The sequence below is a fragment of the Streptomyces sp. NBC_01537 genome, assembly GCF_045040445.1.
Classification (GTDB): Bacteria; Actinomycetota; Actinomycetes; order Streptomycetales; family Streptomycetaceae; genus Actinacidiphila.
This window is the reverse complement of record NZ_CP109392.1, coordinates 4,598,874-4,713,137: the sequence shown is the minus strand read 5'-3', so window position 1 is coordinate 4,713,137 and position 114,264 is coordinate 4,598,874. Positions and strand designations below refer to the sequence as shown.

General features: G+C 71.0%; 105 protein-coding genes and 1 pseudogene (2 of these 106 running past the window's edge). 55 read left to right on the top strand and 51 right to left on the bottom strand.

The features are described from left to right. The 3 genes in view from OG607_RS21680 to OG607_RS21670 are tightly spaced (each overlapping or abutting the next) and all read right to left on the bottom strand, a layout consistent with a single transcriptional unit that may run on beyond the window. Positions 1-607 carry the 5' portion of an ABC transporter permease gene (locus tag OG607_RS21680; RefSeq protein WP_405725832.1) on the bottom strand. 83 nt of this gene lie to the left of the window's left edge, so only the first 607 of its 690 coding nucleotides appear in the window; its start codon is at positions 605-607; the stop codon falls past the left edge of the window. Then, a complete protein-coding gene (locus OG607_RS21675; protein WP_405725829.1) occupies positions 604-1,275 on the bottom strand; it encodes an ABC transporter permease in 672 nt (223 codons plus the stop codon). Before OG607_RS21675 ends, OG607_RS21680 begins: the two co-directional genes overlap by 4 nt. Beyond that, entirely contained in the window at positions 1,272-2,369 is a 1,098-nt protein-coding gene (locus tag OG607_RS21670) for an ABC transporter ATP-binding protein (protein WP_405725826.1), read from the bottom strand. Before OG607_RS21670 ends, OG607_RS21675 begins: the two co-directional genes overlap by 4 nt. A gap of 186 nt (positions 2,370-2,555) precedes the next feature. Between OG607_RS21670 and OG607_RS21665 the strand changes: the two genes are divergently transcribed. Beyond that, entirely contained in the window at positions 2,556-3,557 is a 1,002-nt protein-coding gene (locus tag OG607_RS21665; protein WP_405725823.1) for an ornithine cyclodeaminase family protein, read from the top strand. Then, the gene (hutH, locus tag OG607_RS21660; protein ID WP_405725820.1) at positions 3,554-5,068 is read left to right on the top strand and encodes a histidine ammonia-lyase; all 1,515 of its coding nucleotides are present in this window, start codon (positions 3,554-3,556) and stop codon (positions 5,066-5,068) included. The genes OG607_RS21665 and hutH overlap by 4 nt, the downstream gene beginning before the upstream one ends. A 222-nt stretch (positions 5,069-5,290) precedes the next feature. Here hutH and OG607_RS21655 read toward each other — a convergent pair whose 3' ends face one another. After that, positions 5,291-6,292 (bottom strand): LacI family DNA-binding transcriptional regulator, encoded by a 1,002-nt coding sequence (locus tag OG607_RS21655; RefSeq protein ID WP_405725817.1) that lies wholly within the window; start codon positions 6,290-6,292, stop codon positions 5,291-5,293. Between the two features lie 284 nt (positions 6,293-6,576). Here OG607_RS21655 and OG607_RS21650 point away from each other — a divergent pair, with 284 nt between their 5' ends. Beyond that, a complete protein-coding gene (locus OG607_RS21650; protein WP_405725814.1) occupies positions 6,577-7,482 on the top strand; it encodes an amidohydrolase family protein in 906 nt (301 codons plus the stop codon). A gap of 16 nt (positions 7,483-7,498) precedes the next feature. Continuing rightward, the gene (locus OG607_RS21645) at positions 7,499-7,993 is read left to right on the top strand and encodes a cysteine dioxygenase (RefSeq protein ID WP_405725811.1); all 495 of its coding nucleotides are present in this window, start codon (positions 7,499-7,501) and stop codon (positions 7,991-7,993) included. A gap of 9 nt (positions 7,994-8,002) precedes the next feature. On the opposite strand, the gene OG607_RS21640 is transcribed toward OG607_RS21645, so the two are convergent. Together OG607_RS21640 and OG607_RS21635 are read right to left on the bottom strand one after the other, a co-directional pair. Then, the gene (locus OG607_RS21640) at positions 8,003-10,564 is read right to left on the bottom strand and encodes a hypothetical protein (protein WP_405725808.1); all 2,562 of its coding nucleotides are present in this window, start codon (positions 10,562-10,564) and stop codon (positions 8,003-8,005) included. An 83-nt stretch (positions 10,565-10,647) separates the two neighbouring features. Continuing rightward, entirely contained in the window at positions 10,648-11,478 is an 831-nt protein-coding gene (locus OG607_RS21635; RefSeq protein WP_405725805.1) for an IclR family transcriptional regulator, read from the bottom strand. Positions 11,479-11,650: 172 nt separating this feature from the next. Here OG607_RS21635 and OG607_RS21630 point away from each other — a divergent pair, with 172 nt between their 5' ends. The 6 genes from OG607_RS21630 to OG607_RS21605 all read left to right on the top strand — a co-directional run bounded on the left by OG607_RS21630 (position 11,651) and on the right by OG607_RS21605 (position 16,456). Beyond that, positions 11,651-12,493, top strand: a complete 843-nt coding sequence (locus tag OG607_RS21630) for a transporter substrate-binding domain-containing protein (protein WP_405725802.1) — start codon at positions 11,651-11,653, stop codon at positions 12,491-12,493. Between the two features lie 48 nt (positions 12,494-12,541). Next, complete coding sequence (locus OG607_RS21625; RefSeq protein WP_405725799.1) at positions 12,542-13,219, top strand: amino acid ABC transporter permease; 678 nt, start codon at positions 12,542-12,544, stop codon at positions 13,217-13,219. Next, positions 13,216-13,866 carry an amino acid ABC transporter permease gene (locus tag OG607_RS21620; RefSeq protein ID WP_405725796.1) on the top strand — a complete coding sequence of 217 codons (651 nt, stop codon included), beginning with the start codon at positions 13,216-13,218 and terminating at the stop codon, positions 13,864-13,866. The genes OG607_RS21625 and OG607_RS21620 overlap by 4 nt, the downstream gene beginning before the upstream one ends. Continuing rightward, the gene (locus OG607_RS21615; protein ID WP_405725793.1) at positions 13,863-14,591 is read left to right on the top strand and encodes an amino acid ABC transporter ATP-binding protein; all 729 of its coding nucleotides are present in this window, start codon (positions 13,863-13,865) and stop codon (positions 14,589-14,591) included. The genes OG607_RS21620 and OG607_RS21615 overlap by 4 nt, the downstream gene beginning before the upstream one ends. Before the next feature lie 216 nt (positions 14,592-14,807). Further along, positions 14,808-15,809 (top strand): sugar kinase, encoded by a 1,002-nt coding sequence (locus OG607_RS21610; protein ID WP_405725790.1) that lies wholly within the window; start codon positions 14,808-14,810, stop codon positions 15,807-15,809. Positions 15,810-15,826: 17 nt separating this feature from the next. Next, positions 15,827-16,456, top strand: coding sequence for a bifunctional 4-hydroxy-2-oxoglutarate aldolase/2-dehydro-3-deoxy-phosphogluconate aldolase (locus OG607_RS21605; protein ID WP_405725787.1), 630 nt, complete (start codon positions 15,827-15,829; stop codon positions 16,454-16,456). 82 nt (positions 16,457-16,538) lie between these two features. Here OG607_RS21605 and OG607_RS21600 read toward each other — a convergent pair whose 3' ends face one another. From OG607_RS21600 to OG607_RS21580, 5 genes are read right to left on the bottom strand one after another with little or no spacing between them, the layout of a single operon-like run. Then, positions 16,539-17,726 carry an aromatic ring-hydroxylating dioxygenase subunit alpha gene (locus tag OG607_RS21600; RefSeq protein WP_405725784.1) on the bottom strand — a complete coding sequence of 396 codons (1,188 nt, stop codon included), beginning with the start codon at positions 17,724-17,726 and terminating at the stop codon, positions 16,539-16,541. Positions 17,727-17,773: 47 nt separating this feature from the next. Further along, positions 17,774-19,042 carry an NAD(P)/FAD-dependent oxidoreductase gene (locus OG607_RS21595; protein WP_405725781.1) on the bottom strand — a complete coding sequence of 423 codons (1,269 nt, stop codon included), beginning with the start codon at positions 19,040-19,042 and terminating at the stop codon, positions 17,774-17,776. After that, complete coding sequence (locus tag OG607_RS21590) at positions 19,039-19,809, bottom strand: amino acid ABC transporter ATP-binding protein (RefSeq protein WP_405725778.1); 771 nt, start codon at positions 19,807-19,809, stop codon at positions 19,039-19,041. The genes OG607_RS21595 and OG607_RS21590 overlap by 4 nt, the downstream gene beginning before the upstream one ends. After that, on the bottom strand, positions 19,806-20,555 hold the full coding sequence (locus OG607_RS21585) for an amino acid ABC transporter permease (RefSeq protein ID WP_405725775.1): 750 nt from the start codon (positions 20,553-20,555) through the stop codon (positions 19,806-19,808). The genes OG607_RS21590 and OG607_RS21585 overlap by 4 nt, the downstream gene beginning before the upstream one ends. A gap of 12 nt (positions 20,556-20,567) precedes the next feature. Further along, positions 20,568-21,506, bottom strand: a complete 939-nt coding sequence (locus OG607_RS21580; RefSeq protein WP_405725772.1) for a substrate-binding periplasmic protein — start codon at positions 21,504-21,506, stop codon at positions 20,568-20,570. A gap of 169 nt (positions 21,507-21,675) precedes the next feature. Between OG607_RS21580 and OG607_RS21575 the strand changes: the two genes are divergently transcribed. Both OG607_RS21575 and OG607_RS21570 read left to right on the top strand, forming a co-directional pair. Beyond that, on the top strand, positions 21,676-22,830 hold the full coding sequence (locus tag OG607_RS21575) for a CdaR family transcriptional regulator (RefSeq protein WP_405725769.1): 1,155 nt from the start codon (positions 21,676-21,678) through the stop codon (positions 22,828-22,830). A gap of 348 nt (positions 22,831-23,178) precedes the next feature. Next, complete coding sequence (locus tag OG607_RS21570; protein WP_405725766.1) at positions 23,179-23,607, top strand: DUF4232 domain-containing protein; 429 nt, start codon at positions 23,179-23,181, stop codon at positions 23,605-23,607. On the opposite strand, the gene OG607_RS21565 is transcribed toward OG607_RS21570, so the two are convergent. After that, positions 23,597-25,708: a serine/threonine-protein kinase gene (locus tag OG607_RS21565; RefSeq protein WP_405725763.1), complete on the bottom strand. Its 2,112-nt coding sequence runs from the start codon at positions 25,706-25,708 to the stop codon at positions 23,597-23,599. The two genes, OG607_RS21570 and OG607_RS21565, sit on opposite strands and share 11 nt — an antisense overlap. A 119-nt stretch (positions 25,709-25,827) precedes the next feature. Here OG607_RS21565 and OG607_RS21560 point away from each other — a divergent pair, with 119 nt between their 5' ends. Next, positions 25,828-26,352, top strand: a complete 525-nt coding sequence (locus tag OG607_RS21560) for an NUDIX hydrolase family protein (protein ID WP_405736947.1) — start codon at positions 25,828-25,830, stop codon at positions 26,350-26,352. Here OG607_RS21560 and OG607_RS21555 read toward each other — a convergent pair. Further along, positions 26,318-26,527 carry a metal ABC transporter permease gene (locus tag OG607_RS21555; RefSeq protein ID WP_405725760.1) on the bottom strand — a complete coding sequence of 70 codons (210 nt, stop codon included), beginning with the start codon at positions 26,525-26,527 and terminating at the stop codon, positions 26,318-26,320. The two genes, OG607_RS21560 and OG607_RS21555, sit on opposite strands and share 35 nt — an antisense overlap. Next, the gene (locus OG607_RS21550; RefSeq protein ID WP_405725757.1) at positions 26,524-26,718 is read right to left on the bottom strand and encodes a hypothetical protein; all 195 of its coding nucleotides are present in this window, start codon (positions 26,716-26,718) and stop codon (positions 26,524-26,526) included. Before OG607_RS21550 ends, OG607_RS21555 begins: the two co-directional genes overlap by 4 nt. Positions 26,719-27,082: 364 nt before the next feature. On the opposite strand from OG607_RS21550, the gene OG607_RS21545 reads away from it, so the two are divergent. Together OG607_RS21545 and OG607_RS21540 are read left to right on the top strand one after the other, a co-directional pair. Next, entirely contained in the window at positions 27,083-28,051 is a 969-nt protein-coding gene (locus OG607_RS21545) for an ATP-binding protein (RefSeq protein ID WP_405725754.1), read from the top strand. Between the two features lie 37 nt (positions 28,052-28,088). Next, the gene (locus tag OG607_RS21540; RefSeq protein ID WP_405725751.1) at positions 28,089-28,487 is read left to right on the top strand and encodes an SCO5389 family protein; all 399 of its coding nucleotides are present in this window, start codon (positions 28,089-28,091) and stop codon (positions 28,485-28,487) included. Between the two features lie 2 nt (positions 28,488-28,489). Here OG607_RS21540 and OG607_RS21535 read toward each other — a convergent pair whose 3' ends face one another. From OG607_RS21535 to OG607_RS21515, 5 genes are all read right to left on the bottom strand, one after another. After that, positions 28,490-29,245: a L,D-transpeptidase family protein gene (locus tag OG607_RS21535; RefSeq protein WP_405725748.1), complete on the bottom strand. Its 756-nt coding sequence runs from the start codon at positions 29,243-29,245 to the stop codon at positions 28,490-28,492. A 31-nt stretch (positions 29,246-29,276) separates the two neighbouring features. Further along, positions 29,277-30,044 carry a hypothetical protein gene (locus OG607_RS21530; RefSeq protein ID WP_405725745.1) on the bottom strand — a complete coding sequence of 256 codons (768 nt, stop codon included), beginning with the start codon at positions 30,042-30,044 and terminating at the stop codon, positions 29,277-29,279. Next, the gene (locus OG607_RS21525; RefSeq protein WP_405725742.1) at positions 30,031-30,561 is read right to left on the bottom strand and encodes a SigE family RNA polymerase sigma factor; all 531 of its coding nucleotides are present in this window, start codon (positions 30,559-30,561) and stop codon (positions 30,031-30,033) included. Before OG607_RS21525 ends, OG607_RS21530 begins: the two co-directional genes overlap by 14 nt. A 156-nt stretch (positions 30,562-30,717) precedes the next feature. Further along, positions 30,718-32,208, bottom strand: a complete 1,491-nt coding sequence (locus tag OG607_RS21520) for a hypothetical protein (protein WP_405725739.1) — start codon at positions 32,206-32,208, stop codon at positions 30,718-30,720. A 206-nt stretch (positions 32,209-32,414) separates the two neighbouring features. Continuing rightward, positions 32,415-32,825 (bottom strand): cupin domain-containing protein, encoded by a 411-nt coding sequence (locus OG607_RS21515; RefSeq protein WP_405725736.1) that lies wholly within the window; start codon positions 32,823-32,825, stop codon positions 32,415-32,417. A 187-nt stretch (positions 32,826-33,012) separates the two neighbouring features. Here OG607_RS21515 and OG607_RS21510 point away from each other — a divergent pair, with 187 nt between their 5' ends. The 12 genes from OG607_RS21510 to OG607_RS21455 all read left to right on the top strand — a co-directional run bounded on the left by OG607_RS21510 (position 33,013) and on the right by OG607_RS21455 (position 44,008). Then, positions 33,013-33,597 carry a carboxymuconolactone decarboxylase family protein gene (locus tag OG607_RS21510; protein ID WP_405725733.1) on the top strand — a complete coding sequence of 195 codons (585 nt, stop codon included), beginning with the start codon at positions 33,013-33,015 and terminating at the stop codon, positions 33,595-33,597. Positions 33,598-33,602: 5 nt separating this feature from the next. After that, a complete protein-coding gene (locus tag OG607_RS21505) occupies positions 33,603-35,126 on the top strand; it encodes a sugar ABC transporter ATP-binding protein (RefSeq protein WP_405725730.1) in 1,524 nt (507 codons plus the stop codon). After that, a complete protein-coding gene (locus OG607_RS21500; protein WP_405725727.1) occupies positions 35,123-36,130 on the top strand; it encodes an ABC transporter permease in 1,008 nt (335 codons plus the stop codon). Before OG607_RS21505 ends, OG607_RS21500 begins: the two co-directional genes overlap by 4 nt. 45 nt (positions 36,131-36,175) lie before the next feature. After that, the gene (locus OG607_RS21495) at positions 36,176-37,129 is read left to right on the top strand and encodes a sugar ABC transporter substrate-binding protein (RefSeq protein ID WP_405725724.1); all 954 of its coding nucleotides are present in this window, start codon (positions 36,176-36,178) and stop codon (positions 37,127-37,129) included. Between the two features lie 63 nt (positions 37,130-37,192). After that, positions 37,193-38,104 (top strand): LysR family transcriptional regulator, encoded by a 912-nt coding sequence (locus tag OG607_RS21490; RefSeq protein ID WP_405725721.1) that lies wholly within the window; start codon positions 37,193-37,195, stop codon positions 38,102-38,104. A gap of 90 nt (positions 38,105-38,194) precedes the next feature. Next, entirely contained in the window at positions 38,195-39,103 is a 909-nt protein-coding gene (locus tag OG607_RS21485) for a VOC family protein (RefSeq protein WP_405725718.1), read from the top strand. Between the two features lie 14 nt (positions 39,104-39,117). Continuing rightward, entirely contained in the window at positions 39,118-40,566 is a 1,449-nt protein-coding gene (locus OG607_RS21480) for an NAD-dependent succinate-semialdehyde dehydrogenase (RefSeq protein WP_405725715.1), read from the top strand. A 7-nt stretch (positions 40,567-40,573) separates the two neighbouring features. Then, entirely contained in the window at positions 40,574-41,344 is a 771-nt protein-coding gene (locus tag OG607_RS21475; protein ID WP_405725712.1) for a fumarylacetoacetate hydrolase family protein, read from the top strand. Further along, positions 41,341-41,712: a VOC family protein gene (locus tag OG607_RS21470; RefSeq protein ID WP_329315053.1), complete on the top strand. Its 372-nt coding sequence runs from the start codon at positions 41,341-41,343 to the stop codon at positions 41,710-41,712. The genes OG607_RS21475 and OG607_RS21470 overlap by 4 nt, the downstream gene beginning before the upstream one ends. A gap of 11 nt (positions 41,713-41,723) precedes the next feature. Beyond that, positions 41,724-42,518 carry an alpha/beta fold hydrolase gene (locus OG607_RS21465; protein WP_405725708.1) on the top strand — a complete coding sequence of 265 codons (795 nt, stop codon included), beginning with the start codon at positions 41,724-41,726 and terminating at the stop codon, positions 42,516-42,518. Then, positions 42,515-42,982 (top strand): heme-binding protein, encoded by a 468-nt coding sequence (locus OG607_RS21460; protein WP_405725705.1) that lies wholly within the window; start codon positions 42,515-42,517, stop codon positions 42,980-42,982. Before OG607_RS21465 ends, OG607_RS21460 begins: the two co-directional genes overlap by 4 nt. 3 nt (positions 42,983-42,985) lie before the next feature. Next, a complete protein-coding gene (locus tag OG607_RS21455; RefSeq protein ID WP_405725702.1) occupies positions 42,986-44,008 on the top strand; it encodes a methionine synthase II (cobalamin-independent)-like protein in 1,023 nt (340 codons plus the stop codon). Between the two features lie 12 nt (positions 44,009-44,020). Here the strand turns inward: OG607_RS21455 and OG607_RS21450 are convergent, their stop codons facing one another. Next, positions 44,021-45,118, bottom strand: coding sequence for an aromatic ring-hydroxylating dioxygenase subunit alpha (locus tag OG607_RS21450; RefSeq protein WP_405725699.1), 1,098 nt, complete (start codon positions 45,116-45,118; stop codon positions 44,021-44,023). Positions 45,119-45,254: 136 nt separating this feature from the next. Between OG607_RS21450 and OG607_RS21445 the strand changes: the two genes are divergently transcribed. Both OG607_RS21445 and OG607_RS21440 read left to right on the top strand, forming a co-directional pair. Then, on the top strand, positions 45,255-45,956 hold the full coding sequence (locus tag OG607_RS21445) for a TetR/AcrR family transcriptional regulator (protein WP_405725696.1): 702 nt from the start codon (positions 45,255-45,257) through the stop codon (positions 45,954-45,956). 2 nt (positions 45,957-45,958) lie between these two features. After that, positions 45,959-46,720 carry an SDR family NAD(P)-dependent oxidoreductase gene (locus OG607_RS21440; RefSeq protein ID WP_405725693.1) on the top strand — a complete coding sequence of 254 codons (762 nt, stop codon included), beginning with the start codon at positions 45,959-45,961 and terminating at the stop codon, positions 46,718-46,720. Positions 46,721-46,903: 183 nt separating this feature from the next. On the opposite strand, the gene OG607_RS21435 is transcribed toward OG607_RS21440, so the two are convergent. After that, entirely contained in the window at positions 46,904-47,074 is a 171-nt protein-coding gene (locus tag OG607_RS21435) for a putative quinol monooxygenase (RefSeq protein WP_405725690.1), read from the bottom strand. A 302-nt stretch (positions 47,075-47,376) separates the two neighbouring features. Between OG607_RS21435 and OG607_RS21430 the strand changes: the two genes are divergently transcribed. The 7 genes from OG607_RS21430 (at position 47,377) to OG607_RS21400 (ending at position 55,279) form a co-directional block, all read left to right on the top strand. Next, positions 47,377-48,825 (top strand): aldehyde dehydrogenase family protein, encoded by a 1,449-nt coding sequence (locus OG607_RS21430; RefSeq protein WP_405725687.1) that lies wholly within the window; start codon positions 47,377-47,379, stop codon positions 48,823-48,825. Then, positions 48,818-50,032 (top strand): L-2-hydroxyglutarate oxidase, encoded by a 1,215-nt coding sequence (gene lhgO / locus OG607_RS21425; protein ID WP_405725684.1) that lies wholly within the window; start codon positions 48,818-48,820, stop codon positions 50,030-50,032. The genes OG607_RS21430 and lhgO overlap by 8 nt, the downstream gene beginning before the upstream one ends. 120 nt (positions 50,033-50,152) lie before the next feature. Next, positions 50,153-51,013, top strand: a complete 861-nt coding sequence (locus OG607_RS21420; RefSeq protein WP_405725681.1) for an amidohydrolase family protein — start codon at positions 50,153-50,155, stop codon at positions 51,011-51,013. A gap of 13 nt (positions 51,014-51,026) precedes the next feature. Continuing rightward, positions 51,027-52,745: a thiamine pyrophosphate-dependent enzyme gene (locus tag OG607_RS21415; protein ID WP_405725678.1), complete on the top strand. Its 1,719-nt coding sequence runs from the start codon at positions 51,027-51,029 to the stop codon at positions 52,743-52,745. 20 nt (positions 52,746-52,765) lie between these two features. After that, a complete protein-coding gene (locus OG607_RS21410; protein WP_405725675.1) occupies positions 52,766-53,818 on the top strand; it encodes an Ldh family oxidoreductase in 1,053 nt (350 codons plus the stop codon). Between the two features lie 118 nt (positions 53,819-53,936). Beyond that, positions 53,937-54,341, top strand: coding sequence for a type II toxin-antitoxin system PemK/MazF family toxin (locus tag OG607_RS21405; protein ID WP_405725672.1), 405 nt, complete (start codon positions 53,937-53,939; stop codon positions 54,339-54,341). A 185-nt stretch (positions 54,342-54,526) separates the two neighbouring features. Then, complete coding sequence (locus OG607_RS21400; protein WP_405725669.1) at positions 54,527-55,279, top strand: class I SAM-dependent DNA methyltransferase; 753 nt, start codon at positions 54,527-54,529, stop codon at positions 55,277-55,279. 156 nt (positions 55,280-55,435) lie between these two features. Here OG607_RS21400 and OG607_RS21395 read toward each other — a convergent pair whose 3' ends face one another. Further along, on the bottom strand, positions 55,436-55,906 hold the full coding sequence (locus tag OG607_RS21395; protein WP_405725666.1) for an NUDIX domain-containing protein: 471 nt from the start codon (positions 55,904-55,906) through the stop codon (positions 55,436-55,438). 2 nt (positions 55,907-55,908) lie between these two features. Then, the gene (locus tag OG607_RS21390; protein WP_405725663.1) at positions 55,909-56,655 is read right to left on the bottom strand and encodes an XRE family transcriptional regulator; all 747 of its coding nucleotides are present in this window, start codon (positions 56,653-56,655) and stop codon (positions 55,909-55,911) included. Positions 56,656-56,993: 338 nt separating this feature from the next. Here OG607_RS21390 and OG607_RS21385 point away from each other — a divergent pair, with 338 nt between their 5' ends. The 4 genes and pseudogenes from OG607_RS21385 (at position 56,994) to OG607_RS21370 (ending at position 59,530) form a co-directional block, all read left to right on the top strand. Then, the gene (locus OG607_RS21385) at positions 56,994-57,338 is read left to right on the top strand and encodes a DUF6415 family natural product biosynthesis protein (protein ID WP_405725660.1); all 345 of its coding nucleotides are present in this window, start codon (positions 56,994-56,996) and stop codon (positions 57,336-57,338) included. Positions 57,339-57,361: 23 nt separating this feature from the next. Then, positions 57,362-57,544 (top strand): annotated as a pseudogene (locus OG607_RS21380) (adenylyl cyclase); the annotation flags it as partial. A gap of 141 nt (positions 57,545-57,685) precedes the next feature. Continuing rightward, entirely contained in the window at positions 57,686-58,168 is a 483-nt protein-coding gene (locus OG607_RS21375; RefSeq protein ID WP_405725657.1) for a hypothetical protein, read from the top strand. Between the two features lie 357 nt (positions 58,169-58,525). After that, positions 58,526-59,530 carry a hypothetical protein gene (locus OG607_RS21370; RefSeq protein ID WP_405725654.1) on the top strand — a complete coding sequence of 335 codons (1,005 nt, stop codon included), beginning with the start codon at positions 58,526-58,528 and terminating at the stop codon, positions 59,528-59,530. Between the two features lie 92 nt (positions 59,531-59,622). On the opposite strand, the gene OG607_RS21365 is transcribed toward OG607_RS21370, so the two are convergent. From OG607_RS21365 to OG607_RS21350, 4 genes are all read right to left on the bottom strand, one after another. After that, the gene (locus OG607_RS21365) at positions 59,623-62,040 is read right to left on the bottom strand and encodes a carbohydrate binding domain-containing protein (protein WP_405725652.1); all 2,418 of its coding nucleotides are present in this window, start codon (positions 62,038-62,040) and stop codon (positions 59,623-59,625) included. 283 nt (positions 62,041-62,323) lie between these two features. Beyond that, entirely contained in the window at positions 62,324-63,469 is a 1,146-nt protein-coding gene (dgoD, locus tag OG607_RS21360) for a galactonate dehydratase (RefSeq protein WP_405725649.1), read from the bottom strand. A 46-nt stretch (positions 63,470-63,515) separates the two neighbouring features. Continuing rightward, entirely contained in the window at positions 63,516-64,265 is a 750-nt protein-coding gene (locus tag OG607_RS21355; protein ID WP_405725646.1) for an SDR family NAD(P)-dependent oxidoreductase, read from the bottom strand. Beyond that, positions 64,262-65,305 carry a LacI family DNA-binding transcriptional regulator gene (locus tag OG607_RS21350; RefSeq protein WP_405725643.1) on the bottom strand — a complete coding sequence of 348 codons (1,044 nt, stop codon included), beginning with the start codon at positions 65,303-65,305 and terminating at the stop codon, positions 64,262-64,264. Before OG607_RS21350 ends, OG607_RS21355 begins: the two co-directional genes overlap by 4 nt. Before the next feature lie 541 nt (positions 65,306-65,846). Between OG607_RS21350 and OG607_RS21345 the strand changes: the two genes are divergently transcribed. Together OG607_RS21345 and OG607_RS21340 are read left to right on the top strand one after the other, a co-directional pair. Continuing rightward, a complete protein-coding gene (locus OG607_RS21345) occupies positions 65,847-66,437 on the top strand; it encodes a carbohydrate kinase family protein (RefSeq protein ID WP_405736944.1) in 591 nt (196 codons plus the stop codon). A gap of 233 nt (positions 66,438-66,670) precedes the next feature. After that, positions 66,671-67,744 (top strand): lactonase family protein, encoded by a 1,074-nt coding sequence (locus OG607_RS21340; RefSeq protein WP_405725640.1) that lies wholly within the window; start codon positions 66,671-66,673, stop codon positions 67,742-67,744. Here the strand turns inward: OG607_RS21340 and OG607_RS21335 are convergent. Together OG607_RS21335 and OG607_RS21330 are read right to left on the bottom strand one after the other, a co-directional pair. After that, positions 67,737-69,728 carry a hypothetical protein gene (locus OG607_RS21335; protein WP_405725637.1) on the bottom strand — a complete coding sequence of 664 codons (1,992 nt, stop codon included), beginning with the start codon at positions 69,726-69,728 and terminating at the stop codon, positions 67,737-67,739. The two genes, OG607_RS21340 and OG607_RS21335, sit on opposite strands and share 8 nt — an antisense overlap. A 195-nt stretch (positions 69,729-69,923) precedes the next feature. Next, on the bottom strand, positions 69,924-70,994 hold the full coding sequence (locus OG607_RS21330) for an AbfB domain-containing protein (RefSeq protein WP_405725634.1): 1,071 nt from the start codon (positions 70,992-70,994) through the stop codon (positions 69,924-69,926). Positions 70,995-71,204: 210 nt separating this feature from the next. Here OG607_RS21330 and OG607_RS21325 point away from each other — a divergent pair, with 210 nt between their 5' ends. Beyond that, on the top strand, positions 71,205-72,983 hold the full coding sequence (locus OG607_RS21325; protein WP_405725631.1) for a hypothetical protein: 1,779 nt from the start codon (positions 71,205-71,207) through the stop codon (positions 72,981-72,983). Here the strand turns inward: OG607_RS21325 and OG607_RS21320 are convergent, their stop codons facing one another. Further along, positions 72,984-73,595 (bottom strand): dihydrofolate reductase family protein, encoded by a 612-nt coding sequence (locus OG607_RS21320; RefSeq protein WP_405725628.1) that lies wholly within the window; start codon positions 73,593-73,595, stop codon positions 72,984-72,986. Positions 73,596-73,722: 127 nt separating this feature from the next. Between OG607_RS21320 and OG607_RS21315 the strand changes: the two genes are divergently transcribed. Beyond that, on the top strand, positions 73,723-74,598 hold the full coding sequence (locus OG607_RS21315) for an NAD(P)-dependent oxidoreductase (RefSeq protein WP_405725625.1): 876 nt from the start codon (positions 73,723-73,725) through the stop codon (positions 74,596-74,598). A gap of 17 nt (positions 74,599-74,615) precedes the next feature. On the opposite strand, the gene OG607_RS21310 is transcribed toward OG607_RS21315, so the two are convergent. Beyond that, a complete protein-coding gene (locus OG607_RS21310; RefSeq protein WP_405725622.1) occupies positions 74,616-76,211 on the bottom strand; it encodes a subtype B tannase in 1,596 nt (531 codons plus the stop codon). 187 nt (positions 76,212-76,398) lie between these two features. On the opposite strand from OG607_RS21310, the gene OG607_RS21305 reads away from it, so the two are divergent. Next, the gene (locus OG607_RS21305; protein WP_405725619.1) at positions 76,399-78,450 is read left to right on the top strand and encodes a S9 family peptidase; all 2,052 of its coding nucleotides are present in this window, start codon (positions 76,399-76,401) and stop codon (positions 78,448-78,450) included. Between the two features lie 19 nt (positions 78,451-78,469). On the opposite strand, the gene OG607_RS21300 is transcribed toward OG607_RS21305, so the two are convergent. The 3 genes from OG607_RS21300 to OG607_RS21290 all read right to left on the bottom strand — a co-directional run bounded on the left by OG607_RS21300 (position 78,470) and on the right by OG607_RS21290 (position 80,395). Beyond that, positions 78,470-78,985 carry an FBP domain-containing protein gene (locus OG607_RS21300; protein ID WP_405725616.1) on the bottom strand — a complete coding sequence of 172 codons (516 nt, stop codon included), beginning with the start codon at positions 78,983-78,985 and terminating at the stop codon, positions 78,470-78,472. Positions 78,986-79,032: 47 nt separating this feature from the next. Beyond that, positions 79,033-79,443, bottom strand: coding sequence for a hypothetical protein (locus OG607_RS21295; RefSeq protein WP_405725613.1), 411 nt, complete (start codon positions 79,441-79,443; stop codon positions 79,033-79,035). Positions 79,444-79,537: 94 nt separating this feature from the next. Beyond that, positions 79,538-80,395, bottom strand: coding sequence for an NAD(P)H-binding protein (locus OG607_RS21290; protein ID WP_405725610.1), 858 nt, complete (start codon positions 80,393-80,395; stop codon positions 79,538-79,540). A 92-nt stretch (positions 80,396-80,487) separates the two neighbouring features. Here OG607_RS21290 and OG607_RS21285 point away from each other — a divergent pair, with 92 nt between their 5' ends. The 3 genes from OG607_RS21285 (at position 80,488) to OG607_RS21275 (ending at position 84,216) form a co-directional block, all read left to right on the top strand. Continuing rightward, positions 80,488-80,910, top strand: coding sequence for a MarR family winged helix-turn-helix transcriptional regulator (locus OG607_RS21285; RefSeq protein ID WP_405725607.1), 423 nt, complete (start codon positions 80,488-80,490; stop codon positions 80,908-80,910). A gap of 190 nt (positions 80,911-81,100) precedes the next feature. After that, a complete protein-coding gene (locus OG607_RS21280) occupies positions 81,101-82,270 on the top strand; it encodes an alpha-hydroxy-acid oxidizing protein (protein ID WP_405725604.1) in 1,170 nt (389 codons plus the stop codon). Between the two features lie 356 nt (positions 82,271-82,626). Next, positions 82,627-84,216, top strand: coding sequence for an arabinofuranosidase catalytic domain-containing protein (locus OG607_RS21275; RefSeq protein WP_405725601.1), 1,590 nt, complete (start codon positions 82,627-82,629; stop codon positions 84,214-84,216). A gap of 58 nt (positions 84,217-84,274) precedes the next feature. Here OG607_RS21275 and OG607_RS21270 read toward each other — a convergent pair whose 3' ends face one another. The 3 genes from OG607_RS21270 to OG607_RS21260 are packed head-to-tail and all read right to left on the bottom strand — an operon-like array spanning position 84,275 to position 86,848. Beyond that, positions 84,275-84,463 (bottom strand): YbdD/YjiX family protein, encoded by a 189-nt coding sequence (locus tag OG607_RS21270; protein WP_405725598.1) that lies wholly within the window; start codon positions 84,461-84,463, stop codon positions 84,275-84,277. Positions 84,464-84,471: 8 nt separating this feature from the next. Then, entirely contained in the window at positions 84,472-86,595 is a 2,124-nt protein-coding gene (locus OG607_RS21265; RefSeq protein WP_405725595.1) for a carbon starvation CstA family protein, read from the bottom strand. Between the two features lie 49 nt (positions 86,596-86,644). Continuing rightward, a complete protein-coding gene (locus tag OG607_RS21260) occupies positions 86,645-86,848 on the bottom strand; it encodes a DUF3311 domain-containing protein (protein ID WP_405725592.1) in 204 nt (67 codons plus the stop codon). Between the two features lie 178 nt (positions 86,849-87,026). Between OG607_RS21260 and OG607_RS21255 the strand changes: the two genes are divergently transcribed. The 3 genes from OG607_RS21255 to OG607_RS21245 are packed head-to-tail and all read left to right on the top strand — an operon-like array spanning position 87,027 to position 89,457. Next, positions 87,027-88,601: a sodium:solute symporter gene (locus tag OG607_RS21255; protein WP_405725589.1), complete on the top strand. Its 1,575-nt coding sequence runs from the start codon at positions 87,027-87,029 to the stop codon at positions 88,599-88,601. Continuing rightward, positions 88,598-89,164, top strand: coding sequence for a SigE family RNA polymerase sigma factor (locus OG607_RS21250; protein ID WP_405725586.1), 567 nt, complete (start codon positions 88,598-88,600; stop codon positions 89,162-89,164). The genes OG607_RS21255 and OG607_RS21250 overlap by 4 nt, the downstream gene beginning before the upstream one ends. Beyond that, complete coding sequence (locus tag OG607_RS21245; RefSeq protein WP_405725583.1) at positions 89,161-89,457, top strand: hypothetical protein; 297 nt, start codon at positions 89,161-89,163, stop codon at positions 89,455-89,457. The genes OG607_RS21250 and OG607_RS21245 overlap by 4 nt, the downstream gene beginning before the upstream one ends. On the opposite strand, the gene OG607_RS21240 is transcribed toward OG607_RS21245, so the two are convergent. The 13 genes from OG607_RS21240 to OG607_RS21180 form a co-directional block, all read right to left on the bottom strand. Beyond that, positions 89,454-90,290, bottom strand: a complete 837-nt coding sequence (locus tag OG607_RS21240; protein WP_405725580.1) for a class II glutamine amidotransferase — start codon at positions 90,288-90,290, stop codon at positions 89,454-89,456. The two genes, OG607_RS21245 and OG607_RS21240, sit on opposite strands and share 4 nt — an antisense overlap. A gap of 39 nt (positions 90,291-90,329) precedes the next feature. Continuing rightward, positions 90,330-90,734: an SHOCT domain-containing protein gene (locus tag OG607_RS21235; RefSeq protein ID WP_405725577.1), complete on the bottom strand. Its 405-nt coding sequence runs from the start codon at positions 90,732-90,734 to the stop codon at positions 90,330-90,332. A gap of 120 nt (positions 90,735-90,854) precedes the next feature. Then, the gene (locus OG607_RS21230; protein WP_405725574.1) at positions 90,855-91,148 is read right to left on the bottom strand and encodes a hypothetical protein; all 294 of its coding nucleotides are present in this window, start codon (positions 91,146-91,148) and stop codon (positions 90,855-90,857) included. Then, positions 91,145-91,477 (bottom strand): hypothetical protein, encoded by a 333-nt coding sequence (locus OG607_RS21225; RefSeq protein WP_405725571.1) that lies wholly within the window; start codon positions 91,475-91,477, stop codon positions 91,145-91,147. Before OG607_RS21225 ends, OG607_RS21230 begins: the two co-directional genes overlap by 4 nt. Positions 91,478-91,520: 43 nt before the next feature. Further along, positions 91,521-93,488: a hypothetical protein gene (locus tag OG607_RS21220; protein WP_405725569.1), complete on the bottom strand. Its 1,968-nt coding sequence runs from the start codon at positions 93,486-93,488 to the stop codon at positions 91,521-91,523. A 21-nt stretch (positions 93,489-93,509) separates the two neighbouring features. Beyond that, on the bottom strand, positions 93,510-93,803 hold the full coding sequence (locus OG607_RS21215; RefSeq protein WP_405725566.1) for a hypothetical protein: 294 nt from the start codon (positions 93,801-93,803) through the stop codon (positions 93,510-93,512). Between the two features lie 27 nt (positions 93,804-93,830). Next, a complete protein-coding gene (locus tag OG607_RS21210; RefSeq protein ID WP_405725563.1) occupies positions 93,831-94,124 on the bottom strand; it encodes a hypothetical protein in 294 nt (97 codons plus the stop codon). After that, complete coding sequence (locus tag OG607_RS21205) at positions 94,121-100,690, bottom strand: toxin glutamine deamidase domain-containing protein (protein ID WP_405725560.1); 6,570 nt, start codon at positions 100,688-100,690, stop codon at positions 94,121-94,123. Before OG607_RS21205 ends, OG607_RS21210 begins: the two co-directional genes overlap by 4 nt. A 36-nt stretch (positions 100,691-100,726) precedes the next feature. Then, positions 100,727-101,185 carry a hypothetical protein gene (locus OG607_RS21200; RefSeq protein WP_405725557.1) on the bottom strand — a complete coding sequence of 153 codons (459 nt, stop codon included), beginning with the start codon at positions 101,183-101,185 and terminating at the stop codon, positions 100,727-100,729. 127 nt (positions 101,186-101,312) lie between these two features. Next, a complete protein-coding gene (locus OG607_RS21195; RefSeq protein WP_405725554.1) occupies positions 101,313-101,927 on the bottom strand; it encodes a class F sortase in 615 nt (204 codons plus the stop codon). A gap of 99 nt (positions 101,928-102,026) precedes the next feature. Further along, positions 102,027-102,386 carry an LPXTG cell wall anchor domain-containing protein gene (locus tag OG607_RS21190; RefSeq protein WP_405725551.1) on the bottom strand — a complete coding sequence of 120 codons (360 nt, stop codon included), beginning with the start codon at positions 102,384-102,386 and terminating at the stop codon, positions 102,027-102,029. A gap of 92 nt (positions 102,387-102,478) precedes the next feature. Further along, positions 102,479-104,446: a sensor histidine kinase gene (locus OG607_RS21185; RefSeq protein WP_405725548.1), complete on the bottom strand. Its 1,968-nt coding sequence runs from the start codon at positions 104,444-104,446 to the stop codon at positions 102,479-102,481. Next, positions 104,433-105,155 carry a response regulator transcription factor gene (locus OG607_RS21180; RefSeq protein WP_405725545.1) on the bottom strand — a complete coding sequence of 241 codons (723 nt, stop codon included), beginning with the start codon at positions 105,153-105,155 and terminating at the stop codon, positions 104,433-104,435. Before OG607_RS21180 ends, OG607_RS21185 begins: the two co-directional genes overlap by 14 nt. Positions 105,156-105,230: 75 nt before the next feature. Between OG607_RS21180 and argG the strand changes: the two genes are divergently transcribed. The 3 genes from argG (at position 105,231) to OG607_RS21165 (ending at position 109,260) form a co-directional block, all read left to right on the top strand. After that, positions 105,231-106,646, top strand: coding sequence for an argininosuccinate synthase (argG, locus tag OG607_RS21175; protein ID WP_405725542.1), 1,416 nt, complete (start codon positions 105,231-105,233; stop codon positions 106,644-106,646). Positions 106,647-106,721: 75 nt separating this feature from the next. After that, positions 106,722-107,675: an endonuclease/exonuclease/phosphatase family protein gene (locus OG607_RS21170; protein WP_405725539.1), complete on the top strand. Its 954-nt coding sequence runs from the start codon at positions 106,722-106,724 to the stop codon at positions 107,673-107,675. A 94-nt stretch (positions 107,676-107,769) separates the two neighbouring features. Further along, positions 107,770-109,260, top strand: a complete 1,491-nt coding sequence (locus OG607_RS21165) for an FAD-binding oxidoreductase (protein ID WP_405725536.1) — start codon at positions 107,770-107,772, stop codon at positions 109,258-109,260. A 16-nt stretch (positions 109,261-109,276) separates the two neighbouring features. Here OG607_RS21165 and OG607_RS21160 read toward each other — a convergent pair whose 3' ends face one another. Then, the gene (locus OG607_RS21160) at positions 109,277-111,439 is read right to left on the bottom strand and encodes a sigma-70 family RNA polymerase sigma factor (RefSeq protein WP_405725533.1); all 2,163 of its coding nucleotides are present in this window, start codon (positions 111,437-111,439) and stop codon (positions 109,277-109,279) included. A gap of 130 nt (positions 111,440-111,569) precedes the next feature. On the opposite strand from OG607_RS21160, the gene OG607_RS21155 reads away from it, so the two are divergent. Further along, positions 111,570-114,264 carry the 5' portion of a pectinesterase family protein gene (locus OG607_RS21155; protein WP_405725530.1) on the top strand. Its footprint extends 32 nt past the window's final position, so only the first 2,695 of its 2,727 coding nucleotides appear in the window; its start codon is at positions 111,570-111,572; its stop codon lies off the right edge, out of view.

Genomic DNA, 114,264 nt, shown 5'->3' with positions numbered 1-114,264 from the left:
CAAGTATCACGATCACGGCGGATCCGCCGATCACCAGCTGGTAGTCGTTTCTGGAGAGCCCGTCGACGATGTAGCGGCCCAGGCCGCCCAGCCCGGGGTACGCGGCGACGGTCGCGGTGGCCACGATCTGGATGGCGGCCACCCGGAGCCCGAGCAGGATCAGCGGCAGCGCCATCGGGATCTCGACCTTCCACAGCACCTCCCACCCGGTCATGCCCATCCCCCGGGCGGCGTCCTTGGTGTCGGCGTCCGCGCCCTGGATCCCCTCGAAGGTGTTGATGAGGATCGGCGGGATGGCGAGTGCGGTCAGGGCTATCAGCACCGGGGTGACGCTGATCCCGACGACCGTGACGACGAGCACCACCAGGCCGAAGGTGGGGATCGCCCGGGCGAAGTTCGCCACGCTGGCCACGGCGAAGGCGCCGCGCCCGGTGTGCCCGACGAGCAGCCCCAGGGACAGGCCGATCAGGGTGGCGAAGAGGAGGGACAGGCCGCTGTACGTGAGGTGTTCGGCGAGCCGGTTCGGTATGCCGTCGTCGCCGTGCCACTGCGCGGAGCTCGTCAGCCAGTCGCCGACCAGCCGGAGCTGGTTCAGGAAGTCGTTCATGACTTGGCCCCCTTGCTACGGGCCCAGGGTGTGAGCAGCCGCTGCGCCAGCACCAGTACGGCGTCGGTGGCGAGGGCGAGCAGCACGATCAGGACGGTGGCGGTGACGATCGGGGTCGGGAAGTCGAGCTGGAGTCCTCGGGTGATGTAGAAGCCGAGACCGCCCTGCCCGATCAGCTGCCCGACGGCGACCAGGCTGATGGAGGAGACCGCGGCGACCCGTACGCCCGCCATGACCACCGGTACGGCGATGGGCAGTTCGACCTGGACGACCCGGCGTACGGTGCCGAAGCCCATCGCGGTGGCCGCCTGGCGTACCGGGTCGGGGACGGAGGCGAGTCCGTCCACGACGTTGGGCACCAGCACCGACAGCGTGTAGAGGGTCAGCGGGATCATCACGGTCTGTTCGGTCAGCCCGGTGTAGCGAACGAAGATCATGAACAGGGCGAGGGACGGGACCGCGTAGAAGACGTTGGCCGCGGTGAGGGTCGGCGGGTACAGCCAGCGGAAGCGGTGGCAGAGCATCCCGAGGGGGATGGAGATGATCAGCCCGAAGAGGACCGGCAGCAGGGCCAGCCGCAGGTGGATGCCGGTGTAGTGGGCCAGTTCGCCGAGGTGGTCGCCTATCCAGTACCAGCGGACGAGGGGTTCGCCTGCGATGACCGTCATTGGGAGTCACCGCCTGACGAGCCGCCCGTTATCGCGGCGGCATCCGTGACGCCGACGACCGCGCCCTCCTCGTCCACGCCCACCGCGAGGCCCGAGGGCGACAGCAGTGCCGCGTCCAGGGCGGCCCGGGCGGAGTCGGTGGCGAGGCTGAAGGTGTGGCCGAGCGGGGTCAGGGTCGCGTCGGCGAGGGTGCCGTCCTGCGGGAGGGCGCTGACGGCGGCCCAGCCGAGCGGCTTGCGGGCGGCGTCGGTGACGAGCACCCAGGGCCCGTCGGCCGCACGGGCCTTGGAGACGGGAGCGGAGTCCGGCAGCACCAGGGCGTCGCTCAGCGGCAGAGCGGCCGAGTCGACGAAGGAGAGTCGGCGTATGCCGCGGTCGTGGCCGATGAAGCCCCGCACGAACTCGTCGGCGGGCGCGGAGAGGAGGTTCTCCGGGGTGTCGTACTGCACGAGCTTGCCGCCCGTACGGAACACCGCGACCTTGTCGCCGAGCTTGATCGCCTCGTCGATGTCGTGGGTGACGAAGACGATCGTCTTGTGCAGGTCCTTCTGCAGCCGCAGGAACTCCGCCTGCAGATCGGCCCGCACGACCGGGTCCACCGCGCTGAACGGCTCGTCCATGAGCAGCACCGGCGGGTCGGCGCCCAGCGCGCGGGCCACCCCGACGCGCTGCTGCTGTCCGCCGGAGAGCTGGTACGGATAGCGCTTGGCGTAGTTGGCCGGCAGCCCGACCAGCTCCATCAGCTCGCCCGCCCGGGCGCGGGCCTTCTTCTTGCTCCAGCCGAGCAGCAGCGGCACGGTCGCGACGTTGTCGAGCACGGTGCGGTGCGGGAAGAGCCCGGCGTGCTGGATGACGTAACCGATGCCCCGGCGCAGTTCGGGGGCGTTGACCGTGCTGATGTCCTTGCCGTCCAGGCTGACGGTGCCGGCCGTCGGCTCCACCATGCGGTTGATCATGCGCAGGGTCGTGCTCTTGCCGCAGCCCGAGGTGCCGACCAGGACCGTGATTCCGCCGTCAGGAAACTCCAGGGAGAGGTTGTCCACGGCGGTGGTGCCGTTCGGATACTGCTTGCTGACTGCGTCGAATGTGATCACGGGCTGCCCCTTCCCAGGCTGCATATAGTCATGCAGAGTTGCTGTCGACTGAATGGGTAGTCAATGGCCCGGGTGTGAACAGCATGTAAAGCCCGCCCAGTGAAGTGCGGAAACCGTCGGAATGACCGTTTTTGGGGCGGTAAATCCGACGCGGAATCGTAACCTCTGACGTAGGGAGTACAGCCCATGAACCCGGTGTGGTTCACGTTCCTCAATGGCTCGGACATCGAACAGCTCGCGCTGGACGACACCGAGATACTCGCCGCCGTGGAGGACGGGCTGCGCGCCCAGGGCCTCGGCCAGACGGTCATCGAGCCACGCGTCCACCTGATGCCCGACCCCGCCTTCAACGGCCACTTCAACATCCTCCGCGGCTACATCGCCCCGCTCGGGCTGGCCGGCGTCAAGACCGTCGGCGACTTCGTCGGCAACTACGAGGCCGGGCTGCCCTCCGAGATGGCGCTGCTCAACCTCTTCGACCCCCGTACGGGCATGCCGCTGGCCATCCTCGACGCCACCGCCATCACCGAGATGCGCACCGGCGCCATAACCGCGCTGGGCGCCCGCCATCTGGCCCGCCCGGACGCCAAGGTGCTCGGGCACATCGGGGCCCGGGGCACGGCCTACTGGAACGTCCGGCTGCTGGACCAGATCTTCGACTTCGACGAGATCCGCGTCCACTCGCGCCGCCCCGAGAGCCGCGAGGCCTTCGCGGCGCGGCTCGAAGCCGACCTCGGCAAGCGGGTCGTCGTGACCGAGGACTGGCGCAGCTGCGTGGAGTACGCGGACATCGTGGTGGAGGCCTCGCGCCTGGAGCGGCCCGAGCCGATGCTGAGGACCGAGTGGATCGCCAGGGGCGCGCTCGTCGTGCCGTACGGGACCATGAGCGCGGTCGAGCTGTCGCTCACCGACATCATGGACAAGGTCGTGGTCGACGACTGGGGGCAGTGCCGGTCCGGGCCGTTCGGCGCGCTGCGCCGGCACGTCGAGTCGGGGCGGCTGAGTGAGGAGACGCTGCACGGCGAGCTGTGCGAGCTGGTCGTGGGCAGCAAGCCGGGGCGTGAACGGGACGACGAGACGACGCTGTTCTGGCATCGCGGGCTGTCGCTGTCGGACATCGCGCTGGGTGCGGCGATGTTGAAGAAGGCCGAGGGGCTCGGGATCGGGCAGAGGCTGCGGTTCGCATGACGGTTGTCGTGGACGGTAGGACGCTTTCCGCTGCTGATGTCGCTGCTGTTGCTTTGCACGGCGCCCGGGTCGTTCTCGCGGATGAGGTGATGCCCCGGCTGGCGCGCGACCGCGCCGTCGTCGAGGACGTGGTCGACCGCCAGGTGCCCGCGTACGGCGTCACGACGGGGCTGGGCAGCCGCTCCTCGTACGCGCTGCCGCGCGAGGAGCTGGCGCTCTTCAGCGCCCGTACGGTCCGGGGCCGGGCCAACGCGGTCGGGGACCCGCTGCCGGTGCCGGTCGTGCGGGCCGCGCTGCTCGCCCGGGTGAGCGGGATCGCGGGCGGGGGCAGCGGGGTGCGGCCGGAGGTCGTACGGCTGCTGGTCGGGCTGCTCAACGCGCGGGTGCACCCGGTGATCCCCGAGGTGGGGTCGATCGGGGCCTCGGATCTGGTTCAGATGGCCCATGTCGGGCTGGTCGTGATGGGCGAGGGCCGCGCCGAGTTCGAGGGCGAGGTGTTCGACGGGGCGGAGGCGCTGCGGCGGGCCGGGCTGGCCCCGGCCGTGCTCGGGCCCAAGGACGGGCACGTGCTGTGCAGCGCGAGCCCGCTGGCGGCGGGGCTCGGTGCGCTGGCGGTGGCGGAGGCCGGGGCTGTCGCGTCGCTGGCCCAGGCGGTCGTCGCACTCACCTACGAGGGCTTCCGGGCCAACACCAGCCCGCTGGACCCCCGGGTGCTGCGGCTGCGCCCCGCGCCCGGGCAGTCCAGGGCGGCGGGCGAACTGCTCGCGCTGCTGGCCGGCGGCGAACTGCCCGACCACCGGCGCGCGCGGCGGGTCCAGGACCCGATCAGCCTGCGCTGCGCGGCCCAGGTCCATGGCTCGCTGTACGCGGCGCTCGACTTCGCCACGGCCGCGCTGGAGCCCGAGCTGAACGGCAGCGGTGACAACCCGGTGGTGCTGGCGGACAGCGGCGAGATCCTGTCCTCCGGCAACTTCCACACCCCTGTTCTGGCCCTGGCCTTCGACACCCTCGCGCTGGCCCTCGCCCAGACGGCCGCGCTCTCCGCCGAGCGGATGCAGCGGCTGCTCAACCCCGCCGTCAGCGGACTGCCCGCCAACCTCTCGCCGTACGGCCCCGAGCGCTCGGGCTTCGCGCCCCTGGCCAAGACCGCCCAGGCCCTCGTCGCCGAGATCCGCTCCCTGTCCGCGCCGGTGTGCACCGACCCCCGCTACGGCGCGGACACGGTCGAGGACGACTCGACCAACGCGTCGTTGGGGGCCCGGCGGTTGAGGGTGATGCTCGGCAGGCTGCGGCAGCTCCTCGCCGTCGAGGCCCTGGCCGCGGCGCAGGCGGTGGACCTGGCGGCGCCGGCCTCGCTGGGGCGGGGGGCGGCGCTGTTGCACCGGGCGGTTCGCGGTGTCGTGCCTGCGTTGGACGACGACCGGCCGTGTGGGGTGGATGTGGAGCGGGTGAGCGAGGCGGTGTTGGGGTCGGCGGAGGTTCGGCGGGGGGTCGGCGGGTTGCTTGGGTGACGCCTGTCGGGGTTGCTGGTTCCGTCCTCAAGCGCCGGACGGGCTGGGTCGGCCGGTGTGCGCCTGCTGTTGGCGTCGGGTCGGGGCCGCCTGCCGGGACTGCGTCCTCAGCGCTCGAACCTTGGGCTGTCCTTGTCCTTGCCGTGGGCCGGTTCTCGTCGCTTCCGGGCGCATCCCTCCACCGTCCCCTTCCGCCCGCTCGCGGCGAACGGTTGGTGGGGGTTAAGCCGGGCCGGTCGAATCGCGTTGGCGCAGGGTCGGTTCGTGGACGATGCGGCGGCGGCGCGGCTTTCCTTCGATCGCGCCGACCATGACGCGTACGGCGGCGTGGACGGTGCCGTCGATGTCCCAGTCGACGGTGGTGAGCGGGGGTGTGAGGAGGGCCGACATCGGGTGGCTGTCGTAGCCGCAGACGGAGACGTCGCCGGGTACGTCCAGGCCCAGTTCGCGGGCGGCGGCGTAGACCCCGTAGGCGATGGAGTCGGAGAAGCAGAAGACGGCGGTGGGGCGGGGTTCGGCGGTCAGCGCGGTGTGTGCGACCTGGGTGGCGGCTTCCAGGGCCTGCGGGGCGACGACGACCGCGACGGTGAGCCCGAGCCGGGCGGCCTCGGAGTGGACGTAGACGTCGGCGGGGCGGTCGGGGGTGCTGGCCTGGGTGGAGGTGAGGACGGCGATGCGGCGGTGGCCGAGCCCGTGGAGGTGCTCCAGGGCGAGGGTGACCCCGCGGCGGTTGTCGAAGACGACCTCGCCCCGGGACTGGCCGCCGTGCAGGGCGTCGCCGATCGACACGACGGGGAGGTCGTCGCCGAGCTCCGCCCACAGGGGCGCGGACGGGTCCAGGGGCTGCACGATCAGCCCGTCCACGCGCTGGTCCCGCAGCCGCCGGGCCAGGTCCAGCTCGCGCTCGGGGTCGCCGCCCGCGTCGAGGATCAGGGCGTAGCGGTCGCGGGCGAGCAGTTCGCGGGCGATGCCGACGGCGAGCGTCTGCTGCCAGAAGTCCTCCAGTGACCCGCAGAGCATGCCCACCATGCCGCTCCGGCCGCTGGCCAGGGCGCGGGCGATGGGGTGCGCCTCGTAGCCCAGTTCGTCCGCCGCCCGGCGCACGCGCTCCTGGGTCTCCTCGGAGGTCTGGATGCCGCGCAGGGCGTACGAGACCGCCGACGACGACAGGCCGGTCGCCTTCGCCACGTCGCGAATGGTCGTGCGGTTGCTCTTCCTGGTCACCGGACAACCTTAGAGGCCTCGCCGATGGGGAGCGCGGGTGAAGGAGCGGGGTGAGGGGCAAGTCTGGCAAGGCGGAGGAGGGAGGCGCAGCGGAGCTGCGGCGACCGACGACAACGCCGCCAGGCGCCGCCCATCGCCCCGCGACGCCGCGCGCCCCATCGGCGAGGCCTCTGAGGGGGGCAGGGCGCTGGGGCCGGTCCTCTGGTCGGGACAGCCTTGACAGCGCAGCTACTGGACCGGTTCACTGAACCGGTCCAGTGAAGCGGTTCAGTGAAAGGAGCGCGGTGACCGCCGTCGACGTTCATCAGCACCTTTGGACCCCCTCCTTCCTGGCGGCCCTGCGGGCCCGCCGCGAGCCGCCCTGCCTGGGCGGGGACGGCTGGACCCTGTACCTCGACGGAGAGCCGCCCTGCGAGATCCGGCCCGCCGACCACGACCTCGCCGCCCGCACCGGGCTTGCTGTTGATGACGGCCTGGCTCGCGTGCTGGTCTCGCTGTCCGCCCCGCTGGGCGTCGAATGGCTGCCGCCCGAGCAGGCGCGGCCCCTCCTCGACGCCTACCACGACGGTGCCGCCGCCCTCCCCGCCCCCTTCCAGGCCTGGGCCGCCGCATCCGTCCGCGAGATCGACCCCACCGCCACCGCCAAGGAGCTCGACCGGGGCTTCGCCGGTCTCCAGCTTCCCGCCAACGCCCTTGCCGACGCCGCCGGTTACGCCCGCTGCGCCCCTCTGCTCGACGTCCTCGAAGCCAGAGGGCTCCCCCTGTTCCTCCACCCGGGTCCCGCGTCCGCTTCCCCGGCCGCAGGACCCGGGTGGTGGCCCGCCCTCGTCCCCTACGTCCACCAGATGCACGCCGCCTGGTACGCCTTCCGCGCCTTCGGCCGCCCCCGCCACCCCAGGCTCCGGGTCTGCTTCGCCCTCCTGGCCGGGCTCGCCCCGCTCCACGGCGAGCGCCTCGCCGCGCGGGGCGGCGGCCGGGGCGAGGTGGATCCGTACGCCTTCGTCGAGACCTCGTCCTACGGTCCCCGTGCCGTCGACGGGATCGTCCGCGTCCTCGGCATCGACCTGGTCCTCCAGGGCTCGGACCGCCCCTACGCCGAGCCCCCGCACCCAGCCGGCTTCGGTCTCGGCCCGGCCGCCACCCATGCCCTCCGCGTCGCCAACCCCCGGCGCCTGCTCACCGGCACCTGAAAGGAATGACCGCCTCATGCCCTGGGAAGCCCTGCCCGAGCAGTGCCTCGGCAAGCAGGAACTGCGGGACCTCGTCGACACCCTGGCCGAGCGCCCCGATCTCTGGCGCCATCACGTCGCCTACTCCAGCGAGAACCGGCACTACGTCTCCCTCCACCGGGACGAGTACGTCGACGTCTGGCTGCTCTGCTGGACCCCCGAGAACGACACCGGCTGGCACGACCACGACATCTCCTCCGGCGCCGTCCGTGTCGTCGGCGGTGCTCTGAAGGAGTGCAACCCCCGCATCGGCGGCGCCCACCTGGAGACCGTCGTCCCCGAGGGCGTGTCCTTCTGCTTCGGGCCCGAGCACATCCACCGCCTCGTCGGCGCCACCGACGAGAGCGTCTCCATCCACGCCTACTCCCCGCCTCTGTGGCGGCTCGGCCAGTACTCCATCGACGACGGCGTGCTGCGCCGGCTCTCGGTCAGCTACGCCGACGAACTGCGGCCCCTGGACGACGTGGCGTAGGCGTCGACGTCACTTCCTGACGGTGAAGTACTGCCAACCGCCCCAGGTGCTGATGTTGGTGGTGTCCCAGGAGCTGTGGACGTACTCGGCGCGCATGCGGAACTTCTGGCCGACGGCGTTGGTGAGCGTGAGCTGCCCGGAGCCGGTGCTCTTGGCGGTGAGGTGGAAGCAGCCCGAGGTGGTCAGGGTGTGCCAGGCCCCGCTGTAGTACCGCTGGGCCTGGTAGCGCACGCACTGGTCGGACTTGTTGGGGGTGACGGTCACGTTGATCGTCGGCTTGGCGGTGTGGTGGTAGACCCGGTAGAGGGTGCTGCCGTAGTGGGTGCTGGTGTAGTAACCGCTGAGGCTTTCGGCCACCTTGACGTGGTCCGTGACGGCCCGGGTGGCGGTGGCGGGGCCGTAGCGGTAGTCGCCGGCGAACGCCGCGGTGAAGGTGGTGTTGTGGCTGAGCTTGTAGGTGAACGGCAGGTCGCCGTGGCTGTTCACCTTGGCGGTCATGAGCAGGGTCTTCGCGTCGCCGGTGGGCTGGGCGTAGATCGAGACGTAGCGGCCGTTGTATGTCGTGCCGAGGTGGGCGGTGACCTTGGCGGTAGCGCCGTAGGCGTACGAGGCGGCGTCGGTGGTGACGGAGAGCTTGGTGGCGGCGCGGGAGACCTTGACGGTCGCGGACGCGGTGGAGGTCGAGCGGGTGGCGTCGCCCGGGTAGGTGACGGTGTAGGTGTTGGCGCCGCCGATCTGCGGGGTGTCCTGGAAGGCGATGGAGCCGTCGGTGCCGAGCGGGACGGTCCACTGGACGGGCGTGCTCGGGTTGGCCAGGTCGGTGCGGGCAACGGTGACCTGCTGGCCGCTCGGGTACGGGCCTTCGGTGAGGGTGCCGGTGATCTTCACGGTGCCGCCGCGCGCGGCGGTGGCCGGGGCGGTCAGCGTCAGTGCGGTGGCGTACGGGCCGACCATCAGGCTCGCGTCGTCGAGGGAGGCCTCGTGGGTGGCGTCGCCCGCGTAGGACACCTCGTACGTGAACCAGCCCGTGGTGCCCGGGGCGTCGGTGACGGTGAAGTCGGCGGAGCCGTTGGTGGTGGGGGTGACGGTGACGGACGGCAGGGTCACGGTCTCGTGGGTGTCCTCGTTGGTGCGAGTCACCTGGACCGTGGTGCCCTCGGGGATGCTGCCGAAGAGGAGCGAGGTCGACAGGGTGCCGCTGATCACCACGGACCCGGGCTTGGCCGAGCTGATGTCCCCGGCCCAGACGCCGGTCGGCAGCTTGGCCACGTGCACCGTGAGCGAGCCGGTCGAGGCGTGGTGCGTGGCGTCACCCGCGAAGGACACCTGGTAGTCGTACGCTCCCACGTCCGGCCGGGTGTCGGTGAAGGCGAACGATCCGTCCGCGGCGACCGTGGCGTCGGGCAGCGCGGTCCCGTCGCGGCTCACCTGGAGTGAGGCGCCGGCCGGGATCGAGCCCTTGGTGGTGAGGGAGCCGGTGACCTGGAACTGCTGGGTGGGGACCGCGTACTGGGGGTGGGTGAGGGTCGGCTGGGTGTCAGCCACCCGCAGGTCGGTCACGTCGTGGAGGGTGTACGCGCCCGACGCGTCCCGCGTGACGGCGTAGAGGCCGAGGCCGTCGGACCCGAAGGCCAGGCCGTCCGGCACCAGGCTGTCCGGCGTGAAGTCCTCGCTGTTCATGGCGAGGTTGGCGCCGTAGTACACGAACGCGTCCGCGCCGGAACTGGTCCCGCTGCCCAGCGCGGTGGTCCCGTCAGGAGCGATGGCCAGGGAGTTCGGGCCGGAGCCACTTCCGCCGCTCCAGTAGATGTACGGAGCGGAGGGGTCGGGCGAGAGGAGGTCCGAGGTCCGGAAGGCGCGCACGGCGGCGTCCTGCGGTGCGGCGATCCACACCCTGCTGCCGTCCGGTGAGACCTGGAGCCCCGTCGCCGTACCGCCGCCGGCGACGTAGGTGTCGGCCTCGGCCGAGGCCGTGCCGGAGGAGAGGTCGAAGGTGGCCACATGGCTCTGGTTACCCTCGGGCTCCTCGGCCGCGAGGATGCCGTGGGCCGAGGCGAGCAGCGGGGCCACGGCCCAGTGGGACAGGCCCGGTTGGGGCGCGGCGGCGGGGGCGGCGGCGCTCAGGTCCACGGCGCCGATGCCGCCCGCGTCACCGTCGGTGTAGCCGTACCAGAGCTTGCCTCCGGCGACGGTGACGGAGACCGGCGCGGTGCCGGCGCCGGTCGGGTAGCGGGCCGACTCGGTGAGCGAGGAGCTGTCGATGGCGGCGATCGCGTCGCCGTCCGCGAGCGCGGCATAGACCGTGCTGCCGTCGGCGGACAGCGCGAGGCCGGTCGCGCCGGCCTCGTCCGCGATGGTGGTGACCGTGTCGCCCGACAGGTCGGTCACCAGGATGCCGGCCGAGCCCTTGCCCTCGCTGAAGAAGATGTGCTGGTGCGCGGCGTCGACCACCATGTGCGAGTAGTGGGACAGCGGCAGCGCGGCTGTGGTGTCGGCCGCCATCGCGTCGACACCGGTGAGGCCCACGACGACGGATATGGCCGTCGTGAACGCGACCTGCTTGAAGTGCATGGTGCTCCCTGTGAGGGGCGTGTGAAAGAAGCTGAGCGCAGATTACCGCCCGCCACTGACAGCTGAGTCCTCAGAGGGGCCGGTCAGCCCAACGGCGGGACGGATCCCCCGAGTTGCTCGGTGATGGCCTTGGTGGCGGCGGTGAGGAGGGCGCCGATCCCGGGGAGGCGTTCGTGGGTGATGCGGGAGGCGGGGCCGGAGACGGAGACGGCGGTGGTGACGACGCCGGCGTGGTCGAAGACCGGGGCGGCGGCGCAGCGGATGTCGTGCTCGTTCTCGATGTCGTCGATGGCGTAGCCGCGTTGGCGTATGAGGGCGAGGTCGGCGCGCAGCCGGTCGGGGGAGGTGATGGTGTATTCGGTGCGGGCGGGCATGCCGGCGGCGATGACCAGGTCGACGACATCCTCGGTGGCGTGGGCGAGGAAGGCCTTGCCGGTGGCGGTGCAGTAGGCGGGCTGGCGGCTGCCGATGCGGGAGTGCATGCGTACGGGCTGGGGGCTCTCGACCTTGTCGATGTAGACGATCTCGGGGGCGTCGAAGGTCAGCAGGTGCACGGTTTCGCCCACCTCCTCGGCGAGTTGCTGGAGGAGCGGGGAGGCGACCCGGCGTACGTCGAGGCGCTCCAGGTAGACCTGGCCGAGGAGGGCGTTCTGCGGGCCGAGGCGGTAGCGGCCGCTCTCGGCGTCCTGGTCGACGAGGCGGGCCTCGCGGAGCGGGGCGGCCAGGCGCAGCACGGTGCTCTTGCTGAGCCCGAGGCCGGTGGCGAGCTCGGTGAGGGTGACACCGACGGGGTGGCCGCCGTCCTCGGCCAGGAACATGAGGATGGAGAGCGCGCGCCGCAGGGACGACGAGGCGTTGCGCCGGTCTGCGGCAGCGGCAGCGGCGGCTGTGGCGGCGGGGTCGGGCTGGGACATGCCGAGCATCGTAGCGTTCTGCATCGCAAAATCAAATGTCACGTAATGAAATCGGTCATTGACCGCTGAACGGGATCGAGGTTAGCGTCTCGCCCAACGCGCAGCGCTAAGTGGAATCAGGTTTTGCATCGCACAACAACTCGCCCCGCTCCACCCCCGGAAGGGAATCCCCATGATGGGACGCCGTCGCCGTGCCAGATCCCTCGTCGTCATAGGTGCCGGCGTGGCCGCCGCCGCCTCGCTCACCGCCTGCTCGTCCACCGCCACCGGCTCGAATTCGGCCTCGCAGCAGTCCTCGACGCTGCAGAAGGTCATCAAGAGCGGCACCCTGAATGTCGCGAGCTGTCTTACTTTCCCCCCTTTCGGGTCGCTGGACAAGAGCAACCAGCCCCAGGGCTATGACGTCGACGTGGCCAAGGCCATGGCCACGGCCCTCGGGGTCAAGGTCAAGATCGTCGACACCACTTCCGCCAACCGCATCCCGAACCTGCAGACCGACAAGGTCGACGCGGTGGTCTGCAACTTCACCATCACCGCCGAGCGGGCCAAGCAGGTCTCCTTCAGCGATCCGTACATCGTCGCGGGCGAGACCATGCTCACGAAGAAGTCCAGCGGCATCTCCGGTATCGGGGACCTGACCGGCAAGACCGTGGCCGTCACCAAGGGCTCCACCAACGGCGACGCCGTGAAGGCGGGCAACCCCAAGGCGAAGATCCAGGAGTACGACACCTCCTCGGCCGCGGTGCTCGCGGTCAAGCAGGGCCAGGCGGACGCGATGGTCGAGGACTCCAACTTCCTCAACTACCAGGCCAAGCTGGACACCTCGCTCAAGGTCACCAAGGACTCCGTGGTGCCGCTCGAATACAACGGCATCGGCGTCCGGTCGGGCGACGCGACCTGGCTGCAGTGGGTCAACACCTGGCTGCGCGGCTTCAACACCTCCGGCGAGAGCGCCGCCCTGTACAAGAAGTGGTTCGGCGTCGAGCGCCCGTTCCCGCTCAACCCGTCCTACTGAGTCGCGTCGGGCGGCGGCCCGCACACGCCGCCCGCCCGGAGGAGTCACATGTTCGCCGACTGGACCGACTGGTCCTACGCCCTCCAGGACTGGCCCACCTACCTCAGCGCGGCCTGGCTGACCCTTAAGCTCTCGCTCGCCGCCTTCGCCCTCGCCGCCGCCTTCGGCCTGCTCGGCGCGCTGGCCCGCCGGTCGCGGTACGCCGTGCTGCGCGCACCGGCCGCCGTCTATGTCGAGGTCATCCGCAACACCCCCGTCCTGCTGCAGATGTTCGTCGCCTACTTCGCCCTGCCCTCCGCCGGAGTGCGGCTCAGTCCCGTCCAGGCCGGCGTGCTCGCGCTGAGCGTCAACGTCGGCGCGTACCTCACCGAGATCTTCCGGGCCGGCATCCAGGCCGTGCCGGTGGGCCAGCGCGAAGCGGCCCGGGTACTGGCCATCGGCCCCTTCCACACCTTCGCGTACGTCGTGCTGCCGCAGGCGCTGCGCAATGTCTACCCGGCCGTGGTCAACCAGCTGGTCCAGATCATCCTGGGCTCGTCGCTGCTGTCCGCGATCTCGGTACCCGAGCTGACCGGCACCGCCATGGTGATCAACGCCCGCAGCCTGCTCACCGTCCAGGTCTTCGGCATCGCGGCCGTGCTCTATCTGGTGCTGACCAACCTCGTCGCGCTGGCCGCGGCGGGGCTCGGACGGATCGCGTTCAAGCACAAGGAGGCGGCGCGATGAACTGGTCCGTCATCTGGTCCAACCACGAGCTCTTCGCCGCAGGTCTGTGGGCGACCGTCCGGCTCTCGGCCGCGGCCATCGCCACGGGCACGCTCCTCGGGCTGCTCGTCGCGGCCCTGCGCACCAGCCGCATCCCGGTGGTCGCCCAGATCGCACGGGCGTACCTGGAGGTCTTCCGGGGGACACCGCTGCTGATCCAGATGCTGTTCATCTACTTCGGTGCGGCCTATCTGGGCATCGGGGCCATCACGATCTTCGGCGCGGCGCTGCTCGCGCTCACCCTCTACCAGGGCGCGTACATCGCGGAGATCTTCCGGGCCGGCATCGAGGCGGTGCCCCAAGGACAGTGGGAGGCCTCGCGGGTGCTGGGGCTGACCCGGATCCAGACGTTCTTCTCGGTGATCCTGCCGCAGACCAGGGCGATCGTGCTGCCGCCGCTGGTCGGCCAGTACCTCTCGCTGATCAAGGACACCTCGATCGCGGTGGTGATCGGCTACGTCGAGCTGGTCCGCCAGGGCCAGGCCGTCATCGACCGCGTGGGGGATCCGGCCACGGCCTACTTCGCCGTCGCCGTCCTGTACTTCGTCATCTGCTACCCGCTGTCGCTCGTCGTCCGGCGGATGGAACGAAAGGCCGTGACCGCATGACGATCACCACGACAGCGGTGCACAAGCGCTTCGGGGCGCTGGAGGTCCTCAAGGGCGTCGACATAAACGTGGAGTCCGGGGAGGTCGTGGTCCTCATCGGCGCCAGCGGCTCCGGCAAGAGCACGCTGCTGCGGATCATGTGCGACCTGGAGCGGGCCGACAGCGGTGAGGTGTGGGTCAACGGCATCCCCCTGCACGACCGCAAGCGCGCCCCGGAGATCTTCGGCCATGTCGGCATGGTCTTCCAGCAGTTCAACCTCTTCCCGCACCGGACCGCGCTCGGCAACGTCACCCTCGCCCTGCTCAAGGTCCGGAAGCTCTCCCGCAAGGACGCCGAGGAGCGCGGCCACGCCGCCCTGGCCCGGGTCGGGCTTGCCGACAAGGCCGGCTCGTACCCGGCGCAGCTGTCCGGCGGCCAGCAGCAGCGCGTCGCCATCGCCCGGGCGCTGGCCATGGACCCGGCCGTCATGTTCTTCGACGAGCCCACCTCCGCCCTCGACCCCGAACTGGTCGGCGAGGTCACCGGCGTCATGCGCTCCCTGGCCGAGGACGGCATGACCATGGTCGTCGTCACCCATGAGATGCGCTTCGCGCGGGACACCGCCGACCGCGTGGTCTTCATGGACGGCGGCGTCGTCCTCGAACAGGGCCCGCCCGAGCGGGTCTTCGGCAGCCCGGCCGAGGCGCGCACCCAGCAGTTCCTGCACCGGGTCCTGGAGACGTAGGCCTTGCCGACGGCTCCCCGCACCCGCATCCGTACCGGCCCAGAGGCCGCGCGGATGGGTGGGGCGGCGTCGCGGGGCGATGGGCGGCGCCTGGCGGCGTTGTCGTCGGTCGCCGCAGCTCCGCTGCGCCTCCCTCCTCCGCCTTGCCAGGCTTGCCCCTCACCCCGCTCCTTCCTCCACCCCACCCATCCGCGCGGCCTCTTAAGGAACCCCTACGTGTCCATCCTGCCCCCGCCCGGCTCCGGAGCCGAGGTCGTGTGCGTCGGCGAGACCATGGCGATGCTCAGCCCGACCGACCCCCGGCCGCTGGCCGAGCAGCCGTCGCTGGCCCTGGCCGTGGGAGGCGCGGAGTCCAACGTGGCCTGCGGCCTGGCCGCGCTGGGCCACCGGGCGGCCTGGCTCGGCCGGGTCGGCGACGACCCCTTCGGGCGGCGGGTCCTGGCGGACCTCGGGGCGCGCGGGGTCGACGTGAGCGCGGTCGAGGTGGACCCGGTGCGGCAGACCGGCGTCTACTTCAAGGACCCGGGTCCGGACCGCACCGGCACCCACTACTACCGCCGGGGCTCCGCCGCCTCGCGGATGGGCCCGGAGCTGGGCCGGCTGCCGCTGCTGGGCCGGGCCCGCGTGCTGCACCTGTCGGGGATCACGGCCGCCCTGTCGGACAGCTGCATGGAGCTCCTCCAGGAACTCGTCGTCCGGCGGACCGTCCCCGGCCCGGCCGTCTCCTTCGACGTCAACCACCGCCCCGCCCTGTGGCGGCAGCGGCCCTCCGACACGGCGGCCACGTCCCTGCTGGCGCTGGCCCGGGCGGCGGACATCGTGTTCGTCGGCCGCGACGAGGCCGAGGCGCTGTGGGGCACCCGCAAGCCGGACGAGATCCGCGACCTGATCGGCGCCGGCGCCGGCCCCGGCCCGCTGCTCGTCGTCAAGGACGCCGGGCACGGAGCGACCTCGTACGCCGCCGACGGCACGGTCTTCGCGCCCACCCCCGAATCCGAGGTTCTCGAACGCGTCGGTGCGGGCGACGCCTTCGCCGCCGGCTACCTCGCCGGGCTGCTGGAGGACCGCGACGCCGCCGGTCGCCTGCGCCTGGGCCACCTCATAGCCGCCGCCACCCTGCGTACCCGCGAGGACACCCCCACCGTCCCGCCCCGCCCCGAACTCGACGCCCGGCTGGCGCTCGACGACGCGGCCTGGTCCGCCCTCCGCCTCTCGTGACAAGGACTCCCACGGACGTGAGCAGCAGCGCCCTGACCGACCTGACCGCCGACCGCGTCATCGCCGTGGTCAGGGCCCCCGTGATCCCCGACGCGTCCGCGCTCTGCGCCGCGCTGGCCGAAGGCGGCATCCGATGGGTCGAGTTCACCTTCACCACGCCCGGCGTGGCCGCCCATATACGGCAAGCGGCCGGGGCCGGCGGCGCCTGCCGCATCGGCGCCGGCACGGTCATGACCGCCGCCCAGGCCCGCGAGGCCGTCGACGCGGGCGCCACGTACCTGGTCACCCCCGGCTGCCGCCCGGCCGTCGCCGAGGCCGCCGCCGAGGCGGGCGTGCCGGTCGTCATGGGCGCCCTCACCCCCACCGAGGTCGCCGACGCCCTCGACCTCGGCGCCACCGCCGTGAAGATCTTCCCCGCCCACGCCCTCGGCCCCCGCTACTTCAAGGACCTCTCCGGCCCCTACCCCGGCGTCCCCCTCGTGGCCTCCGGCGGGGTCAACGCGACCAACGCCGCCGCCTTCCTGGCCGCCGGAGCCCGCGCGGTCTGCGCCGGTTCCGAGGTCGTACCGCCCGCCGCTGTCGCCGCCGCCGACTGGACCGGCATCACCCGCCGGGCGAGGGCCTTCATGGACGCGGTTCACGCGTAGCGCGGATTCAGCCCGTCCGGCGATTGAGGACAAAGCGCAGCCGGCGGGCTGCGCAACCCGCGAACATGCACCGGACCAGGCGCTAGCCAAGCGGCTCCCACGGCGGCGTGCCCCGGTAGGCGCGGCCGACCATCCGGACCCAGCGGTGCACGGCGTCCTCGTTCGGGGCGAACGGCCCGGGCCGGAAATGCGGCGAGGTCAGGCCGCGTTGCACGGACTCGCAGGCGGCCCAGTCCTGGCGGTTGGTGCGGTCCCAGAACTCCACGGCGTACGAGGCGTCGGCCACGCCCTCGGGCACGTACCAGGAACAGGTGACCCGGGTGCGGTCCGGCGCCTCCGGGACGAGCCGGTGGGCCATGACGTAGTCGGGGTGCAGGGAGAGCAACAGGTTCGGGAACAGCCCGAGATACAGCACCTTGCGCCGGTCCGGTCCCTCGATTCCCTCGATTCCCTCGATGAAGCGTCCGCCGGAGCGGCCCGTCAGCGACATCGTCTCCGCGTCCTCGCGCAGGTCCATGGACCCGCCCACCCAGGCGCCCGGCAGGTCGTAGTTGTCGCCGCTGGTGGGCGGCGACACCGCGCACAGCTCCGGGTGGATCAGGGGGCAGTGGTAGCACTCGTGGTAGTTCTCGACGATCACCTTCCAGTTCGCCCGCACCGTGTACTCGTGCCGCGCGGCGGGCCTGAGCCGCTCGGGTGCGTACGGAGCCACCAACGGCCCCATCCCGCCCAGGTGTTCACTGAACGGTGCCGCGTCCCCGCTCGCGTTGGCCAGCACCCAGCCGTGCCACTCCACGGCCGGCAGCTCCACCAGCCCGTGCGCCTGCCGCTCGAACGACGGCACCTCCTGGAAACCGGGCGCCCTGCGCAGCCCGCCGTCCAGCCCGTAGGCCCACGCGTGGTACGGGCACGGCACGATCTCCCGGCTGCCCGTTCCGCCCTCCGGCAGTAGCTCGTGCCCCCGGTGCCGGCAGGTGTTCGCGAATGCCCGGACCGCGCCGCCGGTCCCGTCGAGGGTCCCCTCGCGGGTCAGCAGCACCGGTATGTCGCCCACGACCAGGGCATGTTGAGTGACGCCTTCGCCGAACAGCTCGTCCGTGCGGCCCAGGCAGCTCCATGTCCCGGCGAACAGATGCCGCCGCTCCCAGCCGAGCACCGCCTGCGACGTGTACGCCTCGCCGGGCAGCATCGTCGACGCCCCGAACGGCCGCAGCGCGCGGTCCAGTTCGGCGGGCGGAACGGGAGCCTCGGGGAAGACAGCGGTAGCCATCACACACCTCCGGACAGCGCGACCTGGGAGCGGGACCGGCGGGCATCCTAACGTCCTAGCCGGGCGAAGCCGAAGGGGGCGAGGGCTTCCGGGCGGCGGCCGGTGACGAGGTAGTCGGCGAGATGGCGGCCGGTGACGGGGCCGAGGGTGACGCCGAGCATGCCGTGGCCGGTGGCCGCGTAGGCGTTGGGCTGGCCGGGGACGCGGTCGATGACGGGGAGGCCGTCGGGGAGGAAGGGGCGGCCGCCGACCCAGGGGTCGCGGATGAGGGTGACGAGGTCGTCGGGGTCGTCGAACCAGGGGCCGAGGTAGTGGCGGCTGGCGCGGGCGACGGCGACGACGCGGCGCCAGTCGAGGCGGTTGTTGTTGCCGCTCAGCTCCATGGTCCCGGCGATGCGGGTGGTGGCGCCGATGGGTGAGGCGACGGTCCGGCGTTCGCCGAAGTAGAGGGTGTGCCGGGGCGCGGGATCCAGGTCGACGGAGAAGCTGTAGCCCTTGCCCGCCTGGAGCGGCAGGGGCTGCCCGAGTTCGCCCAGCAGCGCGGTGGAGCGGGTGCCGGCCGCGACGACCACGGCCGAGCAGGGGATCTCGCCCTGCGCGGTACGCAGAGCGGCGATCCGGCCGCCCTCGTGACGGAAGCCCGTGGCGTCGGAGTTCTCGTGGATCTTCACCCCCTCGGCGGTGAGGGCCGCCCCGAGAGCCCGTGCGAAGGCCTCCGGGTCCACCACGCCCTCCCCCTCGACCAGGTAACCGGCCCGCACCCGGGACGACAGGGCGCCGTCCAGCAGACGGGCCTGCGGCCCCGTCGCGATGTCGTCCGGCAGCGGATAGCGGCCCTCGGCCATCTCCCGCTGTACGGCGAGGTGGTGGCGGGCCCCGGCGGCGGAGAGGAAGGCGTGCACCATGCCGGGGCGGGTGAGGGTGGTGTCGATCCCGGCGTCGCGCAGGCCGTCGAACAGCTCGAAGGTGTCGCGGTTGAGCTCGGCGACGGCCGCGTAACCCCGCCGGAAGGAGGCCGGAGTGCTGCTGCGCCAGAAGCGCCACAGCCAGCGCGCGAACGCCGGGTCGGGCAGCGGCCGCAGATACAGCGGCGAGTCGGGCCGGCCGAGCGACTTCAGGGCGTAGCGCAGTACGCCGGGGGACGGGACGGGGGCGGAGTGGCTGAGGCAGACCCAGCCGGCGTTGCCGCGCGAGGCGCCGGAGCCGATCGCGCGCCGCTCGACGATCTCCACGGCGCGGCCCGCGCGGGCCAGGTAGTAGGCCGTGCAGAGCCCGACGACACCGCCGCCGACGACGACCACGGGTGCGTCGCTCACCGGCCGCCGCCCTGGCTCGCGTACGAGGTCAGGAACTCGCGGGTGCGGGCCTGCGAAGGATCGCCCAGGACCTCGTCCGGGGCGCCCTCCTCGACGATCCGGCCGCCGTCGACGAAGACGACGTGGTCGGACACCTCGCGGGCGAAGGGCAGTTCATGGGTGACCAGCATCATCGTCATTCCGTCGGCGGCGAGTTCGCGCATGACGCGCAGCACCTCGCGGGTGGATTCCGGGTCCAGGGATGAGGTGGGCTCGTCGAAGAGCAGCACCTCCGGTTTCAGCGCCAGCGCCCGGGCGATGGCGACGCGCTGCTGCTCGCCGCCGGACATCTGCTCGGGGAAGGCGAGCCCGCGATGGGCCAGCCCGACCCGGCGGAGCAGCCCGGCGGCCCGCTCCAGGGCCTCGCGTTCGGGCACACCGGCCTTGCGCTGGGCGAGGACGACGTTCTCGATCGCGGTGAGGTGCGGGAAGAGGTGGAAGCGCTGGAAGACCATGCCGACCGTGCGGCGCAGCCGCGCCAGGTCGCGGCAGACCGTACGGCCGCCCTGGTGCACCACGTCCCCGGCGATCTCGATGGTGCCGCCGTCGGGGCGCTCCAGCAGGTTGACGCAGCGCAGCAGGGTCGTCTTGCCGCCGCCGCTCTGGCCGATGACGCTGACGATGCGGCTGCGCCCGACCTCCAGGCGTACGCCGTCGAGCACCTTGCGGCCGTCGAAGGACTTGCTGAGGCCGTCGATCCGCACGACGGACGTCACTGGCCCGGTCATACCGTGACCTCCTTCTCGCGGGGCTGTTCGAGCAGTTCGCGGGCGATCCGCAGCCGCCGTCGCCGCCCCGGGGACAGCGGCACACCGGCCCGTACCCGGCGCTCCAGCGCGAGCAGCAGTTGCGACAGCGGGTAGCAGACGGCGAAGTAGACCGCCGAGATGACCAGGTAGACCTCCAGCGCGCGGAAGGTGGACGACGCGATGAGCTGGCCCTGCGACATCAGCTCGGCGGCGGAGATCGTGACCAGGAGGGAGGTGGATTTGAGGAGGTCGACCAGCATCGTGTTCGTGCCGGGCAGCGCCAGCCGCAGCGCCTGCGGGAACACCACATGCGTGAAGATGCCCGCCCGCCCCAGGCCCAGCGCCTCGCCGGCCTCGGTCTGGCCCTGGTGCACCCCGCTGATCGCGGCCCGGAAGGTCTCCGAGAGGTAGGCGGCGTAGAAGACCACCAGGCTGAGGCAGCCGGCGGAGAAGACGTCCAGCCGGATGCCGGCCGAAGCCAGGCCGAAGTAGGTCAGGAAGATGATCGCCAGCAGCGGGATGTTCTTGAAGACCTCGGTGTACGTGGCGGCCAGGGCCCGCAGCGGCCACGGGCGGCTGAGCCGCAGCAGGGCCACGACCAGGCCGAGGGCGACGGCGCCCGCGAAGCTCACGGCCGTGAAGGACAGTGTGCGCAGCAGGGCGTGCAGCAGATCGGAACGGTAGTCGGACCAGGGGACCTGGAACATGCCGGAACACAGGGTCATGTGGTCACCCCGTCACTTCGCGATGGACGGCGGCGTCCAGCCGGCCGGCCGGTCCACGCCCCTGCGGGCGGTGGCGACATCGGACGCGGGGACCAGGAACTGCTGCGGGTCGCCGCCCCACTTCGTGATCAGTTTCGCCAGCTCGCCGTTCGCGTACATCGCGTCGATCTGCGCGGAGATCGCCTTCTCCAGCTTCGTGGCCTGCTTGGGCAGGTAGAAGCCGGTCTGGTACGGGCGGAAGTACTCGTACGCGGGCTTCGCCTTGACCTGCGCGGCGGTCGGCGGGGTCAGGTACTGGGTCTGGATCTTCAGCTCGGGCCGGGCCTTCTGGGCGGCGATGATCAGCAGCGGGTCCAGGAAGCCGACGTCGATCCGGCCCGCGCCGAGGTCGTCGAAGACGCCGTTCGCGTTGGGGTAGGAGTGCAGTTCGGCGCCGGGGACGGCCTGGATGGACTTCACCCAGACATAGCCCGTCACCGTGCCGAGGCTGAGGCCCTTCAGGTCGTCGACCGTCGAGTACGACTTGCCCGAGCGGACCGCCATCGCCGGGGGCGAGTAGTACGGCGGGTCGGTGAACAGGCCCTGCTTCTGCCGTTCGGCGGTCCAGGCGACCCCGCCGACGGTGATGTCGTCCCGGCGGGACTGCACACCGGCGAGCATGCCCGCGAAGTCCGTCACGTCGGGGACGACCTTCAGCCCGAGCTTCTTGGCGGCGTAGTTGATGATGTCGCCGTCCAGCCCGACGATCTTCCCGTCCTTGACGGTGGTGTAGGGGGCGTACGGCTCGACGGCCACCTTCAGCACGCCGGGCGTGATCGTGCCGAGCGCGGCAGTGCTGGCGGAGACGTTCTTCGGGGCGTCGTCGCCGCCGGAGCCGCAGGCGGTCAGCGGCAGCAGCATCGCGGGGACGAGGGCGAGGAGGGAACGTACCTGGACACGTACACGGGTCATCGGCTTCGAGCCTTCCGTGCGGAGGATGCAGGGCCCGCCGTTCACCGCGCTGTGCCTGCGGCGGGAGGAGATATGCGCCCTTACCGTAGGGGCCGCTCCGAGGCCCGTCACTGGTCACTCCGTACGAACTTGCCGCTTCCAGCGAGCCCTGGACTGTACGGTGCGTACCATGCTGAGCCCCTCACTCGCGCAGGAGATCGCCGGGGACACCTCGGCGGTGATCGGCTTCAACGTGCTCATCACCGACGACGCGGGCATGGTCATCGGCAGCGGCGACAGCAGCCGCGTCGGGTCCTTCCACGAGGCCTCGGTGGAGGTGATGCGCACTCAGGAACCCTCCGCCCACACCGCGTTGCAGGCCCAGCAGCTGCGCGGGGTACGGCCGGGGATCACGCTGCCGCTGGTCATGGACGGGCGGGCGGTGGGCACGGTCGGGATCACCGGAACGCCCCGCCAGGTCGGCCGGTTCGGGCTGCTGGTGAAACGCCAGACGGAGATCCTGCTCCGCGAGTCGGTGATGCTGCGCTCGCGCCTGCTCGCGGAACGCGCCGCCGAGAAGGTGCTCGCCGACATCGCCTCGTACGATCCCCAGGTCATCGAGGGCGAGTTCATCAACTCCCGCGCCGCCGAGCTGGGCTTCGACCTGCGCGTACGGCGGATCGCGATCGCCATCGAGATGACCGCCCCCGACACCGCCCGCGCGCTGGGCCGCTCCGAACTGCTCCGCACCGTGGGCGAGGTCTTCGCGGATCCCCAGGACATCGTCGCGAGCACCGCCCCCGGCTGGATCGGCGTGCTGCACCGGTTCCCCGAGCGGCGGCCGGTGGACTCCGTCACGACCGCCTGCCGCCGGGTCGTCGACACCCTCGGCGCCCGCGTCGGCATCGGCGAGCCCGCCGCTTCCGTCGACGGCCTCCACGACTCCTACCAGGACGCCCGTGACGCGCTGCGCCTCGGCGCCCGCCTGAACTCCGACTCCGGCTCGGGCTCCGGCGGAGGCTCGGTGCACCTCATCGGCGGACTCCGCGTCCACCAGTTCCTCGCCGCCGCAGGCCAGCCCGCCCGCACGCGGCTGCGCGCCCGCACCGCCGCCGCCCTGCACGCGCAGCCGGACTGGCCGGTGATCCGGGCCACGGTCATCGCCTGGTACGAGAGCGGCTTCAGCCTCGTACGGACCGCCGAGGCCCTGCACATCCACCGCAACACCATCGTCTACCGCATGAACAAGATCGAGCAGCTCGCCGGCCACTCGCTGCGCGCCCAGCCCACCACGACCGCCCTCTACCTCGCCTGCCTGGCCGACCAACTCGACGCCGGGGTATGAGGAATTGGGGCGGGCCGTGCTGCATCTGGAATGGAGCTGTCATCCGTCTGTGAGGTCCCGCCAGGATCATCGCGGGGGTCAGAAGCTGATCGAAAGCGACAGCGACAGCGCATGTGGAAGGCCCCTGCCTTGCGTATCGACCGACCGGTGTCCGTTCTCGTCGTCGCCGCGGCCTTGGCCCTGACCGCCTGCGGCACTGGTGCTGGTTCGCCCGCGACCCCGAGCCCCGTGGCCTCGCCCTCGCCCTCGCCTTCGCCTTCGTCTTCTCCTTCCTCCTCGCCTGAGGCCTCGTCCTCGCCGTCGCCTGCGGCCTCGCTCTCGCCCAGCCCGTCCGAGGGGGCGAGTTCGGTGGACTGCACGAAGGATCTCCTGACCGTGGTGGTCAGCAAGGTGTCCAGCCCGGTCAATCACCTGGTCATCGAGGCGGTCAACAAGGGCTCGCGCACCTGCGTCCTGTACGAGTTCCCGTACATGAGGTTCACCGCCGACCGGGAGGAGCCCGTGGAGCCGGTCGAGGAGAGCAACCCGAACGCCGTGGTGACCCTCGCCCCCGGCGCCACCGCGTACGCGGGCGTGACGACCGCGTCCACCGACGGCAGCGGCGCCGACAGCGGCCACAAGGCCACCACCTTCGGCCTGGTCATGCTGACCGCAGAGGACGGCGGCGACCAGACCGAGGTGCAGATACCCCTGCCCGGCGGTTCGCTCTACGTCGAGGACGACTCGGCGCGGGTCACCTACTGGCAGGTCTCGCGCAGCGACGCCCTCACGTGGTGACGGACGGCTGGTCCGGGCTCACCGAGAAGGCGGTGAGCCCGGCCATCGTCACGATCGCGTCCTTGACCAGGAGCACGCCGACCGGCCAGTCCTCGTCCTCCGCCCCGGTGCTGTCGAGCGCGGCCGTACGCCACAACTCCGTGCCGCCGTCCCGGTCCAGGGCCAGCACACTGCCGATCCGGGTGGCGAAGTACAGCCGCCCGTACGCCGCCGACAGCACCGGCGCCGACAGGTTCTCCAGGCCGGTCGCCTGCTGCCACAGCTGCTTGCCGGTGGCGGCGGACACGGCGGTGACGGTGCCGTTCGTCCCGGTGAAGTACACGGTGCCGTCCAGCAGCGCCGGCGTCCCGCTCACCTCGCGCTCCAGCTTCTGCCGGCGTACGGCGCCGGTGTCCGGGTCGAGGTGCAGCAGCGCCCCGGAGACCGCGTAGAGCAGTTGGCCGTCGTAAGCGCCGAGGCCCGTCGCGCCCGCCGGCAGCGTCGCGAGCTTGTGCGCCGTTCCGTCGGCCCGGTCCAGCCGCTGCACGGTGACCGGGCCCTTGACCACGTCGTTGCCGGTGGTGCACTCCGCGTACGGGTCGCCGCCCGCCACCATCGGCAGGCAGTACGAGGGGACCTGGGTCTTCCACAGCGCCTTGCCGGCGGTGTTGTACGCGACGAAGCCCCGGGCGTCGCCGGTGGCCGTCAGCAGCCCGCCGTCGAACAGCAGCGCCCGGTGGTTCTGCGGGTTGGCCGCGACCCACCGCTGCTTGCCGTTCGCGGTGTCCAGGGCCGCCACTTTCCAGCCGCCCCCCGCCCAGACGGGCACGTAGACCAGCCCGTCCCGCACCCCGAAGGGCGTCACGTCCTGCGCGGAGACGCCCACCCGCCACTTCACCCGTCCGGTGGCCGGGTCGACCCTGGCGAGCGTGAAGCCCTCCCCGCCGCAGTAGAGGTCGCCGCCGCCGGTGACGCAGCCGGGCCCGTCCCCCACGGCCGGGGCATCTTCGGCCGACACCGTGTGCCGCAGTGTCGTCTGCCAGGCGCGGAACCCGGCGGGGAGCGAGGCGGTGTGCGCGCCGGCCCCGGCGGACGAGCCGCCCAGGCCGCCCAGGCCCAGCGCGAAGACCCCCGCGACGGTGAGCCCCGTGACGGCGGCCGCCGCGCCCAGGACGATGAGCAGCCTCCGCCCGCGGCCGCGCCCCGGCTGCCGGGGCGCGGCTTCGGCGTGGGTCCGGAGCCCGGCGCCGCCGATCTCGGTCTCCGTCTCGGCTTCCCCGCCGCCCGCGATCACGTCGGCCGACAGCGGCTGGAGCTCGTCCGGCAGCGCGCGGAACAACTCCCGCAGCTCCGGCACCGTCGGCCGCGCGGCCGGGTCCTTGTCCAGGCAGTGCGCGACGATGCCGCGCAGCGGTTCCGCGACGAGGTCCAGCCGGGGCTCCTCGTACATCACGTGATACCCCGCCATGTACGGGGTGTCCGCGTCGAACGGCCCGTGCCCGCTGGCCGCGTACGCCAGCAGGGATCCGAGGGAGAAGACGTCCGAGGCCGTGGTCACCCCGCGCGCCGACCGCAGCTGCTCCGGCGACATGAACGGCGGCGTGCCGATCACGTTGCCCGTGACGGTCAGCGGCTCGTTGCCGGCGGCCCGCGAGATGCCGAAGTCGATGACGCGCGGCCCGTCCTCGGCCATCAGCACGTTCGCCGGCTTCAGGTCCCGGTGGACCACCCCGGCCCGGTGGATGTCCCGCAGCGCCTCCGCGAGCCCCAGCGCAAGCGCCCGCAGCGACGCCCCGTCCAGCGGCCCGCCCTTGTCCACCAGCCCGGCCAGGCTCCTGCCCGGCACGTACAGCGTCGCCATCCACGGCCGGTCCGCATCCGGGTCCGCGTCCACCACCGACGCCGTGAACGCCCCGCTCACCCGCCGCGCCGCCTCGATCTCCTGCCGGAACCGGGTCCGGAACTCCGGGTCCTGCGCGTACTGCGCGTGCACGACCTTGACCGCGACCTGCCGCCCCGTCTGCGACCGCCCCAGGAACACCGCCCCCATGCCGCCCGTGCCGAGCCGGTCGAGGAGAACGTACTCACCTATCGCACCAGGGTCTCCGGTGTTCAACGGCATGGACGATCGGACCTTCCCCCTGCGCCTGCCTGCCTGCCTCGGGCGGCTCAGCCTAGGCCCACGCCCGTGCCGCGCGCGAAGCGGAAGCCGGGGGAAAGTACGATCAGCCAATGTCTGACATGACCGAAACCACGCCCGGCTGGCTCGCTCCCGACGAACTGGAACTGACGCGCGCACGGATGCCGATCCTGTACGTCGAAGCCGTACCGGTACGGGTCGACGACAGCGGCGAAGTCACCCACATCGGCCTTCTGCTGCGCATCGGGTCGGACGGCACCGTCAGCCGCACCCTGGTCTCCGGCCGGGTGCTGCACCACGAACGGATCCGTGACGCGCTGCTGCGCAACCTGGAGAAGGACCTCGGCCCCGTCGCCCTGCCGCGCGTCCCGGCCTCGCTGCAGCCCTTCACTGTGGCCGAGTACTTCCCCACCCTCGGGGTCACGCCCTTCCACGACCCCCGCCAGCACGCCGTCTCCCTCGCCTACATCGTCCCGGTGTCCGGCGACTGCCGGCCCCGCCAGGACGCCCTCGACCTGGTGTGGTTCACGCCCGAGGAGGCCTCGTCACCGCTGGTCCAGCAGGACATGCCGGGCGGCCAGGGAGTGCTGCTCAGGCAGGCACTCGGTTACGTCGGCCGCCTGTGAGGTCGTAGCCGAGGACGAGGGCGCCCAGGGCGCCGGTGAAGGCGACATGGCTGAGCACGTCACCGGTGAAGACCTGGGCGCGCAGCACCAGGAAGTACCCGGTCAGGCCGCACACCGCGGCGATGGCCGTACCGGCGAGCAGGGCGTGCTGCAAAAAGGCCGGGAACGCGGTCATGCAATGCTCCGGATCGGGTTCGCCAGTACGTAGGCGGCGAACGCGAACGTGGTCACGTAGAACCCGATGGGATACGGCGAGTAGTAGGCCGTGACGAGGCCCAGCCAGGTCACCGCGAGCGCGATCAGCACGGACAGCGCCAGGCTCAGGGCGGGCCGGGCGGCGAGCGTCTGCGCGGTGGCGGCGGGCATCACCAGCAGGGCGAAGACCAGCAGCGTGCCGGTGATCTGGCTCGCCCCGGCGGCGGCCGCACCGGCACCCCGCGCCCCGCGGCGACATTCGGATCGACCGACCCGAGCAGCAACGGGCGCCCGATCAGCGCGAGTACGGCGAGCAGCACGGCCGCCATCACCACGCAGAGCAACCGCACCTGCCGAACACCATGGCGGTGACGCCGCCCAGCAGCCCCACCGGTGAGCGCCGCCTCGTGCCCGTCGGCCTCCCGTCCGGCGCGCGGGGGCCGCTCCGCGATTTGACAGCCGGCGATCATGACCGCGAAGCTTCTCGGAGATGAAAGTCATGTTCACCTGAACCCCCGTGAGGTGGTACGCAGTCATGCGCATCGCGTTCGTCGGCAAGGGCGGCAGCGGCAAGACCACGCTCTCCGCCCTGTTCGCCCGGCATCTGGCGCGTTCCCGGGCCCCCGTCGTCGCCATCGACGCCGACATCAACCAGCACCTGGGCAGCGCCCTGGGACTGGACGATTACGAGGCCTGCTCGATCCTGCCGCTCGGCGGGCGGCTCGCCGCGATCAAGGAGTACCTGCGCGGCGACAACCCCCGCATCACCTCGGCGCAGGCCATGGTCAAGACGACCCCGGCAGGCCGTGGTTCACGCCTGCTGACGCTGCTCGGCCCGGACCCCGTGCACACGGCGCACGCGCATGACGTGGACGGCGTACGCCTGATGGTGACCGGGAGCTTCGAGGAGGAGGATCTGGGGGTTGCCTGCTACCACTCCAAGCTCGGCGCGGTCGAGCTGTACCTGAACCACCTCGTGGACGGCCCCGGCGAGTACGCCGTCATCGACATGACGGCCGGCGCGGACTCCTTCGCCTCCGGCCTGTTCACCCGCTTCGACCTGACGTTCCTGGTGGCCGAGCCCACCCGCAAGGGTGTCTCGGTCTACCGCCAGTACCGCGAGCACGCGGCCGAGTTCGGCGTCCCGATCGCGGTGGTCGGCAACAAGGTCACCGGCCCCGACGACGTGCGCTTCCTCCAGGAGCACGTCGGCGACGACCTGCTGACGGTCTTCGGGCACTCCGACTGGGTACGCGCCCGCGAACAGGGCCGCGCCACCGGCGACCTGGAACCCGCCCACCGCCTCGCCCTGGACAGCCTGCGCTCGGCCGTCGACGCGACCGCCAAGGACTGGGAGACCTTCCAGCGCCAGGCCGTCGAGTTCCACCTGCGCAACGCCCGCGCCTGGGCCGACCGCGCCACCGGCCAGGACCTGTCCGCGCAGATCGACCCCGACTTCCGGCACGGCCCCGCCGCCCTGCGCGAAGCCGCCGTAACCGTCTGACCGCCGTAACCCACGAACACAGACAGGAATCCGCATCATGTCGCTTGACGTATCCCCGCAGCTCCTGGCCCAGGCCGAACAGGGCGACATCCGCGAGGAGGACTTCGTGGCCACCGTCCGCGACTCCCTCCCGTACGCCTACCGGCTCATCGAAGGCCTCGCCCAGGAACTCCAGGACAGTGGCACCGACCGGGAGTTCGCCGACAACCTCACCCCGCCGCCCACCGAGGCCGATCGCGGCCAGCTGCTGCGCGCCCTGGCCAGCGACTCCATCCGGGGCAGCCTTGAGCGGCACTTCGGCGTCACCCTGGCCTTCCAGAACTGCCACCGGGTCGCGGCCTTCCGGCCGCAGGCCCAGGACGGGCAGAGCTACGCCAGGTTCACCTCGACCCGCTCCCAGATCCTCAACCAGTCACCCGAGTTCCGCGACTGCTGAGATCAGCGGGCCAGGGAGGCCGCGTCACCCATGACGACGACCGGGTGCAGGGACGGCTCGAGGGTGCGCAGGAGCGTCTTCATGTGCGCCGCGGACAGGCTGACGCAACCGTGGGTGGGGCCGCCGTGGTCGACGTGGAACCATATGCCGCCGCCCTTGGACTCGCCCTCGGGCCGGGTCCAGTCGCGCGGGGAGACGCCCGTCCTGCGGTTGTAGTCGATGGCGATGACGTAGTCGAAGGAGCCGGCGAGCGCTTCGCCCTCGAATCCGGTGCCGCCGATGGAGAAACCGGCCGGGGAGTGGTCGTACGGGAGCCGGGTGCCCGGGTCGGGCAGTTGGCCTCCCGCGTCGGAGAGGGAGAAGACACCGATGGGCGAGTGCAGGTCGCCCGTGTGGTGGTCGTCGGTCCAGCCGTCCTTGGCGTTGTGCGCCGCCCAGGTCTCGCCGGTCGTCCAGCCGTCGGCGGTGCGCCGGTACAGAACGGCCTGCGAGACCGGGGAGTTCTTGCCCTGGCCGGTCACCACGACCACCTGACGGGCGTTCGCCGGTACTTCGGCAAGGGTCCGCGGGCCGAGGCCCGGTAGTTGCCGGGGCAGTTGCTCAACAGCTGCAGCTACCGATGGAGCGGACGCGGCGGACGGGGGCGGCGCGGTCCTTGGCGCCTGTGCCTGGGACACGGCGCCGGCTTTGCCACCGCAGCCCGGCAGCGCGGCCAGGGCCGCCGCTGTCAGGAGGAGGGCGGGAAGGCGTCGGGGCATGGGCGTACGTACCTTTCGGACGCGGCGGGCGTCAGTCGCTCGGGGAGCCGCTGGGGGCGGAGGTGGGGTTTCTGTCGACGGCGGGATCGCTGACGTCCAGGGAGGCGGTTGCGAGGAGTTCTCTGACCTCGTCGATCGTTTCCGGGGACGCGCGCCTGAGGCAGACGTAGGCGTTGATGGCGGGGCGCTGTGACGCGCCGGGGGGCATCAAGCCCCAGGCGATCATCTGCTGGTCGCCTCCGATCCGGCGGCAGCTCTTGCCGGGCTCGTCGGTCAGCGGCGCGATCGCGAATGTCTCCGCCGAGCTCTCCTTGTGCGGCTTCGGTACCTGCCTGAAGGCGATCAGCACCTCGCCCACGCCGAGACGGTCCACCGGCGAGCAGCTGAAGGCGCTGGTGGTCTCCGTGCACGTACCGCGATCCGTCAGAGGCTGGTTGGCGGCGAAGACCGTCGTGAGCGACTGGGCGTCCGGCGTTGTCAGGGTGTACCAGGTGCTGCCCGTTCTCAGGATCAGTCCGAGGTCGTCGGCCGCCGGAGTCGTGGTGGTGCGCTGCGGGGCGGCGACCTCGGCGGTCCGCCCGTCCGCCGGGCCGGACATCCGCAGGGTGCCCAGGAGACCCGCCGCCACGACGCCCGTCACGGCCGCCAGTACAGCGAGGCGGCGTCGCCGGCGGCGGCGCGAGACGCGTTGGCGGATCTGCCGCATCCGGTCCTGCGGCGCGGCCAGGTCCGGAATCCCGTGCTCCAGGATCAGCCGCAGCTCCTGCTCCTGCCTGCGTTCCTCTTCAGTGTTGTTCACATCGCTCACCGCCTCCCACAAGCGTGTTCACCGTCGGCAGGCCGCGCAGCGCCCGCAGCGCCTTCGATGCCTGGCTCTTGACCGTGCCCGGACGGCAGCCGAGCGCCTCGGCCGTCTCCTCGACGCTGAGATCCTCGAAGTAGCGCAGCACGACCACCGACCGCTGCCGGGGTGGCAGCGTCCGGAGGGCGGTAGCAAGCGCATGCCCCAGATCCACGTCCGCGAACATGTCCGCGGTGAGCCCGTCCGGCAGCACGGCGTGCGGCACTTCGCCGCGCCAGCGCCGCTGCCACCATGAGGAGTAGGTGTTCACCAGGGCCCTGCGGGCGTACGCCTCCGGATTCCCGTCGGCGAGCCGGTGCCACTTCGGCCAGAGCTTGGCCAGAACCGTCTGCACCAGGTCCTCCGCCAGGTGGGCGTCACCCGTCAGAAGCCAGGCGGCGCGCAGCAGGCGTGGCCCACGGGCCGTGACGAACTCCTCGAATCCGTCGAACTCCGCCGTCGAGTCCGCTGCCACCGCCACCCCGCCCCCGCATCTCGGCCCGTCCGGTCTTCCCGGTCTTCCTTACACCGGGTCAACCCCTTGGGGAGGGGTTCAGGTTGCCCGGGATCCGGAAGAAACAGCGAATGCGGTCAGCCGGGCGAACCCGGCGGACCGCATTCGGTCACCGCCCTACGCGGTCTTGCCGGTGCCCTGGGTGAGCAGCCACTCGCGGTGCAACTCGCCCAGCGGGATGCGCTGTTCGAACAGCGGCGTACCGAAGATGGTCAGCTTGAGCTGGAGCGCGCCGGTCAGGTCCAGGCCGCCGTACAGGGACCACGCCCCGACGGCGGAGCCCGAACCGGTGGTCGAGCCCGTGGCGGTGCCGGTGGCCTCGCCGCGAAGGTAGGGGGCGAAGTCGGCGATGACGCCGACCGTGCCGTAGAGGCCGACGGAGGCTTCGGCGCCGAGGGCGGCCTTGACCTTGCCGGCGGCTTCGACGGAGGCCGTCAGCGGGGTGCCCTTCATCTGGGAGGTGCTGACCGGGGTCCAGCCCTTTGCAAGGGAGAAGCTGCCGCCGACGCGGAAGTCGCCGGTCAGGTCCTGCTTGACGTCGACGCTGATCCTGCCGTCACCGTTCACCTCGAAGTAGCAGGTCAGGTCGAGATTGACGACGACCGGTACCGGGCCGACCTGGAGCACGGGGTCGGCGTGCAGCTTGGCGAAGGCGATGCGCAGCGGCTCGTCGTTCGTCGCGGCGGCCGCCTGGCCCTTGAGCTCCCACTGGGAGGCCCAGTCGCCGCTCAGCCCGATGAAGGCGCCGCTCGGGGTGTCGGTGGTCCCGCTGCCGTTGTACGAGAACTCCACCTGCGGTGCGAGCTGTACGAAGCCCTTCACGGAGGCGGCGGCCGAGGCGGGGGCGCCGGTCGCGGTGGCGACGGCGGCGGAGACGTCCAGGCGCAGGTTGCCCAGCGGCAGCTTCGCGCCCTCGGGGCCGAAGGTGAGATCGCCGGTCTTCGCCCAGGAGATCTTCACGCCCGGGACGAGCGTGTCCACGTCGATGCCCGACGGGTCCACGGCGACGGTGCCGTCGGCGCTGTCGTCCTGCAACAGCTCGCTGAGCGTCGCGGGTTCGGTGTCGACCTCGGTCCCGGCGGTGGTCTGCCCGACGACCTCGGTGACCTTGGCGAGCACCCCGTCGGGTGCGCCGGAGGTGGGGGCACTGGCGATCACGTCGCCGACGGCCACGGCGGTGTCGGCGGAGGCGGATGCCGAGGCGGAAGCGGAAGCCGAGGCCGAGGCCGAGGCCGACGTCGACGTCGACGTGGACGGCGTGGCCGATGGCGAGCTCGTGTGCTGCTGCCGCGTCGCGGCCTTGATCACCGCGCGGCCCGAAGCGGCGTTGTACGAGGCCACCTTGAGCGTGGACTTCTCCGTCGAACGGCCGCCGTCCCCGCTCCGGGAGACGGCGGCCGACGTGGCCTGTCCGGTGGGGACCGGGCTGACCTTCAGCTGCTGGGAGGACGTGTCATTCGCGTCGTCCGTGGCTGTGGCGCTCGCCGCACCCGCCGAGCCGGCGGCCGAGGTGCCGTCGGGGGCGCCGCACGCGGCGGTGAACAGGACGGCGGCTGTCAGGGCGGACAGCAGGGCGTAGGGGGCTAACCGGCTTTTGGTGGTGGTCAATCTGCTTCCTCAGGCCACAGTGGGGGGCGGGGGCTTCTTCGAACCCGCCGGTAACAAGTGGTCGTGAGCATGGCATAAGCGGGGTCGCCCTGGACGGATCGCGGGGAACGGACGCCGGGCGAGGGGGCGGCCCTTTACAGTGTGGATCCTGTGACCTGAATCGTCGACAATTGTGTACAGCATCTTGCAGACATGCTGCGCCCCGGTTACGGTCGGCCCATCTGGTCCTGAGCCGAGAGGTGCTCCACGGTGATTCCGGTTTCGGTGAAGGTCCGCGTCACTGTGCCCGAGGTGTAAACCCACAGGATTCGCAGAGGCACGTCACCGATATTCCGGAACAGATGGGGGATGGGAGACGGAATGTATGTGGTGTCGAAGCGCTCCAGCTTCGTGGCGGTGCCCTCGACCAGAACCTCCGCCTCACCCTCCAGAATGGTCACGTGCTCATCGCAGTTGTGCGAGTGCATTGGCGCTCCGGATCCCACGGGGTAAACGCTCATACCGCTGGTGATCAGATTCTCGCCGTCTGCGGACAGCGTCGTGACCAGGGGCGTGGTCACGATCGAACCGCCCCGGTCCAGCAGTGGCACCGAGGCGACCTTGACGATGGTGGTCATGCGGAATCCCTTTCGAGGAGGACGCGTCGTCCGACGGTAGATCCCTTTCGGCCGGATGAGCGTCCTGCGTCGTGCACCTTTACCTTGCGCTCCGGGAAGGGTGCCTTTTCTCGGCCCGGATGTAGCGTCGGCTCCCGTCGCAGGGCTTTCCGAGCCCGTGTCCCAGACAGATAGGCAGGCACCGGCCATGAGGCTTCCCGTCCTCGGCATCGAGGAAATGAACCAGCGCCAGCAGGAGCTCAGCGCCCGCATCACCGAACGCCGCGGCGGCGTCCGGGGCCCCTTCCGGGTGTGGCTGCAGAGCCCGGAGCTGTGCGAGCGGGTGGAGTCGCTGGGTGCCTTCGTCCGCTTCGAGTCGTGCCTGCCCAAGCACCTGCGAGAGCTGACGCTGCTGATGGCGGCCCGCCACTGGGACGCCCAGTACTCCTGGAACGCCCACGTGAACACGGCGATCGAGGCGGGTATCCCCGAGGCCGCCGCCGAGGCCATCGCCGAGCGCCGCGAGCCGGTCCTCGCCGACGAGGCGGACCAGGCGTTCTACGCGTTCTGCCACGAGCTGCTCGAACTGCACTTCGTCGAGGACGAGACATTCGCCGCCGCCCACAAGCACTTCGGCTCTCAGGGCCTGGTCGACGCGGTCGGCTCGCTCGGCAACTTCAGCATGCTCGCCATGTGCCTCAACGCCTTCCAGGTCGACCTCCAGCCCGGCCGCAAGCCGCCCTTCCCCGACATCCGCGGCTACGCACGCGTGGCCGCAGACGGCAAGCCGTGACAGCCGTGAGCGAGCACACCGCCGGCACGGCGACCGCCGGGGCCGCCCCCGTGGTCCGGGTCCGCAACCTGACCAAGTACTTCGGCGGGGCGGTGGCCCTCAAGGACGTGTCCCTGGACATCCACCCCGGTGAGGTCCACGCCCTCATGGGCATGAACGGGGCCGGCAAGTCCACGCTCGTACAGCTGCTGTCCGGAGTGCACCAGGCCGACGGGGGCGCCATCGAGATCGGCGGGCACAGCCAGTCGGGACTGACCACCCGCCGCGCCCGGCGGCTCGGCATCTCCACGGTGCCGCAGCGCCGCGAACTGGTGATGGAGCTGACCGTCGCCGAGAACGTCATGCTGGGCGACCTGCCCGCGCCGCGGGCCCTCGTGTCGTGGAAGTCCGTACGCAGCCAGGCCCGCCAGGCGCTGGCCGGCCTGGGCATCGAGATCGACGTCGGCAAGCGGGCGGGCGAACTCACCGTCGCCGAACAGACGATGGTCGAGGTCGCCCGCGAGGTCCGGCGCGGCGGCAAGGTCCTGATCCTCGACGAGCCGACCGCCTGCCTCGGGGCGGAGGCGGCTCACCGGATCAGGGAGCTGGTACGGACCCTGCGCGACGAGGGCGTGGCCGTCGTCTACATCTCGCACTACATCGACGAGGTGCTCGCGCTCGCGGACCGCGTCACCGTGCTGCGGGACGGGGCCATCGTGCACAGCGGCCCGGCCGGGGAGCTGGACGAGGCCGGGCTGGTCAAGAACATGGTCGGCCGGGACGTGGTCTCGCAGCGCCCCGAGCGGGCCGCGCCGAAGGGCGATGTGGCGCTGAGCGTGCGGGGGCTGAGCCACGGGCGGGCCATCGACGGGTTCTCCGTCGAGGTCCGCAAGGGCGAGATCGTCGGGGTGCTCGGCCCCGCCGGGGACGCGCAGTCGCGGCTGTTCGACCTGCTGTCGGGACGGCGGCGGGCGGATGCGGGCGAGTTGCTGGTCGGCGGCGCGGCGGTCCCGTTCGGCCGTATCTCGCGCTCCCTCGGCAGCGGTCTGAGGTGCGTCACGGGGGACCGCCGCGCCCTGGGCCTGATCCCCGAACTGTCCCTGGACGAGAACCTGATGCTGGCCGGCGACCGCCTGGCCCGGCGGCGGCTGCACCGGTGGGGCTCGCTGACCCGCCGCGCCGCCCCGCTGCGCAAGAGCTACGGAGTGGCCGCGCTCACCGCCAACCCGGCGGTCGGCAGGCTGTCGGGCGGCAACCAGCAGAAGGTCCTGCTGGCCAAGTGGCTGGAGACCTCGCCCGTCGCGTGCTTCCTCGAAGACCCCACCAACGGGGTCGATGTCGCCGCCATGGCCGACATCCACTCGCTCGTCGACGATCTCGCCGCACGGGGCGTGGCGGTGCTGCTCGCTTCCTCCTCGGCCGAGGAGATCATGCGCCTCGCCGACCGGGTCGTGGTCGTACGCGGCGGCAGGGTCGTCGCCGAACGCGACATCACCACCCTGACCCACGACGAACTCGTCGCCACCGCTCTCGGAGGACGGCCGCAGTGAGCCTCAAAGCACCCCCCGAACCCTCGGACCTGACCACCTCGGCCCCCGCGCCGGGGACCGGGAACCCGCTGCGGACGCTGCGCGGCCTCCCCCACACCGGCCTGGTCGTGGTCCTGATCCTGGTCGTGACGTACGCGAGCCTGCAGACCGACTCGTTCGCCTCCGACAACAACGTGCTGAACATCCTGCGCCAGGTCAGCGTCACCGCGGTCATCGCCGCCGGCCTCACGCTGCTCATGACCGCGGGCGGCATGGACTTCTCGATGGGCAGCAACGCCTCCGTCACCACCGCCGTCGCGGCGCAGCTGATCGCGCACGGCCATTCGACCACCTATGCCGTCGTCGTCTCCATGCTGCTCGCCACGGCCATCGGACTGGTCAACGGCGCCGTCGTGACCTTCACCAACGTGGCACCCTTCGTCGCCACCCTGGCCAGCGCCACCCTCCTGGACGGTGTCGCCCTCCTGGTCCTGGACGGCCAGGCCGTCTCCATCGGCACCAAGCTGTTCTCGCTGGGCAACAACAGCACGCTGGGCCTGCCCAATCTGCTGATCGTCGCCATCGCCGTGCTCGCGGTGACCGCCGTGGTCATGCGCTTCACCGTCTACGGGCGGGACGCGTACGCCATCGGCGGCAACGAGCACGTGGCCCGCCTCAGTGGCATCAACGTCAGCCTGCACAAGCTCTCGCTGTACGGCCTGACCGGCGCCCTGTCCGGCCTCGCCGGGCTGATGCTGCTGTCCCGCCTGGGCGCCAGCAGCCCCGGAACGGGCGGCCTGACCCTCCAGCTCACCGCCGTCGCAGCGGTGGTCATCGGCGGCACCGCGCTCGCCGGTGGCCAGGGCACCGTGATCGGCACCGTCCTGGGCGTACTGCTGCTCGGTGTGGTCGCCAACGCGCTGAACCTCCTCCAGGTGTCCAGCTACTTCCAGACGATCTCCGTCGGTGCGGTTCTCCTCATCGCGGCCATAGCCAACCAATTCCAGAAGGCGTCGCGGCACTAGAGCGCTTCGTACGCCGTGAAACACGCCATGAAAGGCGGTTCCACCATGCCTCTGTTCGCCCGCCCTCGCAGAGCACTCGCCGTGTCGGTCGTGGGCACAGCTCTGGTGCTGACCGGCTGCGGTTCGCAGTCCGGAAGTGAGGGCGCCGGCGACGGATCCCACACCCTCGGGTTCGTCAACGGTGCCGACACCGAATTCCACACCTGTCTCCAGAAGTCCATCGAGCAGGTTGCCAAGAAGGACGACGCCAAGCTCTACACGGCCAACTCCCACCAGAACCCCGGGACCGAGCTGTCCAACATCGAGGACATGATCTCCAGAGACGTCGACGCGCTCATTGTGCAGACCGTCAACGTCGACTCGCTCAAGGGCGACATCGCCAAGGCCAAGGCCGCCGGTATCCCCATCTTCCTGACCTCGGTCATGACCTCCGACGCCTCCGACATCCTCGGGGCCGTCGTCGTCGACCTCACCAAGGTGGGCGCGCTGGACGCCGGCTGGGTCGCCGACGACGCGGGTGGCAAGTCCGTCAAGGTCGGGGTCATCGCGGGGGCGCCCGGCGCCGCCTCCGACCTGCTCGTGGGCGGCTTCACGAAGGCTCTGCCGAGCAACGCCAAGGTGGTGGCGAACCAGCCCGGCATGTTCAACGCGGCCAAGGCGCAGGACGTGGCCGAGAACATGATCCAGGCCCACCGGGACCTGCAGTACGCGTTCGTCGCCAACGAGGAGATGGCCCTGGCGGCCCGTAAGGCCTTCGACGCGGCCGGCGCCAAGGACGTCAGGATCGTGACGGTCAACGGCACCCCCGAGGGCCTGGCCGCGGTCAAGGACGGCCGGCTGTCCGCCACGGTCGCCAACTCGGCGATGACCATAGGGCAGATGGCGGTGACCAACGTCGTCGGCCTGCTCGACAAGAAGAAGGTCAGCAAGATAGCCAACGCCCCGATCCTGCTGGTCACCAAGGACAACCTGGACAAGGCGCCTCAGTACTGCCCCTGAGGTACTGCCCCTGAGGTCCGCCGCGACCCCCCTTCCAGAGCCGTGTACAACCGGAGGAATCCCATGGACCGCCTGCTCCTCATGCGCAGCTTCGTCACCGTCGCCAACATCGGCAGCTTCAGCGGGGCGGCCAAGGCGCTGAGTTCATCGGGATCCCTCGTCTCACGCCATGTCGCCGAGCTGGAACGGCAGATCGGTGTCCGGCTCGTCAACCGCACGGCCCGCTCGGTGAGCCTCACCGAGCCGGGCTCGCGGTACGCGGAGTTCGCCGCCCGCATCCTGGAGGAGATCGAGGCGGAGGACGCCGGCATCGCGCACCTGCACGACCGGGCGGAGGGCGCTCTCAGCATCATCTGTCCCAAGTGGATAGGCAGCCTCGATCTGGGCGACGCCATAGCCGCCTTCTCCGCCGCCCATCCGAAAATCCACATCCGTTTCGAACTGGGAGGGATGTCCGACCGGACCTACGACTTTCTCGACAGCGGATTCGATGTCGCGTTCCACACCCGGGATCTGCGGGATTCCAGCGTCCGGCTCAAGAAGATCGCCTCCCTCCCCTTCGTGCTCTGCGCGTCGGAGAAGTACGTGGACCGGCACGGGCACCTCACCCATCCCAACGACCTGGCCGCACGCGACTGCCTCGTGCACGTCAACGACCCGGTCTGGCGCATCGGGCACGGGCATGCCAGCACCCTGCACAAGATCCGCAACGTCGCCTTCTCCTCCAACTCCTACATCGCCCTGCAGAAAGCCGCAGTTCACGGGCGGGGGATCGCCCTGCTGCCGCAGCGCCCGGCCTACGACGACCTCGTGACCGGCGCGCTGCAGGTCCTGCTTCCCGAGCTGGCGGTGCCCGACCGCCCCCTCTACGCGATCTACGGGCCCGGTCAGGAGACCCCGCGGAAGGTCACCGTGTTCCTGGACTTTCTCACCCAGTGGTTCGCGGAGAATCCCATCCCCGCGATCAAGAGCTGAGTACGCAATCAACGATTGCGGTATCCGTGACGCCGGGCTCGTTGAAGCGGGCATTCCCGGAATTTACGATGGCCGTGAAATGAGGAGTTCATGGGAATCCAGCGAATCGAATCGGTCACCTACAGCGTCGACGACCTCGGCAGCTGCGTGCGCTTCTTCACCGACTTCGGGCTGACCCTCGTGGAGTGCGGCGACACCGGCGCCGTGTTCGAGACGCTCGCCGGCCAGACCCTGCACCTCGACACCCTCCCTGACCCCTTGCGCCGGGAGCCGCTCGAAGCGACTCCCACCATCCGGGAGGTCGTCTGGGGCGTCGACACCCCGGAGGAGCTGGAGACGCTGGTGCGCCGGGTCGCCAAGGACCGGCAGGTCACCACCACCGGTGACGGCACCCACCACACCGTCGACGAGACCGGATTCGGGCTGGGGCTCGCCCTAGCCCGGCCCCGCGAGCTTCCCGGGGGCGGCAGGCGCGCGGCGAACGCCTCGGGGGACGTACGCCGCTGGAACGAGCCGCTGGAGCCCGTCGGCCGGGTGCGGCCGCTGCGGATGTGCCATGTCGCGCTCAACATCCCGAAGGCGGGCCGGGAGGAGGCCTGGGCCTTCTACACCGACCGGCTCGGCTTCCGGCCGACGGACATCGTCAAGCCCATGGGCGTCTTCATGCAGTGCGAGGGCGACGACGACCAGCACAACTTCCTGCTGTGCCACCGGCCGGACCGCGCGAGCCACAACCATGTGTCGTTCGAGGTCCCCGGCTTCGACGACGTCATCGAGGGCGGCAACCACATGATCGAGCGGGGGTGGCAGGAGGCGCGCAGGCTCGGCCGGCACACCGTCGGCTCCAATGTCTTCCGCTTCATCCACGCCCCGTGCGGCGGCCGCGTCGAGTACGCGGCGGACATGGACCGCGTCGACGCCTCCTACGGGACCCGGGTCCACGAGACCACGCCGCCCCACCACATCTGGACCCTGCGCACCAACCGCGACGCCGTCTGAGAGGGCACTGACCCATGACCACCGAGAACGGCTACCCAGCCGTCCGCATGCACATCGCGGGCGAGTGGTGCCAGGGCGGCACCGGACGTACCGCCCCGATCGTGAATCCGGCCACGGAGGAGGTGATCGGAGAAGTACCGCTCGCCACCACCGCCGATTTGGACCGCGCGCTCGCAGCGGCCGCCGAGGGCTTCAGGACCTGGCGGGACACCCCCGTCGCCCGGCGCACCGCGATCCTGCACGCCGCCGCCGACCTGCTCACCGGGCGCAGCGCCGAGGTCGGCCGGATCATGACCCTGGAGCAGGGCAAACCGCTGGCGGAGGCCGCCGGGGAGGCCCGCCGCGTCGCGGACACCCTGCGCTGGCACGCCGACGACGCCCGCCGCGCGTACGGCCGCATCATCCCCTCGGCCCCCGGCACCCTGCTGTCCGTACGCCGCGAGCCCGTCGGGCCGGTCGCCGCCTTCACCCCGTGGAACTTCCCGGCGGGCGGGCCGATGCGGAAGATCTCCTCCGCGCTGTCCGCCGGCTGCTCCATCGTCATCAAGGCCTCCGAGGAGACCCCCGCCACCGCCGGCGAACTGGTCCGCTGCTTCGTGGACGCCGGGCTCCCGGCCGGGGTGCTCAACCTCGTCTTCGGCGAACCGGCCGAGGTCTCCGCCCACCTGATCGCCTCCCCGGTCGTCCGTCTGGTCGCCTTCACCGGCTCGGTCCCCGTCGGCAAGCTGCTCGCGGGCGCGGCCGGGGCGGTCATGAAGCCCTCCCTGATGGAACTGGGCGGCCACGCCCCCGTCATCGTGTGCGCGGACGCCGACCCGGCCACCGCCGCGCGCCGGGCCGCGCAGGCGAAGTTCGCCAACGCCGGACAGGTGTGCACTTCGCCGAGCCGCTTCCTGGTCCACGAGAGCCTCTACGAGGACTTCACCGCCGAGTTCGTCAAGGCCGCCGAGGCGGTGGTCGTCGGCGACGGGCTGGCGGAGGGCGTCACGATGGGGCCGCTCGCCAACGAGCGTCGGCTCGCGTCGATCCAGCGCCTGACCGCCGACGCCGTCAGCCGGGGCGCCACCGTCCGCACCGGCGGCGAACGCCTGGACCGGACGGGCTACTTCTTCGCGCCGACCGTCCTGACCGGCGTACCGGCGGACGCGGAGCTCCTGCACGAGGAGCCCTTCGGCCCGATCGCGCCCATCGCCGCCTTCACCGACCTGGACGAGGCGCTCGCGACCGCGAACGCGCTGCCGTACGGCCTCGCCGCGTACGGCTTCACGCAGTCCGCCGCCACCGCCGAGCGCCTCGTGAGTGAGCTGGAGGCCGGGATCCTGTCCGTCAACCACTGCGGCGGCTCGGTCAGCGAGGCCCCCTCCGGCGGCGTCAAGGACAGCGGCTACGGCAGGGAGGGCGGGCCCGAGGCCCTGGACGCCTACCTGATCACCAAGCGCGTCTCCCACCTGCTGGCGGGCTGAGGCGGCCATGAGATACACCCGCGTATCGGTCGGCGGCCGGGCGGTCTGGGGCCGCGTCGGGGAGGAGGACATCGAGCTGCTGTCCGATTCCCCCATCGAGGGCGACCCGACCGTCATCGGCGAGGTGCCGATCGCTACCGCGCACTGGCTGCCCGTCGTCGTCCCGCCCGTGTTCTACGCGGTCGGCTACAACTACCCGCGGCACATCGCACACGCCCGCGCCGAGACCCCCACCCGCCCCGAAGTCGGCTACCGGGCCAACAACGCGCTGACCGGCCACCGGACGCCCATCGTGAAACCGGTGGGCGTCGAGGGCCGGTTCGAGGCCGAGCCGGAGCTCGTCGCGGTCATCGGGCGGACGCTGCGCCGGGCCACGTACAAGGAGGCGCAGGAGGCGATCTTCGGCTGGACGATCGGCAACGACATCAGCGCCCGCACCTGGCAGCACCAGGACCGCACCTTCTGGCGCAGCAAGAACAGCGACACGTTCAAGCCCATGGGCCCCTGGATCGAGACCGACGTGGACGCACTGGCGCAGACCACCACGCTGCGCGTGAACGGGGAGGTCCGGGCGTCGTTCCCGACCGGCGACATGGTGTTCGACCCCTTCGACCACATCGTCGAGATCACCAGGCACATCACCCTGCAACCCGGCGACGTGCTCTGGATGGGCGCCGAGTCCACCTGCCAACTGGAGCCCGGGGACACCGTGGACATCGAGATCAGCGGCATCGGCGTCCTGTCCAACCCCGTACAACTCGAAGGGAATCCGTCATGAGCAGCGCACCCCGCTACATCCACCACGTCAACTTCCCCACCACCGACCCCGACCGGACCGCCGAGTGGTACACGAAGGTCTTCGGGATGAAGCGGATCATGCCCAAGTCCAACACCCGCGTGGTGCTGATGACCCGCGGCAACTTCGACCTGCACTTCACCCCGGTCGAGGAGATGGACCGGATGGCGCCCTACCACTTCGCCGTCGAGGTCGATGACTGGGACGACTTCCTCGGGCACCTCAAGGACCTGGGAATCCGCTACACCCGGCCCATCGAGCGCCCCGAGAACCAGTCCAAGTTCTGCTACATCCACGACCCCGACCACACCATGATCGAGCTGGTCTGGCACGGCAAGCGCCCCAACTAGGAGTTACTTCCATGCCCTTCGCCGACTCCGACGGCACCGCCATCTACTACGAGCGCCACGGCAGCGGTCCGGTGATCCTGTTCGTGCACGGCTCCGGCGGGCACCACGCCGCCTGGTGGCAGCAAGTGGCCGCGCTGCGCGAGGAGTTCACGATCGTCACCGTGGACCTGCGCGGCTTCGGCAAGTCCGACTCCTCGATGGCCGAATTCGACGGGCAGGACTTCCCGGGCGACCTGGTCGCCGTCCTCGACCAGGAGGATCTGACCGACGTCATGCTCGTCGGCCAGTCCATCGGCTCGGTGGCCGCGCTGCGCGCCGCCCTGCTGCGGCCCGAGCGCGTCTCCTCGGTCGCCCTCGGCCACTCTCTCGGCGGGATCGCCCACCCCGAGCTCAGGGAACTGGCCGCCGCCGACCGCGCCGAGGCCGTCAAGCTGCCCGTGATCGACCGGCTGCTCACCAAACGCTTCCAGCAGGAGCGGGCCGACCTGACCTTCCTCTTCCAGCAGATGGGCACCTTCAACGTCGCGAAGATGGCCGACCTGCGCAACCTCGACGCCAACGGCCCGACGCTGGAGGAGATCCGGGCCGTCCAGGAAGCAGGCGTCAAGGTCGCCTTCCTGGCCGGCGAGAAGGACGCGGTCCTCAGCGTGAAGACCGTGACCCGCGCCCACGAGCTGCTGCCCGGCTCGCACCTGGAGATCGTGCCGGACGCCCCGCACTCCATGTACTGGGAGACGCCGGAACCGTACAACAACTCCGTCGCGCACCTACGGCGCACCCTCACCGCACAGAAGGGCCCCGCATGAGCAACCTCACGCTCGCCGACGCCGACGAGATCGTCGACGCCGTCCTGAAACGCGCTCAGTCGCTCGGCAAGGCGGTGAGCGTAGCCGTGGTGGACGCGGGCGGCTTCGTGGTCAGCGTCCGCCGCTCGGACGGGGCCCGGCCGCTCACGCCCGACATCGCCCGGGCGAAGGCGTACACCGCGGCCGTGATGCAGCGGCCCGGCAAGATGCTCAAGAAATGGCAGGAGAGCCAGCCGGTCTTCTTCTCCCAGCTCTCCCAGCTGCCTGGCGCGGCTCTGCCGATCATGGCCACCGAGGGCAGCATGACGATCAAGAAGGACGGCGAGATCATCGGCGGCCTCGGCGTCGCCGGCGGCACCGCCGACGAGGACCAGCAGGTCGCCGACGAGGTGCTCGCCGCCCTCGGCTACGAGCTGGAGTTCGCGGCGTGGGGCGCGGGCAAGCCGGCCGGACAGGAGAACTGAACCATGGCGGATACGTTCAACTACCGCATCGACCACCACGGCAGCCTGGTCCGCCCCGCCGCCTTCCTCGCCGCCGAGGCCTCGCCCGAGGCGCAGTTCGAGGCGGTGAAGGAGGCGGTGGCCTTCCAGCGCAAGCTGCGCTCCACGGTCGTCACCGACGGGGACTTCCCCCGCGAGGACTTCCGCAGCGCCGTCTTCGACGCCGTCTCCGGCTTCCGCCGTACGGAGGAGGCAGGGGCGGACGGCCTGACCCGGTGGGTGGCCGAGTCCCTGCCCAAAGCCAACGGCCCGCTGCTCGCCGACTGGGCCGGCCGCCTCACCGAGCTGACGGTCATCGCGCCCAAGGCCTCCCTGCCGTCCCCGGCCTACCTCGCCGCCACCTGCTTCGACCCCGGGTCGGCAGCCTCCGGCGGCCCCGCCTCGGCCCGTGAACTCGGCGAGGCCCTGGCGGAGATCATCCACGCGGAGATCGAGCTGCTGGTCTCCCGGGGCGTCCGCCTCATCCAGCTCAACAACCCGCTCCTGCTCGCCCACACCGCCGCCGAGCCCCCGGCCCCCGGCGCGCTCTCCTTCGAGGACGCGCTCGCCGTGGAGGCCCTGGCCGTACGCCTGGACGAGCGCCCCGAGGGCGTCCGCATCGGCCTCTGCCCCGGCTGGACGGCCCCCGCCGAGGTGAAGCGCGCCCGGGCCGAGCGGCTGTACGGCCAGGTCCCCGTCGACCGGTGGATCCTGCCCTACCTCAAGGGCACCGCCGCCGAGCTCGACCTCCTCAGGGCCCTCCCCGAGGACCGGGACGCCTGCCTGGGCGTCGTGGACCCGGCCGCGTCCGGGGTGGACGACATCGACACGGTCATGGCCCGGATCGACGCCGCCGCCGAACTCAAGGACATCGAGGACATGGCCCTCTCGCCGTCCCGCGGCTTCGCCGACTCGGCGGCACACCCCCTGTCGACCGCCGAGGCACAGCGCCTCAAGCTGATCCACGTCGAGACCCTGGCCCGCTACTGCTGGGGCAACGAGTTCTGACGTCGGCGAAGGTCATTCGCGCCCTGAGTAGGCGGTCACGTACTGGCCTGCTGTCCGGTGCAGATGCCGCAGCAGGATCTCCTGGTCGTTGAGGGGGAAGTAGGAGACCGCCCGTGACTCGAGCATGGTCTGGGTGGCTTCGAGCGTGTTGCAGTCCTGCAGCGCGAACTCCTTGAAGGTGACCGCGGCCAGCTCCTGCCGTATCCGGTCACCGGCGCTCCGGGCCGGAACGAAGTACAGAGTGCCCTCGAAGATGTGCCGGTTGTAGGCGGTCGGCCAGTAGTGGTACGTGAGGTACCAGCCGGGCGCCCACACCACCATCATGAAGTTGGGGAAGAAGACGAACGAGTCGATCCCCCAGGCCTTGTGGCGGGACGGGTTCAGTCCTGGCGGCAGCGGGTCGAGCCCGGGGATGTCGGGGCGGTCCCACGGCCCGAAGTTACCGCTGCGCAGTACGCGCTCGATCGGCTTGACCATGCTCAGGTCCTTGGGCGGCGCCATCCCGCCCCAGGACGACACCATCCCGTGCGGGCCGTCGAGTTGATAGTGGAGGGCCTCGAATCCGTAGCTCGAGAGCTTGCGTGACTCGTCGCCCACGTACTGCTTCGCGTGCAGAACGGGCGCGTGGTAGAACTCCGCGAAGGCGTCCATGTACAGCTTCCAGTTGCTGCCGACCTCGGCCCGATACCGGTAGACCTCCGTCATGCGGTCGAACGGATAGCCCTCCAGGCCGGCGGCGAGCCCGCCGAGGTACTCGCCCAGCGGTTCGGCGGCGTCGTCGAAGTTGACGAAGACGAAGCCCTCCCAGATTTCGCAGCGGATCGGTACGGGTCCGGACGGGCTCCCGTGGAACGCCCGGATCCCGCCGTCGGCGTCGCGAAGGACCTTCACCGACGTGCCGACCGCGGCGATCTCCTTGGTGAATTGACTGCCCACCGTCGGCGCCTGCTCCACGCGGCCGACGTTCAACCAGGTCCGTTCGAAGATCGCCTTGCGCTCGAGTTCGTAGTGCTCGGGCGAGATGGAGTCCTCGTAGGACATCGGGCCGGTGCCGAGCTCGGGGTAGTGCTCGGTCCAGCTGCCCTCGGCAGGCTTCGGAAAATGAGGCATCGTCAAATCCCTTCTGCATCTGCTCCGATGCTCCACGACAGGTGTGCGTCAAAACCATACGATGCCGTATGGTTACGGTCAATCGGTCTGACCTGCAGTCTTGACCGGAACCAGACGCACCCGTACATTTTTTGGAATGGAGTCCAAGCCGAGCAGCGAGCGTTCCCGAGCCGGGCGGCCCACGTCGGAGGAGGCTGCTCAGCTGACCGAGAGGCTCCGGCGGGCCGCGGTCGACACCTTCCTGCAGTACGGATATGACGGCACCACCATGGAGGCGGTGGCGCAGGCCGCCGGCATCACCAAGAGCACCCTGTACGCCCGTTACGCCGACAAGCGGACCTTGTTCGTGGCGGTGAGCGCGTGGGCGCTGACCCGTCAGGAACGGGACGGACGGGTGCTGGAGCCATTGCCCGACGACCTCGCCGGCAGCCTGACCGTGATCGCACGGTCGATCCTGGCGCGGTCCGTCGACCCCGACATCGTGCGGCTGAGCCGGATGGCGATCGCGGAGTCGGAACGCTTCCCCGAGTTCGCGGCGAGCTCCCAGGCCGTCACCTGGTCGCCGCGTATCCAGGTGATCATGGATCTGCTGGACCGTCACGAGCGTGCGGGCACGGTGGCCGTCGGGGACCTCGAGATCGCGGCTGAGCAGTTCTTCGCCATGGTCGGCGCGATGCCGGCGTGGCTGGCGGCCTACGGCATCTACCGGACGCCCGAGGTCGAGGAGCAGCACATCCAGCACGCCGTCCGGCTGTTCCTGAACGGCGTGCTGGTCCGAGAGGGCGCGGACCACCCGGGCCCGCTCCCGGCCGAGGACCGAACGTCGAGGGAAGGGTGAAGATGGCCGGGAAACTGGTTGGCAGAGTCGCCATCGTCACGGGCGGAGCGTCGGGAATCGGGCGGGCATGCGCGCAGCGCCTGGCCCGTGAGGGTGCCGACGTGGCCGTACTGGACCTCGACGCGGCCGCGGGCGAACGGGTGGCCGGGGAGATCGGGGCTGAGGGCGGCTCGGCGCTCGCTGTCGGCGTCGACGTCGCGGACCGTCAGAGCATCGACCGGGCGGTCAAGGAGGTCCACGAGCAGTTCGGGCCCGTCACCGTACTGGTGAACTCGGCCGGCAAGGAGGGCGCCAAACGCTTCCTCGACATCACCGAAGAGGCATGGAACTCCCTCCTGACGGTGAACCTGACCGGCACCTTCCACTGCTGCCAGGCAGTGGTGCCGGACATGGTCGAGGCGGGCTGGGGGCGGATCGTCAACATCTCCTCGTCCAGCGCGCACAGCGGCCAGCCGTTCATGACGCACTACGTCGCCTCCAAGGCGGGCGTCATCGGCTTCACCAAGGCCCTTGCGCTCGAGCTCGGCCCGTCCGGAATCACCGTCAACACGATCCCGCCCGGATTCGTCGACACGCCGATGCTGCGCCGCAACGAGAAGCTGGGCCGTTTCGTCCAGAGCATGGACCACCACATCGCACAGACCCCGGTGCGCCGAACCGGCCTCCCCGAAGACATCGCCGCCGCCTGCGCCTTCCTCACCTCGGAGGAGGCCGGATACATCACCGGCCAGGTGTTCGGTGTCAACGGCGGGCGGAACACCTGAACCACAGGCCGACAGCCCCTAGGGCCTGTCCGGTCGATCTTGCCCGGGTCCGCGACGCCTGGCGCGGCACCTCGCGGCGTTGCCGAAACGCCCTCAGGAAACCACCCTGACGGCGCTCCGGCGCCTTGCGATGCACCACACCAGACGCCGCGGCCTGTCCGACCAAGATCGACCGGACAGACCCTAGAGGACGTCGGCGAAGGTGACCGTCCGGTCAGTGAGCAACGGCCGCACGGTCTTCACGATCAGCTCGTCGAAGTAGTCGGCCGCCGTGTGCGCCTCGAAGGCCGCGCGGTCCGTGTACTGCTCGTACAGAACGATCACGCCGGCTTCGCCGGCCTCCGCATGCACCACATAGGCCGAGGTTCCCCGGCTCGGAGAGCGTGTGCTCGCGCATCTTCAGTGTCGCGGCGCGCACGGTGGCCTCGTCGGCGGGCTCACAGCGGTATCGGGCGATCACGGCGAACGCCATGGAACGGCCTCCAGTTCGGCTACGGGTCGGGCTCTGCCGATTCCAGCACGAATCGCGCAGGCCCGGCCGTGCGTGGCGCGCAAACAATGTTCGCCGCCGAAGGGCTGGTGGGCGCGCCGCTCTTCCTGTGTTGTCGGTCCGACCACACACTCCACCTCATCGGAAGTGATGCTCAATGCGAACGATGGAAACCCTCTCAGGCGGACAGTGGGTGGCGTCCGGCGAGTGGCTGGACGTCCACGACCCGTCCGACGTCCGAACCCCCGTCGCTCGCGTGCCGGCGCTGAGCGCCGACGACGTCACCCGTGCCTACGACCACGCCGCGAAGGGCTTCGCCGTCTGGAAGCGCACCAGCCCCTTCGAGCGGGCCAGGATCCTGAACGGGGCCGCCCGCCTGCTGCGCGAGCGCGCCGAGGACATCGCGGCCGACCTGGTCGCCGAGATGGGCAAGACCCGCGCCGAGGCGACGGGCGAGGTGGGGAAGGCCGCCGACTTCCTGGAGTACTACGCCGGGATCGCCCGCGAGGGCTACGGCACGCTGCTGCACGACGTACGCCCCGACACCCGCACCAGCTTTCAGCGCGAGCCGATCGGCGTCGTCCTGGCGATCACCCCGTGGAACGACCCGCTGCTCACCCCGGCCCGCAAGCTGGCGCCCTGCCTCGCGGCCGGCAACGCGGCCGTCCTCAAGCCCGCGACCGAGACCCCGATCGTGGCCCTGCACTTCGCCCGCGCCCTGCACGACGCGGGGCTGCCCGCCGGGGTGCTGAACGTGGTCACCGGCCGCGGCTCGGTGATCGGCGACGCGCTCATCGCGGACCCGAGGATCGCCGCCGTCACCTTCACCGGCAGCAACGAGGTCGGGGAGGGGCTGCGGGCCTCGCTCGCCGCGAGCAATGTGCGCTTCCAGGGCGAGCTGGGCGGCAAGAACGCCACCGCGGTCCTGGCCGACGCGGACCTGCCGGCCGCCGCCAAGGCCGTCGCCGCCGCGTCGTTCGGGCAGGCCGGGCAGCGCTGCACCGCCACCAGCCGGGTGATCGTCGAGGCCGCCGTCCTCGATCGCTTCACCGAACTGCTGCTCGCCGAGGTCGCCGCGCTGCGCACCGGCCCCGGCGCCGCCCCCGGCACCACGATGGGCCCGCTGGTCAGCCCCCGGCAGCGGGACGGCGTACTCGCCGACATCGACCTCGCCGTCAAGCAGGGCGCGGCCGTCCTCACCGGCGGCGACCGTCCCGAGGACGAGGCCCGCCGGCACGGCTGCTACGTCAACCCCACCGTCCTGGCGGACGTGACTCCCGAGATGAACGTGTGGCGGGACGAGGTCTTCGGCCCGGTCATAGCGCTGCGCACGGTCGGCTCCTTCGAGGAGGCCGTGGAGGCCGTCAACGACTCGGCGTACGGCCTGGCCGCCGCCGTGTTCACCCAGAACCTGACCTCCGCGTACCGCTTCGTCGAGGAGGTGGAGTGCGGCCAGGTCGCGGTGAACACCACCACGTCCGGCTGGGACGTCCACCACCCCTTCGGCGGCTTCCGGGACTCCGGCTCGGCCTTCAAGGAGCAGGGCACCGAGGCCCTGCGCTTCTACACCCGCGTCAAGACGGTCGCCTTCCACTTCGGCCACCCTCATGGCTGACGAGACGATCGGCATCGTCGGCGCCGGCATCGTCGGCCTCGCCACCGCCCGCGAGATCGCCCTGCGACACCCCGGGACGCGGGTCGTGGTCCTGGACAAGGAACAGGACGTGGCCGTCCACCAGACCGGCCACAACTCGGGCGTCGTGCACGCGGGCATCTACTACCCGCCCGGCAGCCTCAAGGCGCGGCTGTGCACCCGCGGCATGGGACTGCTGCGCGAGTACTGCGCCGACCGGGAGCTGCCGTACGACGAGTGCGGCAAGCTCGTCGTCGCGGTGACCGACGAGGAACTGCCGCGCATGGAGGCCCTGTACGCCAAGGCCCTGGAGAACCAGGTCCCAGGACTGCGCAGGATCTCCGCCGGGGAGATCGGCGAGATCGAGCCGCACGCCGCCGGAAAGGCGGCCCTGCACTCCCCGCGCACCGCGATCACCGACTACACCTGGATCGCGCGGGAGTTCGCGAAGGACATCGCCGGCAGCGGCGGAGAGGTACGCCTCGGCTTCGAGGTCACCCGCGTCACCCGGGTCCCGAACGGCATCGAAGTGACATCCGCGTCGGGTCCGGACACCGTACGCGTGGACCGTCTGATCCTGTGCGCGGGGCTCCAGTCGGACGCCGTCGCCAGGCTCGCCGAGGACAGGGCCGAGCCGCGGATCATCCCCTTCCGCGGCGAGTACATGACGGTCCTCCCCGCGAAGACCCACATGGTGCGCGGCCTCATCTACCCCGTGCCCGACCCGCGCTACCCCTTCCTCGGCGTGCACTTCACCCGCCGCGTCAGCGGGGACGTGGAGGTGGGGCCCAATGCCGTACTGGCGTACGCCCGCGAGGGCTACCGCCGCACCAGGGTCTCCGCCCGGGACCTGGCCGGGATCGTGGCCTGGCCCGGCACGTGGCACATGGCCCGGCAGCACTGGCGGACCGGCCTGAAGGAGATGCGGGGCTCCCTGTCCAAGTCCGCGTACATGAAGGCCGCGCGGCTGTACGTGCCGGAGATCGGCGCCGCCGACGTGATGCGGGCCGGCGCGGGCGTACGGGCCCAGGCCCTGGACCGGGACGGCACGCTCGTCGACGACTTCCGTATCCATCAGGTGGGCCGGGTGACCGCCGTCCGCAACGCTCCCTCCCCTGCCGCGACGTCCTCCATGGCCATCGCGGAGCACCTCGTGGACGCCGTGTTCGGCGAGCCGACCGGTCCCTGAACACCCCCGCCAACAGGGCCTTTTCGCGCAACAAGTGCTTGCGCGTACGGGTCTCGGCAGACGCTCCCATCCCGCATAACGTCTGAATCCGCAGGAAATCCGAAAGAAAGAGGCACCGACATGTTCGTTGTCGACACCCAGATCCACATCTGGAAGGAAGAGACCCCGGACCGCCCGTGGGTCCCGGGCGCGCGGGAGCGCATCCGCCTCAACGGCCACCGCGAGGAGGCCTTCTCGTACGAGGAGGCCCTGGAGCTGATGGACGAGGCCGGCATCAACCGGGCGCTGATCCTGCCTCCCTCCTGGGAGGGCAACCGCATCGACTACGCGCTTGAGGCCTGCGAGGCCTTCCCGGACCGCTTCGGCATCATGGCCCGCGTCCCGCAGGACAACGAGGCCGAGGGCACCGCGATGCTGCGGGACTTCGCGCAGAACCCGTACATCAAGGGCACCCGGCTCACCTTCCACCGGCCGCAGGACCGCAACTGGATGATCGACGGCACCAACGACTGGTACTGGCCGATCGCCGAGGAGCTGCGCATCCCGACGATGGTCCACGCGCCGATCTGGAAGCGCGAGCTCGGCGAGATCGCCGGCAAGCACCCCGAGCTGAAGATCATCATCGACCACATGGGCATCATGGCCCGCTGCGTGGACGACGCGATCGGTTACTGGGTCCAGGAGACCGCCGACCTGCACAAACACCCCAACATCTACGTCAAGGTCTCCGCCCTGCCGGGCTACTCGACCGAGCCGTTCCCGAACAAGAACATCGAGAAGTACGTGCGGGAAATGGTCGACAGGATGGGGCCGCAGCGCTGCTTCTACGGCACCGACATCACCCGCCTGCTCGGCCACGGCATCACCTACACCGACACGGTCGAGCAGTTCACCAAGCACTGGGACTTCACGCCCGAGGAGCTTGAATGGATCATGGGCCGCGGTATCTCCGAGGTCCTGAACTGGCCGATCGAGGGCTGAGGAAGCACCGGAGATGACGGACACGGACACCAGGAACAGCACGTCAGGCGCCGACGGCGGTGATGCCGTCGTATCCGCCTTCAACGCCGTCGGCGCCGACTACATCTTCTGCTCATCGGGCTCCGAATGGGCCCCGGTGTGGGAGTCACTGGCCCGGCGCCACCGCGACGGCGAGCCCGCGCCGAAGTACCTGGACCTCACCCACGAGACGGTGGCAGTCGGCATGGCCACCGGCTACGGCCTGGTCACCCGCCGCCCCCAGGGCGTACTGCTGCACGCGGCCCCCGGCCTGCTGCAGGGCTCGATGGCGGTGCACGGCGCGCTGCTCGCCGGTGTCCCGATGGTGGTCGCCTCCTCGGAGTCCACCACGTACGGCGACGGCCCCGGCCAGGACCCGGGCGGCCAGTGGTACCGCAACCTGTCGATCGTGGGCGGCCCGCACGGCATCGCCCAGCCCTTCACCAAGTGGTCGAACGAGGTGGGGAGCGTCCACACCCTGCCCACGATGATCACCCGGGCGGCCGAGCTGGCCTGGCGGGCCCCGGCGGGCCCGGCGTACCTCAACATCCCGCTGGAGATCCTGCTGGAGGAGTGGGACGGCCGCGAGGCCAAGCCCATCGTGCCGCCGGGCTCCACGCACAGCTCGCCCGAAGAGGCCGACACCGTCGCCCGGATGATCCGCGAGGCGGCGAACCCCGTGATCGTCACGGAGACCTCCGGCCGCGAGGCAGGCGGCTTCGAGGCCCTGATCGCCTTCGCCGAGGCGTGGAACATCCCCGTCGTCGAGCCCGACTCCGCGGTGTGCGGCAACTTCCCGCGCACCCACCCGCTGCACGCGGGCAGCGACATCGGGCCCTGGATGGACGAGGCGGACCTGATCCTCCTGGTCAACTGCCGCGCCCCCTTCTACCCGCCGAGCCGGCGCCCCTCCAAGGCGCGGATCGTCGTCATCGACGAGGTGCCGCAGCGCCCGCACGTCGTCTACCAGGTGCTGTTCGCCGACCGCTACCTGGAGGGCAATGTCGCCAACACGCTGCGCCAGCTCACCAAGCGGGCCAAGGATCTCGACGAGGCCGCCGTGGCCGTACGCCGCACGGCACAGCAGGAGCGGCACACCGCCGAGCGGACCGCCATCGGCCGCGCCGAGGCGAAGGCCCAGGAGGCCGAGGGCATCGACCCGGTCCTCGTCGCCGCGACCCTGCGCAGGCTGCTCGACGGTCACGACGCGATCGTCGTCGACGAGACCATCACCCACAGCCGGGTCGTCAAGCGCCATGTGGAGACCTCCCGCCCCGACTCGTACTTCTACGTCCAGGGCGGGCTCGGCCAGGGCATCGCGGTCGCACTCGGCGTCAAGCTCGCCGCCGGGCAGCGGCCGGTCGTCCTCACCATCGGCGACGGGGCGTTCGCGTACAACCCGGTGATCCAGTCGTACGACGCGGCAAGCGCCTACGATCTGCCGCTGCTGATCGTGATCTTCAACAACCGCGTCTACAAGTCCATGAACCTCAACCACCGCAGGTTCTACCCCGAGGGCGCGGCCGCCGAGACCGGCGAATGGCTCGGCACCGACCTGCACCGGCTGCCCCGGCTGGCGGCCTTCGCCGAGCCGTTCGGGATGCACACCGAGACGGTCGACGCCCCCGACGCCCTCGCCCCCGCCTTGGAACGCGCGCTCAAAGCCGTGGCCGACGGCACCACCGCCGTCGTCGACGTCCTCGTCACCCGCTGACCCAGGAGGCCCCCGCCACCATGACCGACACCAAGGTACTCATCCCCGCCGACGACCTGCGCACCTTCGCCGCCGCCCTCCTGGAGAAGGGCGGCCTCAGCCCCGAGCACGCCGGCACCACCGCCGACGTCTTCGTCTGGGCCGCCCTGCGCGGCGTCGACTCCCATGGCATCGCCCGCGTCCCCGCCTACCTGGAGCTGCTGGCCAAGGGCGTGGCCAACGCCAGCCCGGAGATCACGGTCGAGTCCAGCACCCCGGCCGCCGCCGTCCTCGACGCCGACCGCGCGCCCGGCCCGGTGGCCCTCACCGCGGCCGCCCAGGAGGCGGTGACCCGGGCCAGGACGACCGGCATCGCCGCCGTCGGCGTGCGCCGCACCGTGCACACCGGTGCCATCGGCTACTACGTGTCGAAGATCGCCGAACAGGGCCTGGTCGGCATCGGCTTCGTCTCCGGCATGCCCAACATGGGCTACACCGGCGTCAAGGGCCCCGCCGTCGCCACCAGCCCCCTCGCCATCGCCGTCCCCGCCGACAGCCACGCCCCGCTCCTCCTCGACATGGCCACCGCCACCATCGCCCTGGGCAAGATCCGCCAGGCCAAGGCCACCGGCACCCCCCTCCCCGAAGGCGCCGCCGCCACCGCCGACGGCACCCCCACCACCGACCCCGACCAGGCGGTCATGCCCCTTCCCCTCGGCGGTGCCAAAGGCTCCGGCATGTCCCTGGCCTTCGAACTCCTCACCAGCGTCCTCGTCGGCGCCCCCATCTTCTCCGCCTTCCACTCCGACGACCCCCAAGGCCGCAAACACCGCCAGAACGCCCTCCTCATCGCCCTCGACCCCGCCGCCTTCGGCGACCCCCACGCCTTCACCGCCGCCGTCGACGCCACCCTCGCCACCCTCAAGCAGCTCCCGCCGGCCAACGGCGCCCCGGGCGTGTTCTACCCCGGCGAGCGCAGCGCCGAGGTGGCCGTCGCCCGCACCGACAAGGGGGTGCCGGTGGCGCCCAAGGTCTGGCGCGAACTGACCGAGGCCGCCGCCAAGTTCGGCATCACCCCGCCCGGGGCCGCCTGACCGTCTCGTCGGCCAGGAGGCGAACGCCTCCTGCCGGCGGGCAGGGTCTACGCTGTGACCTGCGGCCACCGCGTGAGGTCGCGCAGCGTCCGCCTGCCGTCCTGTGTCAGGAGGACATGTGCAACGTGGCGAAGTCTGGTGGGTCGAGTTCGACGAGCGGCGGCCGGTCGTACTGCTGTCGGAAGGCGACGCGTCCGGGATCCGGGTGATGCAGGTCGTGGCTCCGGCGGGCGTCGACATCAGCGGTCTGGGCGTCGAAGTGGCAGTAGGCGCCATGGAAGGACTGCCCTTTGAAGGCGTGCTGCGGTTCGCCTTCCCGCGTCCGGGCTTTACCCCTTGCACGTGGCTGACCACCGTGTCCCAGGACGATCTGATCGAGCGGGCGGGTGCCCTGCCCTACGCGAAACTCAGCGAGATCGAGGATGCCCTCCGACTCGCCGGACAGGCGAAGGAGCGGACCCCGGCGACGACCGCGAGGCTCAGCGAGATAAGGGATGCCCTCCGTCTCGGTGGACTCGAGTAGTCGGCTAGGCCCTGTCCGGGCCTAGGCGGAGAAGGAACGGACACCCCCGCCGGCGTGGTCGATCTCGTCCAGGACTGATGATCCGGGGCTGTGGGGTGGCTCGGCCGAAGCCGTGGGCGGTGCACGCTGCGCCGAGGAGAAAACGCGTCGACAGCGCCCCTCGGCACCCGGCAAAGTGGCCGCCCGTGACGAGCAGTGAGCTGTGGACCCGTGCGACCGCCGACCGCTACGACGCCGAGGAGGCTGAGACGTCCTCGGCCGCCGCTCTCGGACCGACTCTCGCCTTCCTTGCCGAGCTGGCCGGAGACGGCCGGGCACTGGAGTTCGCCATCGGGACCGGACGAGTGGGGGTCCCGCTTCGGGAACGCGGCGTGCCGGTAGTGGGCATCGAACTGTCCGAGCACATGGCAGCGGTGCTGCGGCGCAAGATCGACGAGAACACGCTCCCGGTGGTCATCGGGGACATGGCCACGACCGTCGTTCCCGGCGAGTTCGCCCTGGTCTATCTCGTCTACAACACCATCACGAACCTGCTCACGCAGGACGAGCAGGTCGAATGCTTCCGTAACGCCGCACGTCATCTGGTGCCCGGGGGCCGATTCGTCATCGAGCTGGGCGTGCCGCCGCTGCGGTTCCTGCCCCCCGGCCAGGTCGCGGTGCCGTTCGACGTCTCTGAGCAGCATCTCGGCTTCGACACCTTCGACCTGGTCGAGCAGATTCTCGTCTCGCACCACTTCACCCGTGACGGCGACGACGGCCGCTACCGCCGCGGCAACTCCCGGCACCGGTACGCCTGGCCGGCAGAGCTCGACCTGATGGCACGGATCGCTGGGCTTGAGATGGAACGTCGCGTCGCGGACTGGGACGGGGCGCCGTTCACCCAGGACTCCGCGAAGCACATCTCCGTGTGGCGCAAGCCGACGCCGTGCCTGTCTTGACACTCCTATCGGGAGTTCAAGCGTCGCCAGCAGATCAGTGCGCATCCGAGGGTGAGGAAGGCTTCGTAGATGTCGTCGCGTATCTCCCAGCGGATCCGCAGGCGGCAAATCGGGTGTCGCGCTGGGTGAGGGTCAAGTGCGTTGGGCCTGGCGTTATCAGCCGAGATAGGGCTGCTCTCGGCGCTCTAGAAAGTGCCGGAGACGAAGTCGTTGCGTATGGTGCATGGGCAACTTTTCCAGCCTGTCCTGGTCCACGAACTGGAGCTCCGTGGACTCGTCGGAGATGGCGAGTCGGCCGCCGATGATGCGGGCTGTGAAGCAGACGTTGAATTGTCGGCGGACCTCGCCGTCTGCGTAGGCAATGACGTGCTTCGGGTCGGTGTACGTGCCGACCAGGCCCGTGATCTCCACATCCAAGCCGGTCTCTTCCTTGACCTCGCGGACGGCCGTGCCGGGTAGCGAGTCGGTGAGGTCCATACCCCCGCCTGGGAGTGCCCACAGGTCGTTGTCCCGTCGGCGCTGGAGCAGGATGCGCCCATTCCCGTCGGTGACGACGGCCGAGGCAGCGACGACCAAGCTGTTCGGCTTGGGCGCTTTCGGATCGTCGTAATACTCGGTCCGCGCCACGTTCACCCTTCCTGCTGTACCGGCTTCGCCGTCGCCCACACCGCGTTGAAGCTCTCGGCATAGGTGTCGAACATGCCGCCGTCGCCGCTTCGGCGGAGATGCCACACAGGGGCACCGTACGCGTTCACGCCCCAGATATGGGCGTTGACCAGCAGCTGGTCATCCGCGCGGTACAGGGAGTTGTAGAGCGTGGTCTCGTGGGTCCGCACTTCGATGCCGGGCGTCCCGATCAGGGGGCTGTAGTGCATGAGGGCCAGTCGGCAACGTGACTCGATGCCGTGGCCGAAGCGCTCCTCTTGCCCGCGGGCCTGGACGATCTCGCTGTCGGCGTCGCCCAACGCGATCCGGATGGTGCAGCCTTCGGCCGCTCGCTCCCGCAGCAGATCGTTCAGACGCGGGTAGGCCTCGTGCAGGAAGACCGCGGCGTACACGAGCACATCGATCCGCTCTTGGGCCTGGGCCAGGAGGTCCGCGAACGCGGACACCGGGATGTCTGCGCGCTGGTCGTAGAGCGCGACGAGTTCGGGGCTTACGGCGCGGGCGGCGCGTGGCTGCCTGAGCGCCGGCCATAGAGCGTGCACGTCTTCTCCCAGCGTTTCCGCCGCCAGCAGGGCTGTCGCGCGGCGTGGTGTGCGGCCGAGATTGACCCAGCGCTCGATGGACTTGGGGTCGACCTCAGTCTTCGCCGCCAGAGATGCGTAAGTCCACCCTCCGGCTGCCATGACGGCGCGTAGCCTCTCGTTTGGCATCGCAGTCTCCCCCTGCTTGTCGGGACGGCACTAGGGACGTTCTACCCCCTACGGGACGTCCCGAAGTGCGAAATGGGGGAGGTTCCTACGTCCTGGCCACTCGCATGACCATCGCCGTATGAGCGACGAAGAAGCCCTTGAGCTGGGCACGCTGGCGCTGGACACTAAGACGGACCGTGTGGGCCGGGTGATGGCGAGCAGGGCGACCGGTTGTACCTCCGGGCGGTGACGGGCGGCCTGGAATGGGAAGCCGAGCCCGACGACGTTCGTCCGGCCGATGCCACCGACGAGCTGCGTGCCCGCGTCGCCGAGGTCAACGCGTACAGCGGGTGGGGTCGGTGACGGGCGTGCTGCGCGCGGGCTACGACCTGATGCGGGTGAAGGAAGCGATCCGGTGCGCGAAGCTCGCCGAGCCGACGGGGCATGAGCAAAGAGCCCTACTCCTGGCGCTGCGCGGCCATGTCCGGGCGCTTCTGCCGTACGTGGAAGTGCGACGCGGTGAGCTGGACCCGCGAGGCCACCTGTGGTTCGAACTGGGGAACATCGTCGCCAGCGCGCGAACGCTCGCCGACTCGACCCCTCTCCCGGGCAGGGAAGCCGCCTACGTGCTCCTCCTGGCCGGCAGCGCCGAGCAGCTTCTCGCTCACGTGGAAGACGACTCGCTTGTGGAGATGCCCCGGTGAGCGTGAGGTCCGTAATCGTGCACCGGACCATGTTCACCCGGCTGAACTTCGAGAACGACGCTGTTCAGGGCGGGCAGTGGCTACGCCTACGGGACGAGGGCGGTAAGACCACACTCACGCTGAAGCAGGTCACCGACGCCACTCACATCAACGGGACCACCGAAATCGAGGTCGAGGTGGACGACTTGGAGGCCACGGCGGAGGTGGCCGTCGCCCGTACGGCCAAGGGGATCCCGGTGGCCCCCAAGGTCTGGCGCGAACTGACCGAGAGCGCCCAGAAGTTCGGCATCACGCCGCCCGGGGCCGCCTGACCGTCCCTCGTCGGCCAGGATCCGCAGCGTGGAACGATGGCCACCATGGCTGGTCAGGTTTCGGTGTCACTCATATCGCTGGGCGGCGTCGCGCTTGGTGGCGTGCTGTCCTTCCTCGTTCAGTTCGCAACGCAGCGGTCGGCCGAGCGGGCGGAACTGCGGCAGCAGCAGACCGAGTTGTCGGAGGCCCGGCGCGCGGAGCGGTTCGCGCTGCTGGAGCGGTTCGTCGAGGTGGCGGCCGAGGCGGAGCGCGCCGCCTTCAGCAGGCCGCCGCACGGCTGGGACGACACCAGCGCCTGGAACCTCGCGACCCAGGACGTCATGAACAGGCTGTGGGTCGCGGAGCGACTGATCCGCATCCAGTTCCCCCTGCCTGTGCATGACGCGGCACGCAAGTACTTCCTCGACCTCAACCAGACGGTGTGGGACGGCCTGCCCGATGGCGAGAGCGTGCGTGACTACCTGGAGGACAACAGACTGGCCTTTCTCGACGCGGCCCGGGCGGTCATGGGTGAGTGATGCCCTACGGCACCTTCACCAGCGTGCAGTCGTCGCCGACCCAGACCGGGGCTCGCTGCGCGGAGCGGAGCTGGGCTGGGCTGGTAATAGCCCTTTGCGCCGTCGAGCAGCTTGCGGACGATGTCCGCGTGCCCCGCGGTGTTCGGCGCCCATCGACGCCGTCGACGGCGCGGGCGAGGACTACCGGGTCGGCCCACCCGGTGGCCACCAAGGTCTGGCGCGAACTGACCGAGAGGGCCGCGAAGTTCGGTATCACGCTGCCCGGGGGCCGGTTCCTGGGCGTACGTGGCTGTTGCCGAGACCAAGCTGTTGACAGCACCGTGGAGAGCCAACGGTTTTCTCGGAGAGGTTGGGTGCGTGGACGTCATCGACTGGCTGCTGGACAGTGATCCGGCGATCCGCTGGCAGGTGATGCGTGACCTGACCGACGCGCCCGAGGAGGAGGTCGCGGCCGAGCGGACCCGCGTCGCGGGCGAGGGCTGGGGTGGGCGGTTGCTGGCTCTCCAGCAACCGCATGGCCAGTGGCCTGCCGGCACTCCTACGTTTCCCTCCGGGGCTGCGGAGAGGTGGTGGCATTCGTTCGGACCCGAGCGGCGGGGCACGCTTTTTCCTGCGTGGACCTCCACTACCTGGAGTCTTGTGCTGCTGCGGGCGTTCGGCGTCGAACCGGACAGTAGTGAGGCGGCACGCGTCGCCGTCGGTCTGGTGCGCGAGAACGTCCGGTGGGAGCACGACGGTGAGCCGTATTTCGCCGGGGAGGTCGAGCCGTGCATCAACGGCCGGACCGTGGCGCTGGGAGCCTACTTCGGCGTGGATGTCGCAGCGGTCGTCGAGCGGCTTCTCGGCGAGCAGATGGCCGACGGCGGGTGGAACTGCGAGCAGGAGAACGGGTCGACCCGGGGGTCGTTCCACACCACGATCGAGGTGCTGGAAGGGCTGCTGGAATACGAGCAGGCGGCAGGAAGCGTCCCTGAAGTGGCCGAAGCCCGGCTTCGGGGGCAGGAGTACCTCCTGGAGCGGCGGATGTTCCGGCGGCTGTCGACCGGCCAGGCGATCGACCGGGATCGCAAGACCAGTGGTCCGGCGGCCTGGACGCAGTTCTCCTACCCGGCCTTCTGGCACTACGACGTGCTGCGCGGTCTCGACTACCTGCGCGCGGCCGGCGTCACCCCCGACGACCGGGTGGCCGAGGCGATCGAACTGGTCCGGTCCAAGCGCGACGCGGCCGGCCGCTGGCCGCTGGAGAATCCCCACCCCGGGGAGCTGCACTTCGCGATCGACGACGGCGAAGGGAAGCCGAGCCGCTGGAACACCCTGCGGGCCATGCGCGTGCTCGGGTGGTACGAGCAGGCACTGGTGTAGACGAAGCCTCGATGACGGACGGTCAGCTCGCGAAGACGCGGGGTGGAGGAGCCGCCGCTCCTCCACCCCGCGCGTGGCCGGTGAGCGATGCCCTACGGCAGCTTCACCAGCGTGTAGTCGTCGCAGTACCCGGCCGCGGAGCCGGAGTTCTTGTAGCAGTAGACGGCGGCCGAGGTGGTGGAGTTGCCCGTCGTGAAGAAGATGGGCTGCTGGGCGTAGGACGTGGTCGAGGCCCGCAGGTACGTCTCCGTACCGCCGAAGCTCTTTACGCCGACGGCGACTTCCTCACCGGCGGTGGCGACCTTGGCCCAGGCGGCCAGGAGGTAGGTGCCGCTGGAGGTGAGGCCGCTGACGGTCTGGATGCCACCGCTGGCGCTGACTCCGGTCTGGAGGGAGTACGTGCCGGTGCGGGCGTTCGAGGCGACGACGCTGGAGGCCGTGCCGGCGCTCTGGACCCAGGGGGTGAGGGCGGCGGTTTCGAAGCCGGGGTTGGTGACGGCGTTGGTGGCGGAGGTCAGGGGCTCGACGGCGAGGTCGTCGCAGTAGCCCGCGCCGGTGCCGCTGGCGTTCTTCCAGCAGTAGACGGTGGCCGTGGTGCTGGAGGAGCCGGTGGTGAACAGGACGGCGGCCTGGGAGTAGGCGGTGGTGGCGATGTTGGTGTACGTCTCCGTGCCGCCGAAGCTCTTGACGCCGATGGCGAGGGTCTCACCGGCGGTGGCGACCTTGGCCCAGCCGGTCAGCAGGTAGGTGGTGGAGGGGCTGAGGCCGGTCAGGGCCTGGTTGGCGCCGCTGCCGCTGGCGGCGGTGGTCAGGGCGTAGCTGCCGGTGCGGGCGTTGGCGGCGGGCACGGACGACGCGCTGCCGCTGGCCTGGGTCCAGGGGGACAGGGCGCCGGTCTCGAAGCCGGCGTTGGTGAGGAGGTTGCCGCCGGTGCTGTTGTCGGCGCCGATGTTGGGTGCGGCGGTGGCGGAGACGGCGGTGCCGAAGGCGTCGAAGCCGCCGTTGGAGCTGATCACGGCCCCGGCCCGGATGACGGGCGAGGACGGGTGCACCTTGTAGGCGTTCTTGCCGGTGTAGGCGGAGGAGGTGTTGAGGTTGCCCGCGTTGCGGAACTCGGGGTCGGCGGTCACCTTCGCGGCGTCGGTGGGCTCGCGGGAGGGGTGGTTGCCGTAGAAGAGGTTGTTGGAGTAGGTGGAGGTGCCGGTGGTGGTGAAGTAGTTGCCGGAGCCGTAGTTGAAGACCGCGTTGTTCTTGAAGGACAGGGCGCCGCTGATGGAGGTTCCGGCGCGGGAGTACAGGATGGGGGTGCTCAGGCCGTCCCGGACGGAGAAGGTGTTGTTGTAGAACAGCGGGACCGCGCTGGAGCTGCCGCTCTGGTTCGGTACGCCGCCGACGAAGTGCAGGACACCGCCGCCGTGGGTCTGGGTGCCGGAGGTCGGGCAGCCGGAGTTGCTGCCGTCGTTCTCGCTGATGTTGTAGCGCACCACCGTGCCGTCGCTGGGCACCGTCGAGGTGGGCTCGTTGGCGATGGTGAAGGGCGGCATGACCAGCAGGAAGCCGCCGAGGTTCTGGTGGCTGTAGTTGTACTGGAACGTGGTGTTGTGGTTGCCCCAGTCGACGTCGAAGCCGGTGCCGTCGGCGCCGTTGATGTGGCAGTAGACCTCGTTGTTCTGGACCACGGTGTTGCTGCTGCCGGACATCCAGATGCCGGCGGAGGCACCGTTGCAGTAGTTGCCCGACGGCGGGCAGGTGGCCTTGGCGCCGCCGTAGCCGGCCTTGTTGCCGTCGATGAGGGCGCCGTCGTTCTTGACGACCAGGACGTCGTCCGCGCCGTCGTAGGTCATCGTGTTGTTGCGGATGACGGTGTTGGTGGTCAGGCCGGTGCCCTGGCCGTCGGCGTCGGGGGTCACGGCCACCGCGATGCGGTCGACGTGGTCGAAGGTGTTGTTCTCGACCACCACGTCGTCCCAGGTGGAGACCGGGGTGGTGTGGTCGGTCTGGACGCCGACGCCCGCGTTGGTGGAGTACCAGCCGCCGCCGTAGCCGAGGATGTCGTGGATGTACATGTCGTGCACCCGGATGTGGTGCAGGATGCCGCCGGAGCTGTTTTCGGCCAGGACGCCGGAGCGGTACGCGGGGGAGGAGGCGGTGTCGATGAGCTCCAGGCCGCCGATGTCCCAGTACTGCTGGTTGAGCAGCTTGATGACGGCCCCGGTCGCGCCGGCCGCGTTGATGATCGGCTTGTTGCCGGTGCCGTAGGAGCTGATGGAGATGTTGCTGCCCGAGGCTCCCGAGCCGCCCGGGGAGAGCTGGCCGGTGCAGGTGGTGCCGGCCTTGAACAGGATGCTGTCGCCCGCGCCGAAGGTGGTGGCGTTGACGCTGCTGACGGCGTTCCAGGGGCTGGCACTGGTGCCGGTGCCGTTGGAGGCGGCGGAGCAGTCCACGTAGTAACTGGTGTTGGCCGCCGACGCGGTGGTGGCGGTGACGGGGACGAGGAGTGCGCCCGCCATGGCGGCGAGCAGAGCGAGGACCCGTGACGTTCGAGGTATGGCAAGAACTGATCTGTTGGGAGAGCTGAGTCTGCGACGCTTCATTGCGCGCTCCTTGGATGGGTGGATGTGTCCCTTGCCGCGACGTGCGGCGAGATTCCCCTCTTCGCCAGGCGCGGTACCGGTTGCAGCCGGTGCGCCTGGAGCGTGTGGTTGCCGCCCCGGCGTTGTTTCAGCAGCGCCGGGGCAGCGCGAATGCGCTGACCGCGTGGGGTTCAGCGAGGTCCGGGCAGAGCCCGGTTGTCTACCAGCTGGCCAGCGAGCCGTCCGTGTTGCGCCAGACCGGGTTACGCCACCGGTGCCCGCGCGCGGCGGCCTCACGGACGACCGCCTCGTCGATGGTGACGCCGAGGCCGGGGGCGGTCAGGCGGTCGATGTAGCCGTCGCGGACCTCGAAGGGCGAGGAGTCCAGCAGGTAGCCGAGGAGGCCGCTGCTGTCGCCGTAGCCGATGCCCAGCGACTGCTCCTGGATGAGGAAGTTGGGGACGGCGAAGTCGAGCTGGAGGCTGGCGGCCAGCGCGATCGGGCCGAGCGGGCAGTGCGGGGCGACCAGGACGTCGTAGGTCTCGGCGAGGGCGGCGATGCGGCGGGTCTCGGAGATGCCGCCCGCGTGGCTGATGTCGGGCTGGGCGACGGCGATGCCGTCGGCGAGGACGTCGCGGAAGTCCCAGCGGGAGAAGAGCCGTTCGCCGGTGGCGATGGGGATCGAGGTGGAGCGGACCACCGAGCCGAGGTCGCGGGTGAACTCCGGCAGTACCGGCTCCTCGACGAACATCGGCAGCAGCGGCTCCAGGTACGGCAGTACGCGCCGGGACATGGCCCCGCTGAATCGCCCGTGGAAGTCCAGCGCCAGGTCCCGGTCCGGGCCGATGGCCTCGCGGACGGCGGTCACCCGGTCCACGATGGCGGCGATGGCGGCCGGGGTGGCGAGCGGCTCCAGCTGGGCGCAGGGGTTCATCTTGACGGCGGTCAGCCCCTTGGCGACCTGCCCGGCGGCCGATTCGGCCAGCTCCTCGGGGGTCTCGCCGTACAGCCAGCCGTAGATCCGGACCCGGTCGCGGACGTGTCCGCCGAGGAGCTGGTGCACCGGTACGCCGTGGGTCTTGCCGGCGATGTCCCACAGGGCCTGGTCGATGCCGGCCAGGGCGCTGCTGAGCACCGGACCGCCCCGGTAGAAGCCGCCCTTGGCGAGCATCTGCCAGTGCTCCTCGATCCGGGCGGGGTCCTGGCCCGTCAGGTAGTCGAACATCTCCTCGACGGCCTTGGCGACGGTGTGCGCCTTGCCCTCGACGATGGGCTCGCCCCAGCCGGATATGCCTTCGTCGGTGTCCACGCGGAGGAAGAGCCAGCGGGGTTCGACGAAGAAGAGTTCGTATCCGGTGATTTTCACGGCGGATCTCCTGGTGTCGCTGCGGGTGCTGTGGTGGTGCTGTTCGTTATTCGTGCGAGCTGATGCTGCGGCCGCCGTCCACGGTCAGGTTCTGGCCGGTGATGAAGGAGGCGTCGTCGGAGGCGAGGAAGGCCACGGCGGAGGCGATGTCCTCGGGTTCGCCGAGCCTGCCGACGGGCGTACGGGAGACGGTCTGGGCGCGGTATTCCAGTGAGGCACCGGCCCAGTGGGCGGTGACCACGGCTCCGGGCAGGACGGCGTTGAAGCGGATCTGCCCGGCGTACTCGACGGCGAGCTGGCGGACCAGCGCCCCGATGCCGCCCTTGGCGGCGGCGTACGCGGGGAAGCCGCTGAAGCCGATCGTGGCGTGGACGGAGGAGGTGATCACGACGGCGCCGCCGCAGGCCCTGAGCCGGGGGACGGCGGCGCGGACGCCGAAGAACACCGAGTCGAGGGCGAGGCGGAGCTGGCTGTGCCAGGAGTCGTCGTCGAGTTCGTGGATGGCGCCGGGGAAGTTGTGGCCGGCGTTGAGGTGCAGTACGTCGATGCGGCCGGTCCAGGCCTCGGCGTCGGCGACGGCCTCGGCCCAGTGGGCGGGATCGGTGGCGTCGAGCTCGCGGTGGCGGGCGTGGCCGCCCTTGGCGCCGATCTCCTCGGCGACCCGGCGGGCGCCGTCCGGGTCCACGTCGGTGACCAGGACGGCGGCGCCCTCCGAGGCGAGGCGGTGGGCGGTTGCCCGGCCGATGCCGGAGGCGGCGGCGGAGAGCAGGGCGGTACGCCCTTCGAACCGGTTCACGACGATCCTCCCGGGCTCGCCGTGGAGTCGCGCAGCACCAGACGCGGCTCGGTCGGCACGACGACATCGGCCTGCGGCTGTCCGTTGATGGCGGCCACCAGGGCATCCACGGCGGCGGTGCCCAGCTCGTACAGGGGCATGGCGACCGTGGTGAGCGGGGGAGAGAGGTACGCCGCCACCGGCAGGTCGTCGTTCCCGACCAGGGAGATGTCCTCGGGGATCCGCAGGCCCAGGGAGCGGACCGCGCGCATCGCGCCGATCGCCTGGGCGAGGGAGCTGGCGTACAGCGCGGTGACCCGGGGTTTCGAGGCGCCGGGGTCCAGCAGCTCCAGGGCGGCGGCCTGGCCGCCCTCCTCGGTGAAGTCTCCGTGGGCGACGGGGGTCGCCGACATGCCCAGCTCGGCGGCGTGCCGCAGGAAGGCCTGCTCACGTACCTGGCTGGGGACGATGCCGTACGGGCCGGCGATGTGGCCGACGGCCCGGTGGCCGAGCCCGTGCAGATGGTCCAGGGCGGTGACGCTGGCCCGGGCGACGTCCATGGTGACGTTGCGCCCGGAGCCCTCGACCGCCCGGTTGAGGAAGACGTGCGGGACGGAGCTGCGGCGCAGGCCCTCGACCAGCGGGTGGCCGGGTCGGGCGGAGGCGATCAGTAGCCCGTCGACGCGGCCTTCGCGGGCCAGGTCGTTGAAGGCCTCGTCGGCCTCCTGCCCGTCGAAGTCCTCCGCCAGCAGTGACAGATAGCCCAGCTCACGGGCCCGGCGGTAGGCGCCGCGGGCGATGGTGACATACGTGGGGTTGGCCAGGGCCGGGACCAGGAGGGCGAGGGCGTGGGTGCTGGCGCCGGCCAGCGCGCGGGCCCCGGAGTGCGGCCGGTAGCCGAGGGCCTCGGCGACCTGGTGGACCCGCTGCCGGGTCTCGGGGCGGACGGAAAGATCCGTCCGGCCGTTGAGGACTTTGGAGACGGTGGCCTTGGAGACTCCCGCCTCCCGGGCGACGTCCACCAGCCTGGCTCGCACCGGTGGCTCGGACAACTCGGACACCTCAACGCCTCCGCTCTCCGCCGCGGCTTCCTTGCCGCTGTCGCTCTCCCGAGGGTCCCACGTTCCGTTGACCCGTTCGCGGGATCCCTTGACACCCTCTGGCGCCGCAACCTAACGTTCGCCGCAGCTTGAAGTCAACCGGTTTCCTTCAGCGGGCTTACCGCTGTATACCTACGCAGACCGGTTGGAATCCCCAACGAAGCCGACAGTCGACGAGGGTCGACGATTGGGTGAGGTGTGCAATCAAGCGCTCCCGCAGACTGCTGGCAGCCGCCAGCACGGTGGCTGCCCTGGCTGCGTCCCTGGCCGCGTGCGGCGGGTCCTCGGACTCCGCCTCCGCAGACGGCACGGTGACCATCCACGTGCAGGGCTGGTAGGGCGGCGGCAGTGAGCCCGCGAACGTCGCAGCGATCAACAAGGCGTTCGGGAAGGCCTACCCGAAGATCAAGGTCGACTTCGAGTACATCACCGCGAACGACACCTACCTGCAGAAACTGCAGCCGCAGCTGCTCGCGGGCAAGGCCGGCTCAGCCCGCAGGACATCCCTGAGGACGTCATCGCCGGGGCCGCCGTCCTGCACGTCACCGGCATCACCCCGGCCCTCGGCGACGGCCCCGCCGAAGCGGTCCGCCGGGCGGTGGACATCGCCGCCGACGCCGGAGTGACGGTCTCCCTGGACATCAACTTCCGCTCCCTGCTGTGGAGCGAGGAGGAGGCCACCGGCGCCCTTCTGCCGCTGCTCGCCCGCAGCGACCTGGTCTTCGCCGGGCCGCACGAGGCCCGCCTCGTCACCGGCGGGCAGGACGCCCTGGGCCTGGCCAAGGGCATCTGCGCCCTCGGCCCCCGCGACGCCGTCATCAAGCTCGGCGCGGAAGGGGCGCTCGCCCTCCTGGACGGCGAGGAGTACCGGCAGCCCGCTGTGCCGGTCCGCGTGGAGGACTCGGTCGGCGCGGGCGATGCCTTCGTCGCGGGGTACCTGGCGGAACTCATCGCGGGCGAGCCGCCGGAGCGCCGCCTGAAGACCGCCGCCCTGCTCGGCGCCTTCGCCGTCAGCACGACCGGCGACTGGGAGGGCCTCCCCCGGCGGGCCGAGCTGGCGCTGCTGGACCACCACGACGACGTGGTCCGCTGATGCGGTGGCCGCGAGCGTTTGCCGGGTTGCGCAGCCGCCGGCTGCGCTTCGTCCTCAAACGCCGGACGGGCTGAATTTGCGCCCGTCCGGGCGAGGTCCGGTGCGGAACCTGCGGGCCGTGGCGGGCTGGTCGCTCCGTTCTCCCCCAGCCTTCGGCCGGGGGGACCCCCACGCGCCCCTTGGGCGCGCCGTTGCCCACCCGCCTACACCCCGAGGAACCCGAGGACATCCCCATGCCCGCGCACATTCTCGTCCACGCCGGCTCCTACACCCCGGACACCGGCGGTGACGGCACCGGACTCACCGCCCTGCGGCTCGACCCGGCCGGCGGCTCGCTCACTGCCGAGCCGGGGCTGCCGGACGTACCCGTCAGCGGGCCGTCGTTTCTGGCGGCGCATCCCTCGGGGCGTGTCGTGTACTGCACCAACGAGGCCGAATCCGGCACCGTCAGTGCCTTCGCCCGGCAGCCCGACGGGGCGCTCGTGCCGGTCGGTGACCCGGTGCCCAGTGGCGGGGCCAACCCGTGCCATCTGAGCGTGCACCCCGGCGGGGGCTGGCTGCTGACCGCGAACTACGGCACGGACACCGCGCCCGGCACGGTCGGCGTTCTCCGGCTCGACGCGGACGGGGTTCCCGTCGAGCTCACGGACGTCGCGGTCCACGAGGGCTCGGGCCCGGTGGCCGGCCGTCAGGAGGGCACGCACGCCCACCAGGTGGTCACCGACCCGGAGGGCCGTTTCGTTCTCGCGGTGGACCTGGGGGCGGACGCGGTGTTCGCGTACCGTCTGGACACCGTCGCCGGCACCCTGGAGCAGGCCGCCGTCAGCCGTGTCACGCCCGGATCCGGCCCCCGGCACCTCGCGTTCGCGCCTGCCGGGGACGTGGTGTGGATCGCGGACGAGCTGTCCTCCAGCATCTCCGGCCTGCGCTACGACACCGGGACCGGGACACTCAGCCCGGTCTCCCGTACTCCGGCGACCATGGCGCTGGGCCTGGGCACGCCCAACCAGCCGGGTGGCATCGTCGCGTCACGCTGCGGGCGCTTCGTGTGGGTGACCAACCGGGGTGCCGACACGGTGGCCGCCTTCCGGGTCGCCGGCCCGGGCGACATCCTCTACCCGATCACCGAGACCCCCAGCGGGGGCGAGTGGCCGCGCGGCCTGTCCCTGGCCGGGGGTCATCTGCTCGTCTCCAACCAGCGCAGCGGCACGCTCGCCGCGCTCCGGATCCTGGACACCGGAGCCCTCGAACAGCGGGCTCCGGCGGCGGCGGTTCCGTCGGTCATCTGCACCGTCACCGTCAGCTGACCTTGACGGTCCAGGTCGCGGAGTAGGTGTCGGCCAGTCGCGTGGTCGCCGGGCGGTAGACACGCAGCTTCCAGGTCCCGGTCCGGGAGAAGGTGATCTTTCCGGTGGCGGTGCCGGTGGTCCCGGAACCGGTCAGGGTCGTGCTGGTGAGGGTGACCCAGGTGCCGTCGCTCTTCTGCCGCTGGAATAGCACGGGGGTGCCCTTGACCAACGGGGAGCTGCTCGCGGTGAAGGCGACGGTCCTGCCCCGGGCGGCCTTGGTCGCGGGCGTCTTCACGGTCAGCTTCGCCTTCACCTTTGTGGTGAGGTTGCTGCTGGTGGAGGCCACCCAGGCCAGGTTCTTGGCGGCGGTGACGGCACGCCAGACACCGTTGCGCGAGGCCGTCGTGGTGAAGGCCGCCTTGCCGGCGCTGTCGGCGGTCCTGGTGGCGGCCGTCTTCCAGGTGGTGGTCCCGGCGGCCTTGAACTGGAAGCTGACCTTGGCCCCGGCCGCGGCGGTGCCGCCGGTCTTCGTGACCTTCGCGGTGTAGGCGGCCTTGCCGCCGTACGTGATGGTGGCCGGGCCGGTGAGCTTGGTCGAGGTGGCGGCCAGGACGCGCAGCGGCAGTTCGCTGGTGGTGGTGTCGCCGTACTGGGAGACGATGGTCAGCTTGACCTCGTGCACCCCCGGGTCCACGGCCTTCCAGCTGCCGGACGGCTGCGCGGGGTAGCTGCCGGTCGAGACGGTCGTGCCGTCCACGGCCAGGGTCCAGCTCTCGGCCCGGCTGATGCCGTCCTCGGCGGAGGTGGTCGCGGCGGCCTTCCAGGTGTGGCCGGCGACCGGGAAGTCGCTGAAGCCCGCCGTCCAGGTCGGCTCGACCGACGAGACGACGGTGACGGGCACCTCGGTGCGGCCGTGGGCACCCCGGTTGTCGACCGCGTCGAAGGTCAGCGTGTGGGCGCCGTACGGGAGGACGTTGTCGCCCAGCGTGACGCTGAGGCCGGCGGTGTCGCCCTCGTAGGTGTAGCCCCACACCGGCGTGGTGACCAGCGCCTTGCCGTCGAGCAGCAGACTGGTGCTGACCGGGTAGGCGTAGTTGAGGTCGGAGGGGAACGCCTTCGTCAGGCCCTTGGGGTACGCATAGCTCAGGGCGATGCTGCCCATGCCGGGGTTGATGACCGAGGCCAGCTGCGGGGTGAGCGTGAAGCCGTGGTCGACCAGCGTGTCGGCCAGCACCGGAGTGCCGGCCCGGCCGTCCTTGTCGTACGCGACGACCCACTGCTGGAGGTACAGCTCCGACGGGACGGCACTGGTGTCCACCGTGCCGGTCCACACGCCGTCGCCGTCGGGGTCCGTCAGGTCGACGGGCGCGGGCCAGGCGCTGCTGGAGGAGAAGAACCGTACGCCGGACACCCCGTTGTCGCCGGACGCCACGGCCCGCAACGACAGCGTGTCGTCGGCGCTGAGGCCGATGGCCTGGTGGGTGGCCCAGGCGGCGTTGTCGTCCGCGGGCAGGTCCGGGAGGCTGACGACCGGCTCGTTGTTGTCGACCGTGACGGTGGTGTCGGCCGTCACCGTGCGCGGGCGGGGGCTGTTGACCTCGATGTGGATGTCGCGCGAGCCGTCGTTCACCAGCGGCACGGCCACGCCGTTCGTGGTGCCGCCGAACTGCTGGGTGGCCGTGGTGTCCAGGGCCGCGTGCAGCGTGCACGACGGCAGGCAGTCGCCGGCCGCCAGGGCGATGGTCTGCTTCACCGTTCCGGTGCCCGGGCCGTAGCCGCTGATGCTCACGACGGCGCTGGTCGGCTCGTCGTCCGGGTCACCCTGCACGGTGAAGGTGACATCGGCCGTACCGGAGATCGTCTGTCCGGCGCTGATGTTGTCGAACGTGATGACGGCACCGGCGTCGTCCGCCATGGCGAACGGGGCGGGAGCGGCGGTGATCAGCAACGCCGCGCTCGCGCAGGCGGCAGTGAGGTATCCGGCGGACCGGGATATGGCCACGACTTTCCTATCGGCTCAGAACTGGCTCAGGACCGGCCGCTGCCCGCCGTTGGGAAGCCGGGAAGCCCGGGAGAAATGTGCCGCCGTTGTGGGGGTGGCGTGAAGATCCTCGGTCTCGCCGAATCGGCGTGTCAAGGGCGTTACGCCTGGTCGTACAGGGTTTGCCCATCCATGGACAGCCCTTGACCGGACGGGTCAGCCCAGTGACGCGCCGAGCTGGAAGGAACTGTCGTCGCGGAAGCCGGAGCTGTCCTGGTATGGGTCGATCCACAGCTGGTACTGGCGGTGACGCAGGTAGTAGCCCGGGTAGTTGTAGGACGCGAACGAGACGGAGCCGCTGACCGATCCCTCGTGGGGGCAGAAGGTCGCGTCCTGCTCGAAGAGCGTCGAGCCGTCATCGGCCATGAGATGGATCCGGAAGTCCTCGTGCCGGAAGTATCTGCCGTCCTCCGACTTGAAGGAGTAGCAGCTCGGGTCGGCGAGCCCGGTCACCAGGGTGAAGGTCGCGGCCTGGCGGGTCTGGGCGGAGTCGGTGCTGCTCACGCGGTCGAGGTAGCCGAGATCGTCGCTGTGGGCGGTGAGGTATCTGTCGGGGTAGTTGACCGACTCCAGCGAGCGCGCGGTGGAGGTCTGCGGGGTGGTGGCGCTGTCGGTGGGATCGGCCGTGCCCCCGGTGCCCGAGGTCGCGGTGGCGGTCGCCGAGCCGCCCGAGCCGCCCGCCACGCCCGGCAGTCCGGACAGCCGGCGCGGCGCCGAACTGGGTTCGGCCAGGGCGCTGTTCGTACCGGAGGGGCTGCTGTCGGCCGACGGGCTCGCGGAGGCCGTCCCGGACGGGCCGGGCGACTGGCTGCCGTGCTTGCCGGGCGGCGAGGCGCTGATGAGGGGGCCGCGGTTGCCGTCGCTGGGGGCGTCCTGGATGTCGACGTACTGGCTGGCGCCGTCGGACTCGCTGCCGGAGGTCATGCCCCAGGCCGCCAGGGCCATGGCGGCGGCGCCCGCGGTGGCCAGGGCGACGGCGACCAGGTAGCGGGGCCGGCGCCTTCGGACGCCGGCCGGCACCGGGGTCACCTGCCCACGCCGGGGGACGTACGGAACGGGCGGGAAGGGCGGCTTGAGGACGAGCTCCCGCGTATCCGGTGCGGACGCGTGCACGAGGTGTGTGTTCGGCCGGGGCGCGATCTCGCCGGTGAAGGTGACGTACGGCCGGACCCCCATCGGATCGGGGTCGTCGGGCACCACGGGATCGTTGCTCTCCTCAGCGGCCACCGGTGGGGGTCCTCCTGGTCGTGACACTGCCGAAGTCAGATCTTGATGGCCATATATGTACTACAAACGGCGACTTCACGGCTAGACAGTGCCGGCACTACCTGCCGGTGGAACCTCGCGGGCGCAACTTCCCTCTACACGGTGTAGTGGAGGTTGCCCCCGCCACCCGCGACAGCCGTGCGGCGGGGCCAGAACGAGGGGAAGGCCGACATGGATGACGGCCCCCGCACCGGTGGCGGTATCCGCCTTGGCGGCACCGGCCTGCGGCAGCGCGACGTGCCGGTTCCGGTGACACCGCCCCGGACCGCGGTCCCGGGAGCCGCCGGCGGCGGCGCGGCGCAGCAACTGCACCGGGCGCTGACGCTGGTTGCAGTCGTCAGCCTGTTCATCGGCACCCGGTCCGCGTGGACGGACGCGGTGGCCTCGCACCTGCCGGTCGCCGGGATCATCACCGCCTGCTACGCGGGGATCCTGCTCTGCGGCGTGCTCACTCTGGCCGTACGGGGCGGGCGGGCCCTGGCGCGGGTCGACCTGGGAGTGCTGGCGCTGGCGGTCGTCCTGGTGGTCTGCGGCTACTGGCTCAACCACTCCGGCAGCGACGAGGGCGTACTGACCGCCCAGGCCGCGAAGGAGATCCTGCGCGGGCACCTGATCTACGGACAGCCCTGGCCCCAGCTGTTCGGCGCCCATGGCGTCGGCATCACGAAGACCATGTCCGGCGGCGCCGACTACACCTACGGCTACCCGCCGCTGACCGCGCTGCTCGCGGCTCCGGTGCACGCCGTCGTGCACTCCACGGCCGCCGCCACCATGGTGACCACCGGCGCCCTGATCGCCGGTTCGGTCCTGCTGTGGATCATGCTGCCGACGCCCTGGCGGCCCGCCGCCACCGCCGTGTGCCTCGGCTTCGGCCTGCTGCCCGACTACGCCCGGGACGGCTACCCCGCCATCGTCGCCCTCGCCCTCCTCGTCCCGGCAGTGGTCCGGTGGCCCGCCACCGGCTCCGGCGGCAGGCTCGGGCGCGGCGGCGTGCTGCGGGCGGCGTGCCTCGGCGCGGCCTGCGCCTCCCAGCAACTCGCCTGGTTCCTGACCCCGTTCCTGCTCATCGGCCTGTACGCCGTCCGGCGCGGCGAACTCGGGCCCAGGGCCGCCCTGGCCGTGCTCGCGCGCTACACCGGCGTCGCCACCCTGACCTGGGCGGCCATCAACGCCTACTTCGCCGCCCAGAACCCCCACGCCTGGCTGACCGGGGTGCTGCTCCCGCTCACCCAGAAGGGGATCCTGCACGGGCAGGGCATCATGGGCATCTCCTACTACTTCACCGACGGCAGCAGCCGCCTGGACTACTACTCCTACGGCAGCATCCTGCTGCTCCTGGGCCTGCTGGCCGCCACCTTCCTGTTCGTCCGGCGGCTCGGCCCGGCGCTGACCGTCCTGCCCTGGCTGGCCTTCTACTTCGCCGTCCGCTCCCAGGACGGCTACTTCCTGATGATGACCCCGCTGTGGCTCGCGGCCGCCGCCACCGTCCCCACCACCGCACTCGCCACCGCCTGGCAGCCCCGGCTGCCCCGCCCGCTGACCGGCCGCCGGGCCAAAGCCGCCCTGGTGGCGGGGCTGCTCGCTCCCGCCGTTCTCTGCGCCGGTGTCGCCGCCGCCAGCCCGCCGCCGCTGCGCATGAGCGTCACGGCGCGCTTCACCGACCGGCCCCACCATGCGATCACCGCCGTCACCGTACGGGCCGTCAACACCACCGGCACGGCGCTTCCCCCGCACTTCGCAAGCCGCGCCGGCCAGGGCGCCTCCGGCTGGTGGACCGTCACCTCCGGCCCTGCCATCCTCGCCCCGCACGCCTCGGCCACCTACGTCCTCAGGCCGCCGAACGGCTCGTACCGGCCGCCCGGCGGAAAGCACCCCCGCTTCTACCTCATCGCGGTCACCGGCACCCCGATGACGATCACCACCGCCGCCATCCCGCTCACCGCCCCCTGACTACTGAGGCTGGGGCAGGTGGGTCTTGGCGTCCTCATAGGTGGCGTCGGCGGCCGGCTCGGCCGGGGCGTAGATCAGGTTCAGTACGCCGGTCCGGAAGGTCTCGGACGAGAGCAGCCGCAGCGGGACCGCGGTGTCGCCCTCGTCGAACAGCCGCATGCCCTTGCGGACGGCGATCGGGTGCACCAGCAGCTGCAGTTCGTCCAGCAGGCCGGCGGCCAGCAGCTGGCGGACGACGGAGACCGAGCCGCTCAGGCCGATGTTGCCGCCCGGCTCGTTCTTCAGGGCGGTGACGGCCTCGACGAAGTCGCCCTGGAGCTGCTCGGAGTTCCGCCAGGTGAAGTCGAGCTTCTGCGTCGACACGACGATCTTGCGTGCGTCGCCGAGCTTCTTCGCGAAACCTGCGTCCTCCTCGCCTGCCGCCTCACGCTCGGGCCACGCCCCGGCGAAGCTGTCGTAGGTCTTGCGGCCGAACAGGACGGTGTCCGCGGCGCCGAGGGTCGCGTCGACGGCGGCGCCCATCTCGTCGCTGAAGTAAGGGAAGTGCCACTGGTCGGGTGCCTCCACGACCCCGTCGAGTGAGATGAACAGGCCGGCGGTGATCTTCCTCATGATGTCCTCCAGGAGCGGGTGGTCGGTGAACCCTGTCCCTTGGTCAGACGACGGTAGTCCGGGGAACTCATCGCCGCCCGTAGAGTTCCAGACGCGTCAGCGCCGCGACGAAGGAGAAGACGTCATCATGGCCGACAAGCTCACCGTGGGTGTTCTGGGCACCGGGATCATGGGGGCCGCGATGGCCCGCAACCTGGTCCGGGCCGGGCACACCGTCCGCGTCTGGAACCGCACCCCGGCCAAGGCCGAGCCGCTGGCCGCCGACGGCGCGCAGATCGCCGGCACGCCCGCCGAGGCCGTGCGGGATGCCGATGTGGTCCTCACCATGCTGTACGACGGACCCGCCGTCCTGGAGGTCATGCGGAAGGCCGTCCAGGGCTTGCGTCCCGGCACCGTCTGGGCGCAGTCGACGACCGCCGGGATCGAGTCCGTCGGCGAGCTGGCCGGCTTCGCCCGTGAGCACCGGCTGGTCTTCTTCGACGCGCCGGTGCTCGGCACCCGCGAGCCGGCGGAAGCCGGGCAGCTGACGATCCTGGCGGCGGGCCCGGAGCAGGGCCGGGAGGCCGTGACGCCGGTCTTCGACGCCGTCGGCGCGCGCACCCTGTGGACCGGCGAGGACGGCGCGGCGGGCAGCGCCACCCGCCTCAAGCTGGTCGCCAACAGCTGGGTCCTGGCCGCCACCAACGCGGCGGGAGAGGTCCTGGCCCTGGCGCAGGCCCTCGGCGTGGACCCGCAGAGCTTCCTCGGCCTCATCGCGGGCGGCCCGCTCGACATGGGCTACCTGCACGCCAAGATCGCCCTCATCCTGGAGAACCGCCTGTCGCCGGCCAGCTTCGCGGTCGCCACCGCCGCCAAGGACGCCCGTCTGATCGTCGAGGCCGGGCAGCAGCACGGCGTCCGCCTCGACGTGGCCGCCGCCGGCGCCGACCGCCTCGCCCGCGCGGCCGCCCAGGGCCACGCGGACGAGGACATGGCCGCCGCGTACTACGCCAGCTTCGACTAGGTCCTAGGGTCAGGGCCTTACTTCTTGTGGCCCGTGACCTTGGCGATCCACGTGATGAAGTCGCCCGGGTCGGTGTTCGACCCGTGGCCCTCGTCCCAGTAGTACGCGGTGTTGACGTCGTCGCCCAGGTTCTCGAGGCTGACGGAGAGGTTGCTGACGACCGACAGCGAGGTGTCGCTGTCCTTGGTGCCGACCCGGATCCACCAGTGCTTCGAGCGGCTGGGGTTGTGCTTCTTGATGAAGTACATGGGGTTCATCAGGTTGAGCTTCTCGGGCAGGTCGCTGTCGAGCCGCGCGCTGCTGCTGCCCTCGTGACGCAGGCTGTACAGGGTGAAGTGCCGGGCCGAGGTCGTCCCCGTACCGAACTCGTTGTTCTCGCCCGCGGAGAGGTCGAAGGCGTCGAAGGCCGGGGTGTCCTTCTTGCGTGCGCCGACGTGCGTGAGGAAGTCCGCCCAGGTGAAGGTCGCCTTGCCGCCGGACCAGGTGATGAAGGTGTTCGCGGCGAGGTACGTCGAGCGGTCGGAGTCCGACAGGGCCGCGAGGTACTTGGTGGCCGACGGCTGGAGGTAGGTCTCCACGAGGTACTCGTCGAGGTTGCGTGCCGTGATGCGTCCGAAGCCGTGCTTCCCCTGGAGCTTGAGGGAGGCCTGGTAGTCGACGAACGCGGAGCTCAGCTCCTTGGACACGGTCTGGTCGACGAGCGAGCCGGTGCTCAGCTCGTTGCTGCCCCAGTTCCACTCGTACGCCATGTCGGCGTGTTCGAGGTCGGTGATCGGGCACCAGTCGCCGCTGGCGAAGATCGCGTCGCTCGCGTCGGCCGCGCCGAGCTCCTTGAGGTAGGAGTCGTACAGCGGGCTGTCGCCGGACGCGCCGAGCAGGGCGGACAGGGCGCCGCCGGCGCTGGTTCCGGAGGAGACGATGCGGTCGGTGTTGCCGGGGATGCGGCCCTTGTTGAAGCGGACGTACTTCACCGCGGCCTTGAGGTCCACGATGGCGGCGGGCGCGGTGCCGTAGTAGACGCCGTCCGAATCGACGAGGGTCCGGCCCCGGGCACCCGGCTCGACGACGACGTAGCCGGCCGCCAGGGCCAGCTTGGCGTTGCTGACCATCTCGCCCTGGGCGTTCACCTGCGCGTTGCCGCCGGACTGCACCTCGCCCGTGCCGGTGCTGCTGGACGCCGAGGCGCTGGCACTGGCGCCGGCGCCGGCGCCGCCCGTGCCGGTGGGGGCGCCGGTCATCGCGGCACCGCCTACGCCGGTGGCGTCCGCCACCGATGAGGGCAGATAGCCGCCCACCGAGTTGGCGAAGAGGATGGGGGCGTCGGTGGCGTCGACCGCGGTGCCGTCGATCTCGACGGGGACGCTGACATTCAGGCTCTGGTACTTCTCGTCCACCGGGTTGGTGACGTAGGTGATGGCCTTGTAGAAGTGGTACGTCACCGCCTTGTCGCCGTCGTCCGTGGTGATGGTCGTCGTCACGGTGGTGTAGTCGTCCTTGTCGAAGACCAGGGTGTCCGACGACCCCGAGGACTTCGTGCCGCTCTCTTCGGAGGCCTGCGCGCTCCAGGCGATGCCGCCGATCGTCGCGGCGCCGACGGTCGCGCCCAGTCCCATGACGACGCTCCTGCGCTTCACTGCCCTGTGCTTCACTGGTCTCTCCCATTCGCGGCAGAACTGCCTGCACGTGCGGTTGTGAGACCCAAGCTAGATAGCTTGCCTACAAAATTGTTTACAATTTTGCTGATAAATTGATGAGAGTCGGTCTGGTGCGCGGCCCGTCCCGCGGCCCAGGATGATCCCCATGCCTGAATCACCTGAGTCACCTGAATCAAGCGCCTTCCACGACCTGACCGAGTTCATCGCGCTGCCCAGGATCTCCTCGCTGGCCCTGTCGCCCGACGGAACACGTCTGGTGACGGTCGTGCAGGAGCTCTCCGCCGACCGCACCAGGTTCGTCGGTGCCCTGTGGGACGTCGACCCGTCCGGGGAGCGTCCGGCCCGGCGGCTCACCCGCTCCGGCCGCGGCGAGTCCGCCCCCGGGTTCCTGCCCGACGGCACCCTGCTCTTCCTCTCCTCCCGCCCGGTCGCGGACCCCGGCGAGGACGAGGACGACAAGCGGGAGGCGGCGCTGTGGAGCCTGCCGGCGGACGGCGGCGAGGCATCGCAACTGCTGGCCAGGGCCGGTGGGATCGGCGAGTACGCCACCGCAGCCGGGGCCTCCCGCATCGCATTAGCGGCCTCCCTGCTGCCCGGCGCGGCCGACGCCGAGCAGGATGCGCAGCTGCGCGAGGCCCGCGAGAAGGCCAAGGTCTCGGCGATCCTGCACGAGTCGGTGCCGGTGCGGTACTGGGACCACGACCTCGGCCCTGGCGTCCCACGGGTGTTCACCGTCGCGGACCCTGTCGGCGACCCCGCCGTGGTGGACTGCGGAGAGCGCCGGATCTCCGCGTACGAGGGCATGGCACTGTCCCCCGACGGCTCACTGATCGCCTACGCGGCGGCCGTCGGCACGCTCCCCGACGAGCTGCGTGGCGCGATCGTGATCGCGGACGCCGTCACGGGCAAGCAGCTGCGGGTCCTGGAGTCCCCCGAGGCGGAGTTCGCCGCACCGGCCTTCACCCCCGACGGCCGCCATCTGGTCTGCGTACGGGAGCAGCGGATCACCTGGGACGAGCCCGGCGACCTCACGCTGTGGCTGGTGGACGCCACCGATCCCGGGGACCCCGGACACGACCTGCTCCCCGGGTTCGACAACTGGCCGCATTCGCCGGTCGTCTCCCCGGTGCCCGGCGAGGACGGCACGCCGGTGGTGTACTTCACCGCCGACGAGGCCGGGCACGCCCCGGTCTTCCGGCTCTCGGCCGGCAGCGGCGACCTGGTCAGGCTGACCGCCTCGGGCGCCCACACCGACCTGGCCGTCAGCCCCGACGGCAGCACTCTGTACGCGCTGCGCTCGGCGGTCGACAGCCCGCCCGCCCCCGTACGCCTCGATCCCGCCGCGCCCGGCGGCGAGCCGGTGCCCCTGCCGTGCCCCGGGCAGGTGGGCGAGCTGCCCGGCAGCCTCACCGAGGTCCACACCACCGCCGAGGACGGCACCGCGCTGCGCGCCTGGCTGGTCCTGCCCTCCGGCGCCGGCGCCGACACCCCCGCGCCCCTGCTGCTGTGGGTGCACGGCGGCCCCCAGACCAGCTGGAACGCCTGGCACTGGCGCTGGAACCCCTGGGTGGCCGCGGCCGCCGGTTACGCGGTTCTGCTGCCGGATCCGGCCCTGTCCACCGGCTACGGGCAGCAGATGCACCGGCGCGGCTGGGCGCACTGGGGCGGGGCGCCGTACGAGGACGTCATAGCGCTGACCGACGCCGCGCTGCTGCGCGGCGACCTCGACGCCGGGCGCACCGCGATGATGGGCGGCTCGTACGGCGGCTACATGGCGAACTGGATCGCCGGCCAAACCGACCGCTTCAAGGCGATCGTCACCCACGCCAGCCTGTGGAACATGTCCGCCTTCGGCGGGGTCACCGACTTCCCGGCCTACTGGATGCGGCGTCAGGGCGACCCGCTGGTCCGCACCGAGCGCTACGACCGCGAGTCCCCGCACCTGCGCGCCGCGAAGATCAGCACGCCGATGCTGGTGATCCACGGCGACAAGGACTACCGCGTACCGATCGGCGAGGCCCTGGCCCTCTGGAACGACCTGGCGCGGTTCGAGGTCCCGGCGAAGTTCCTTTACTTCCCGGACGAGGGCCACTGGATCCTCAAGCCGAACAACATCCGCCTCTGGTACGCCACCGTGCTCGGCTTCCTCGCACACCACGTGCTGGGCGAGCAGTGGCAGCGCCCCGACCTGCTCTGACGCAACCGGCCGGTACGCGCTATACGCGCGTGCCGGTCACCTTCGCCAGGAAGCCGTCGAGGTTGCGCACCGTACGGGCGATCTGCTCGTCCAGCGTGAGCGTCTCCTCCAGCCGCTTGGCCGCCCCCGAGGTCTTCTTGCCGCGCATATAGAGCGAGCACGCCAGATCCGCGCACATATAGAGGGCCACCGTGTTGCCCTGCCGTCCCGCCGCCCCGGCCAGCGGTGCCGCCAGCAGGTCCACCCCGCCGCCCGGATGCCCGGTCAGGCAGAGCGAGCACAGGCTGCTGCGCATCAGGTTCCGCCGCGCCCCCGCCGCGATCCGCATCGTGATCCCGACCGGCCCCGCGCCGTCCTCCGTCCCCGGCCGCACCAGATACGCCCGGTCCGGCGCGCCCGCGTCCCGCCACCCCAGGAAGTCCAGATCCCCCCACGGCAGCTCCCCCAGCTCCCGGGGCAGACTGATCCGCTTCGCCTCGCCTTTGGAGCAGTTGACGAACGAGCTGCGGATCTGCGTCTCACCGAGGGGGTCCATGCGCGCGAAGCTAACAGCGCGGCCGCGCAGCTGTCGCCGTAATTTCGCTACCGTCGCCGGCGCCGCCGTCTCTTGGGTCGCGTCACCCACCGTCGCAGCTGGGCGACGGCGGCTTCCTTGGCCTCCGAGATCCGCACGGGCTCTCTGGAACTGGTCATGAAGGCGGAGATGGGCGTCCAGCGCTTTCTCCCGTTGGGCGCGGTCCAGCGCACTGCGGGGAAGTCCGTGATCGCGACGATGCTGTCTCGCGGAATCACACGGGTACGCAAATAGCCGCGAACCGTCACGTCCGCATGGACGCAGGTGACGCCGAGCCGGTAGCCCCGCACCGCGACCACTGCCGAGGCGAGGAAGGCCAGGAGGGCGGCGATCCTTGGCCACGGATCGGTGGCCGAGACCGCGTAGGCGGTACAGCCGACCGCGGGCACCACGCCGAGGACGCTGTTCGCCAGCCGCATTCCTCTGGACGGTGACAGCTCCACGTGACCCCCTGACCGAGTGTGCGTTGGGAAGCGAGCATACAAACCGGCTGGTCACGAGGCGCGACGCGGGTCAGGCCGGCCGGCGGAACGCGTCGGCGTTACGCGCGCACCAGTCCGTGAAAGTGCGCGGCCTGCGTCCGAGCAGTCGCTCCGCGGTGTCCGTCCGGAACCCGACGGTGTCGGCGCGCATGAGGGCGAAGCCCTCCGTGACGGCGTCGGCGAGTGCCCGGGGCGCCCCGTTGGGGAAGCGGGACCGGACGGACTCGGCCGGTGTGGCGGCTTCCCGGACTTCGATGTCGCGGCCGATCGTCCGGGCGATGATCCGGACCTGCTCGGTGACGGTGAAGGTCTCGTCGCCGGTGAGAACGTACTCCTTGCCCCGGTGGCCGTCCTCGGTCAGTGCGAGGGCGGCGACCGCGGCGATGTCCGCGGGGTCGATCGGCGCGTAGCGGCCCGGGCCGACGGGGTCGAGGACGTAGCCTCCCTCGCGGATGGTGGGCAGCCAGTCGAGGGCGTTGGTCATGAAGCCGCCGGGCCGCAGGAATGTGGCGGGTATGCCGCAGGCGCGGATGATCTCCTCGCGCCGGTGGTGCCAGCGGCCCATGGCGGGTATCGGGTCGAGCGTGACGTGGGCGGACGACAGGTGCACGATGTGGCTCACCCCGGCGGCCTCGGCGGCGGCGATGGCGGAGGCGGTGTAGTCGATGCCGATGCCCTGTGTGAGCAGGAACAGCTTGTCGACGCCTTCGAAGGCGGGCGTCAGCGTCGCGGGTTCCCCCAGGTCGCCGACCGCGCGCTCGGCGCGCCCGGGCAGCCCGGCGGCGCGGGCGGGGTCGCGGACGAGGATGCGTAACTTGGCGCCCCTGGCGTCGAGTTCGCGGGTGAGCTCGCGGCCGATGTTCCCGGTGGCTGCGGTGACCAGTATCATCTGGACTCCCTCAAATCGTTTGCCGTCTAGCGATTTCCGGAGGGACGTTAGCCGGTAAATGATTAGCCGTCAATCGACTCCGAAAGGCCGCGATGGCTGAGTTCCTGGACCTGCACGGCAGAACCTCGAAGGTGCTCCGGGCCCTGGCCGACGGGGCCATGCGGCGCCATGGACTGCACCTGGGACAGAACTACCTGCTCGCGGTGCTGTGGGAACGGGACGGCAGCACGCCTGGCGAGATCGCCGCCGCGCTGAACGTCACGACGCCCACCGTCGTCAAGATGGCTGACCGGATGACCACTGCCGGGCTGCTCACCCGTCGCCGCGACGACCGGGACAACCGCCTCGTCCGCCTCTGGCTCACCGACGCGGGGCGTGCGCTGCGGGAGCCGGTCGAGGCGGAACGGCGGTTGATCGAGGAGAGGGTCACCGCAGACCTCACCGAGACCGAACGCGAGCACCTCCTGCGGGCGCTGGCGAAGATCCACCGGTCGGCGAGCGAGCTGCTGAGCTAGTGCTGTGGCCGGGAAGGTTCGCCGGGTTGCGCAGCCCGCCGGCTGCGCTTTGTCCTCAATCGCCGGACGGGCTGAATTCAGCCCGTCCGGCGATTGAGGACGGAACCGGAAGCCGGACGGACCCGGCAAATCATTCCGGTCACCGCACTAGGCCCTGTCCGGCATGGACGCGATGGGAAAGGGACAACGCATGGGACAGCCGTTCGGCTCCTACCAGAACGAGATCTACTTCGACGGGCTGAGCGGTGAGCTGCCGCGCTTCCCGATGGGCTTCGCGGAGCTGGAGGCCAGTGCACAGGCGGCGATGCCGCCCTCCGTGCGGTCGTACGTCGCGGGTGGTGCGGGCGACGAGCGCACCCAGCGGGCCAATGTGGCCGCCTTCGACGGCTGGGGGCTCGTGCCCCGGATGTTCGTCGGTGCCGCCGAGCGCGATCTGTCCGTGGAGTTGTTCGGGATGAGCCTGCCCTCACCGGTGTTCATGGCCCCGGTGGGCGTCATCGGCCTGTGTTCCCAGGACGGGCACGGTGACCTGGCCACCGCGCGAGCCGCCGCCCGCACCGGAGTGCCGATGATCGCCTCCACGCTCTCCGTCGATCCGATGGAGCAGGTCGCCGCCGAACTCGGCGACACCCCGGGTCTGTTCCAGCTCTACACGCCCACCGACCGCGAACTCGCCGCGAGCCTTGTCCACCGCGCCGAACAGGCGGGTTACAAGGGCATCGTGGTCACCCTGGACACCTGGATCACCGGCTGGCGCCCCCGCGACCTGGCCACCGGCAACTTCCCCCAGCTGCGCGGCCACTGCCTGGCCAACTACCTCAGCGATCCGGTCTTCCGGGCCTCGCTGGCGGCCACGCCCGAGGAGGATCCGCAGTCCGCGATCCTGCGCTGGGTCCAGATCTTCGGCAACCCGCTCACCTGGGACGACCTGCCCTGGCTCCGCTCCCTGACCGACCTTCCGCTGATCGTCAAGGGCATCTGCCACCCGGAGGACGTACGCCGGGCCAAAGACGCGGGCGTGGACGGGATCTACTGCTCAAACCACGGCGGCCGTCAGGCCAACGGCGGCCTCCCCGCCCTCGACGCGCTCCCCGGCGTCGTGGACGCCGCCGACGGTCTCCCGGTCCTGTTCGACTCCGGAATCCGCAGCGGAGCCGACATCGTCAAGGCCATCGCCCTGGGCGCCTCCGCCGTCGGCATCGGCCGCCCGTACGCGTACGGCCTCGCCCTTGGCGGCACCGACGGCATCGTCCATGTGCTCCGCTCACTCCTCGCCGAGGCCGACCTGATCATGGCCGTCGATGGCTACCCCGCTCTCGCCCACCTCACCCGTGAATCCCTCCAGCGCGTCGTTGCATGACGGTCTGCCTGCTATGAGGACTTGTTAGCGCAAACATTCGAGGCTGGTCAAGACCCCTGGAACCACTCATTCCCAGACCTGCCGAACGAGCCGTCACCGGGGATCAAGCGCCCATACTTTCCCAAGTCTTGACGGTCCCGCAGTGTTGACCGGCCGTTAATCTCGGCGTAAAAAGACGGAGCTAAGTAGCCGGGCTGTGCCCGTGCGACTGCGCGAGAAATGAACACGTATGCCATCCGGGCCGGCGTTGGGCTGCCGTCCTGGCGGCTGCGCATGCCTACTCGACCCAGTGGAGGTTCTGAAACGGCGGCATCGTCCGAGGATCGATGTTAGCGCTAACAATTTCCTGTTGAGCGATGCCGATGCACACGCGCCAGGGCCAGGCGTCAAAGGTCCCCGTGCCCGCCGGCGCGGGGCTCGACAAGAACGCAAGAGGGAAGAGGTTCACCGTGATAGCCAGTCATCTGAGACGATTTCTGCTGTCCGTGGGTGCGGTCCTCGCGCTCATCGCAGGCATCCTGGCCGGGACCATCGGCACCGCGGGCACGGCCCAGGCCGCCACGTCGCTGCCGTGCGACATCTACGCCGCCGCCGGGACCCCGTGCGTCGCCGCGCACAGCACGACGCGGGCGCTCTACGCGGCGTACAGCGGCTCGCTCTACCAGGTCAAGCGCGCGTCGGACTCCACGACCACCAACATCGGGACGCTCGCCGCGGGCGGCTACGCCAACGCCGCCGCGCAGGACACGTTCTGTTCCGGGACGACCTGCATCATCACGAAGATCTACGACCAGAGCGCGAAGCACAACGACCTCACCATCGAGGGGCCGGGCGGGAACGGCGGACAGGACGTCGGCGCGATCGCCAACGCGCTGCCGGTGACGGCCGGCGGCCATTCGGTCTACGGGGTCTTCGTGTCGCCCGGTGTCGGCTACCGCGACAACAGCACCTCGGGCGTCGCGACGGGCAGCAACCCGGAGGGCGCGTACATGGTGACCAGCGGCCACCATGTGAACAACCGCTGCTGCTTCGACTACGGCAACGCCGAGACCTCCGGCAACGACACCGGCAACGGCCACATGGACGCGATCAACTTCGGCACGGAGTGCTGGTTCTCGTGCTCCGGTGCCGGATCGGGTCCCTGGGTCGAGGCGGACCTGGAGAACGGGCTCTTCTTCGGAGGAAACGGAGCCAACTCCAACAACAAGGGGAACTCCAGCGAGTTCGTCACCGCCCTCACGAAGAACAACGGCACGTCGACCTACGCCATCAAGGGCGGCAACGCGCAATCGGGCAGCCTGACCACCTGGTACAACGGGAGCCTGCCCACCACCGGCGGATACATCCCGATGAGCCTGGAGGGCGCCATCGTCCTGGGCACCGGCGGTGACAACAGCAACGGTTCCGACGGGTCCTTCTTCGAGGGCGTCATGACCTCCGGATATCCGACGGACGCCGCAGACAACGCCGTCCAGGCCAATGTCGTCTCCGTCGGCTACGCGACCCCGACCGCCACCTTCCCGGTCGCGGGCACCGCCTACCGGCTGACCAACGTCAACAGCGGCAAGGTCCTCGACGCGGTGAACTGCGGGACCGCCAACGGCACCGCGATCCAGCAGTGGACCTCGCTCGGCAACACCTGCCAGCAGTGGAAGTTCGCCAGCGCCGGCAACGGCCACTACACCATCACCAACGTCAACAGCGGGACGACCCTGGACTCCGTGAACTGCGGTCAGTCCAACGGCACGTCCCTCAACCTTTGGGCCGCCCTCGGCAACCTCTGCCAGCAGTGGGACGTAACCAAGGTCGGCAGCCACTACACCATCAGCAACGTCTACAGCGGCAATGTGCTCGACGTGACGAACTGCGGCACCGCGAACGGGGTCGTCGTCCGCCAGTGGCAGCAGCTCGACAACACCTGCCAGCAGTGGGACATCGCCCCCTGACCGAACCGACCGGCCCGGCCGGGGGCACCCACGTGGGTGCCCCCGGCCGGGCCGGCGGTCAGCAGCAGCGGCTGCCGGGGCGCAGCTCCTGGTGCCGGGTGCGCAGCACCTCGTACTCCCGGCGGGTCGGAACGGGGGCCTGCGGGTGGGCCTGGCGGTGGCGTTCGCAGTAGCGGTCGTACTCCGCCTCGCCGGTGAACTCGCTTACGTACCAGCGCAGTCCGTCCAGCAGTCGGCGCGGGCTCATACCCGCCGTCATTCGCGGGCTCCGGCGAGTGCCTCGCGGGGCTGCGGGGCGGCGGGGACGTCGAGGAGGGACTCGGTGTACGGGGCCTCGCTGGTCGGCAGCGGGGTGGGGGAGCGCAGCGCCCGTACGCACACCACCGCGGCGTTGGCGATCACGGTGGCGACGAGGACGAGGAAGAGCGCGATCAGGACGCCGTCGACGGTGGAGTTGGTGACCACGGTGTGCATGTCGTCGAGGGTCTTCGCGGGCGCCAGTACGGTGCCCGAGGAGATGCCGTCGGCGTAGCGGGCCCGCTGGGCGAAGAAGCCGACGCGCGGGTCGTCGGAGAAGATCTTCTGCCAGCCGGCGGTGAAGGTGACCGCGACCGTCCAGGCGAGCGGGACGCCGGTGACCCAGGCCCAGCGCAGCCGCCCGGACTTGACGAGCACGGTGGTGGCGAGGGTGAGGGCGACGGCGGCGAGGAGCTGGTTGGCGATGCCGAACAGCGGGAAGAGCTGGTTGATGCCGCCGAGCGGGTCGGTGGCCCCGGTGTAGAGGAAATACCCCCAGGCGGTGACGACCAGGGCGCTGGCGGCCCAGATGCCGGGCTTCCAGTTGACCCGCGCCATCGGCTTCCAGACGTTGCCGAGCATGTCCTGGAGCATGAAGCGGCCCACCCGGGTGCCCGCGTCCACGGTGGTGAGGATGAAGAGCGCCTCGAACATGATCGCGAAGTGGTACCAGAAGGCCTTCATCGCGTTGCCGCCGAAGACCCCGGAGAAGATCTCCGACATGCCGACCGCCAGGGTGGGCGCCCCGCCGGTACGGGCGATCAGGGTCTGTTCCTCGACGGCCTTGGCGGCCGCGGTCAGCTGCTCGGGGGAGATGGTGAAGCCGAGCCCGGCCACCGCGTGGGAGGCGGACTGGGCGGTGGCGCCGAGCAGCCCGGCGGGGGCGTTCATCGCGTAGTACAGGCCCGGGTCGAGGACGGAGGCGGCGATCAGCGCCATGACGGCGACGAACGACTCCATCAGCATGGCGCCGTAGCCGATCATCCGGACCTGCGACTCCTTCTGGATCAGCTTCGGCGTGGTCCCGGAGGCCACCAGCGAGTGGAAGCCGGACAGCGCGCCGCAGGCGATGGTGATGAACAGGAACGGGAAGAGCGACCCGGCGAAGACCGGTCCCTGGCCGGAGGAGGCGAAGGGGCTCACGGCGTCGGCCTTCAGGGTGGGCGCGGTGACCACCACACCGGCCGCGAGCAGCGTGATGGTGCCGACCTTCATGAAGGTGGAGAGGTAGTCGCGCGGCGCCAGCAGCATCCACACCGGCAGGACCGAGGCGACGAAGCCGTAGCCGACGAGACAGAACACCAGGGTCGTCGGGCTCCAGGCGAAGGCGCCGGCGAGCGAGGAGTTCTCGATCCAGCCGCCGCCGACGATGGCCAGCAGCAGCAGCGCGACCCCGATCACGCTGGTCTCGACGACCCGCCCCGGGCGCAGTACGCGCAGGTAGAAGCCCATGAGCAGGGCGATGGGGATGGTCATGGCGACCGAGAAGGTGCCCCACGGGGAGCGCGCGAGGGCGTTGACGACGACCAGCGCCAGCACCCCGAGCAGGATGATCATGATGACGAAGACCGAGATCAGCGCCGCCGTCCCGCCGACCTTCCCGATCTCGTCGCGGGCCATCTGGCCGAGCGACTTGCCATCCCGTCGCATCGACAGGAACAGCACCACCATGTCCTGCACCGCCCCGGCGAAGATCACCCCGGCGACGATCCAGATCGTCCCCGGCAGATACCCCATCTGCGCCGCCAGTACCGGCCCGACCAGCGGTCCGGCCCCCGCGATCGCCGCGAAGTGGTGGCCCAGCAGCACCCGGCGGTCGGTCGGCTGGTAGTCGACCCCGTCCTCCAGCCGCTCGGCCGGGGTCGCCCGGCTGTCGTCGAGCTGCAGCACCCGGCGGGCGATGAACCGGGAGTAGAAGCGGTAGGCGATGGCGTACGAGCCCAGCGCGGCGACCACCAGCCACACGGCGGAGATCTCCTCGCCCCGGGCCAGGGCCACCATGGCCCAGCCGATCGCGCCGAGCAGGCCGACAGCGGTCCACAGCAGGACCGATCTCGGGTTCGTACGAAGAGATCCGGGCATGACGGCTCCTCACCTTGGCAGGTGCGTAAGAGGGGAGTTGCTGAACGGGTCAGGGCTTGGGCGGGCGCCCGGTGAGCAGGTACGCCGCGAGCAGGGCGACGCTGCACGCCGGCACCCAGGCGAGCTGGTACCAGTAGAAGAACGGCACCCCGGCCAGCCGCGGCCGGTCCTGCGCGTACCAGGGCACCCAGAGCAGGGCGACGACCGGAACGAGCAGGCAGACGGCAGCCGTGGTGCGTGCGATTCGTGCCACAGTGCCCTCCTCGTTCCGTTCGGTCTGTGCAAGAGTTGCCGCCACCCGTGGTTCGGTTGACAGCTGATTTCAAGAAGATTTCCGCGGATTTCCTGTCATCGGAACCGGCCGCCCGCGCAACTCACAGGCAGGCACAGGCGTGCGCCCGCGCGCCCCAGGACACCAAGGACGGTGACCGATGACGACCGAAGGCCCCATGGCCGCGACCTTCCTCGCCGTCATCGCCGGCGCGTCCCTGCTCGCCGTCACCGCCCGCCGCCTGCACGCCAACGACACCCTGCCGTCCCTGGAGGGCTGGGCGCTGGCCGACCGGAGCCTCGGCACCGTCTGGACCTGGCTGCTGCTGGGCGGCACGGTCTTCACCGCCTACACCTTCACCGCCGTGCCCGGCCTGGTGTACGGCAACGGGGCGCCCGCCTTCTTCGCCCTCCCGTACACCGTGATCGTCTGCCCGCTGGCCTTCGTGCTGCTGCCCCGGATGTGGACCGTGGCGCGGGACCACGGCTATGTCACCGCCGCCGACTTCGTACGCGGCCGCTACGGGTCGGCGCCGCTGGCCCTGATGGTCGCGCTCACCGGCATCCTCGCCACCATGCCGTACCTCGCCCTGCAGCTCCTCGGCATACGCGCGGTGCTCACGGCCGGCGGGCTCTACCCGAAGGCCGTCACCGGCGATCTGTCGATGGTGGTGATCTTCGCGGGGCTGGCGGTGGCGACCTACCGGCACGGGCTGCGCGCCCCCACCGTGATTTCGGGCCTCAAGGGCGTCGCCGTCTTCTGCTCGGTGCTGGCGGTGAGTTGGCTGGTCCTGGCCCGGCTCGGCGGACCCGGCGCGATCTTCGAGGCCGCGTCCCGCAGGCTCGCCGAACCCGGCGGCCTCGGCGAACCCGGGGGCCGGGCCTCCCTCGTGCTGACCCCGGGCCAGCAGCCCGCCTTCGCGTCCCTCGCCCTCGGCTCGGCGCTGGCCCTGCTGATGTACCCGCACGTCCTCACCGCCGCGTTCGCCGCCTCCGGACCCCGGGTCCTGCGCCGGGTCGCCGTCGCCCTGCCCGCCTGGACCGCCGTGCTCGCGCTCTTCGGGCTGCTCGGCATCGCCGCCCTCGCCGCCGGTGTGCGCGCCCCCGACGGCGGCGCCGAGGCAGCAGTCCCGATTCTCGTGGGCCGTCTCATGCCGGGGCCGCTGGCCGGCCTGGTCTTCGGAGCCATCACGGTGGGCGCGCTGGTCCCCGCCGCCGTCATGTCGATAGCGGCCGCGACCTCGTTCGTACGCAATGTGTACGTCGAGTACTTCCACCCCACCGCCACTCCCAAGCGCCAGGTGCGGATCGCCAAGGCGGTCTCCCTCACGGCGAAGGCGGGCGCGGTCGCGTTCGTCTTCGGGCTGCGCGACCAGGACGCCATCAACCTCCAGCTCCTGGGCGGCGTCTGGATCCTCCAGATCTTCCCCGCCGTGGCCATCGGGCTGTACACCCGGCGCCTGCACCACCGGGCGCTGCTCGCCGGCTGGGCCGCCGGAATGGCGGTCGGCACGGTCATGGTCGTACGGGAGGGCTTCTCCCCCGTCGTACCGGTCGGCGGGGGCGTGGAGATCTACGCGGGACTGGCCGCCCTGCTCCTCAACCTCGCCGTCGCGCTGGCCGGCACCGCCCTGCTGGAGCGGACCGGCACGGCCCGGGGCACGGACTCCACCGCCCTGCCCGCCTGCCTGACGGTCAGGCACCGACTGCCCGGGACGGGAGCGAGCAACCCATGAGACACATCATCCAGCCCCTAGGGCCTGTCCAGGCCGACAGCCCGGCGAGGCGGACCGTCGCGGACCCGGCCGACCAGGAGCGCGAGGCGTCCGTCTCCCGGCTCTTCGACCAGCACTACACCTCGATGCTCCGCCTCGCCGCGCTGCTCGGCGCCGACGACCCCGAGAACATCGTGGCCGAGGCCTACTACCAGATCTACCGCAAGTGGCGAAGGCTGCGGGACGCCGAATCGGCGGAGGCGTACCTCCGCTCCACCGTCTGCAACCTGACCCGCATGCGCATCCGCCACCTCCAGGTCGCCCGGCGGCACGTCGAGACCCCGCCGGACGACTGGGCCGCCTCCGCCGAGAACTCCGCGCTGCTCCGCGACGACCAGCGGGTGCTGGTCGGCGCCGTCCAGCGGCTGCCCGCCCGGCAGCGCGAAGCGCTCGTGCTGCGCCACTGGCTGGGCCTGAAGGAGAGCGAGATCGCCGCGGCGATGGGCATATCGGTGGGATCGGTCAAGACCCACACCGCACGCGGCCTCGCCGCGCTCACCCACGCGATGGAGGCCCGGCGATGACCATTCCCCCTGACGCCCCCGGCACGCCCGGCGCCCCCGGCACCGAGAAGCAGCTCCGCGAGGCCCTCGAAACCCTTGCCCACCAGGTCCACCCCGCCCCCGACGCCTACCGCACCGCCCGCGGGGACTGGCTCCGCCGTGAACGCCGGCGCCGGCTCGTCCTCGCCGTCCTGATCACGGTCGTCTTCGTGCTCGCCGTACTCATCGGCCTGTGGGTCCTCAACCAGGCACCCACCGGCTCCGGCGTGATCTTCAGCGGCGTCCACGGCCCGGCGGCCGGCGCATCGCCCTAGGCGTACTGCGGTTCGAAGGGCAGCAGGACGTCATCCCCGTTGGGCTGGACGATGCCGTAGCTGTTCTCCGGGACCCTGTTCCACGCGCCCTCCAGATCACCCAGCGGCTCGGAGACGATGAGGCGGGTCTCGTCGGAGACTTCCCGCAGGAAGGCGACGTCGGGGTGGAGCGCCCGGAGCGCGTCCACGCGGCTGCTGTAGAACAGCGAACGCGAGTTGCCCTGGCTGGAGTAGCGGAAGGCCCATACGCTCTCGCCGTCGGAGACCGCGATGGTCATCTGGATCGGGAACTTCACGCCGCGCTCATCGCTCACCTGCTCGATCAGGCCCGCCATGCGTGCCACCGCGCCCGGCGGGTCCTGGTCCAGGCCGAAGGTGAGGGCCAGGAAGAACATCAGCTCCGAGTCCGTCGATCCCTCGATGGAGGGGAACAGTTCGGGGTCGACGGCCAGGGTGAGCTCCCGCCGGATCAGGTGGAAGTCGGTGATCGCGCCGTTGTGCATCCACATCCAGCGGCCGTGACGGAAGGGATGGCAGTTGGTCTGCTGCACCGCCGTGCCGCTCGACGCCCGGATGTGGGCGAAGAACAGCGGTGAGCGCACATGGTCCGCGAGTTCGTGCAGGTTGCGGTCGTTCCACGCCGGGCCGGTGTCCCGGAAGACTGCCGGGGTGGCGGTGTCCGGGCCGTACCAGCCGATGCCGAAGCCGTCGCCGTTGGTCGTCTCGGCGCCCATCCGGGAGTGCAGGCTCTGGTCGATGAGCGAGTGGGCGGGCCGGTACAGGACGTTGTCGAGCAGGATCGGTGTCCCCGAATAGACGAGCCACCGGCACATGGAACACACCCCATTCCGTCTTACGTAGTCCGGATTCCGTCAGTGGAGGATCTTCTCCTTTGCCCGCCGGAACTCCTCGTCGGAGATGTCGCCCTTGGCGCGGACCTGGGAGAGTTTCTCGAGCTGCTCGGCCTCGCTCGGAGCCCTGGCTCCGGCGGCCGTCTCCCGGATGTAGGAGTCGACCTCGTGCTGCTTGGCCCTGGCGTGCTGCGCCTCGCGGCCACCCATGCTCCTGCCCCGGGCGACCACGTAGACGAAGACGCCGAGGAAGGGAAGCACGATCACGAAGACGAGCCACGCCGCCTTGGCCCATCCGCTCAGCGTGTCGTCCCGGAAGACGTCGGCGATGACGCGGAAGAGCAGGACGATCCACACGACCCACAGGAAGACCCACATGGCTGTCCAGAAGGCGCCGAGCACCGGGTAGTCATAGGCCAGGTTCATCTCACCGCTCCTGATGTTGCTGCGGCGGACACCACTGGGGCCCCGCCGACCGCGTGTGCGGTCGCCACGAGGGTGCCCTGGATTCTCCAGATTACGCCCGGTTCGTCAGCTCCGCAGACTCTACGAGTCCGGCCGGAAGTGCTTGCGGTAGACGGCGATGGCGGTCTCCGGGGGCAGGTTGGGGACGTAGGAGAGCTCGCCGTCCCGCTTGGAGATCACGAGGTGGCTGCCGCCCGGCTCCGGGGGCCTGCTGAGGTCGGTGACGGGCGGGAAGCTCGCGTAGACCAGGTAGCCGATGTCGAACTCGTGCACGTGCAGCGGGGCGAGCGTCCCGTCCGGCCAGCGCGGCTGGAAGGTGGCGCGGGCGATAGCCAGCGCGTCCTCGGGGCCGGTGGGGACCGTGGGCTGCGTCATGCGGTTCCTCCGGGTGTGGCGGGCCGGTAGAAGCGGCGGTAGACCGCGACGGCCTCGTCGGGCGGGTAGTTGGGGACGTCGGTGATGTCGCCGTTGATCTTGGAGATCACGACGTTGCTCCCGCCGGCCGGGGGCGGCAGCGGGTTGGGGTCCCGGGAGACCGGGAAGGTGGCGTAGACGAGATAGCCGGTGTCGAACTCGTGCACCTGGAGGCGGGGCGCGCTGCCGTCCGGCCAGGACGCCGGGAACTGCGTACGGCCGATCTCCAGGGCCTCGCCGGCGCTCGCCGGCACGCGGCGGGCCGGGCCGCCGGGCGGCGGTGATGTCACGGTCTCTCCCTCGGTTGTCGGTTGGTGGTGCTGGGCGCAGGCGTCATGACGGCCATGCGTCGATCTCGTCGAGCACCATCGCGTAGTCCTGCGCGGCGGCGTCGAGGTCGTCGAAGGCGCCGTCCCAGGCGGGGGAGGCCATCGCCTCGGGATCGACCGTCCGGCACCATCGACCGAGGCTCTCGGCGAGATCCTCGGTCTCCGTGCCCCCGAGCGTCAGGGGGGCGGACCAGGCCGTGTGCTGGAGCAGCAGCAGGACCAGCAGCCGTTCGAGGCCACTGCCCGCGAGGTGCACCTCAGGGCTGCTGCGGTCGTGGTGGGTGAGGAACACCCGGCCGTCGGCGCCGTCGAGCAGCAGGCGGCGGGCGCCGGCCTGCCCGAGCCCCGACATCAGGTCCGGGTGGTCGGCGGAGGGTCGCAGGCCGTCGGCGTTCAGATCGGGCGAATGGAGGGCGCCGATGCCGTGCGAGACCGGCCACCCCACCCGGGACAGGAACCGGCGCGTCGGCTCGTGCCGTACGGCATCGGGGATCAGCGCCTCGGGCAGCGGCCGGCAGGCGCCCGTACGGAAGGCGTTCGCCTCCTCCAGCCACGCGCGGGTCGGCCCGTCGTCGGCCGACGGCGGCCACGGCAGTGGCCAGGGCGCCGGCCAGGGGGCACTGAACGTCGGCGGACCGAGGACCAGCAGCTCCGCCCAGGGGTCCCTGGGCAGCGCCATGACGGCCTCCTCGTCCACCGCCGCCCCGAAGACGCCGCCGGTACCGGCGAAGACCCACAGCGTGGAGCCGCAGGACGGGCCGCCGGTCGGGCCGCCGGAGATCTCCCCCGGCCGGACCGCCTTGCCGACCGTCCTCGGGGCCCTGGGTACCCCTGCCACCGGCTCCGACCTCAACTCCCAGCCACGGCTGCGGTTGACGGCGTACGTGACACCGGGCGCGGGTTCGCTGTCCGCCCACGGCTGCCCGGCGTCGAGGGGCTCGCCGGTCACCGCGTCCCAGCCCCGCAGCTCCTCCGGGCTGTCGCGATGGTCGGCCACCGCCCAGCCCTCACCGTGGCCGTGGACGGACAGACCGTCCACCCACCCGACCTCGGGCTGCGCCCCGGGCTTCCCCGGCAGCCGCCAGCGCGACCACAGAGTCCGCCACGGCAGCGGCCCGGCGGCAGCCGCCAGCGCGTCGGCGAAGGCGGTGTCGCCCCTGCTCACGGCGGCGTGATGCACCCAGGCCACCCACTCCCCCTGCGCGGCGGGCCTGACGCCCTGCACCCGCAGATAGTGCAGGTCCGAGGCCAGGCAGTCCGCAGGCACGCCCTCGGGCCAGGCCTGCACCATGCCCTGCCACACGGCGTACCAGTGGGCGCGCGCCACGAAGGCGGCGTCGGTCAGCAGTTCTGGCAGGACCCCGGCCAGGGCGGCGTGCACCGGCAGCGCCCAGGAGACGTAGGCGGGGTGCTCGGGCCACAGCCGCCGCAGTACGCCGGTGATGGTCTCCTGGTCGGCGGCCGACAGGGCGAAGGCCTCGCGCGCCGCGTGGTGCGCCGCGTCGTCGGTGAACCGTACGTTCTCCTCGCCGTCGAGCACCAAGAGGCCCGGCAGGGCCTCGGCGACGGCCCGCAGCCCGGCGAGCGGCACGGGGCCGTGACCGGCGGCCAGCCCCTGAGCGACCTCCCGCCACACCCCGACGGGGGCACCGCGCCGCTCCAGTCCCGCCACCGCCGCGAGCGCGGCCCGTACGGCCTCCGGCGACAGCCCGTCCACCGCCGGGAGTTCGCGCGGCAGGGCCGTACGTGCCTCGGGCGGCACGGTCACCTCGACCGCGATGCCCAGCTCAGCGGCCAGGCCGGGGCGCACGACGGTGGCGATGAGCTCCGGGTCGGACGAGGTCAGCAGCGGCCCGGCCCAGCGCACGTTGTCGAGCTGAATCACCGACAGCGGCTCCGGGGCGGCCGCTGCTCGCCGCAGCCCCTCCGCCATCACCTCGTCGGCCGTCAGGCCACGGCAGTCGATCCGCACGTACGGTGTTCCTTCCATCGGCTAATCGGCGCTGGGCAACGGGTGCTTCGCGTCGATGTCCAACCGGTACTGCTCCCAGCTCGGCCGCCGTGAGGGGGGCTCGGTCGGAGTCGCGATGTGGCTCTCCCACTCCCAGCCGGCCCGGCGGCGGCTCATCTCCTTCCAGGCCTCCTCGTACACCTGCCGGGCCTGACCCGGTTCGGTGTACCGGCGGCCGTCGATGTCGAAGGCGGCGATCACATCACCGTCCGGAAGGCGCACGAAACAGGTCCGGATCCACCGCAGCTCCCGGCTGTCGTCGAGTCCCTGGGTCACCGTCTGGTCTCCTCCCGGTCGCACTGGTTAACCGACGCCGGGCACCGGGTGCTTCGCGTCGAGGTCCACCCGGTACTGCTCCCAGCTCGGCAGCCGTGATGGAGGCTCGGTGGGGCTGGCCATCCGGGTCTCCCACTCCCAGTCGGCCCAGCGCCGGCCCATTTCGGCAAGGGCCTCCTCGTACACCTGCCGGGCCTGACCCTCGTCGGCGTACCGGCGGCCGTCGATTTCGAAGGCGGCGACCACGTCTCCGTCCGGCAGGGACACGAAGCAGGTCCGGATCCAGCGCGGCTTCCGGCCGTCGTCGAGTTCCTCGGTCACTGTCGGGTCTCCTCCTGGTCGAGCGCGGCCGCCTCCGACTGCATCCTCTTGATGTGGGCTTGCTGTTCGTCGCTCAGCTCGTGATACGGCTTGAACAGCGTGTTGTGCTCCACGTCCGCCGCGACCGAGGCCCTGCGCGTGGTCAGCTGCAGCTCGAACGTGAACGCCTCGCCGTCGACGTCGATCCGCACCACCATCGGGATCACCCGGTACTCCGGGTTCTTCGACTTCGGCTCGGCGTACATGTTCTCGATCTCCAGAATACGGCCGGTGTCGCCGACGCCGAACCGCTGCTGGACGTTGCGCAGCGCCTGCTCCAGCTGGTCCATGTTCTCGACCGTGATGCGGCCGCCGACCGCGTCGATCACGTCGCCGACGCGGTAGTTCGGACGGCCGGGGCTGCCCTGACTCATCCGCATCACCTTGTCCAAGAGGGCGGGGGCACGCTTGGTGCGGACGCTGTAGCTCGCGCCTTCCGGGCAGATCGCCTCGATCTCGTTCCTGACCTCGGCCTCGACCCGGTGGACCAGCTTGCCGGCGTACTCCTGGAGCAGGGCCCGCTCCTCGGTGGTGGGCTCCAGGCCGATCCGGCGCGCCGGGTCGAGTTCCTTGCTCTCGTCGACGAACGCCTGCTTGCGGGAGGTGCCGTCCTCTGTGACGTTGACGTCGTCGGGGATGCCCTCGAACACCGGGCCCTGTCCCGGGCATTCACTCAGGTACGTCCGCAGGTCGCGGTCGCGCAGCACCTGCCCGTCGGCCAGTTCCCGGATCAGTTCCAGGACACGGTCGCGGCGTACGGGGTCGAGGATGTCCCGGTTGACGTTGAGCGGGTGCCGGTCCTGGTCCTGCACGAGCCTCGCCACGACGTCGGCCACGTCGGGATGGTCGGCCAGCACCTCGTCGATCCGGGCGCGGACCTCGGGCGGGATGCCCTGGTCCTGGTCCTGGTCCTGGTCCTGGTCGGTGTCCGGGGTAGGGCTGTCGTCGTCAGTGCCTGACGGCTCGGGCGGGCCCGACTGGGGCGGCGGGCCGGACGGGGGAGGGGGGCCTGCGGCCGGAGGGGGCGGCGGTGGCGTCAGCTCGGGGCCGCGGTCGCGGACGATGGCCAGCTGCATCCACAGGTCCATCGTGCGGTTGAGGTTGTCCTGGAAGTCCCGGCTGAAGGTCGCCTGGACCCGGCTCTTGGAGCCCGTCGCCGCCGGATCGAGGTCACTGCGGCGGAAGCCGGTGGCGTAGTTGACCCCGGCCCCCTGGAAGACCTGCGCCTGGTGGATGTAGCCGGAGCAGTCGGCATGCGGCTTACCGGAGATATTGCCGCACGGCTCCCGCTCGGTGTACAGGTTGCTCGGCTGGACCGGAGGCAGCCCCTGCGCCGCTCTCCGGTCGTTCACATGGTCCAGGTAGTCGCCGAGGTGCGGCTCCGAGTGCGCCTCGTCGGGTGTCTGCTGCGGGATGGAGCTGTCCACCACGTAGTACGTCTCGCCGCTGGTGGGGTCGTGCACCTCGACGACGGCGTAGTTGCGCGCGGTGAAGTCGGGGCGGTGGTCCGTGTCGCCGTACAGGTCCCGCATGCGCTGGACCAGCGACTCGGGCTCGCCTCTCCGCATGGCGGTGGTGTCGCCGTACCGCTCCGCCGCGTGCTCGAAAGCCTGGCGGGCCGGGTTGCCGCGTCCGCGCGCCACCGAACCGAGCATGTCCGCCTGCGCGTGGTAGTGCACGCCACGCGAGATGTCGTTCTGCGGCGGGAGACCGGGCGGGCGGTTGGCGTAGGCGTCCCCGAGCTGCTGCGGGGTGAGGCTCAGGAGGTTGTGCCCGACGGCGTTGCTGCGGTGGAACCCCAGGCTGAGCCGGGCCAGGGTCGCGACCACCGCGCCCCGTTCGGCCGGTCGCATGTCGCCGAACCCCGGCAGGGCGTCGGACAGCTCCCGGTGGGTGAACGCCTCGTTGCCCGGGGGGCGCTGCGAGGCGCTGTCGAGGAGGGTCTGCAGGTTGCCGTCGCGCAGCCAGTTCTGCAGGTTCTGGTGGACAGGGGTCAGGTCGACCTGTTCGACCTCATGGCTCTGGCGCACCGCGCCCTGGGACGTCTCCGTGGTCATCCCGTAGTGCTGGTGCGTGCCGTCGCCCGGCTGGCGCTGGCCGGGCGGCGTCGACCCGTGGTTCTCCGGAGGGAGCGGCTGCGCGCCCGCGAGATCCCCCGGCGCCTGGCGCGGAGAGGGCGGGGTGGTGGCGGGTGACGGGGAGGGGGCGGCCGATACGGGGCGGCGGTTGGCGTCCAGGGGGATGGCGAAGACGCCGTTGTCGCCGTTGTGCAGCGGGGTGCTGCCACGCTGACCGGTCTGCGGGTCGACGTAGGTGATGGTGCCGTTGTGGTTGACCGCGTTCCACGCGTGCGCGCGGCCGTCGCCGTCGGTGGTGACGATCACGGCCTGGGCGCCGTGGCCGCTGTCCAGCAGCGTCGTCTCCAGACGGTTGAACGCCGCCGGGCCGTCGCCCTGATCGGCGAAGGGCGCGCCGAGCGTGCGCTCGATCCGGTCCCGGCCGCCCGCCTCACCGCGGTCCGAGGGCGTGCCGTCCGCAGTCACGTCCGGGGTGCGCGGGGCGGCCACCGTCGGGTTCCCCGCGTAGGTGTCGACGAACGACAGCGCCGCGTCCGGGCAGTTGTTCGTCCGGCCCGGCCCGTCGGGATCGCGGCCGTTCACCGCACCGGCCCAGTTGCCCGCGTTCGGGTCGGGGTGCCGCTGCGGTGTGCCGTCGGCGGCGCGCGGGACGCTGCTCTCCAGCGCCTGCTGATCGGCGGGGTCCGGCCGCAGCAGGCCCCCGGGATCGACGTCGTACGGACGCGAATCCGCGACGGGAGCCGGAGGCTGCTGGTCCTGGTCCTGGTCCGGGGCCTGGTCCGGGGCCTCCTGGTTCGGGTCCGGGGATTCGGCGGAGGTGTGGTCGGGCGTGTGGCCAGACGTGTGGTGGTCGGCGGCCTGCGTCTCGGGGGAGCCGGCGTGGGGCTGCGCCTGCGGGATGACGGGGTTCCGGTCGCCGTCCATGGTCATGTGCCAGACGCGCAGGGCCGACGGATGGATCGGCTGGTGGCTGACCTGGCCGCTCTGGGGGTCGACCCACACCACCGATCCGTTGTGGTTGACGGCGGTGAAGGCGTGGCCGCCGCCCCCCGGCCACTCGACGGCGATGACGGCCGCGGCGCCGGGTCCAGCGGCGAGCAGCTCGTCCGCGATCCGCTGGTAGCCCTCGTCCCGGGTCGGGGAGTACCGGTACGTGTCGCCGGCCCAGGCCTGCATGTTCTCGCTCGACTGCCGTTCGGCCGAACGCCGGTCCAGCGAGCCGTCCGGGTTGGGGTCCCACGTGCGGGGCGCGGAGACCTGAGGGTTGCCGAACCAGGTCTCCAGGAACGAACGCGTGCAGTCGGCGCAGTTGTTGGAACGGCCCGGGATGATCGGACCGCCGTCGTTCTGCAGCCCGCTCCACGACTGGAACGGGTCGGGATGACGCTGCGGCGTGCCGTCCGGATTGCGCGGTACGGCTTCTTCCAGCAGCAACTGGTCGACCGCGTACGGCGGACGCAGGCCGCCCGGTCCGCCCTCCAGTCCCGCCCGGATGTCGTGCAGGCTCTGCCCGGCGGCGGGATCGGGCGGTGGCGTCCCGTCGGCGTCGGCATCCCCCGGATCTCCGGGCTCGGGCTGGGGCTGGGGCTGTGCCGGTGTCTGCGTTTCGGGCTGGTTGGACTGGGCGGGCTGGGCGGGATCCGGCTGCGCGGGATGGAGCGGATTGCGGTCGGAGTCCAGCGGGATGTACCAGACACCTGCGGCCTGTTGGTGGATCGGCGTGGTGCTGACCATGCCGCTCTGGGTGTCCACCCACACGATGTGGCCGTGGTAGTTGACGGCGTTGAACGCGTGCCCGGAGCCGTCCGGCCAGGCGACCTGGACGATCGCCGACGAGCCGTGCCCGGAGTTGTAGAGGTCCCAGGCGATGCGGTTGTAGGCGTCCGGGGCGGGGGTGCCCGCGTACGTGTGGGGGGCTCCGGCCCACTGGATGATGTTGTCGTTGGCGTTGTTCTCGGGCGACTGGCGGTCCGGGGTGCCGTCGGGATTCGTATCGGGCGTACGCGCGGCGGAGACCTGTGGATTGCCGTACCAGGTCTCCAGGAACGAGCGTGAGCAGTCAGCGCAGTTGTTGGACCGGCCCGGTTGCTGCAGACCCCCGTCGTTCTGGAGCTGTCCCCAGGGCTGGAACGGGTCGGCGAAGCGCTGCGGCGTGCCGTCCGGGTTGCGCGGGACGCTGTTCTCCAGTGCCTGCTGGTCCGCGTCGGGCGGGCGCACCAGACCACCCGGCTGCTGGTCGAGGCCGGTGCGGATCGTGTGCAGGGTGTCGGGGTGCTGCTGGCCGCCCGGCGGGGCGGATGGGGCGGGCGGCGGCGCCGGGGACGGGGTCGTGGGCACGCGCGGGCCGTCGAGGCGCGGGTCATGCGGGCGGGACGTCTCGTTCGGGCGCGGGCCGTCCAGACGGCGGTCGTACGGACGGGTGGTGGGCTCCTGGCGTGAGACGTCGGCGATACGCCCGTCACGCGGCGGCGCCGTCCGCTGCGGCGCGGGACCCGGTGCGGGACCCGGTGCGGTGACCGGGCCGCCTCCCATGGCCTGCGGCGAAGTCCCCTGGGGCGTCTGGCCGGGTGCCTGGTTCTGTGCCTGGTTCTGCGGTGCGGCGTCCGGCGACGTCGTGTCGCGGGAGGGCGCGGTGATCGTTGCTCCGCCCTGGATGTGGACGGACTGGTCGTTCTGGTTCTGGTTCTGGCTCGGGTAGCTGTGCTCCGGCCCCTGCACGCGGTGTGGAACGGGCCCCGGCGTCTGCTGGTGCGGTACGGAAGCGCGCGGCGTACTGCCCTGCTGGCCGCCTTCGTTGTGGCCTTCGCCGCGCGGGGTGTCGCCCTGTGGTGCGTGCGGCGCCTGCGATGTGGCGGGGGCGGTGGACTGCTCGGGGCCGCCCGTGTGCCGCTGCGCGGGAGCCTCCGCCGGCGACGCCTGGCCATGCTCCGGCCGGTGGGCGGTGTCAGGGGCAGGGGCGGGTGCGGGCGCGGCATCCGGCCGGGTGTGGTCCGGTGCGGGTGCTGGGCCGGCGTCCGGCGTGGCCTCTGATCGGGTGTGGTCCGGTGCGGGTGCTGGGCCCGCGTCGGGGGTGGTGCGTGCGTCGGGCGGGGTCTCGGGTCGGGTGTGGTCGGGTGCGGGGCCGGCGTCCGGCGTGGCCTCTGATCGGGTGTGGTCCGGTGCGGGTGCTGGGCCCGCGTCGGGGGTGGTGCGTGCGTCGGGCGTGGCCTCTGGCCTGGTGTGGTCGGGCGCCGGGGCTGCGTCCGGCGTGGCCCGCGCGTCGGGGGTCGAGGTCGGCGTTGTGGTGTCGGGGGAGGACGGGTCCGTGGCGGGGCTTTGGCTGTCGCCCTGGCTCTCCCGGTACTGGTTTGTCCCCACGTCGAACGGGCTCGGGGAGCTGGTGCGCGAGCCTGTGGAGGTGTCCGGGCTCTCCGTCCGGGTGGCTGCTGGCGTGGTCGAAGCCTCGGGGGAACCGGTGCTGTCCGAGGCGCTGCGCGTGCTGCCGGACGTACCGGACGTACCGGACGTGCTGGTGCTGGTGCCGGTGCTGCCGCCGGCTGAGGGGGACGAGGCCGTGGACGTACCGCCGGAACCGGAGGAGGAACTGTCGGACGAGGAACTGCCTGACGTGGAGCCGGAACTGCCTGACGTGGAGCCGGAACTGTCCGACGAGGATCCGGATCCGCTGGACGGCGAACCGGACGAGTCGCCGCCGTCCGCGTGGGTGCCGCTGCCGCTGTCGCCGCCGGTCGCCGCGTGGCGGGCGTGGTGACCGGCGCGGCCTGCGGCACCGTCGCGCAGTGACTCCCCGAGCGTGCTGGCGGAGTTCTTGAGGGCGTCCTTGCCCTCTTCGTAGCCGGTCTTGGCGGTGCGGCCGAGGTCGTAGCCGCTCTGGGCGCCGAAGTTCTGGTTGACGGTCTGGGAGATGACGTCGGAGATCATCGCCTGGAGGGCCGAGACGAACGGCTCCTTCGCGGTTTCCAGGACCGCGTCCCAGAGCTGCTTCGCGACCTCCTTGAGGATCTTGCGGACGAGCATACGAGTCGTCGCGACCCCGGCCGCCGCGCCCAGCTCCGACAGACCCAGGGTGAACGGCGCGGACGCCTGGGCGGCGATGATCTCGCAGGCCAGGATGACCAGCTGGGCGATCACCGCGATCTTCATGCCGACGATCAGGACCGCGGCGGTCTCCAGCGTGAACGCGATCATCTCGGCGCCGTTGCGCGCGTCGTCGAAGTACCCCGAGTTGCCGGAGAACTTCTCCCAGGTCGCGGTGAACCCGTCGATCGAGTCACCGTAGTTGTTGGAGACCACGTCGCCGGCCGCGGTGACTCCGCGTACCTGCAGACCCTCCAGGTTGGCGGAGAACTGCCGCCACACCTGGGCGCATTCGATGAGCTTGTCCTCATCGGCGGTCGGCCATTCGAAACCGAGCATCTCCAGGACCCACTCAAGTGAGTCCGGCAGCATGAGCGACACCGTTCAAATCCCCCGTTACTTACCGAGCTACACGGTGTGGTGCGGCGACTTCACGCTGAGGACCGCCTGGTGGTGGGCCTGCTGGTTCTGGATGTGCTGGTTCATCAGCGACTCGTTGAAGTTTTCATTGGCCTCGTGGTTCGTGGCCATCTCGGTCAGCGCGCCGCCGATCTCCTGCAGCTTGGCGGCGAGGTGGCCCATCGACTCGTACATGCCGTCGCGCAGGCCCTCGTAGACGACCCCGAACTTCTCGCCGATCTCGTCGTCACCCCACGGCGGGGCGCCCGCCTTGCTGTCCAGCGAGGTCAGCCCGCTCCAGAACTGCTTCGCCACCGAGTCGTTGCTCGGCGGGGTCCCGCCCTCGAGCGCCGCCAGTCCACCCATCAGGCCGTTCAGCGCGGCTCCGAAGTCCGTGCCGATGTCGGTGAACGCCTTCCCGCCGTTCTTCAGCGTGCCGACATCGCTCGCAAGCCCGTCCTGTGGCATCAGAACCCCCGTCCCTGTCGCCTCACCCGCGGAAACACCTGGCAAAGTTCGGGTCAAAGCTTAGCCGGAGCACCTGACCGCGTCTCAAGCCCCCCGGCTCACAAAAAAGTCACGGTCCGCCCCGCCGTCAGTCCAGCGTCGCGTAGACGATGAGGTTGTTCACCGGGTGGCCCTGGGCGTCGAAGGCGCCGTCGCAGGTGATCAGCCGCAGGGCGTGGGCCTTGGTCGCGCCGTAGACCTTCTCGGTGGGGAAGGTCTTCTTGCTGACGCTCTCGGTGCCGGTGACGGTGAAGTGCACTGTCTCTCCACGGGTGTTGGTGACGGTGATGTCCGCGCCCTTGGCGATCTCCCTGAGGTCGTGGAAGACGGCCTTGCCGTAACGGGTGTCGTTGTGGCCGATGATCACGGCGGCACCGGCTGCGCCGGGCACGGAACCGCCGGTGTACCAGCCGGCGGTCATGCCCTGGTCGGCCGGCGGGACTTCGACGGTTCCGTCGGCGTTGAGACCGAGCTTCATCAGGGAACTGGTGATCCCGACCGAGGGAATGGCGACCTTGGTGGGAGCCGCGGGCTGCTCGACCGCCGTAACCCCGGGCGACGGGGTGCCCGGGGATGCCGCAGCAGTGGTGGCGGCGGTCGTGGGTGTCGTCGGGAAGGCCGTGTCGGGGGCGGCCGAGCAGCCGGCGAGCACGGTGAGGACCGCGGATGCGGCGAGCACGGGCAGGGTGCGGAAAGGGGACACAACGGGCTCCAGAGCAGGACTGGGGGGATACGCGATGGCGCCGCCCGCAGCCGGGCGGCGCCACGTGGTGCTGGGTGCTGGGTCGGAAGGCGTGCCGGGTCAGCCGTTGCGCTGTTCGGCCGAGCGGCGGCGCAGTACGAAGGTGCCGGCGCCCGCGAGCAGCAGTGCGCCGGTGGCCGAACCGAGGAGGGCGGCGGTGCCGTTGCCGGAGCCGGAACCGGTGTTCGCGACCGGGGCCTCGCCTGCGGCGACGCCACCCTTCGGGTTCTTCTTGGCGGCTTCGGCCGCCTTCATCTTCGCGGCCAGGGCCTCCTTGTCGGCGGCGGCCTTCTGCTCCGCCGTCGAGGGCGACGGGGACGCGGACGCGGACGCGGCTACGGCCGCAGTGGCCGGGGCGAGCATCACGCCGGCCGCGACGGCGGTCAGGACGGCGAGACGCAGGCGGAGATGGCGGGACATGTGTGGCTCCAGTTCCAGCCCGGCCGTTCCGGGCTTGGCCCAAGGCTGTCGACCACATGTGAAGAAGCTGTCAGGATGCTTTGGTCATCCCATCAGGGCCGGGCGGTGGTCTCCTCGGCCTCCTCCGCCACGGCCGGCAGCCGCAGCGTGAAGACCGAGCCCCGCCCCTCGGTGCTCACCACGTCCGCCGTGCCGCCGTGGGCCTCGGCGAGCTTGAGGACGATCGCCAGGCCGAGGCCGCTGCCGCCGGTGCTCCGGCTGCGGGACTTCTCCGCCCGCCAGAAGCGGTCGAAGACGTGGGGGACCTCGTCCGCCGGGATACCGCTGCCGGTGTCGGCCACCTCCACGGCCACCACGTCGCCGCTGACGTACGAGCGCAGCGTGACCCTGCCACCGGGCGGTGTGTGGCGTACCGCGTTGGAGACCAGGTTGCTGACGGCCTGGCGCAGCCTGACCGGGTCGGCGTCGAGCAGCGGCGACACCGCCGCCGGGGAGACCGTCAGCGTGATGCCCGCGGTCTCGGCCAGGCCCTGGTGTGCCGCGGTGACCTGGCCGAGGAGGTCGTCGACGCGTACCGGCTCCAGGTGCAGGCGCAGCGCGCCCGCGTCGGCGGCCGCCAGGTCCTGGAGGTCGTCGATGATGTGCTGGAGCTGTACGGCCTCCTCCAGCAGCGAGGAGACGAACACCGGGTCCGGCTCGGCCAGACCGTCCTGTGCCGCCTCCAGCCAGCCGCGGATGTTGCTCAGCGGGGTGCGCAACTCGTGGGCGACGTCGCTGACCATCACCTTGCGCTGTTTTTCGAGCCGGGTGCGGTGTGCGGCCATGTCGTTGAAGGCCGCCGCCAGCCGTCCGATCTCGTTGTCCGAGCCGACCGGCACGGGCGCCGAGTCCAGGCCGTCCCGCATCCGCTGGGCGGCGCCGGTGAGCGCGTGCAGGGGCCGGACGAGACGGGCTCCGGCGATCACCGAGGCGCCGACGGTCAGGGCGAGGACGAGGGCCGTGACCCCGGCGATGCGTGCGGTGTTGGCCGGTGAGAGATCGAAACCGGGCACGCTGACGGCCCCGGGCTCGTCGATGAACAGCAGCGCGGGGGCGGCGACGTACGCCGTGAGCTGCTCGCGGCGCGCGCTGCCGACGCAGGAGGCGATGGCCCGGTCGTATCCGCTGTCGCGGAGCTCGGACGGGCCCTGCACGATCCCGCCGCCCGCAACGGCCTTCTTTTCCGCGGCGGCCTTGTCCTGCGCCACCTTCGCCTCGCACGCCGCCTGCTTCTCGGCCGCCTGCCCGTATCCCCGGTCCCAGGACAGGTCCAGGTTCAGTTTCACGCCTTTGCGGTCCTGGCGCTTCAGGCATGCGTCGGCCAGTTGATCGAGGGCGCGCAGGGCCTTCTTCTCGGTCGCGGTGGGATCGACCGGCCCGATCGCCAGGCACTTCACCGCCAGGTCGCGGTCGGTGTCGCTGCTCACGAACTGGATACGGGGCCGCCCGCTCGGACTCTGGACGACGTCCGCCGCGATGCCCACGCTGCTGAGGCACTTCACACTCGCGGTGGCGGCCTGCCGCACCTGCGTACGTTCCTTCGCGGGCAGCAGGAACGGCCCGACGGCCCGTGGATCGACGCGGTCCGCGCCGGCGGAGGCGGCGTCGGGCACCAGCGCGGTGTCGACGGACAGCGGGTCGACGACCGCCGAGGCCTGCGCCGGGAGTGCCGTGACGGACGGGGAGCCGGGGGAGGCGACGGAGGAGTCGAAGAGCGGGCGCCGGTCCTGGGTGGTCAGCGCGATCCGGCGCTGGGACTGCTGGGCCAGTTTCCGCACGGTGTCGTCGACACCCTCCCAGCCGGGGTGGGTTGCCGCGTACCCCAGCAGGGTGTTGTAGATCTTGGCGTCGGCGGTGAGGTTCTGCCCCTGCTCCTGGCGGATCGCGCCGGAGGTCGTCTGCACGGCGATCCAGGCGGTGGCGGCCACCGAGCACGAGGCCACCAGCGCCGAGACGGTCAGCAGCCGGCCGAGCAGGCTCTTGCGGAGCGGCAGCCGCGCCCGCTCGTCACGTCGGCGCATGGCGTCCGTTCTTCGCGGGGTCCGTCAGCTTGTATCCGACGCCGAACACGGTGAGCAGCCGGTCCGGCCGCCGCGGGGCGCGCTCGATCTTCTTGCGCAGATGCATGATGTGCACGTCGACGGTGCGGTTGGTTATGTACTTGTCGAAGCCGTGCAGTTCCTCAAGGAGCTGCTTCCTGGTGAAGACCCGGTCGGGCTCCGTCGCCATCGCGGCGAGGATCCGGAACTCGCCGGGCGTGCATAAGACCGGAGTCCCCCCGACCGACACCTCGTGCCGTGCCGGATCGATCCTGAGCGTGCCCACCGACAGCGTCCCGTTCGCGCCGGTGGCGCCGGCGGGGCGCCGGTTGCGGCGCAGCAGCGTACGCACCCGGGCCATCAGCTCACGAGGGCTGAACGGCTTGGTCATGTAGTCGTCGGCGCCGAGATCCAGGCCGAGGAGCAGATCGTCCTCCGTGCTGCGGGCCGTGAGCATCAGCACCGGCACCTCCCGGCACTCGGCGCGCAGGATCCGCACCACGTCGAGGCCGTCGGTCCTGGGCATCATCACATCGAGAACGAGCAGATCGGGTTCCGCGCGGCGGACCCCGTCGAGGGCCGCCCGGCCGTCCTCGACGACGGTGACCGTGTGCCCCTCGTGCTCCAGATAGCGGCGCACCAGTTCGGCCTGCTTCGCGTCGTCCTCGGCGATCAAGATGTTTGCGCACACGCCGCCGATCGTAGCGAGGGGAGGAGCCGAGAATGGGGACTTGCATAACAATGCGAGGAGATGCATACTCTTCCTATGTCCAAGGTTCTCACCTCCCTGCCCACCGGCGAGCGCGTCGGCATCGCTTTCTCCGGCGGCCTCGACACCTCTGTCGCGGTCGCGTGGATGCGTGACAAGGGCGCCGTCCCGTGCACGTACACCGCCGACATCGGCCAGTACGACGAGCCCGACATCGGCTCGGTCCCCGGCCGTGCGAAGGCCTACGGTGCCGAGATCGCGCGCCTGGTCGACTGCCGGGCGGCGCTGGTCGAGGAGGGCCTGGCCGCGCTCGCCTGCGGCGCGTTCCACATCCGCTCGGGCGGCCGCGCGTACTTCAACACCACGCCGCTCGGCCGCGCCGTCACCGGCACCCTGCTGGTCCGGGCGATGCTCGAGGACGACGTACAGATCTGGGGCGACGGCTCGACGTTCAAGGGCAACGACATCGAGCGGTTCTACCGCTACGGCCTGCTCGCCAACCCCCACCTGCGCATCTACAAGCCGTGGCTCGACGCGGACTTCGTCTCCGAACTGGGCGGCCGCAAGGAGATGTCGGAGTGGCTGGTCACCCACGGGCTGCCGTACCGCGACAGCACCGAGAAGGCGTACTCGACCGACGCCAACATCTGGGGCGCCACCCACGAGGCCAAGACGCTGGAGCACCTCGACACCGGCGTGGAGACCGTGGAACCGATCATGGGCGTGCGGTTCTGGGACCCCACGGTCGAGATCGCCGCCGAGGACGTGACGATCGGCTTCGAGCAGGGCCGCCCGGTGACGATCAACGGCAAGGAGTTCGCCTCCCAGGTCGACCTGGTGATGGAGGCGAACGCGATCGGCGGCCGCCACGGCCTGGGCATGTCGGACCAGATCGAGAACCGGATCATCGAGGCCAAGAGCCGCGGCATCTACGAGGCCCCCGGCATGGCCCTGCTGCACGCCGCGTACGAGCGCCTCATCAACGCGATCCACAACGAGGACACCCTCGCCCACTACCACAACGAGGGACGGCGCCTCGGGCGGCTGATGTACGAGGGCCGCTGGCTGGACCCGCAGGCGCTGATGGTCCGCGAGTCGCTGCAGCGCTGGGTCGGCTCGGCGGTCACCGGCCAGGTCACCCTGCGGCTGCGGCGCGGTGAGGACTACTCGCTCCTCGACACCACCGGCCCGGCGTTCAGCTACCACCCGGACAAGCTGTCGATGGAGCGCACCGAGGACTCGGCGTTCGGCCCGGTGGACCGGATCGGCCAGCTCACCATGCGCAACCTCGACATCGCGGACTCGCGCGCCAAGCTTGAGCAGTACGCCGGAATGGGCATCGTCGGCACGACCCACGCCGCGCTGATCGGCACCATGCCGGAGGGCGGCGCCGAGGCCATCGCCTCCCGCGGCGACGTCTCCGACGACGACGAGCTGCTGGACCGCGCCGCGATGGAGTCCGGCACCGACTGACGGAACCGAAGGCGCCCCAACCGTCGTCCCCCTCCCGGGTTCAGCATCGCCCGGACAGGGCCTGAGGGAGGGTGGATGACGGGGCGGAAGTGGGGGCTGCTGGGCTGCGGCGTCGTACTCGCCGGGCCGTTCGCCCTGCTGGTGGCGCGCCTGACGGGCCTGGACGCGGGAACACCGCTCGCGGTGCCCATGGTGCTCTTCCCCTACTCGGCTGTGCTCGGCGTCCTGGTGCTGGGTGTTCTGCTCGCCGTCCCCGTCCTGCGGTCCTGGTGGGCGATCGCCGTCACCGCGGCTCTGGTGGTCACCCAAGCGGCGTTGCTGATACCGCGATTCGTACCCGACAGCCGGAGTGTTCCGGCGGGCTCGGCCGAGTTGCGCGTGGCCACCCTCAACGCCGATGCCGGTCGGGCCGACCCCCGGGCGCTGGTCGCGCTGGCCCGGAGCGAGCGGATCGACGTGCTGGCGGTGGAGCAACTGCCGCCGGGCGGGGTGACCGCGCTTGAGAAGGCGGGGCTGGGCGCGCTGCTGCCGTACCACGAGCTCCATCCCGAGTACGACTCCTCGATCTACTCACGGATCCCGCTGACCCACAGCGGTCCGCTGGCCGCCGGCACCGCCTGGCCGCAGGTCACCGCCGAGGTCACCGTCGGCGGGCACACCGTACGGCTGGTGGCCGTCCACACCTACTACCCGCTCGGCGACGCGAAGCGCTGGACGCGGGACATGACCGCCCTCACCTCCGTGGCCCGCGGCAGCGGCCCGGACACCGTGTTCCTGGGCGACTTCAACGCCTCCCTCGACCACGCCCCGATGCGCGCGCTCCTGGCGGCCGGCCTCACCGACACCCACGCGGAGCTCGGCCACGGATGGGCCCGCACCTGGCCGGCCGGCAACGCCCTCGTACCGCCCCTGGTCCAGCTGGACCACGTCCTGCACGGCTCCGGTCTGGCCGCGGTCTCCGTGGGCGAACGTACGGTGCCGGGCACGGACCACCGGGCGGTCGTCGCGGTGCTGGCACTGCTGCCGTAACCGCAGGGGCGGAAAGCAACCGAATGTCGCGCTTTCTCGTCTCCCCCATCAGGGTGATCGTCACACTTTCGTGGCCCCGGAAGAGGTGGGTTCAGTGGACCGGCGACAGGTGATCCGGGCAGGTGGCGGCCTTGCCGCCGGGCTGGCCGTGGCGGTGGCTTCGCCCCGGGGTGCGGCCGCCGTGCAAACCGGGAAAGCAGCGCCGGACTGGGCTGCGCTCGCCCGGGGACTCGACGGGCGGCTCGTGCGCCCCGGGGACGCCGACTACGCCTCCGCGCGCCATCTCTACAACACCCGCTTCGACGGGGTGCGCCCTGCCGCGATCGGCTACATATCCGGTACAGCGGACATAACGGAGTGCCTGGCTTTCGCCCGCCGCGCCGGCATCCCCGTCTCCGTCCGCAACGGCGGCCACTCGTACGCCGGCTACTCGACCGGCAAGGGGCACCTCGTCATCGACGTCTCCCGGCTGAACGCGGTCACCGCCTCCGGCACCCACGCGGCCATAGGCGCGGGCGCCAAGCTCATCGACGTCTACACCCGCCTCGCCGCCCACGGCCGCACCGTCCCGGGCGGCAGCTGCCCGACCGTCGGCATCTCCGGCCTCACGCTGGGCGGCGGTCACGGCATTCTGTCCCGCGCCTACGGGCTGACGTGCGACAGCCTCACGGCAGCCGACGTGATCACCCCCGACGGCAGGCACCTCACCGTCAGCGGGACGTCCCACGCCGACCTGTTCTGGGCGCTGCGCGGCGCGGGCGGCGGCCAGTTCGGGGTGGTGACCGGGCTGCGATTCCGTACGCATGCCGAGCCACGGGTGGTCACCGGTTATCTGACCTGGAGCTGGCGCCATGCCGCCGCGCTCGTTGCTGCCTGGCAGGAGTGGGGTCCGCGGCAGCCGGACGAGATCTGGTCCGCGCTGCACCTGGACAAGACGGGCGCGGGCGAGCCCCGGGTGTCCGTCTCCGTCGTCGGCCTCACCTCGCGCGCCGACGTGGCCAATGCCGTCGACCGCCTCGCCGACAAGGTCGGCGCGTCCGCGAGCGGCGTGTCGCTGCGTTCCCGCACATTCCTGGAGGCGACCCGCGCCTACGCGGGCTGCGCGAGCCTGAGCACCGGCGAATGCCACCTGCCAGGCAGCCTGCCGGGCCGCAACCCGGCCGGAAAGCTGGCCCGGGAGACGTACCGCGCGCGCTCCGACTTCTACGACCGCGCCCTGCCCGCCGCCGGGGTCCGGACCCTCCTCGCCCAGGTCGAAAGGGTCCGCTCCGGCTCCGGGAGCGTCGCGCTGACCGCGCTCGGCGGCGCCGTGAACCGGGTCGCGCCCACCGCGACGGCCTTCGTGCACCGCCGGTCGCGCTTCCTCGCCCAGTACATCGAGTCCCCCGGCGGCGCGACCGGCTGGCTCGACGGCCTGCACACCGCGATGCGGCGGTACGCCTCCGGGGCCGCGTACCAGAACTACACCGACCCCCTGCTGACCGACTGGCGCACCGCCTACTACGGGGCCAACGCCCCGCGCCTGGCCTCGCTCAAGCACCGCTACGACCCGGACCGGCTGCTGAGGTTCCCCCAGGCGCTCTGACCTCCGTCCGTGCTGGTCAGGACGTCAACGCGGCCCCGATCGCGGGGTTCCTGGTGTTGCTGAGGAAGGGCGTGGAGGGCAGCTGTCCGCCGGGGCCGCGCCGGGCGGTCGCCGACGCCGCGTCGGTGACGTGGAGCGCCGCCGTCGTCCAGCCCGACTGGTCCCAGGAGTTGCCCGTGTGCCGTGTACGGTCGCCCAGCCAGGAGTCGGGGTGGTTCGCCAGGGCGAGATTGTTCCGCAGGGTCGCGGCGGAGTGGACGAAGGCGAAGCCGGCCGCCCCGTTGCGGTAGGCCGTGTCGTCGGTCAGCCGGGGTGCGGCCACGCTGCCCGTCTCGGTGAAGCCGAAGCCGGCGTTGTCCCACGCCGCGCTGTTCGTGGCGACGTGGTCGACCTGACTCGTGTCGCCGCCGAGCTTGAACCCGCTGCCTCCGCTGGAGAACTTCGCGGTACCCCAGCGATTGACGCCGTTGCCGAACGCCCAGCTGTGGTCGATGGTCACGGCGTCGCCGAACCGGCTGAGGTCCACTCCGTCGCCCGAGTTGTCGTAGAACCTGCATCCTCGGATCCGGTTGCCCGTGCCGGAGCCGTCGTTGAACACCAGACCGTTGACGTATCCGCCGGTGGCCCCGGACTCGTGATTGTCGAAGAAGTCGCTGTTGAGGATCAGGTTGTCGTGTGTCCCGGCGCCGTGGAGCAGCAGTCCGGTCTGGCCGTTGCCGTGGACGCTGAGCCGGGCCAGGACGTCGTCGTGACAGGAGTCGCAGACGTAGGGATGGCCGGGGGCGTTGACGATCTCCAGCCCCCGCACCGTGACGTACCCGCCACTCTGGACGACGAACGAGGCACCGGCCGGAAGCCCGGACCCGTCGAACACGGGCTTCTCGTCACGGTAGTTGCTGACCGTGATGCGGCGGTCCGCCGTGCCCGAGGTCTTGAGCGTGATCGTGCTCCCGGGGCGGTACGTGCCTCCCCGGACGCCGACCGTCCGGCCCGGCCCGGCCTTGGCGACCGCCCGGGTCAGCGTGGCGAACGGCCGAGCGAGGGTGCCCGGATTCGCGTCGTTTCCGTCGGGGGCGACGTAGTAGTCGGCGGTCGCGACGCCGGAGTAGGTGCGGGCGGCGGTGGTCGGGGTGGGGGAGGCCGCCGTCCGCGAGGCAGAGGCCGAGGGCGATGCGCTGGCGGCCGGGGCCGGGCTCTGCGCCGGAGTGGCATGGGGGCGCAGGGGCTGCTGGTAGATCGCGAGGCCGGCGACGGCGGCGAGCGACGCGGTGGCGCCGACGGCCACCGCAGATTTCGCCGAGATCTTGCCCAGGCTGTGCTGGAGGCCGTGCCACAGCGAGGACAACAGCCCGGGAGCCACGGCGTGCTGACCGACGAGGCCCGGGATCCCCGCCGCCAGCGCGGCCGGGACCGCCAGCCCGCTGAGCCGGATCGGCAGACCGTCGATCGAACCCCAGGCGCTCACCGCCGCCCGGCAGCGCGGACAGTCCGTCACATGGCGGCTGAGCTTGGTCAGCCCCCCGTCCGCAAGCGAGCCGAGCTCGGGGCACCGCGGCCGGGCCCGCCAGGCGGCGAGCACGCCGACGGCGAGTTCGAGCTTGGCCTTCATCCGCTGGATGCGCACCGCGGTGTGCGGCACGCTCAGGTCCAGCGCGGCGGCGACCTCGGCACGGGTCAGATGCCCGGCCGCCTCCTGCCACCACAGCGCCATCGTCTGGCGCTGGTCGTCGCTGAGCCACCGGCTGGCTTCCAGCAGATCACTGCCCGCACGGGCCAACGCCTGCCGGTCGACGGCGAGTTCGGCGAAGTCGCGGGAGGTGTCGGCGACATCGGCCACGTCGGCCAGGGGCAGCTGGTGGGCCATCGCGGCCTTGTTCCGCCGTCCGTGATCATGCATCTGCCGGATCGCGATGGCCACGATCCAGGACCGGAACCGCTCGGGTTCCCGCAGCCCGGGCAGCGCCCGCATGGCGCGCAGCATGGTCTCCTGGACGACGTCGTCCACGTCCGCGTGCCCGTGCAGACCTCGCCCGACGACGTTGTAGACCAGCGGCAGATACGCGCTGAACAGGGCGGACTGTGCGTGGACGTCACCGGATCGGGCAGCGTCGACCAGGTCGGTTCCCGACAGCTGAGCCGCCGTGCCGGCCGCCGTGGGCGGTGCCGAAACTTTGCGCAAAGCATCCTCACAGAGTCATCCCTCAGCGGAGGCGGTCATGATGGCACGAAAATTCGTGGCCGAAAGCTTGTTATGGGTTGCCGAGGTGGGCCGTCTCCCTAGTGACAGCGGAGAAAGGAAACCCCAAGGCATGTACCTCAGACGCGGCAAGCGGGCTCGAAGCAACCGGCCCCGGTGGCGCATAGCGGCGCCCGCCGGCCTGGCGGCCCTCGTCGTCGTGGGCGGCGTGGCGACGGCGGCCACCGTCGTCGCGGGCTCCGACGACCAGGCGGCCGACGTCAAGGCCGGCACGTACAACCTCGCGGTCGCCAAGAGTGGCCTGTGCATGGATCTCGTCGGGGGCAGCTCGTCCGCCGGCACGCTGATCCAGCAGTGGGGTTGCAGCGCGGGGCAGAGCAACCAGCAGTGGACCCTGGTCGACCGGGGTTCGGGCAGGTTCAACATCAAGTCCGTCGCCAGCGGAATGTGCCTCGACGTCCCCAGCGCCTCCACCATCAGTGGGGCCCGCCTCCAGCAGTGGGGCTGCGGGACCGATCAGGCCAACCAGCTGTGGACGCTGAAGGCGGCGCGGGACAGCACCTTCCAGATCGTCAACGTCAACAGCGGTCTGTGCGTCAGCGACGAGAAGGCGAGCACCGCGTCCGGTGCCGCCGTCATCCAGGAGACCTGCTCCACCAACAGCAACAAGCGCTGGTCGCTGACCGCGGTCGGCAGCACCGCGACCGCGACCGCCTCGGCCACGGCCTCCTCCTCGACCTCCTCCGGCACGACGATCACGGTGGCCGCCGATGGCTCCGGTGACGTCAAGACGGTGCAGGCCGCGATCGACAAGGTCCCGGCGAACAACACCAAGCCGGTGACCGTCGCCATCAAGAAGGGCACCTACCGGGGCGTCTTCACCATCCCGACCACCAAGCCCTACGTGACGCTGAAGGGCCTCGGGTCGGCCGCCTCCGATGTCGTGCTCGTCGAGAACCACGGGGCCGGCACCAAGAAGCCGGACGGTACGACGTACGGGACCTCCGGCAGCGCGACCGCGTTCGTCAACGGCCACGACTTCTCGGCCTCGAACCTGACCATCTCCAACGACTACGACACCGGGACCGCGAGCACCGGCCAGGCGGTGGCCCTGAGCCTGTCCGCCGACCGCGCGGTCCTCACCAACGTACGGATCCTCGGCCACCAGGACACCCTGCTGCTCAACGACTCCGCACGGGCCTACTTCCTGAAGTCCTACGTCGAGGGCACCGTCGACTTCATCTTCGGCGGCGGGATCGCGGTCTTCGACCAGAACGAGATCCACCAACTGGGCAGCGGCGGTTACATCACCGCGGCCAGCACGCCGACGGCACGCACCTACGGCTACCTCTTCTACAAGTCGAACATCACCGGGCCCACGAGCACGAAGACCGGCAGCCTCGGCCGCCCGTGGCGTCAGGACGCGCAGGTGCTCTACCGCGAGTCCACCCTCGGGTCGTTCGTCAACACCGGCCAGCCCTGGAGCGACATGTCCAGCGCCGTCTGGACGAAGGCCCGGTTCAACGAGTACAAGAACACCGGCGCCGGGGCGACGGTCAACTCCAACCGGCCGCAGCTGAGCGACTCCCAGGCCGCGAACTACACCCCGGCCAAGTACCTGGCCGGCTCGGACGGCTGGAACCCGATCGCCACCGCCACCTCCGGCACCACCACGACGAGCACCTCGTCCGCCACGGTCTGCAAGCCCACCGCCTACGGAGCGAAGGCCGACGGGCAGACGAAGGACACCGAGGCCCTGCAGAAGGCGATCAACGCCTGCGCGGGCAAGGGCACGGTCGAACTGACCAGCGGCAAGTACCTCTCGGGCGCCCTGACTCTGCCCGGCGACCTCACCTTCCAGATCGATTCCGGAGCGACCCTGCTCGCCTCGCAGGACGCGGCGGACTACCCCTCGTCCGGATCGAAGCTGGCCCCGCTGCTGGCCGGGTCCGGGAAGAACCTCACGATCACCGGTGCGGGCACCATCGACGGCCAGGGCGCCCCGTGGTGGGCCAAGACCAAGGCGGAGAAGGCCGCAGGCCAGACCCTGTCGCCCCGCCCCGGCCTGATCTCGGTCACTGACGCCTCGAACCTGAAGATCACCGGGATCACGCTCAAGAACGCCCCGAACGTGCACATCACCGTCAAGAAGGTGACCACGGCCACCGTCGACAAGCTCACGATCTCGTCGCCCTCGGACTCACCCAACACCGATGGCATCGACGTGTGGTCGTCCTCGGGCGTCGCCGTCACCAACAGCACGATCGACGTCGGGGACGACAACATCGCCATCGACTCCTCCACGGCCAACGGGCCCGCCCACGACATCTCGCTGAGCGGCTGCACCATCCTGCACGGCCATGGACTGTCCATCGGCAGCTACACCGCCGGCGGCATCTACAACATCAACATCCACGACAACACCCTCAACGGCACCACCGCCGGCGTCCGGATCAAGACCGCCCGCGACCGCGGCGGCGAGGTCCGCGACATCACGTACAAGAACCTCACGATGACCAATGTGACGACGCCCATCCAGGTCGTCGGCTACTACCCGAAGGTCCCCGCGGACGGCGACGCCGCCCAGGCGATCATCAGCACCACCCCGAACTACCACGACATCACCATCGCCAACATCACCGCGACCGGCGCCAAGGAGGCAGGTCAGATCGTCGGCCTCCCCGAGCGGCCGATCACCGGGCTGACCCTGACCTCGGTCACCATCAGCGCCAAGACCGGCCTGACCGTCCGCAACGCCACAGTGAGCACGAGCTCCACCACGATCAAGCCGGCCTCGGGCTCGGCCT

Coding starts and splice junctions, on each gene's coding strand:
- OG607_RS21445 (WP_405725696.1), top strand. CDS start 45,255: ATGGAGTCCAAGCCGAGCAGCGAGCGTTCCCGAGCCGGGCGGCCCACG.
- OG607_RS21590 (WP_405725778.1), bottom strand. CDS start 19,809: ATGACCGGGCCAGTGACGTCCGTCGTGCGGATCGACGGCCTCAGCAAG.
- OG607_RS21245 (WP_405725583.1), top strand. CDS start 89,161: ATGACCATTCCCCCTGACGCCCCCGGCACGCCCGGCGCCCCCGGCACC.
- OG607_RS21585 (WP_405725775.1), bottom strand. CDS start 20,555: ATGACCCTGTGTTCCGGCATGTTCCAGGTCCCCTGGTCCGACTACCGT.
- OG607_RS21455 (WP_405725702.1), top strand. CDS start 42,986: ATGGCGGATACGTTCAACTACCGCATCGACCACCACGGCAGCCTGGTC.
- OG607_RS21465 (WP_405725708.1), top strand. CDS start 41,724: ATGCCCTTCGCCGACTCCGACGGCACCGCCATCTACTACGAGCGCCAC.
- OG607_RS21635 (WP_405725805.1), bottom strand. CDS start 11,478: ATGTCCCAGCCCGACCCCGCCGCCACAGCCGCCGCTGCCGCTGCCGCA.
- OG607_RS21255 (WP_405725589.1), top strand. CDS start 87,027: ATGACGACCGAAGGCCCCATGGCCGCGACCTTCCTCGCCGTCATCGCC.
- OG607_RS21320 (WP_405725628.1), bottom strand. CDS start 73,595: ATGAGGAAGATCACCGCCGGCCTGTTCATCTCACTCGACGGGGTCGTG.
- OG607_RS21315 (WP_405725625.1), top strand. CDS start 73,723: ATGGCCGACAAGCTCACCGTGGGTGTTCTGGGCACCGGGATCATGGGG.
- OG607_RS21235 (WP_405725577.1), bottom strand. CDS start 90,734: ATGAACCTGGCCTATGACTACCCGGTGCTCGGCGCCTTCTGGACAGCC.
- OG607_RS21675 (WP_405725829.1), bottom strand. CDS start 1,275: ATGACGGTCATCGCAGGCGAACCCCTCGTCCGCTGGTACTGGATAGGC.
- OG607_RS21265 (WP_405725595.1), bottom strand. CDS start 86,595: ATGCCCGGATCTCTTCGTACGAACCCGAGATCGGTCCTGCTGTGGACC.
- OG607_RS21415 (WP_405725678.1), top strand. CDS start 51,027: ATGACGGACACGGACACCAGGAACAGCACGTCAGGCGCCGACGGCGGT.
- OG607_RS21485 (WP_405725718.1), top strand. CDS start 38,195: ATGGGAATCCAGCGAATCGAATCGGTCACCTACAGCGTCGACGACCTC.
- OG607_RS21495 (WP_405725724.1), top strand. CDS start 36,176: ATGCCTCTGTTCGCCCGCCCTCGCAGAGCACTCGCCGTGTCGGTCGTG.
- OG607_RS21390 (WP_405725663.1), bottom strand. CDS start 56,655: ATGCCAAACGAGAGGCTACGCGCCGTCATGGCAGCCGGAGGGTGGACT.
- OG607_RS21665 (WP_405725823.1), top strand. CDS start 2,556: ATGAACCCGGTGTGGTTCACGTTCCTCAATGGCTCGGACATCGAACAG.
- OG607_RS21645 (WP_405725811.1), top strand. CDS start 7,499: ATGCCCTGGGAAGCCCTGCCCGAGCAGTGCCTCGGCAAGCAGGAACTG.
- OG607_RS21575 (WP_405725769.1), top strand. CDS start 21,676: ATGCTGAGCCCCTCACTCGCGCAGGAGATCGCCGGGGACACCTCGGCG.
- OG607_RS21515 (WP_405725736.1), bottom strand. CDS start 32,825: ATGACCACCATCGTCAAGGTCGCCTCGGTGCCACTGCTGGACCGGGGC.
- OG607_RS21300 (WP_405725616.1), bottom strand. CDS start 78,985: ATGGACCCCCTCGGTGAGACGCAGATCCGCAGCTCGTTCGTCAACTGC.
- OG607_RS21580 (WP_405725772.1), bottom strand. CDS start 21,506: ATGACCCGTGTACGTGTCCAGGTACGTTCCCTCCTCGCCCTCGTCCCC.
- OG607_RS21205 (WP_405725560.1), bottom strand. CDS start 100,690: ATGCTGCCGGACTCACTTGAGTGGGTCCTGGAGATGCTCGGTTTCGAA.
- OG607_RS21545 (WP_405725754.1), top strand. CDS start 27,083: ATGCGCATCGCGTTCGTCGGCAAGGGCGGCAGCGGCAAGACCACGCTC.
- OG607_RS21365 (WP_405725652.1), bottom strand. CDS start 62,040: ATGGCGGGCGCACTCCTCGTCCCCGTCACCGCCACCACCGCGTCGGCG.
- OG607_RS21560 (WP_405736947.1), top strand. CDS start 25,828: ATGACCGAAACCACGCCCGGCTGGCTCGCTCCCGACGAACTGGAACTG.
- OG607_RS21600 (WP_405725784.1), bottom strand. CDS start 17,726: ATGGCTACCGCTGTCTTCCCCGAGGCTCCCGTTCCGCCCGCCGAACTG.
- OG607_RS21555 (WP_405725760.1), bottom strand. CDS start 26,527: ATGACCGCGTTCCCGGCCTTTTTGCAGCACGCCCTGCTCGCCGGTACG.
- OG607_RS21200 (WP_405725557.1), bottom strand. CDS start 101,185: ATGCCACAGGACGGGCTTGCGAGCGATGTCGGCACGCTGAAGAACGGC.
- OG607_RS21540 (WP_405725751.1), top strand. CDS start 28,089: ATGTCGCTTGACGTATCCCCGCAGCTCCTGGCCCAGGCCGAACAGGGC.
- OG607_RS21375 (WP_405725657.1), top strand. CDS start 57,686: ATGGCCACCATGGCTGGTCAGGTTTCGGTGTCACTCATATCGCTGGGC.
- OG607_RS21190 (WP_405725551.1), bottom strand. CDS start 102,386: ATGTCCCGCCATCTCCGCCTGCGTCTCGCCGTCCTGACCGCCGTCGCG.
- OG607_RS21290 (WP_405725610.1), bottom strand. CDS start 80,395: ATGATACTGGTCACCGCAGCCACCGGGAACATCGGCCGCGAGCTCACC.
- OG607_RS21450 (WP_405725699.1), bottom strand. CDS start 45,118: ATGCCTCATTTTCCGAAGCCTGCCGAGGGCAGCTGGACCGAGCACTAC.
- OG607_RS21275 (WP_405725601.1), top strand. CDS start 82,627: ATGCCGATGCACACGCGCCAGGGCCAGGCGTCAAAGGTCCCCGTGCCC.
- OG607_RS21285 (WP_405725607.1), top strand. CDS start 80,488: ATGGCTGAGTTCCTGGACCTGCACGGCAGAACCTCGAAGGTGCTCCGG.
- OG607_RS21325 (WP_405725631.1), top strand. CDS start 71,205: ATGGATGACGGCCCCCGCACCGGTGGCGGTATCCGCCTTGGCGGCACC.
- OG607_RS21430 (WP_405725687.1), top strand. CDS start 47,377: ATGGAAACCCTCTCAGGCGGACAGTGGGTGGCGTCCGGCGAGTGGCTG.
- OG607_RS21550 (WP_405725757.1), bottom strand. CDS start 26,718: ATGCCCGCCGCCACCGCGCAGACGCTCGCCGCCCGGCCCGCCCTGAGC.
- OG607_RS21480 (WP_405725715.1), top strand. CDS start 39,118: ATGACCACCGAGAACGGCTACCCAGCCGTCCGCATGCACATCGCGGGC.
- OG607_RS21240 (WP_405725580.1), bottom strand. CDS start 90,290: ATGTGCCGGTGGCTCGTCTATTCGGGGACACCGATCCTGCTCGACAAC.
- OG607_RS21630 (WP_405725802.1), top strand. CDS start 11,651: ATGATGGGACGCCGTCGCCGTGCCAGATCCCTCGTCGTCATAGGTGCC.
- OG607_RS21615 (WP_405725793.1), top strand. CDS start 13,863: ATGACGATCACCACGACAGCGGTGCACAAGCGCTTCGGGGCGCTGGAG.
- lhgO (WP_405725684.1), top strand. CDS start 48,818: ATGGCTGACGAGACGATCGGCATCGTCGGCGCCGGCATCGTCGGCCTC.
- OG607_RS21305 (WP_405725619.1), top strand. CDS start 76,399: ATGCCTGAATCACCTGAGTCACCTGAATCAAGCGCCTTCCACGACCTG.
- OG607_RS21295 (WP_405725613.1), bottom strand. CDS start 79,443: ATGCGGCTGGCGAACAGCGTCCTCGGCGTGGTGCCCGCGGTCGGCTGT.
- OG607_RS21280 (WP_405725604.1), top strand. CDS start 81,101: ATGGGACAGCCGTTCGGCTCCTACCAGAACGAGATCTACTTCGACGGG.
- OG607_RS21625 (WP_405725799.1), top strand. CDS start 12,542: ATGTTCGCCGACTGGACCGACTGGTCCTACGCCCTCCAGGACTGGCCC.
- OG607_RS21170 (WP_405725539.1), top strand. CDS start 106,722: ATGACGGGGCGGAAGTGGGGGCTGCTGGGCTGCGGCGTCGTACTCGCC.
- OG607_RS21420 (WP_405725681.1), top strand. CDS start 50,153: ATGTTCGTTGTCGACACCCAGATCCACATCTGGAAGGAAGAGACCCCG.
- OG607_RS21460 (WP_405725705.1), top strand. CDS start 42,515: ATGAGCAACCTCACGCTCGCCGACGCCGACGAGATCGTCGACGCCGTC.
- OG607_RS21410 (WP_405725675.1), top strand. CDS start 52,766: ATGACCGACACCAAGGTACTCATCCCCGCCGACGACCTGCGCACCTTC.
- OG607_RS21310 (WP_405725622.1), bottom strand. CDS start 76,211: ATGGGACTGGGCGCGACCGTCGGCGCCGCGACGATCGGCGGCATCGCC.
- hutH (WP_405725820.1), top strand. CDS start 3,554: ATGACGGTTGTCGTGGACGGTAGGACGCTTTCCGCTGCTGATGTCGCT.
- OG607_RS21340 (WP_405725640.1), top strand. CDS start 66,671: ATGCCCGCGCACATTCTCGTCCACGCCGGCTCCTACACCCCGGACACC.
- OG607_RS21185 (WP_405725548.1), bottom strand. CDS start 104,446: ATGCGCCGACGTGACGAGCGGGCGCGGCTGCCGCTCCGCAAGAGCCTG.
- argG (WP_405725542.1), top strand. CDS start 105,231: ATGTCCAAGGTTCTCACCTCCCTGCCCACCGGCGAGCGCGTCGGCATC.
- OG607_RS21565 (WP_405725763.1), bottom strand. CDS start 25,708: ATGCCGTTGAACACCGGAGACCCTGGTGCGATAGGTGAGTACGTTCTC.
- OG607_RS21440 (WP_405725693.1), top strand. CDS start 45,959: ATGGCCGGGAAACTGGTTGGCAGAGTCGCCATCGTCACGGGCGGAGCG.
- OG607_RS21475 (WP_405725712.1), top strand. CDS start 40,574: ATGAGATACACCCGCGTATCGGTCGGCGGCCGGGCGGTCTGGGGCCGC.
- OG607_RS21510 (WP_405725733.1), top strand. CDS start 33,013: ATGAGGCTTCCCGTCCTCGGCATCGAGGAAATGAACCAGCGCCAGCAG.
- OG607_RS21470 (WP_329315053.1), top strand. CDS start 41,341: ATGAGCAGCGCACCCCGCTACATCCACCACGTCAACTTCCCCACCACC.
- OG607_RS21535 (WP_405725748.1), bottom strand. CDS start 29,245: ATGCCCCGACGCCTTCCCGCCCTCCTCCTGACAGCGGCGGCCCTGGCC.
- OG607_RS21250 (WP_405725586.1), top strand. CDS start 88,598: ATGAGACACATCATCCAGCCCCTAGGGCCTGTCCAGGCCGACAGCCCG.
- OG607_RS21230 (WP_405725574.1), bottom strand. CDS start 91,148: ATGACGCAGCCCACGGTCCCCACCGGCCCCGAGGACGCGCTGGCTATC.
- OG607_RS21640 (WP_405725808.1), bottom strand. CDS start 10,564: ATGCACTTCAAGCAGGTCGCGTTCACGACGGCCATATCCGTCGTCGTG.
- OG607_RS21490 (WP_405725721.1), top strand. CDS start 37,193: ATGGACCGCCTGCTCCTCATGCGCAGCTTCGTCACCGTCGCCAACATC.
- OG607_RS21270 (WP_405725598.1), bottom strand. CDS start 84,463: ATGAGCCCGCGCCGACTGCTGGACGGACTGCGCTGGTACGTAAGCGAG.
- OG607_RS21620 (WP_405725796.1), top strand. CDS start 13,216: ATGAACTGGTCCGTCATCTGGTCCAACCACGAGCTCTTCGCCGCAGGT.